A 112,570-nucleotide genomic window follows, 5' to 3' on the forward strand; every position below is an offset into this window, starting at 1 on the left:
AATCGCGTGGAGCCAGCTGTTCCTGGTGATCCTTTTATCGAGTGAGTGCGTTGAACATGTTTAAAATCGTCCACCTGCTGGTGGGGCTGTCGGCCCTGCTGTTATCCATCGCCCCCGGCCTAAATGACGGCCAGTCGTTCCTGCAACACCCCGATGCGCTGTGCCTAGCACTCTTTGGCTTTCTCAACCTACTGCTGGCTACGCAGTTTCCGCTGTGGCACAGCAATGCCCGTCAACATCTGCAAAACCTGGCGTGCGCCCTGCTGATCCTCGGCACTTTGCTGCAAGCGCTGATTCTGCTTGCCCCCTTGCCGCTCATCGCCGAGCAACCTGCCCTGCTGTTCAGCCTGCTGATCATCTCTCTGGCCGTTGCTCTGCACCTGGGCACCAACCTGCGCTTCGACAGAAAGAAGGCAGCGCCGCAAGCCGATCTGGGTGACCGCGAGACCGGCACCGTGAAGTGGTTCAACACCTCGAAGGGGTTTGGCTTCATCTCCCGCGACGCTGGCGAAGATATCTTCGTGCACTTTCGCGCGATCCGTGGCGAAGGCCACCGCGTTCTAGTGGAAGGCCAACGCGTGGAGTTTTCCGTGATGCAGCGCGACAAGGGCCTGCAGGCAGAAGACGTGATCGCCGCCCTGCCGACACGGCGCTGATCCGCCAACCAGCGAAAAGCCCCGCGATGCGGGGCTTTTTCATTTATGGCGCCCGCTCTCAATAATGGGGTGGCGGCGCCTCATCTTGCGAGGCACTGAAGGGGCTGACTTCCTCCTGACGCTTGGCCAGCGCCTGGATTTGCACCTGCAAGCGCTCGATCAGCTTTTGCTGCTCCACCAACGCGTCATTCAGGGCCTGGATGGTGTCATCCTGAAAGGCCTGACGGCTTTCCAGCTCGACGATGCGTTCTTCGAGCGCCGTCATTCAAACCTCCCCGACACGATACTGACGCGGCATGGCAGAGCGCAGCTTGTCACGCAGAGCGGTCACCTGCGCCTCTTCGTAAGGCTTGGCAGGATGCCGCCCCCACACCGGAGCGGGCCAGGCATCATCATCACGGTAACGCACGATCACATGCATATGCAGCTGACTGACCACGTTACCTAGGGTGGCGATATTGATCTTATCGGCCTTGAATGCATCCTTGAGCACCTCGCCCAGCAGTGCAGTTTCTGCCCACAACGCCTGCTGGTCCTCGGCACTGAGCTGAAACACCTCACTGACGTCTTCGCGTCGCGGCACCAGAATGAACCAGGGGTAACGGGCATCGTTACTTAGCAGCACGCGACTTAGCGGCAGATCCCCTAGCACGAAGGTGTCCTGCTGCAGACGCGAATCCAGTACGAACATTTGCTCACCTCATCTCGACAAACCGCCCACCAAGAGGGCGCCAATAGAGGCGGCAGCATACCCGCCAAGGTATTGAAAATTAACCCCGAACAAGCGCACCAAAACCATGCACACCTTCGCTACTGCGCGCACCATATTGTTTCCCAAAGTAAACATTCAGACTTGATCGAAATCGCCAAGTAAAACTCATTATCAACAAAACACGCATATAAATAGCTAGCTACTAAAAAGCACACTAACCAGCTCACTAAAAATCGAATGATTACGTCGACAATCTGTACTTTCCAGCGATAAAAAGCAGTTCGGCGCCATTATTTACAGGCGCTTCAGGATTTTGAGCACGCCTTTTGCTTATATGCTCGCAGCGCTCCCTGATGGGGCTCCGCGGTAACGCTTGGAGGCCCTGTAATAGAGCTGTAAACCGTTGGATGGTACTTAGCAGGTAGGATTTACCTGATTACGACCTGCCGCTTGCGCTTAGCGACAGACGCATAGGTTGCAACGAAGTGGATAGATCGAAACTATCGCCAATACAAAGTGCCGTGCTATAAGTTCCATCCGACACAAAAAGAAATAGAGCTGCTCGCCATAACAACCTTATTGAGCAGCGGCAGTACTCTTCTAAACCAAAGGAGCAAATCACGATGCGAGTGATGAAGTGGAGCGTAATCGCCCTGGCTGTGGCTGCGGGTACCTCTCAGATGGCAGTGGCTTCGGAACAGTCCGAGTCCAAGGGTTTCATCGAAGACAGCAGCTTCGATATTTTCAACCGCGTTCTCTACATGAACCGTGATTTCAAAAATGGCGCAGCCAATGGTGCTAGCCAATCTGCCAATCCGGCCGGCTATCGCGAAGAAACAGGCCTTGGCATTCGCCTGCTTTATGAGTCCGGTTTCACCCAAGGCACAGTTGGCTTCGGCCTTGACGCTCACAGCCTGAGCAGCATCAAAATCGACAGCGGTCGTGGCCGCTATGGTACCGGCCAATTCGGTCAAACCAGCGATGGTCGCGGCGAAGACACGCAGACTGAAGTTGGCGGTGCAGTCAAGTTCCGTATTTCAAACACTGTACTGAAATACGGTAACCAATTCGTTGCCAGCCCTGTTTTCAGCACTGACGATAGCCGTATCGTGCCTGAGGTAGCTACCGGGACGTACATCACCAGCAAGGAAATCGAAGGCCTGGAACTGAGCGCGGGTCGCTTTACCGCATTGAGCAGCCAAACAGCGACTGGGCGCGACACCGTTGTCATGGGTGCCGCTGATAGCACCCTCAAATCAGCAAATATTGCTGGCGCGAGCTATGCATTCACCGAAAACTTTACTGGCGCAATTCATGCCTCTGACGTTGATGACTTCTTCAAGAAGCAGTATGTCAACCTCAACTACAACCTGCCGCTGAGCGACTCTCAGGCTCTTAACTTTGACCTGAATGCATACAAGACCAAGAGCCAAGGTCAAGAGCTGGCAGGCGATGTAGACAACAAACTGTGGAGCCTGGCAGTAGCCTACTCCCTGGGTGCACACAAGTTCACCCTGGCTCATCAGCGCTCCTCTGGCAGCAGCGCCTACGCCTACGGCGTTGATGGCAACGGCACCATCTTCACGGCTAACTCTGTTCAGTTCTCCGACTTTGACCGCCAAGACGAGCGCTCCTGGCAAGCCCGTTATGACTTGAATATGGCTACGTATGGCGTACCTGGTCTGAGCTTCATGACCCGCTATGTCTACGGTGACAATATCAATACTGGCGTTGGCGAGGAAGGCAAAGAGCACGAATTCGACTTCGAAACCAAGTATGTCGTTCAGGATGGCCCAGCCAAAGACCTGTCCTTCCGTCTGCGCAGTGCAGTCTGGCGTGCTAATGGCGTTCAAAATGCCGAATACGGTGCGGATAACAACGATGTCCGTCTGATCATCGACTACCCGCTCAGCGTTCTGTAATCGCGCGCGAGCCTGACAGCAGTTCAGAAACCCGGCTCCGGCCGGGTTTTTTATTGCAGCGTAAATACATAAGTCCCGTCGGCAGGCGAACCACTCCAACACCCACCAAACCCCAACACTGACACCTCCCATCCTGTACGCCACCGGCCTCGCGCCGTACAATGCCGAGCCATAAAATCCCCCTTCGCAACCGACAGAACGGCCCATCATGCGCACCAGTCAGTTCCTGCTTTCGACCCTCAAAGAAACGCCCTCCGATGCTGTCGTAATCAGCCACCAGCTCCTGCTGCGCGCCGGCATGATCCGCAAGCTCGCCTCCGGCCTGTACACCTGGCTGCCGATGGGCCTGCGCACCCTGCGCAAGGTGGAAAGAATCGTGCGTGAAGAGATGGACGCTGCCGGCGCGCTGGAAGTGTTGATGCCGGCAATACAGCCAGCGGAGCTGTGGCAGGAGTCTGGTCGCTGGGTGCAGTACGGGCCGGAGCTGCTACGCATCAAGGATCGTCATGATCGTGAGTTCTGCGTGGGCCCGACCCACGAAGAAGTAATCACCGATCTGGCCCGCAACGAGTTGAACAGCTACAAGCAACTGCCGCTGAACCTTTACCAGATCCAGACCAAGTTCCGCGACGAGATCCGTCCGCGCTTCGGCCTGATGCGCGGTCGCGAGTTCATCATGAAGGACGCCTACTCCTTCCATGCCGACCAGGCATCTCTGCAGCAGACCTACGACCGCATGCATCAGGCCTACTGCAACATCTTTACCCGCCTGGGCCTGAACTTCCGCCCGGTAGTGGCGGACAACGGCTCCATCGGCGGCGCTGGCTCCCACGAATTTCACGTACTGGCCGAATCAGGTGAAGACGATATCGTCTTCAGCAACGCTTCCGATTACGCCGCCAACATCGAGAAGGCCGAAGCCATTCCTCGCGAGTCCGCCCGCCCGGCGCCGAGCGAAGAGCTGCGTCTGGTCGACACCCCGAACGCCAAGACCATTCAGCAGCTGGTCGAGGGCTACGACCTGCCCATCGAACGCACCATCAAGACGCTGATCGTGCATGCCGAAGAAGAAGGCAAGCTGATCGCGCTGATCGTTCGTGGCGATCACGAGCTGAACGAGATCAAGGCCGCCAACCAGCCTGGTGTCGCCAGCCCGCTGGTAATGGCCTCGGATGCCGAGCTGCGCGACGCCATCGGTGCCGGTGCTGGTTCCCTGGGCCCGCTGAATCTGCCGCTGCCGATCATCATCGACCGCTCGGTGGAACTGATGAGCGACTTCGCCATCGGCGCCAACATCGACGACAAGCACTACTTCGGCGTGAACTGGGAGCGCGACCTGCCGGTACCGACCGTTGCCGACCTGCGCAACGTGGTGGCTGGCGACCCGAGCCCGGATGGCAAAGGCACCCTGGAGATCAAGCGCGGCATCGAAGTCGGGCACATCTTTCAGCTGGGCACCAAGTACAGCGAGGCAATGAACTGCCAGGTACTGGGCGAGAACGGCAAGCCGGTCGTACTGAGCATGGGTTGCTACGGTATCGGCGTATCGCGCGTGGTCGCTGCGGCCATCGAACAGAATAGCGACGAGCGCGGCATTATCTGGAACGATGCCCTGGCGCCCTTCCAGATCGCCCTGGTACCGCTGCGTTACGAAACCGATGCCGTACGCGAGGCGACCGACAAGTTGTACGGCGAACTGACCGCCGCCGGCTTCGAAGTATTGCTGGATGACCGTGACAAAAAGACCAGTCCGGGCATCAAATTCGCAGACATGGAGTTGATCGGCATTCCGCATCGTATTGTGGTCAGCGACCGCGGCCTGGCCGAAGGCAACCTGGAGTACAAGAGCCGTCTGGAAACCGAGGCTCAGCCAGTCGCCGTCGACGAGATCCTGCCGTTCATCCAGAACCGTATCCGCCGCTGACCCGCCAAAGAGCCGTCATGTTCAAGCGAAGCACCCTACGCCTTCTCGGCGCCACCACCTGTGGCGCCTTCTTCCTCGCTGGCTGCGCCAACCATCTGCCGCAGCGCAGCGAGCACGAGGAACGTGTCGAACGCAAACTGCTGAGCCACAGCCTGCAGATCGACGTGGGGCAGCCCGAGGTGCTGGAGCTGCCGCAGCGGCGGGTGCGCGTGAACGAACAGAAGGTCTTCGAGGTGACGCCGTTCGAGGTGACCCGCCACTACGACCGCTACACGCCTTACCAGCCGTGGCGCGAGATCTATGAAATCCCGCTGGGCGCAGTGGCAATCGTCGGCGGCATTGGCGCCAACGTGCTCAATGTGGTGGCCCTGGGGCGCATTCCGGATACCGCCACCAAGGACTGGATCAGCTACGGCGTGGCGGGTATCAACCCGTTCATGAACGTGGAATCCAATGGCCGCTCGCAGCAAAACCTGGCCGGTATCGACGAAAAGCGTCAGGAGACCCGCACGGACTATTCCAGCCTGCCCTGGGCCGAACGCCCTGTGACCATCAAGGCCGGCACACAGACCCACGAGCTGCTCACCGACCGCAATGGCGTGCTGCGACTCAACCTGCTCGACGGCCCGTTCGCTGATCAGGACATCGCCCGTGTCGGCACCCTGGTACTGAGCGTGACCGACGAGCAGGACGCCACCAGCGCCGAGGCAACGCTACTGGTCAGTCGCACGCTGCGCGGCAAGCTGCGTGAGGCTCATGACCTGATCTACGACGACCTCGAAGGCGCGGACGTCGAGCAATGGGTGCACCGCGTCAAGCGCCTGTCCGACCTGGGGTTGGAGGAAGAGGCCAGCGAGCTGGAGCAGAGCCTGATCGAGCTGACCCGCAACGATCCGGAACTGCAGGCCGAATTTCTCAATTCGCTCACACAAAAAGCCGGCCGGCTGGCTGCCGACCCGGGCGAAGACTAGTTCGTTAACGGCGAATCTCGAAGTGCTGTGCATCCTGTATCGGATGCTCACTCAGCGTTAGCGATACTACGCGAGCACCTGAAGGTCCGCGCTCGAGCCACTGGGCCAGTGAATGTACAGCGCCCTCCTCACCCTCGAACAAGACCTCGACACGGCCATCGGCCAGATTGCGCACCCAGCCTGATAGCTGCAAGCGCCGGGCTTCGCTAGCCGTGCTCTGGCGAAAACCGACGCCCTGCACACGCCCTTCGACATAAGCGTGACGGCAGATGATGTTCATGGTCTCAACCCTCCTGACGCAGCGCCGCCAGCCGCGCCTTGAGACCTTCGGCGGTCTGTTCACCAAGCAGACGCTCACGAACTTTGCCCTGATCGTCAACGATATAGGTAACCGGCAGGGCGTCACTGGGCGGTAAACCGAGACGTTCGGCAGGATCCTTGGCCAACACGGTGAACTCGATACCCAGCGCCTCGGCCGCCTTGCTGAGCTCTTCGCCCTGCAAGCCGTCGAAATTCACGCCGAAGAGGCCGATGGACTGCTTCTCCAGTTCGGGCGCCAGGCCGTTCAGTTCGGGTATCTCCGAACGACAAGGCCCGCACCATTCGGCCCAATAATTGATAACCAGCCACTGGCCTTCAAGGCGCTCAACCGCTACCTTCTGCCCATGCTGGTCGACACCCACGTCTGCCTTGCAACCTGCCAGCACCGCAGCGGCTATGAGCAGCATCATCAGCCCGATGACTCGCGGGAATCGCTCTACCATGGAAACGGTCCTCATATCGATAAGGTTGCTATGACACTGGATGCCCTGCAGCTCGCTGTACCCGACGCGCTTCAGACCGACTCGATCGACCAGGCCACCCTCGGCACAAGCCTGAGCGCCTCTCGCCAGTTGCCGCCGGAAGCCGGCCTGCAAGAAGTGATCACCCGACTCGCGCACCTGAATCGCAGCGCAATGACCTTACTCGAAAGACAGAGGGCGCTGCAAAACTTCAGTGACGAGTATCGCTACTACAGCGCTTCGGGCAGCCTTCCCGCCAACGCCGAACACCAGCTGCAACTGTGCAATGAGCTCGCCATTGGCTACAAGCGTCTGCTGCTGCAGATACTGCAGGGTCACAAGCCATCTCAGCCGCACCTGGCCTGGTGCCTTTACATGGCTCAGCACTTTATCGCCCAAACCTTGCTGCGCCATTTCCAGCAGTACCGTGAAGCAGATGCCAGCCTCTGGCAGGACAGCCACCTGCTCTACTGGCTGGGCGAGCAGCATGGCTGTCTCGACGAGCCGGTAGCCGCGGCATTTACGCCTATACCGGCCGACACCCTGCGCGGGCTCTATCAGCAGATATTGCTGCTGGCCCTGAGCAACCCGCCGCACCTGCAGCCGGAAGAATGTCAGCGACTGTTCGCCGCCCTGGCCCCGCTGGCAGCGCTTGCCCGCCTGCTGCCTTGGGATGCGGAGGACAAATCCGAAGGCCCGCTGATCGATCTGCAGCGTCCGCAGCCGTGCCTGACCTATCAGCAACGCCCGCAGGCTGGCGATGAAAGCCTGCGGCGCCTGGAGCTGGGCGCCCTGCTGGTGGCACTTGGTGAGCCTGCGCCACTGCGCAGCGCAGGTGAACGCGAGCTGCTCGAGCGGGTGCATCATCACTGGCTGGGCACCGATCAGCGTCGCCATTCGCGCACCCCGCAACAAAGCGATTGCCGGCTGGCCATCGGTATACCGGCCATCCATGCCCAGCTTCTGCAGCAGCGGCCGCAATGCACACCAGGCCAGATTCTCGATATCGGCCCGGGCGGCGCACGCCTGCTCTGCCCGGCACACGTCGCCCACAGCCTGCCGGTTGGTCAGTTGGTGCTGTTGATTGCCGACAGCGACGTGCTGGCCCTGGTGTGCTGGCGACATCTCAACGACGACGGATTTCACCTGGGCCTTCGCTACCTAAAGGGGCTGGCACAACCGACCTGGCTCAGGCGCGCGCCCAGCAGCCAGGCACATCTCGGTATTCTGCAGAGCACGCCGAAACCCCGAGAGGGCTGGCACCACGGCCTGTGGGTGCCGCACAACCAGTTCAGCGACGGCGAAAACCTGTGGCTGCAACTGCCCAGCGCGGTCAACCAGAACCGACTGCAGCTGCCAGCGTGCAACCTGGCCAGTGCCACGGTAAGCCGTCACCCGCTGGAACTGCCCTGAATGAGAAGCCGGTCACCCGTAAGGGCGGCCTGGCGCACAGTTTGAGCAAGGGCACCGTCCTTATACTTACCCGTTGACGTCCTTCGCCAGCCAGGGAATCCGCATGCCTAACGCCCATGACACACTGATCGGCCAGGTCCCCGCCCATCTGATCCAGAGCGCCCACCTGCAATTGACTGACTATGACGGGCGGGTGGCCGAGTTCAACGTGGCCGCCTGGCTGCATCTGCCCGGCCAGGCCGGCAGCCTGGTATCCCTGCAGGTTCGCTATCGCGACGGCGAGCAGATCCGCTCAGTCAACCTGGATCACGCCAAGGTCGGCGCCCAGGACAGGATCCTACTTTCCGGTATCGCACGCCTACCAGTGGCGCAACGGATCGAGGACATGCAGATACGTCTGCGCTCGGCTCAGCTGCAGGTCGAGGTGAAAGTCGAAGAGCTTTTCGTACAGGCCGTCGAAGCGACGATTGCGCAAACGCTGGTTGGTCAGGCCAACGCCTGATTGACCTCGGCAGACGCATCGCAGAGCCCCTGGCGAGGCTGATCACCTGCTACCGCCGCAGTAGCGGTGGTGGTCACCAAGGACTCGGGCCAGCGACTGAAACGCAGCCCGGTGATGCGATTCAGATTCTCCAGCGCACGCTCGCTATCACGAGCATGGAGCATCACGACCTTGGCGGATGGTTTGAGCATTGTTCTTTCTCTGGATGGTGCAACATCGGCTGAAAGTGCATAGCCAGAAGCATGCCAGCTTGCTGACGCCAATCAGCCGGCACCACAGGGTAGCACCGAGATATCAGACTGAACATCAACAAGCGACGTGAAACGTCACTTTGCGTCACCGCCCTGCCCCTCCAGCCAATGCGCCAGACTGTTGCCGAACAACACCGTCTGCTCGTCATGCAGCCGCTTCAGCGCCTCACGCAGCGCGGGATACCAGGGCTCGTCCAATTCATCGGGCAGTTGACTCAGGTGGGGCAACGGCCAGGGACTGCGCTCGATCAGTTGCTGCAGTGAGTAATGATTCAGGTCGCGGCTGAGCATCCAGCTATCGCCGCCGGTGCTGGCGACCAGACGCTGGTCCTCCAGAAAGCTCAGCACCTCCTCCCATTCATGCTCGGGCAGCAACCAGCCCTGACGCTGAATATCGCGATGACGCACCTTGAGTCCGGTACGCTGACGCGCGTGGAATACCCGCAGAATCCCTAGCAACACCAGCGCCCTGGGCATCGCGCGCTTGCGCCATTGATGGGAAACACCCAGGTTGCAGACCAGCTCCGCCCCCAGCAACACGATCAGCCAGGACAGGAACACCCAGAAAAGGAACAGCGGTACCGTGGCAAAGGCGCCATAGATCAACTGGTAGCCGGGGAAGAAACGCACGTAAAAGCCGAAAATCGCCTTGGCCAACTCCAGCAGCACCGCCGTGAACAGCCCACCCCACAACGCATGGCGCAGCGGCACCCGGGCGTTGGGCACCGCTGCGTAGAGCAGAGTGAAAGCCGCCACGCTGAACAGCAGCGGCGTGAAACGCAGCAACGTCTTGGCGCCGACTACCGCGTCCGGCCCGCTGAGCAGCGACAGCGAGGCGACATAGGTGCTGATGGCGAAACCGGCGCCCAACAGCATCGGACCCAGGCTGAGGATCGCCCAGTACAGCAGGAAGGTGGCGATACCGCGCCGCGGCTGTCGTACCCGCCAAATGGTGTTGAAGGTGCGCTCGACGGTGACCAGCATCCAGAACGCTGTGACCGCCAGCACGGCGACGCCGATCCAGGTCAGCTGCCGGGCCTGGGTGGTGAAATCACGCAAGTACTCCTGCAGCGTCTCGCCAGCAGACGGCACGAAATTATGAAAGATGAACGCCTGGATCTGCTCACCAGTACCCTGGAAGGCCGGCACGGCGGAGAGCACCGCAAAGGTGACGGTCATCATCGGCACCACCGCAAACAGCGTGGTATAGGTCAGCGCTGCGGCATTGTCGGCACCGCGATTATCGAAGAAGCGCTGCCAGAGGAATCCCCAAAACTCAAACCAGTCTCGCAGACGCTGCTGCATACCCACCTCTTAAGGGCAGTCGAAATCTGTGCATCATCGTCAAGCCGGCGCCACCTGGGGCACAGGCAATACGAACGAGCGGAAAAGCTGGCCACAAGCCATTGTGACCGACGCACTACAGACGCCGGGCCGGCACTTAGGTTCGCCCTGATTGCCGCACCCCGTTCAGCGCAAGACGCCGACGCGGTTAGAATAGCCGCCATCTGCCGCCAGAAGCGACGACTGCCATGACCGATCTGACCCTTTATCACAACCCGCGCTGCTCGAAATCCCGCGCAGCCCTGCAACTGCTCGAAGAGCGCGACCTGCAGCCGAGCGTGGTGCTTTACCTCGATAACCCGCCCAGCGCCGCACAATTGCGCGAGGTGCTCAACAAGCTCGGCATGCCCGCGCGGCAACTGCTGCGCAGCGGTGAAGACGAATACCGCGAACTGAACCTGGCCGACAGCGCACTCGATGAAGAAGCGCTGATCGAGGCCATGATCACCCACCCGCGCCTGATCGAACGGCCGATCCTGATCGCCGGCGATCGCGCCGTGATCGGTCGGCCGCCGGAAAACATCCTGGAGCTGCTGCCATGACGCCCCCCTACATTCTGGTGCTCTACTACAGCCGCCATGGCGCTACCGCCGAGATGGCCCGTCAGATCGCCCGCGGCATCGAACTGCAGGGTATGGAAGCGCGCCTGCGCACCGTGCCAGCGGTTTCCGCCGAGTGCGAAGCGGTCGCCGACAGCATTCCCGCCGAGGGCGCACCCTACGCCAGCCTCGACGACCTGAAGAACTGCGCTGGCCTGGCAGTGGGCAGCCCGACACGCTTCGGCAACATGGCCGCGCCGCTGAAGTACTTCCTCGACGGCACCAGCAACCTGTGGCTGACCGGCAGCCTGGTCGGCAAACCGGCGGGCGTGTTCACCTCCACGGCCAGCCTGCATGGCGGCCAGGAAAGCACCCTGCTGTCGATGCTGCTGCCGCTGCTGCATCACGGCATGCTGATCACCGGGCTGCCATACAGCGAATCCGCGCTGGTCGAGACTCGCGGCGGCGGCACGCCCTATGGCGCCAGCCATCATGCAGGCGCCGACGGCAAGCGGGCGCTCGACGAGCATGAGATCACCCTGTGCCGCGCTCTGGGCCAACGCCTGGCGAGCATCGCCCTCAAGCTGGGCGATGAACGTGGCTAAAGCGGCCAAGTCGCTGCCCAGCGTGGATTGGCTGCTGCCGCGCCTGCGCGCCTGCCGCTATCTGAGCCTGGCCAGCTTTCTGGCCCTGGCGGCGTTGTTGCTGATCTGGAACCTGGGTTACGCCGCCGTGCCCAGCACGCTGCTGTGGGCAGTGCTGGCCTTTCAGCTGCTGCCCTTGCTGCTGCTCGCACCGGGCATCATCGGCGGCCACCCGCGCACCCACTCGTGGGCCTGCTTCGTGGTGAACCTGTATTTCATCCAGGGCGTGCTGGCGGCATTCGATCCGTCCAAGCGGTTGTTCGGCTGGCTGGAAATTCTGCTCAGCCTGACGCTGTTCACCAGCGCGCTGCTGTATACGCGCTGGTGCGCACAGTACCAGCGGATCGGCAGCGTGGAAGAAAGCAGCGAGATGTAGGATGCGACCGGGCCGGAGCTAGCTACCAGTCCAAGGTTTCCTTGAGGAAGGGAATGGTCAGCTTGCGCTTTTCCTGCAGCGACGCCTGATCCAGACGCTCGAGCAGCTCGAACAATGCGCTCATGCTGCGCTCGCCACGGGTAAGGATGAAGCGCCCCACTTCTTCGCTCATGTGAAGGCCGCGGCGCGAAGCCCGCAGCTGCAGAGCGCGCAATTTGTCCTCGTCGGACAGCGACTGCAGCTGGAATACCAGAGCCAGGGTCAGGCGCGACTTGAGGTCGGGCAGCTTGATCGACAATTCGCGCGGTGATGCATTGGCCGACAGCAGCAGACGGCGACCGCTGTCGCGCAGGCGATTGAACAGGTGGAACAGCGCTTCTTCCCAGGCGCGCTGGCCGGCAGCGGCTTCCAGATCGTCCAGGCAGACCAGCTCGAACTGTTCCAGGTTGTCGAGAATCGCCGGGCCGTATTGCACCACGTCGGCCAGTGGCAAATAGACGGCACGTTCGCCAAGCTGCTCGAAGCGCAGGCAGGCCGCCTGCAACAGGTGGCTGCGCCCGACGCCTTCGCCGCCCCACAGATAGATCAGGCTCTCCGTCCAGCCTGCCTCGGCTTCGCACAGACGCTCCACGTACCCGAGGGCAGCGGCATTGGCGCCCGGGTAGTAATTGGCGAAGGTGGCGTCGTCGCGCAGACGTACACCCAGGGGCAGTTGAATCGGCTTCATGCTGGAGAAATTGGCTCGGCGGAGCCCGCTTGGCGCTCTGAATAAAGGTGGCGCAGTTTATACCCTTGGCGGCTGCCTGTCATTGACCCACTTTCCAAGGCAATACAAGGATTTAGCCAACGAGAAGCGGCTTCAGCGCGCCTTGCGTCCAGGCTTTGGCTGCACCGGAGCCTGCCCCGCGTAGGCATCGGACTGCTTGTACAGTTCGTGCACATGGCGCAGCAGCACCATGATCACTGCGGCCACCGGCAGCGCCACAAGAATACCGGTAAAACCGAACAGCTGGCCGCCAGCCATGATCGCGAAGATCACCGCCACCGGGTGCAGACCGATGCGGTCGCCGACCAGCAGTGGCGTCAGCAGCATACCTTCGAGCAACTGACCGACCACGAATACGCCGGCAATCATCAACAGCGGGTAAGGGTCGCCGCCGAACTGGAACAGCCCCGCCAGCAGCGCACTGCCGATGCCTACTACCACACCGAGGTACGGCACGATGCTCGCTAGGCCCGCCAGCAGGCCGATCAACAAACCCAGCTCCAGGCCGATGGCCATCAGGCCAACCGCATACATGCCGCCCAGCGCCAGCATCACCAAGAGCTGGCCACGCAGGAAGGCGCCCAGCACTTCGTGGCACTCGCCGACCAGCTTCACCACCACGCTTTCATTGTCACGCGGCACCAGGCTGCGCAGCTTGCTGACCAGCAGATCCCAGTCGCGCATCAGGTAGAAGCTGACCACCGGAATCAGCAGCAGGTTGGCCACCCAGGCCACCAGCGCCAGGCTCGACGCGGTGACCTGCGACAGCACCAGCCCGGCGATATCGGTAGTTTGCCCAAGGTGACCGGACAACGCTTTCTTCAATTCATCGAAGCGCCAGAAGCCCTCGTTCAGACCGAGCTTGACCTGAACCCAGGGCAGCGCCTGGTTCTGCGCCCAGTCGAGCATCTGCGGCAACAGCTCGTAGAGACGTACCAGCTGCTTACCCAGCATCGGGATTAACACCAGCAGACCCAGGGCCATCAACAGGGTGAACAGGGCGAACACCACGATCACACCCCAGGTGCGCGACAGCTTCAGGCGCTCCAGGCGATCGACCAGCGGATCACCCAGGTAGGCGATCAGGATGCCAATCAGAAATGGCGAGAGAATCGGGTGCAGCAGGTACAACAGGCCGCCCAGTACCAGCACCACGGCAATCCACAGCCAGCGAGACGAAACGGCCATGCTCGATCCTCGAAAAATGTCAGGTCAGTGCCCACTCGCAAAACGACCTCGGACAAGGCCGAGGTCGTGCAAAGCGAAGCGGTTCAGGTGAGGCGCAGTCTACCAGCGAAAGTACAGAACATCGCCACGAGGCTTGGCGTCAGCGGCTGGTGGCGCAGCCTGAGGCGGTGCGGGCGGCTGGCTGGCGTCGACCGGAGCGCCGGGCTCGGTGGATGCCTGGGGTTCAGCAGGCGCCGGTGTCTCGGCAGCCAGTTCGGCAGCCGACACCTTGTGCAGCTGCAGCAGGCCCAGCTGGGTACGCAGCTGCTCGGGGCTGGCGCTGACCTTGTAGATCAGTCGATCCGCTTCCACCGACTGCAGTTGAGCACCGAATGGCTCGAGAACACGCTGCAGCTCCGCGTAACGCGACAGATCGGCGCCGATGACTTCCAAGGTCTGCGTCGAGCTTGCGCCCGGCGCGACCACGAAGCGCGGCGCCAGGCGCTCGCTCACCGCCAGCAACACCGCATCGGCCAACGCGGCCTGGTCGGCTGCTTCGGCCTTGCCCTGTTCATGATCATCGCCCAGCCAAAGCTGCCAGTTGGCCTGCCACTTACCGTCCGCTTCACTGGCGCGCACCGCCAGCAAGGCGTCGACGCCGTAGCGCTCGGATGCCGAACGCAGCTCGCCCGGATCCTTGGCGCCCAGCGTCTCCTTGGTCGCCACCAGCTGCTCGCTGAGGTCGGCCAACGGCAGGCGCAACGGCAAGCCACGGTGCTGGGCGGCCTCGCGCAGCGGCTCGGCAGCGGCCTGGCCGTCACCGACGATGTTGCCGCCGTCGACCGTCTCGTTCAGCCACCAGGCGAGAATCGCCGGGCGGTTGACGCCCCAGAGCGGCAAACCGGCCTGACGCAGGGAGCGATCGGTGGACACCGCGTCGAAATCGACCACTAGGTGATCGCCCTCGTACCCGTACTGGCTGATGATCTGCTGCGGATCCTTGCGCAACTCCGCCAGCGCCGATCCCTTGGCCGCATCCGGCTTGCCGGTCAGGCGCAGCACCAAGGTATCGACCGCGCGCTGCAGAGCGGCATCGCGCTCCTCGGGCTGCTGGCTCGCAACCGTCTCGCGCACCTGATAGAGGTCACTGACGGTCGCCGCCAGGGTCGGCAGGCTCAGCAGTGTCAGGCAGAGAAGCAGGGGGCGGAAGGTCGGGCGCATGAACGGAGAACTCTCGGCTGAAGAAGGCGGCGCGCGGCAACGGGCCGCGGCGCTATACCTTAGGGGCTGTTGCCATGGCATCGCAAGCCACGCGGCAGTTACCGGGCTTAACCGGCCTGGGTGTGACCGACCAGATCAGGCGGGGTTTCATCGCCTGCCGGGCAGGCGCCAAGACCCGCACTCGGCACGGTAGCTGGCCGCTGCCGGGCAAGCCTGATAAAATCGCGCGCCTTCGCAGACCGGCCCCGAGGGGCCGATGCTATCCCGACATTCCCCTTCCAAAGGCCTGGATCTATGAGCAAGCAACCCTCCATCAGCTACAAGGACGCAGGTGTGGACATCGACGCGGGCGAAGCCCTGGTCGAACGCATCAAGGGCGTAGCCAAGCGCACCGCCCGTCCTGAAGTCATGGGTGGCCTGGGCGGCTTCGGCGCTCTGTGCGAGATCCCGGCCGGCTACAAACAGCCGGTGCTGGTCAGCGGCACAGACGGCGTCGGCACCAAGCTGCGTCTGGCCCTGAACCTGAACAAGCATGACAGCATCGGCCAGGACCTGGTCGCCATGTGCGTCAACGACCTGGTGGTCTGTGGCGCCGAGCCGCTGTTCTTCCTCGACTACTACGCCACCGGCAAACTGAACGTCGATGTGGCCGCCACCGTGGTGACCGGCATCGGCGCCGGCTGCGAACTGGCCGGCTGCTCCCTGGTCGGTGGTGAAACCGCCGAGATGCCGGGCATGTACGAAGGCGAAGACTACGACCTGGCCGGTTTCTGTGTGGGCGTGGTCGAGAAGGCCGAGATCATCGACGGTTCCAAGGTCGCTACCGGCGACGCACTGATCGCGCTGCCCTCCTCCGGCCCGCACTCCAATGGCTACTCGCTGATCCGCAAGATCCTCGAAGTGTCCGGCACCGACATCGAAAACACCCAGCTCGACGGCAAGCCCCTGGCCGACCTGCTGATGGCGCCGACACGCATTTACGTCAAGCCGCTGCTGGAGCTGATCAAGAAGACCGGCGCGGTCAAGGCCATGGCCCACATCACCGGTGGCGGCCTGCTGGACAACATCCCGCGCGTACTGCCGGACAACGCCCAGGCAGTGATCGACGTGGCCAGCTGGCAGCGCCCGGCAGTGTTCGACTTCCTGCAGGACAAAGGCAACGTCGACGAGCATGAAATGCACCGCGTGCTGAACTGCGGCGTGGGCATGGTCATCTGCGTCGCCCAGGATCAGGTCGACACCGCCCTGCAGAGCCTGCGCAGCGCCGGTGAGCAGCCCTGGGTCATCGGCCAGATCGCCGCCGCAGCCGAAGGCGCCGAGCGTGTCGTGCTGAACAACCTGAAAAGCCACTGATGCCGCGACCCTGTAACGTGGTGGTACTGCTGTCGGGCACCGGCAGCAACCTTCAGGCGCTGATCGACAGCACCGCTGATGGCGATAACCCGGTGCGCATCGCCGCGGTGATCGCCAACCGCAGCGATGCCTACGGCCTGCAACGTGCGCAGGCCGCCGGCATCGCCACCCACGTGCTGGAGCACGGCGATTACCAGGGCCGCGACGCCTTCGACGCCGCCCTGACGGAGGCCATCGACGGCTTCGAGCCGCATTTGGTGGTGCTCGCCGGCTTCATGCGCATTCTCACCCCTGCCTTCGTGCGCCACTACCATGGTCGCCTGCTGAACATTCACCCCTCACTGCTGCCACGCCACAAAGGTCTGCACACCCATCAGCGTGCGCTGGAGGCCGGCGACACCGAGCACGGCTGCAGCGTGCACTTCGTGACCGAGGAACTCGATGGTGGTCCTCTGGTCGTACAGGCAGTAATCTCGGTACATTCGCAAGACACGGCCGCCAGCCTGGCGCAAAGGGTTCACGCCCAGGAACACCGGATCTACCCGCTGGCCATACGCTGGTTCGCCGAGGGGCGTTTGCACCTCACGGAGGCCGGCCCCCAGCTAGACGGTGTTACTCTGCCGGCCACCGGTTACCCCATTAACAGCAAGGAGACTCCATGCGCCGCGCCTTAATGCTTGCCCTGGCGTTGTTCAGCCTGCCTGCCCTCGCCGCAGAGCCGAAGCCCTTCTCCGCCAGCTACACCGCCGACTGGAAACAGGTTCCGGTCAGCGGCTCCGCGGAACGCAGCCTGCAGAAGCTCGACGACGGGCGTTGGCAGCTGGTGTTCAAGGCCTCCATGCTGGTCGCCGGCCTGACCGAGCAGAGCACCTTCTCGGTCGATGGCGACACCTTCGTGCCGCACAATTACAAGTTCGAGCGCAGCGGCCTGGGCAAGAGCAAGGATGTCGAGTTCGATTTCGACTGGACCCAGAAGCAGGTAATCGGCAGCGACCGCGGCAACCCGGTGCGCTTCCCGCTCAACCGCGGCATGCAGGACAAGTCGACCTACCAGTTGGCCCTGCAGCATGACGTGGCCGCTGGCGAAAAAAGCATGAGCTACCAGGTGGTCGACGGTGACGAGATCGAAACCTACGATTTCCGCGTACTTGGAGAGGAAGTAGTGCGTACCGCCGCCGGCCTGATCGACGCCATCAAGGTCGAGCGCGTGCGCGACCCGACGCAAAGCAGCCGCAAGACCATCCTGTGGTTCGCCAAGGACTGGGATTATTTGCTGGTGCGCCTGCATCAGGTCGAGAAGGACGGCAAGGAATACCAGATCATGCTCAAGTCGGGCACCGTCGATGGCAAGACCGTGGAAGGTCGCCGCGACTGACCTGAACTCCACACGCCAGAGAAACCGGGGCATGCCCCGGTTTTTTTATGCCTACCTTTTTTCAACGGCCAATAAAAATGGACACAAACGAAGCGGCCACGGAACTTGTAACCAATTGCTACAGTCACAAACCATGTCGTTGCTTAGCAGGCTAAGCACGAGCGCAACCGCCTTGCGCAGCATTTGTCCGGAAATACTGGAGAAATAAAATGAGCGTACTCGTAGTAACCGAACGTGACGAACACCATATGTCCCACGAAGCCCAGGCCGAGGGCCTGCGGGTCTGGGACGTGTATCAGAACGATCAGTTGGTCGGCATCTTCCCCTCCGAAGAGGAAGCGGTCGCATATCAGGCGGAGCTACAAGCCCACGACCATGAGGCAGCCCATTCGGAATAAAATCGGAATCCCATGAAAAAGCCCGCACGATGCGGGCTTTTTCATGGCTGGCGTTTACCACATCAGGTCGTCTGGCACCTGATACGCCGCGTACGGATCATCTTCATCCGGCGCCTCGGTCGGCGTATTGAGCAGCAGCACACGCTGTGGGTCGCGCTCCTGAATTCGCAATGCGGCGTCGCGCGGAATCACTTCGTAACCGCCGCCGTGGCGCACGATGGCCAGCGAGCCGCGGCTTAGCTTGTCGCGCATCATCGCGTTGACCGGCAGGCGCTTGACCTTCTTGTCGTCAACGAAGTTGTAGTAATCCTCGGTGGTCAGCTTGGGCAGGCGCGAGGCCTCGATCAGTTGTTTGATCTGCGCAACGCGGGCTTTCTGCTCGGCCTTTTCCTGCTGCTGCCGGTTGAGCTCCTGATCGCGCGCGGCCTTCTCGGCCTTGGCCTGCTGGGCCGCGAGCTGGCTGCTGTTGTCCTCTTCAGCCTGGCCTTTTTTTACCATGCGCTGCTGCTTGTGTTGTTGCTTGGTGGCCTGCTTGACCTGCTTCTCGTTGACCAACCCGGCTTTGAGCAACTGGTCACGTAGTGAAATCGCCATAACCTACCTATACCCAGACAATTTAACGGGATGGGGCGCGCCCATCTGACTTGGGGCTGTCAGCTCAACAGCCTGACTGCCGCTCGCTTTTCTTGGCCTCGCCCCACAGGGCGTCGAGCTCATCCAGGCTGCAATTCTCGATGGGACGCCCGGCTTCGCGCAATGCCTGCTCGATAAAGCGAAAACGCCGCTCGAACTTGCCATTGGCCGCCCGTAATGCGGCTTCGGGATCGACTTTCAGGTGTCGCGCCAGATTGGTGGCGCTGAACAGCAGATCACCGATCTCCTCGACGATGGCTTCTGGGTCGTTGTCGCTGATCGCTTCGAGCACTTCATCGAGCTCTTCGCGCACCTTGTCGAGTACCGGCAAGGCATCCGGCCAGTCGAAGCCGACGCGGGCCGCGCGGCTCTGCAGCTTCTTGGCACGGCTCAGGGCCGGCAGCACGTTCGGCACGTCATCGAGCAATGAGAGCTGCTCGGGCGATTGAGCCCGCTCTGCACGCTCCTCGGCCTTGATCGCTTCCCAGCGCTGCTTGACCTCGGCTTCGCCGAGGCGTGGCTGATCAAGCGGACCATACAGATCGCCATCGGGAAATACGTGGGGGTGGCGACGCACCAGCTTGCGGGTGATGCCGTCGACCACCGCGGCGAAATCGAAGCGCCCCTCTTCCTCTGCCAGCTGACTGTAATAGACAACCTGGAACAACAGGTCGCCGAGTTCACCCGGCAATTCGTCGAAAGCGCCGCGTTCGATGGCGTCGGCCACTTCGTACGCTTCCTCGAGGGTGTGCGGCACGATGCTGGCGTAGGACTGCTTCAGGTCCCATGGGCAGCCATGCTGCGGGTCGCGCAGGCGCGCCATCAGGTTGAGCAGGTCAGGGAGTTGGTACATAAAGGGTCCAGTGAATGCGGGCACGAGGTTCGTCACCTCGCGCCCGTTTACGACTCAGGGCGCGCGGTGGCGGCGCGCCTCGATGATATTGGGCAGTTGCGACAGGCGGCCCAGCAGCCTGCCCAACGCGTCCAGCCCCGGAATTTCCACGGTCAGCGACATCGACGCCGTGTTGTCTTCCTTGTTCGAGCGGGTATTGACCGCCAGCACGTTGAGCTTCTCGTTGAGCAGCGTCTGGGTGACGTCACGCAGCAGGCCGGAACGGTCGTAGGCACGGATGATGATGTCCACCGGGTAGGTCTGCACCGGCACCGGGCCCCAGCTGACCTGAATGATCCGCTCCGGCTCGCGGGCGCCGAGCTGCAGCACCGCCGCACAATCCTGGCGGTGAATACTGACGCCGCGGCCCAGGGTGATGTAACCGACGATGGGGTCGCCCGGCAGCGGCTGGCAGCAGCCGGCCATCTGGGTCATCAGGTTGCCGACGCCCTGAATCTGGATATCGCCACGCTTGCCCGGCTTGAATCCCTGGGCCTTGCGCGGAATCAGCTCGAGCTGCTCGTTGCCGCGCTCCGGCTCGACCAGTTGCTGCGCCAGGTTGACCAACTGCGCCAGGCGCAGATCCCCCGCGCCCAGGGACGCGAACAGATCCTCGGCGGTGCGCAGGTTGGCTTTTTCAGCGAGCTTCTCGAAGTCCACCGGCGGCAGCGCGACACGGGCCAGCTCGCGCTCGAGCATGGCCTTGCCGGCAGCGACGTTCTGGTCGCGGTCCTGCAGCTTGAACCAGTGGACGATCTTCGCCCGCGCCCGCGAGGTGGTCACGTAGCCCAGGTTGGAATTCAGCCAGTCACGGCTCGGCGTACCCTGCTTGCTGGTGATGATCTCCACCTGCTCGCCGGTTTGCAGGCTGTAGTTGAGCGGTACGATACGCCCGTTGATCTTGGCGCCGCGGCAGTTATGGCCGATCTCGGTGTGTACGCGGTAGGCGAAGTCCAGCGGCGTGGCCCCTTTGGGCAGGTCGATGGCGTGACCGTCCGGGGTGAACACGTAGACCCGATCCGGCTCGATATCGACGCGCAACTGCTCGGCCAGGCCGCCGATGTCGCCCAGTTCCTCGTGCCATTCGAGCACCTGGCGCAGCCAGGAAATCTTCTCTTCGTAATGGTTGGAGCCGGATTTGACGTCAGTGCCCTTGTAGCGCCAGTGGGCGCAAACGCCCAGCTCCGCTTCCTCGTGCATGTTGGAGGTGCGGATCTGCACTTCCAGTACCTTGCCCTCAGGGCCGAGTACCGCCGTGTGCAGGGAGCGGTAGCCGTTCTCCTTTGGGTTGGCGATGTAGTCGTCGAATTCCTTGGGAATGTGCCGCCACAGGGTGTGCACGATGCCCAGGGCGGTGTAGCAGTCGCGCACCGCCGGCACCAGCACGCGCACTGCGCGCACGTCGTAGATCTGGCTGAACTGCAGGCCCTTGCGCTGCATCTTACGCCAGATCGAATAGATATGTTTCGCCCGGCCGCTTATATCGGCCTTGATGCCGGTGGCTTCGAGTTCCTCGCGCAGCTGCTCCATCACTTCGTTGATATAGTGCTCGCGGTCCAGACGGCGCTCGTGCAACAGGTTGGCGATCTGCTTGTACTGCTCGGGCTCCAGGTAACGGAAGGACAGATCCTCCAGCTCCCACTTGATATGGCCGATGCCCAGGCGGTGGGCCAGTGGCGCATAGATATCGAAGACCTCGCGGGCCACGCGCTGACGGCGCTCCTCATCGGTGTCCTTGACGGCGCGGATCGCGCAGGTGCGTTCGGCCAGCTTGATAAGTGCGACGCGCACGTCGTCGACCATCGCCACCAGCATCTTGCGCAGGTTGTCGACCTGGGCCTGGGAACCCAGCACCGTGGATTCGCCGCGCGGGTTGAGGCTGGCGCTGATGGCCGCCATACGCAGCACGCCTTCGATCAACTTGGCCACCACCGGGCCGAAGCGCTGACGCACCTCAGCCAGGGGAATCTTGCCTTCGCGCACGCCACGGTAGATGACGGCGGCGACCAGAGAATCCTGATCGAGCTTGAGGTCGGCGAGAATTTCGGCAATTTCCAATCCGGCACCGAAGCTGGAGTAGCCTTCGGTCCACAGGTTTTGCGCCGCATTGGCCTGTTGCTCGGCCGCCCGGGCGAATTCACAGGCGGCGCGCAACGCGTCACGGTCGAGGGCCGGGTCGACACTCGTGACATGCTCCAACCAGGCCTCGAGATTGATACTGCCATCATCGTTGATGGGCTGGTGCGCTCTAACCTGAACCATCTATTACCTTCCCTATAACGGGGCACGCCCCGCTAAATATCGCCGGGCTTCTGCGAGCCGGTCGGTTGACCAATCGGCGCAAATCCTGTGCGCCACCACACTTGTTATGAGCGCTCGAACAGCGCCATCGCTTCCACATGGGCCGTCTGCGGAAACATGTCCAGAATACCGGCTTTTTTCAACCGGTAGCCTTGCTGCAACAATTCGCCACTGTCACGCGCTAGCGTCGTCGGGTTACAGGAAACATAGACCAGCCGCTTGGCGCCCAGGCTTGCCATCTGCCGTACTACCTGCAGCGCGCCGTCACGTGGTGGATCGAGCACGATGGCATCGAAACCACCTGCCGCCCAGCTGGCGTCGGCCAGCGATTTGGACAGGTCGGCCTGGTAAAAGTGCGCATTGCCCAGGCCGTTGCTGCGGGCGTTTTGTGCCGCTCGCTCGACCATTGCCTGCACGCCTTCCACGGCCACCACTTCACGCGCCTGCAGGGCCAGCGGCAGGGCGAAGTTGCCCAGGCCGCAGAACAGATCCAACACGCGCTCGTCTTGTTGCGGCGCCAGCCATTGCAAGGCCTGGGCCACCATGGCGGCGTTGACGGCCGCGTTGACCTGCACGAAATCGCCCGGTCGGTAGGCCAGTTCCAGGTTCCACGCGTCCAGCCGATAGCCCAGCGACTGGCTGGCGCCTGCCGGCTCCGGTTCACCCTCGCCCTGCAGCCACAATTGCGCCTCGTGCACCGAACAGAATGCCTGCAGGCGGGCCGTGTCCACTTCGCTCAAGGGCTGGGTGTGGCGCACCAGCATGGCACTGGCGGTGCCCTGAAACAGTTCCACATGACCAATGGCGCGCGGCGCCTGCAAGCCACCGAGCAGCGCCGGCAGTGCGCGCAGGATCGGTTGCAGCGGCTCGACCAGCACAGGGCACTCGCTGATGGCGACGATGCCCTGGCTGGCCGCGGCGCGGAAGCCCACATCCAGGCGCTTGTTGCGCGCATCCCAGCGCACCGCGATGCGGGCGCGGCGGCGGTAAGCGAACTCCGGGCCAGTCAGCGGCTCGGCCCAGACCTCGGGCTGCTGGCCGCCAAGGCGCTCGAGTTGTTCGCCGAGCTGGCGCTGCTTGAGCGCCAGCTGATCGCGATGAGGGATATGTTGAATGCTGCAGCCGCCACAAATGCGCGCATGCACGCAGGGCTCGGCGCGCCGCTCCGGGCTGGCCTGGAACACCCGTTCGGTGCGTGCGTCGATCACCTTGCTGCGCGCATCCAGCACCCGGGCCTCGACCTCTTCGCCCGGCAGCGCGCCACTGACGAACCAGGTACGCCCGTCGATAAAGGCAATGCCACGGCCATCATTGGCCAGGCGCTCGACGCTCAGGCGCTGCTTCTTGCCGACCGGTACCTGGGCGGCACGGGTGCCACCGCTGGGCTGGAAGCGCAGGCCGCCGTTCTTGCGGGCCATCAGCGCGCCGCGGCGTCGTAAACGCCGGTGGACAGGTAGCGATCACCGCGATCGCAGATGATGGCCACCAGTACGGAATTTTCCAACTCACGGGACAAGCGCAGCATGGCCGCCACCGAGCCACCGGACGACACGCCGCAGAAGATGCCTTCTTCACGGGCCATGCGGCGCATCACGCCTTCCGCTTCAGCCTGGGCCATGTCGACGATGCGATCGACGCGCTCGGATTCGAAGATCTTCGGCAGGTATTCCTGGGGCCAGCGACGGATACCCGGAATCGCCGAGCCTTCCATCGGCTGCAGACCGACGATCTGCACGGCCGGGTTCTGCTCCTTGAGGTAGCGCGACACACCCATGATGGTGCCGGTGGTGCCCATGGAGCTGATGAAATGGGTGATCTGCCCGCCGGTCTGGCGCCAGATTTCCGGGCCGGTGCCGGTGTAGTGAGCGACCGGATTGTCGCCGTTGGCGAACTGGTCGAGTACCTTGCCGCGGCCTTCGGCCTGCATGGCCAGCGCCAGGTCGCGGGCGCCTTCCATGCCCTCTTCCTTGCTGACCAGAATCAGCTCGGCGCCATAGGCGGTCATCGCCGCCTTGCGCTCGGCGCTGGAGTTGTCCGGCATGATCAGGATCATCTGGTAACCCTTGATCGCCGCCGCCATGGCCAGGGCGATGCCGGTGTTGCCCGAGGTGGCCTCGATCAGCGTGTCGCCGGGCTGGATATCACCGCGCAGCTCGGCGCGGGTGATCATCGACAGCGCCGGGCGATCCTTCACCGAGCCGGCCGGGTTGTTGCCTTCGAGTTTGACCAGCAGGGTGTTGCTGGTCTCGCCGGGCAGGCGTTGCAGGCGAACCAGAGGGGTGTTGCCGACGCATTCGGCGATCGTGGGGTATTGCTGGGTCATGGCGTCGATCGGGTCCAGACGGCTGCAGAGGGCGGCCATGATACCGGCAAATCGGCGCAACCCCTACTCCCGGCAGTGAATCTCCACACAAGCCTCTTAGCGGCGCGAACCCGCAACGGACGGCGCTTTCAGCCCATGAGGCAACATGTACGAACCAGCCGATCTAAGCTGATAACCGATTCATCTAACGCAAGGTCTGACTAGGTACCGCCCGCTTGCCCATCGGCACAGGGCAGCAATAGGTGCATCTGCAGCCCGCTGCCAGGCGGGCTCTCGGCCCACAAGCGGCCTCCCTGCAAAGCAATAGCGCTGCGCGCGATGCTGAGCCCCAAGCCAAAACCGCCGTCACCGGGACGCGCACTGTCGAGCCGCGCGAAGGGCTCGAAGATGGTTTCCAGATGGCGCTCGTCGATACCCGAGCCCTCGTCGCTCAGGCACAGGTGCCAGCAGTCACCTTCAGGCAGTCCATTGAGGCGTACGCGCCCCTGCGGCGGGGAATGACGGATGGCGTTGCGCAACAGGTTTTCCAGGGCCTGAGCCAGGCTGGTCAGGTTGGCGTACACCGTGCAGTCTTCGTCAAGCTCGAACAGCAGGCGCTCACTCGACCAGCCGGCTTCGAAACAGGCGTCCTCGACCAGCATGTCCCACAACTGCTGCAGGCGGATCGCCTCGCGGGCGAACTGCGGACGCTCGGAATCCAGCCAGGCCAGCTCCAGAGAGTTCTCCACCAGGTTCTGCATGATGGTGATTTCCCGGTCGAGACGCTGGCGCAGCACCAGCGGGTCGCGCTCGCCCTCACTCGCCACGCGCAGGCGGCTCAGCGGCGTACGCAACTCATGGGACAGGTCCCGCAGCAGGCGGCGCTGGTAAACCACGGCGCCCTGCAGGCGCTCGGCCATATGGTCGAAAGCGCTGCCCAGTTCGCCCAACTCGTCCCTGCGGCTGGTCACCGCCGGCCCAACTCGGGCACTCAGGTCACCGGCACTGAGATTGTTGGCCTGGCGCCGCAGGATCACCAGGGGCCCGATCAGCCAGCGATACAGCAGCGTGGCCAACAATGCGGCCAGGCACGACGGCAGCACCTTGTGCAGGAAGAAGTCCCATAGCGGCTGGTCGTTGCGTGGGTCCAGGCGCGGTGGCAACTCCATCACCAGATAGCCATCGTCGTTGCTGAACGGCATGTAAAAAACCGGCTGGCCTCCAGGGCGACCGACCTTCTGGTCGAGCCGACGCATGAAATTCAGGCGCTGCGCTTCCTCCTCGCTGAGCGGGCAGGACGACAGCGAGCGATGCTGAGCATCCACCGCCACCACCCAGACGTCTTCGCGCTGGTAGAAGTCATTGAGAAACTCGTCCAGGCCGATGCGCCCGCGGCTACGCCAGGCCTTTTCGGCGTTCTGGGCAACCCGGGTGAGCTCGCTGCGGGTGCTCGGCGACAGGGTAGACAGGGCATCGTAGGCACGCTCCTCCAGATCCAGATGCATGCTGACGGTGATCAGACAGAACAGCGCCAGGCCGACGATCAGTTTCCAGAACAGCGAATGCCGGCCTGGCACCTCAGGCGTCCCGAGCCGTCAGCACGTAGCCCTTGCCCCACACCGACTCCAGATGCGTAGCGGCGTAGCCGATGCCCTTGAGCTTGCGCCGCACGTTGCTGACGTGCATGTCGAGGCTACGGTCATGTTGGGAATAGCCACGGTGCAGCACGTGCTGATAAAGGAAGGCCTTGCTAAGCACCTCATCGGCGTGGCGGGAAAAGGTTTCCAACAGGCGGTACTCAGTCGAGGTGAGCCCCGCCCATTTGCCGTCGTGACACACGTCGCAGCGCTGCTCGTCGAAGCGCAGCGCACCACCTTGCAGCGGCGGCTGGCCACGGCGCTCATAGGCGACCCGACGCAGGATGGCTTCGATCCGCACGCTCAACTCGCCGAGGCTGAACGGCTTGGGCAGATAATCGTCGGCACCGCGGCTGAAACCGGCGATGCGATCCTGCTCGGCGCCCAGGGCGGACATCAGGATGACCGGTACGTGGCGCTGCTTGCGCAGACGCTGCAGCACGTCCAGGCCATTGCTGCCGGGCAGCAGGATGTCCATGAGGATCAGATCGAAATCCTCTTCCTGAGCGAGGCGCAAGCCCTCGTCACCGTCATGGCTGAGGGTCACCTCGAAGCCATGGCCATGCAGGTGCGCCTGCAGATGCGAGGCCAGGGCCGGGTCATCTTCGACGGCGAGAATACGGGTGACGCTGCTGGATGAAGGCATCATGGCGAAGTGGCTCTGCAAAGCGAATGCGCGCGATTCTACCGATTGCCCCAGCACCCGTAACCCGCCTTACGACGGGCAAGCGTCACCCCGCCGGAATCGCTACACTGCCTGGCATCGTCAAAAGGGGGCATTGCGTGTTCAAGGATATCGGCATCAAGGGCCGGGTACTGATGCTTACCCTGCTGCCCACCAGTCTGCTGGCACTGGTACTGGGCGGCTATTTCATCTGGATGCAGCTTTCCGGGCTGCAGGCGCAACTGCTGCAACGCGGCCACATGATCGCCGAACAACTGGCCCCCCTGGCTGCCCCGGCCCTGCTACATGGCGACCAGGCGCTGCTGCAGCGCATCGCCAACCAGGCTCTGGAACAGCAGGACGTACGCGCCGTGACCTTCCTGACCACACAAAGCGAGCGCCTAGCCCACGCCGGCCCGAGCATGGTCAATGCGCGCCCGGTGATCGACAGCGACACCGTGGATATCGCCGAGCACAGCAGCCAGGACGCGACGCGTTTTCTGATGCCGGTGATGGCTCAGCACCTGACACTCAGTAGTGAGGAACGCAGCCAGACCGAAGCCGAACCCATCGGCTGGGTGGAACTGGAGCTGTCCCACCACAATACCCTGATCAGCGGCTACCGCAGCCTGCTCACCAGCCTGCTGCTGGTGGTCACTGGGCTGATCATCACCGGCCTGTTGGCGCTGCGCATGAGTCGCAGCATCAACGGCCCGCTGCTGCGCATCAAACAGGGTGTCGCCCTGCTCAAGGACGGTCAACTGGAAACCCGTCTACCGCCGCTGGGTAGCCACGAACTGGACGAACTGGCCTCGGGCATCAACCGCATGGCCGAGTCCCTGCAGGCTGCCCAGGAAGAAATGCAGCACAGCATCGATCAGGTCACCGAAGACCTGCGCCAGAACATGGAAAACATGGAGGTTCAGAACATAGAGCTGGACTTCGCCCGCAAGGAAGCCCTGGAAGCGAGCCGCATCAAGTCCGAGTTCCTGGCCAACATGAGCCACGAGATCCGCACGCCGCTCAATGGCATCCTCGGTTTCACCAACCTGCTGCAGAAAAGCGAACTCAGCCCGCGTCAGCAGGACTACCTGAGCACCATCGAACAATCGGCCGGCAGCCTGCTGAGCATCATCAACGAGGTGCTCGACTTCTCGAAGATCGAGGCTGGCAAGCTGGTGCTGGAAAACATCCCCTTCAACCTGCGCGACCTGCTGCAGGACACCCTGACCATCCTCGCGCCGACCGCACACGAGAAGAAGCTCGAACTGCTCTCGCTGGTCTATCGCGATACGCCGCTGTGGCTGTCGGGCGACCCGCTGCGCCTCAAGCAGGTACTGACCAACCTGGTCAGCAACGCCATCAAGTTCACCCGCGAAGGCAGCATCGTCATTCGCGCCATCCTCGAAGAGGAAACCGCTGACAGCGCGCAGCTGCGCATCAGCGTGCGCGACACCGGCATCGGCTTGGCCGATGAAGACCTGCGCGCGCTGTTCCAGGCCTTTAGTCAGGCCGACAATTCGATGACCCGCCAGGCCGGCGGCACCGGCCTGGGCCTGGTGATTTCCAAGCGCCTGATCGAGCAGATGGGCGGCGAAATCGGCGTCGACAGCACGCCGGGCGAAGGTTCGGAGTTCTGGATCAGCCTCAACCTGCCCAAGGCGCGCAGCGAGGCCGACGAGCAGCCCCGCGCCCTGGCCGGGCGCCGTGTGGCGATGCTTGAAGGCCGCGAGCTGGCCCGTCAGGCACTGCAGCACCAGTTGGAAGATTGCGGCCTGCAGGTCAGCGAATTCACCGACATAGATAGCCTGTGTACAGCTGTCGCGCAGGCGGCCGGCTCAGCCCAGGCATTCAGTTGCGCCGTGCTCGGCATCACCAGCGATGACCTGGCGCCGGCCGCCCTGGGCAAACGAGTCTGGGATCTGGAGGAGTTGGGCTGCAAAAGTGTGGTGCTCTGCCCCACCACCGAGCAGGCGCTTTATCAGGACAATGTGCCGGACTGGCATAGTCAGTTGCAGGCCAAGCCGGCCTGCACCCGCCGTCTGCAGCGCGCCCTGATCGACCTGGTGGCGCCACGTCAGCCACGCCAGGCCACACGCCACAACCTGGGCCGCTCGCCGGCGATCCTCTGTGTCGATGACAACGCCGCCAACCTGTTGCTGGTGCAGACCCTGCTCGACGACATGGGCGCCAAGGTGACGGTCGCCAGCAGCGGCTTCGATGCCCTGGTGATCACTCAGGAGCAGGACTTCGATCTGGTGTTCATGGACGTGCAGATGCCTGGCATGGACGGCCGCCAGACTACAGAGGCGATTCGCCAGTGGGAGCACGACAACGGCCGCACGCCGATGCCCATCGTCGCCCTCACCGCTCACGCCCTGGCCAATGAGAAGCGCACCCTGCTGCAAAGCGGCATGGACGACTACCTCACCAAACCGATCAGCGAGCGCCAGCTGGCTCAGGTAGTGCTCAAGTGGACCGGCCTGACGCTGGCCAGCGAGGCACAGGAGCCACAAACCGAGGCCCTAAGCGCACCGGCCACGGCCGTACTCGACAAGGAAGAAGGCCTGCGCCTGGCCGCCGGCAAGGCGGACCTGGCCGCCGACATGCTCAAGATGCTGCTGGACGGGCTGCCGGGCGACCTGGCAGCTATCCGCCAGGCGCGCGCCGATGGCGACCGCAATGCGCTGATCGAACGCATCCACCGCCTCCATGGTGCTACCCGCTACTGTGGCGTGCCGCAATTGCGCGCAGCCTGCCAGTACAGCGAAACCCAGCTCAAGCAGGATCAACCGATCCGCGGCAGCGGCCTGGACGAACTGGAACAGGCCATCGAGCGCCTGCAACAGGAGGCGAAAGATGACGCCAGCTGAGCCTGCAACCCTGATCGCCGTTGCGCACACCACCGAGCTGCTGCCGCTGAGCAAACAGCTGAAGGCCGGTACTCGCCGCAACCACGACACGGTCGACACCCTGGTCATGCAGGCGCGTCCGTTCGAAAGTCTGGTGCGCTACGGCTACTTCCTGCGTGTGCAGCATCGCTTTCACGGGGCGATCAGCGCACTGTACGACGACATCACGCTCAATCGCCTGCTGCCGGGGTTGAGCGAACTACCGCGCTTCGACGCCGTGTGCGCCGACATCAGCGATCTGGGCCTGCCCCTTCCGCCACCGCCGACAGCCGCGGCGCCCGCCAGCGTCCATGTCGCCCTGGGCTGGTTGTATTGCAGCGAGGGCTCCAACCTGGGCGCCGCCTTTCTGTTCAAGCAAACCCAGCAGCTCGGCCTGAGCGCCTATAAGGGCGCCCGCCACCTGACGGCCCACCCCGAAGGTCGCGGCCTGCATTGGCGCCAATTCGTGGCCCTGCTCGACGGCCTGGAACTGAGCGAAAGCCAGCGCGAAGAAGCCGTCAGCGGCGCGGTCGGTGCCTTCGATTTCTACCGCGCGGCCCTGCGCGAACTGTTTCCCGCCACCTAAGAACCTGTTCACGATTTTTTGGCGACATCAAAAAGGCTGCTGCAAGGCAGAAGCGGCCGTTCGCGTAACCCGTAGGAGGGGCTTTAGCCCCGAGTTTTTATCAAGGCAAACAAAGAGCTCGGGGCTAAAGCCCCTCCTACAAAAGCCACGCATTCACCGGCAGTTCCTTAGCTGCCAAAATCGACGAACCTGTACTTAAAGATTCCGAACAGGTTCTAGCTATCTCAATACGACGCCTGGCCGCCCCCAGGCGTCGCCACCCCGCCCGCCCCAGTCAGGGCCTGTTAGAATGCGCGCCTCACCCGGAGGACCCATGGCCGAACACGATTTTCGCTACAACCTGCTCAACCCCGAACACACCCTGATCGAGTGCCGCGCCCTGGCTCCCGGCCGCTACCAGGTCACCGGCAACGGCGGTTCGATCAAGGGCAACGACACCCTGGTCGTCAGCCTCAAGGGCAGCCGTGACCTGAGCATGCGCCTGCAGGTCGACAAGGTCCGCCACCTGATCAACCCGCCCGGCCAGTGGGTCGCCGTCGCCCACGGGCCGGCCTTCACCGAACTGTCGATCTTCAACTGGCAGGTCACCTGCGACAGCTGCGGCAAGCAGCTGGACTTCGAGTTCGCGGTCGACAGCGCACTGGGCAAGAAGGCCCTGGCGCCAGCCGCCGATGCGCGCCTAGCCGAGCTGGGCTGGCGCAAACAGCAAGACAAACACCTGTGCCCTGCACGCGTTAACAAGGAGGCCTGATGAAACCGCTTCTCGCCCTGGGTCTGCTCGCCGCAGCCCTGGCTGGCTGCGCCGGCAAACCGGTGCAACTGGAAACCGAGCGCACCTATAGCGTGGAATGGATCGGCGAACGCCCGCTGATCGACAACAGTCACCTGACCATCATCCTCGGCGAAGACGGCCGCGCCTACGGCAACGCGGGCTGCAACCACTGGTTCGCCGGCTATACCCGGGATGGCGACAAGCTGAGCTTCAGCAACGCCGGCAGCACCCGCAAGCTGTGCGCCCCGGCGCTGATGGAACAGGAAAATCGCTTCCTGCAGAGCCTGACTACTATCGAACGCTGGGACATCTCACCCATCGACCAGCTGCGTCTATGGCCCGCCAGCGGCAAACCGATCCGCCTATGGCCGGACAAGTAACCGCTCGATAACCAGGTGAGCTGCCTCGCCCATCTGGTTATCCCTCCATCTATTGCGGCAGCGTCGTGAACAGATCCAGCTGTTCGTGCTTGCCGCGCATATCCTGCAAGCGTACGCCCACGCCCAATAGACGCACCGGGCGGTTGCCGCGCGCGTGGGCGTTGGTCAGCAACACGCGATAACTTTCCAGATCCCGCGCCGCACCGGCCTGTTCCAGGGTGGTCTGGGTGAAGTCGTGGAACTTCACTTTGACGAACGGCTTGCCGACTTGGTAGCTGCCGTCCAGGCGGGTCATGCGCCGCTCCAGTTCTTCCAGCAATGCCGGCAACTGCGCCAGGCAGGCGTCGAGATCCGGCAGATCCTGATCGTAAGTGTTCTCCACGCTCATCGACTGACGTCGGCTGTCGGTCTGCACCACCCGTTCATCGATGCCATGGGCGAGGTTCCAAAGCCGCTCGCCGAAACTGCCGAACTCGCGCACCAGGCGCAGCTTGTTCCACTCACGCAAATCGCGGCAGGTGCGTATGCCCAGGCGGGTCAGCTTGTCCGCGGTGACCTTGCCGACGCCATGGAGCTTGTTTACCGGCAGCTCGGCCACAAAATCGTCCACCTGATCCGGCGTGATCACGAAAATGCCGTTGGGCTTGCGCCAGTCGCTGGCGATCTTGGCCAGAAACTTGTTCGGCGCCACCCCGGCGGACACGGTGATATGCAGGTCGCTGGACACGCGCCGGCGGATGTCCTGGGCGATCCGCGTGGCGCTGCCGCCGAAATGCTCGCAGTTCGAGACATCGAGAAAGGCTTCGTCCAGCGACAGCGGCTCGATCTGGTCGGTGTAGTCGCGAAAGATCGCGTGAATCTCCCGGGACACCGCGCGGTATACATCGAAACGCGGTTTGACGATCAGCAGGTCCGGGCACAGTTTCAACGCATGCCCCGAAGCCATGGCCGAGCGCACGCCGTAGGCCCGCGCCTCGTAATTGCAGGTGGCGATCACCCCGCGCCGATCCGCCGAGCCGCCCACCGCCATCGGCTTGTCGGCAAGCGCCGGGTTGTCGCGCATTTCGACCGAGGCATAGAAGGCATCGCAATCGATATGGATGATCTTTCGCTGCGCCATAAACCTGAGAGAGCGGGCCAAAGGCGCCGACAAGAGAGAGGGAAACGCACCTTACTGTATATAAGAACAGCCTTCCAGCCCGAGGCTTGCCGTTCATCGTCACCAGGCCCCGTCACGAAAACGCCACAAAACCGCCTGAGACGCCCGTATGGCAGGGCCTAGGCCGCTGCAAAATGCGCGATCCGCATCGCTAACCAATTGACGGCAAAACGATTTTTTCTCGATATGCGTTGACAGCAGGTCTCAGATGAATAGAATGGCGATCGCGGGATGGAGCAGTCTGGTAGCTCGTCGGGCTCATAACCCGAAGGTCGTCGGTTCAAATCCGGCTCCCGCAACCAGATACCCAAAAAGGCCACTCAATAGAGTGGCCTTTTTGTTTTTCTGCATTCTCGATTTAACTAATTGATTAAAAAGCAGAAATCGATTGACAGAAGCCTCATCCTGTATAGAATGGCTGCCGCGGGATGGAGCAGTCTGGTAGCTCGTCGGGCTCATAACCCGAAGGTCGTCGGTTCAAATCCGGCTCCCGCAACCAGATACTCAAAAAGGCCACTCAATCGAGTGGCCTTTTTGTTTTTCCGCCCTGCCGATTTAACCGATTGATTGAAAACGCAAAAGTCGGTTGACAGCATTCTCTCCATCCCTATAATGGCCGCCGCGGGATGGAGCAGTCTGGTAGCTCGTCGGGCTCATAACCCGAAGGTCGTCGGTTCAAATCCGGCTCCCGCAACCACCTTCGAAACGAAAGCCCTGACAGTTCGCTGTCGGGGCTTTTGTTTTATGGGCATCTGAAAATCAGCCGCGCTTCACGTCGCGCGTTGATGGGCTAATCTTTGCAAGGGCCTGCCATAGACACCTTGAAGCACTTCGCTCAAGCTCATACATTGCCTGATACAAAACGGAACTTGGATTCCGCCCTTCAATCTGAGCCGCACTGCCCAAGAGGTATCCGATGCGCGCCAGCTCCGACGCTACTGCTCCACCTTCTCTGCCCAAATCTCAACTTCTGCTCTGGCGTCAGCGCCTGGATCGATACCGACAGCCGCTGGGGCTGAGTGTCGCCCTGGCCCTCTTCGTCATCGCCCTGCTCGCCTGCCGGCACCTGCTCAACGAGCTGGATCCCAGCGCCCTGCACGAATCCATCCTGGCCGTGCCCAAGCTGAACCTGCTCGGCGCTGTCGGCCTGACTATCGTCGGCTTCATCGCCTTGCTCGGCTATGAGTGGTCGGCCAGCCGTTATGCCGGCGTCAGCCTGCCCGGCCGCACATTGGCCACTGGCGGCTTCTGCGCCTTCGCCATCGGCAACGCCGTGGGCCTGTCGATGCTCTCCGGTGGCTCGATCCGCTACCGGCTGTATGCCCGGCATGGCATCGGCGGTGTGGAAATCGCTCGCATGACGGTATTCGCCAGCCTGTCTCTGGGTTGCGCGCTGCCGATTCTCGCCGCCCTGGCGGCACTCGCCGACCCGGTCGACGCGTCCGCCGCACTGCGTCTGCCGCAACCGGTATTGATCGTCATCAGCCTGGTGCTGCTGGCACTCGGCGCTGGCCTGCTGTTGAAACTGCACCGCGCACGCCTGCAAGAGCGCCCGAACACCGACTGCGTGATGGTGCGGGTCAGCCGCCACCTGCTGCGCATGCCGGGCGCGCGCCTGACGCTGCTGCAGGTGCTGATCACCCTGGCCGACGTCAGCGCCGCTGCCGGCGTGCTGTACCTGTTGCTGCCCGAAGCGCCACCCTTCACCACCTTCCTGCTGGTTTATCTGATCGCCCTGGCTGCTGGCGTACTCAGCCATGTACCGGGCGGCGTCGGCGTGTTCGAGGCCGTGCTACTGGCCGCCTTCACCAGTGAGTTGGGCGCTGCGCCACTGGCCGCTGCGCTGCTGCTGTACCGCCTTATCTATATCGTGTTGCCGCTGCTGGTCGCCTGTCTGCTGCTGCTGGGCATGGAGCTGCGCCGGCTGATCAGCGCCCGCCAGGCGATCCGCGCCGCAAGCGGTCTGGCCGCGCCGATCCTCGCGCTGCTGGTGTTCATCTCCGGCATGGTGCTGCTGTTCTCCGGCGCCACGCCGAGCCTGGACGAGCGCCTGGAGATTCTCGACTTCCTGATCCCGCACCGGCTGATCGACGCCTCGCACTTCGGCGCCAGCCTGATCGGCCTGCTCTGCCTGCTGCTCGCCCAGGGCCTGCGCCGTCGCCTGTCGGCTGCCTGGGCGATGACCTTAGTGCTGCTGATCACCGGCGCCATCCTGTCGCTGCTCAAGGGTTTCGACTGGGAAGAGGCGCTGCTGCTGAGTATCACCGGCGGCTTGCTGGCGTTGTTTCGCCCCTATTTCTATCGCCCCAGCCGGTTGATGGAGCTGCCCCTCTCGCCCTGGCACCTGGCGGCCAGCGCCTGCGTGCTCGGCGCCTCGATCTGGCTGCTGTTCTTCGCTTATCAGGACGTGCCCTACGAGAACCAGCTGTGGTGGCAGTTCGCGGTGAACGCCGATGCGCCGCGCGGCCTACGCGCCGCCCTGGGCTGCGTGCTGGTATTGGGCGTGATATTCCTGGCCTGGCTGCTGCGCGCCGCACCGCCGGCCATCACCCTGCCGCCCCGTGAGGAGCTGGACCGCGCCGCCGCGATCATCAAAGCCTCCGACCAGGCCGATGGCGGCCTCGCCCTGACCGGCGACAAGGCTCTGCTGATGCACCCGGAAGGCGACGCCTTTCTGATGTACTCGCGCCGCGCCCGCAGCATGGTCGCGCTGTTCGACCCCATCGGCACCGCGCAACGCCGTGCCGAGCTGGTCTGGCAGTTCCGCGACCTGTGCGACCGTCACCACACGCGTCCGGTGTTCTACCAGGTGCGTGCCGAGAACCTGCCGCTGTACATGGACATCGGCCTCACCGCCATCAAGCTCGGCGAAGAAGCGCGTGTGGATCTGAACCGCTTCGAGTTGGAAAGCACCGGCAAGGCCATGAAGGATCTGCGCTACACCTGGAACCGCAGCCAGCGCGACGGCCTGGTGCTGGAGTTCCACGAACCCGGCCAGGCACCGTTCGACGAGCTGCGCACCATCTCCGACGCCTGGCTGGGCGGCAAGCAGATGCGTGAGAAAGGCTTCTCCCTGGGCCGTTTCGATCCGGCCTACCTGAACCGCTTCCGCATCGTCATCGCCCGGGTCGAGGGCCGCGCGGTGGCCTTTGCCAACCTGCTGGAGACCGACAGCCGCGGCCTGGCCACCCTGGATCTGATGCGCGTGCTGCCCGATGCGCCGAAGCTGACCATGGAATTCCTCATGCTCGGCCTGATCCTGCACTTCAAGGCTGCCGGTTTCGCACGCTTCAGCCTGGGCATGGTGCCGCTTTCCGGCCTGCAACCACGCCGCGGTGCGCCGCTGACCCAGCGCCTTGGCGCGCTGGTGTTCAAACGTGGCGAGGCGTTCTACAACTTTCAGGGCCTGCGCCGCTTCAAGGACAAGTTCCAGCCTGACTGGGAACCGCGCTACATGGCCGTACCCGCCGGGCTCGACCCGCTGGTGGCACTGACCGACACCGCCGCGCTGATCGCCGGCGGCTTTACCGGACTGGTGAAACGCTGATGACCCGTACTGCCAAACGAGTACTCCCTCTCCTCGCGCTGCTACTGGCCGTGGTTGCCGGCGGCCTGTATTTCTGGCTGCGCCCGCCGGCCGCCGCCAGCCTGGCGCACCACGCGCTGGCCTCAGGCGGCGACCTGCAGGTCGCCACGCCAGGCGGCAAGGTACACCGTCGCGTGCTGCTGGTACTGCCGAACGATCAAGTGCTCGGCGATGAAGAGCTGCTGGAACTGGCGCAGTCCAACCACGCCGTTGTCGGCCAGTATCCGCTTACCCAGCAGAGCTGCGATGCGCAGAACAAGACCCTGCAGGACGCGGCCGCACAACTGGGCGGCCCGCTGAACCTGCTGGCCGGCAGCGATACCGCCGCCATGCTCGCCTGGCGCTGGCTCGCTACCCAGACTGACGACAAGGCCCAGGCGCTGTCCGTCGGCTTTTCCCTGGAAAAGTCTGATTGCGGCAACCCTCCGCCGGCAAGCAGCGGCCACGGCCACTGGCTGGCCGCCTGGAACGACAACCCGGATGACGCCACCGCGCGCTTCGTGCGCGAGCAGGCCAATGCCGAAACCCTGATTGGCGATTACGACACCGCGCCCAAGGCCCTGCTGATCGCCCAGTTACGCCGTCTGCTGCAAGGCGTCAGCGACGACCTGCCGGTGGTCGAGGTGCCCTCCACGCCGCCCGGCGATACCGTGAGCCTGTTCTACTCCGGCGACGGCGGCTGGCGCGATCTGGACAAGGCCGTGGCCGAGCAGATGGCCGAGCGCGGCTACCCGGTGGTCGGCGTCGATACGCTACGTTACTTCTGGCAGCGCAAGAGCCCGGACCAGGCGGCCAGCGACCTCTCCGAGATGATGCGCGAGTATCGCGAGAAGTGGCACGCCAAGCGTTTCGTACTGATCGGCTATTCGTTCGGCGCCGACGTGATGCCGGCGCTCTACAATCGCCTGCCCGACAGCGACAAGAAGCAGGTCGATGCCGTACTGCTGCTGGCTCTGGCGCGCAGCGGCGCCTTCGAGATTCGCGTAGAAGGCTGGCTGGGCAAGGACGCCGACGAAGCCGCCACCGGCCCGGAACTGATCAAGCTGCCGGCCGCGAAGGTGCTGTGCGTCTACGGCACCGAGGAAGCGCCGGAAAGCGGCTGCACCCAGGAGCAGAGCGTCGGCGAGAAACTCGAGCTGCCGGGCGGCCACCACTACGACGAGAACTACCCGGCGCTGGCCGAGCGCCTGATCGCTGCGATCAAGAAGCGCCAGCCCTGATAGCTGACTGGCTGCTCGACAGCCGCACAGCCAGCACCTAGGCTGTGCGGTTTTTGGCAGAGGTGGCGGCATGAGCAGGGAAACACTGGAACGCCAGCAGGTGCCCCTCTACCTGCTCGCCGTGCTGGTGGCCTGCATCGCGGGGCTGCTTGCCCCCGAACACGCCGCCAGCCTGCAACTGCTGATCACCCCGGCCATTGCCGTACTGATGTACGCAATGTTCCTGCAGATCCCCTTCCTCAAGCTGCGCGACGCCCTGATCGACCGGCGCTTCGTCGCCGCCTTGCTGGTCGCCAACTTCATCCTCATCCCCCTGCTCGTCTGGCTGCTCACCCGCCCGCTCGCCAGCCACCCGGCCCTGTTGATCGGCGCCCTGCTGGTGCTGCTGACCCCGTGCATCGACTACGTGGTGGTCTTCACCCATATCGGCAAGGGCGACTCGCAGCGGCTGCTGGCCGCCACGCCCATCCTGCTGGTGCTGCAACTGGCCTTGCTGCCGCTGTACCTGGGGCTGATGCTTGGTGACTCACTCGATGTACCGATTGCCAGCGCACCCTTTATCGAAGCCTTCCTGACCCTGATCGTCGCGCCCCTGGTGTTGGCGGTGCTCACCGAAGCGGCGACGAAATCCTCGCGGGTCGTCAGGGCCTGGAACGCTGGCTGGGCCTGGCTGCCCGTGCCTGCCATGGCGGCCGTGCTGATGCTGGTGGTGGCCTCGCAGATCACGCCCATCGTGCGTGACATCGAGCGTTTGCTGCCCGTGCTGCCGATCTATCTCGCCTTCATGTTGATCGCTCCGTTGATCGGTGCACTGACCGCGCGGCTGCTCCGCCTGCCGACCAGCACCGCGGTGGCCGTGACCTTCAGCGCCTCGACACGCAACTCGCTGGTGGTGCTGCCCCTGGCCATGGCGTTGCCCGCCGAACTCCGCGTGTTGGCGGCGGCCGCGATCATCACCCAGACACTGGTCGAGCTGATCGGCGAGCTGATCTACGTACGCGCCATTCCCGCCCTGGTCCGTCGCAGCGGGTGACCTATCACGGCAATACCTGGTTATTTCCCGCCGCACGGTAAAGATCAACTGGAAATACGGAAGAGGCGCCGCTAGAATTGCGCACTTTTTGACCAGAGGCGCCCAAAGCGCCCGGCCCGTCTTAGCCCTGAGGTTCACCTGCATGACCACCACCGCCACCCCGAAAGTTGGGTTCGTCTCCCTTGGCTGCCCGAAAGCCCTGGTCGATTCCGAACGCATCCTGACCCAACTGCGCATGGAAGGTTATGAGGTCGTGCCGACCTATCAGGACGCCGACGTGGTGGTGGTCAACACCTGCGGCTTCATCGACAGCGCCAAGGCCGAGTCCCTGGAAGTGATCGGTGAAGCCATCAAGGAAAACGGCAAGGTGATCGTCACCGGCTGCATGGGTGTCGAAGAAGGCAACATCCGTGACGTCCACCCCAGCGTGCTGTCCGTCACCGGCCCGCAGCAGTACGAGCAGGTGGTCAACGCCGTGCACGACGTGGTGCCGCCGCGCCAGGACCACAACCCGCTGATCGACCTGATCCCGCCGCAAGGCGTCAAGCTGACCCCGCGCCACTACGCCTACCTGAAGATTTCCGAAGGCTGCAACCACAGTTGCAGCTTCTGCATCATCCCCTCCATGCGCGGCAAGCTGGTCAGCCGTCCGGTCGGCGACGTATTGAACGAGGCCGAGCGCCTGGTCAAGGCCGGCGTCAAGGAACTGCTGGTGATCAGCCAGGACACCAGCGCCTACGGCGTCGACCTCAAGTACAAGACCGACTTCTGGAACGGCCAGCCGGTCAAGACGCGCATGAAAGAGCTCTGCGAAGCGCTCTCCAGCATGGGCGTGTGGGTACGCCTGCACTACGTGTACCCCTACCCCAACGTCGACGACATCATCCCGCTGATGGCCGCCGGCAAATTGCTGCCGTACCTGGACATCCCGTTCCAGCACGCCAGCCCGCGCGTCCTCAAGCTGATGAAGCGCCCGGCCTTCGAAGATCGCACCCTGGCGCGCATCAAATCCTGGCGCGAACAGTGCCCGGACCTGACCATCCGCTCGACCTTCATCGTCGGCTTCCCCGGCGAAACCGAAGAAGACTTCCAGTACCTGCTCGACTGGCTGACCGAAGCCCAACTCGACCGCGTCGGCTGCTTCCAGTACTCGCCGGTAGAAGGCGCGCCCGCCAACGACCTGGACGTCGACATCGTGCCCGATGACGTCAAACAGGATCGCTGGGACCGCTTCATGGCCCACCAGCAGGCCATCAGTACCGCTCGCCTGCAGATGAAGATCGGCCGCGAAATGGACGTGCTGATCGACGAAGTCGACGACCAGGGCGCCGTTGCCCGCTCCTGGGCCGACGCCCCGGAAATTGACGGCAGCGTATTTATCGAAGGCACCGACTTCCAGCCGGGCGACAAGGTGCGCGTGCGTATCGTCGATGCCGATGAATACGATATTTGGGCCGAGCGGGTTTAAGCCCATCGCCTTAGAGCCTGTTCAAAGTCTGGCGAGCTAGAGCAATGCAAGGCCTAGGCGGCCCCACGAAAACAGGCGAGGACGCGGAGTTTACGAGCTGTAAATGAGCAGTCCGACTGGGCTGGCAATCCAGCCTGTTTTTAACGCCGCAGTGCCGACGCGCAGCAGACTTTAAACAGGTTCTTACAAAACGCCCACTGCGTCGCATGACCCAATGGGCGTTTTTGTATTAGCGCCATGGACATGGCCGGTACAAGCCGAGTAGTGTCTTGCCAGCCCCAACTGGCGCCGACGGTCTTCAACTCGTCACCGAAACGCTAAACGCTCAAATCGGATCTGCGCTGTGAGAAAACAAGGAATGTTGCCCACCTCCCCCTTTCGCATCGCCAAGCGGCACGGTTTAGCTCCAAGCTCGACCGCCCTTCTCGCGCTGCTCATCACCTGCTGCCCAGCCTTCGCCATCACCGCCAACCCGAACATGGCAGGCGACTATGTGGGCGAGGTCGAAAACGCCGGCAAGCTGGACAAGGTCGTCACCTCTCTGCGCTGGAGCGGCAACGACACCTTGTCAGGCACCTATGTACTGACCGACCAGAATGGCGAAACCAAAGGCCGGCTCAAGGACTGCAAACGTCTGCACAGCCAGCTTCTGAAGTGCGTGTGGATAGACAAGTACGGCTACGGCCATCTCGAACTCAACTTCGATGACCGCTTCACGGAGTTTTATGGTGAATGGAGTTATCTTGGTAGTGGAGATAGGTATGTCTGGAACGGTATAAAGAAGCTGGACTAGCGGCTCCGATTTGACTCAAGAACTACTGCTATCGATACCTGAGAGCAATTCGCTGCCTTAGTTTACTGCGGGAAATTTACGAGCAAGCGCTAACCACACGCGTAAATCGTTCACTTCACTGTCAGGAAAATTTTAAAGCCCGCACCTCAACCAAACGTCAGAAGCCCAAAAAGGACAGGTGTCAGTCCAAAAAACGCTAACAATGCCAGTGACAGTAAAAATAGAGAACGACGAGTCAATTGATTTTGTGCTTAAGAAACTAAGCAGAAAAGTCAAAAGCGAAATGGATCGTCGTTGGTATAAGCGCCGATATGGTTACTATGAGAAACCGTCCACGTTAAAGCGGAAGAGCAAAAAAATGAAGAAGCTTACAATCCAATCAGGTGGCACATTGTGGCTGAAAATTGGCTTGAAAGAGCAATTTTCAAGAAATGGTGGTTCGGCCGCCGGTCGTTAGTCGTGCAATTGGTTTTAAAAATCGGTTCAAAGCCGTTCACTTCGCTCAATGGGACCGGCCAAAGCCGACCACTCAACCAAATGTTGTGTATATGAATGAATACTCCACCACAATGACAATGCTTGCGCCTGAGTTGTTAATCCTTGCAGCAGGATTTTCTTTGTTTGGCATTGCATCGTTAATATTATCAATAAGGCAGCGCTCAGCTATTGCCTTTTCATCATTCGTATTTCTCATGCTCTGCGCCATTACAACGCTCACAAAATTCTCAATAATGGCGTTCATTCCAATGCAATGCCCTAATGGTCGGTGCAATCCAACAGAGCTCAACCAGCAAATCCTAAATTTCTCGTCTTTAATAGAGCCTTATTTGTTCCTGGCCGCAGCCATTTGTACAATAATTTACATCACAAAAAAGCAAAGACATAAACCGTGTGCAAATGCATAGCAATTGGTTCAAACCGTTCGCTTCGCTCACTGGGACGGGCTAAAGCCCGCCCCTTAACCAAACGTTAGCCACCTAGTCGCCATGCGACATTACTTATGAAACTAGAAGAATTCGCAATCGAGTGGGTAAAAGCAATTGAGAACCTTGATCAAACGACAGGAATCCCATGGACTGAGTCGTTTTTGACCGATTTATGGCTCAAAGGTAAGCACGAGCAAATCTGGGAATTCATCGTCCACACATCCCAAAAGGATCTTCCTGAAAATGTGGCGGGCTACTTAGCTGCAGGGCCACTAGAAGATCTATTGGCAAGTGCTGGTCCAGTATTCATTGAGCGCGTAGAACTCCTTGCAAACTCAAATCAAAAATTCAAAACCCTACTACAGGGCGTTTGGAGAAATGAAATCGAAGAAGCCGTTTGGCTACGCATGCAAGCAATCCTTGCAAGCGGCTAACAAATGGTTCAAACCGTTCGCTTCGCTCACTGGGACGGGCTGAAGCCCGCCCCTTAACCAAACGTTAGCAGGCACAAGGAACGTTATGCCTAACCTTCAAGTTTTCTCCTGCATCATGCTTGCGTTGATCATAAGTACTCACGCGAGCGCCGCTACAGTATACGTGAACTCAGAAATGGCAGGAAAAAGCCAAGCGTTATCCGAGAAAGAGCTAAATAATCTGCACTATCGTGTAAAGCAAAAGGTACGCACCTTTGAGGGTGTAAAAGAGCACGAGTTTGAACAAACACCAACGGCGGGCTTGCGAGTTAAAGGCGGCTGGCTTGTGGGTAGCAACAGAGGGGAGTTTGGCGGTGAGCTGGCCTTCATAAGTGACACTGGCTCAAAAGAGATAGTCTTTAGTGACAATATCCATCGAATATACAATGCAAACAACTCGTTATTTGTCATCGCCGGGCTATCTCATTTGCTAACCAGCTCAGGAACAATATACAAGCTATCCCAAACACCTACTGGAATTCAGCATAAAACCCTGCACGAACTTGACGCAGAGCCTAACTATTCATTCCTAACCAGCAGCGGCGATATAGTAATTAACACAAGCACTAAAACTCTACTCTTGACCCCAGATGGCTCCCTCAAAGAAATTTCATGCAACAGCATTAAAAAACAAAAACACGCACCAGTAGGAGCCAGCTAACAATGCGCTCAACTGTCGCTCACTTCGTTCGCTGGACGTCCAAAAGCTACGCTTTTGTCCGCCAGTTAGCTTAATCGTTATATTTTAAAGCGCAATCGGAGAATTTGTGCATGATCGATATGATTTGGGGAACTATCTACTGGCTTCGAGATTACACTCACCCTATTGGATTTTCTTTAATTTTTCTCTCCAGTGTCTTGATCTACCTTTCTGGACATAGGCTCCCGGCGGTGCTATTTGCAACGTCTTCGATAGCTGTAGTTGTTACAACCTTAATGGCCTGGGCAACATATGATCCGACTCCGATAGAAGAAACTTTACCTGATGGCACATACCGAATGTCATTCTCAGAGAGCTGGTGGGAAAGCATTCAATATCCGGCATACATATGGGCCACTTTGATTACCTCCATAGCTTTCGTGATTTTATCTATTCAGCTATACAAAAACTCTTCAAGACCATAAAAAATGCACATTAGAAAACTCCAGAAGAGCTGGCACTCCAGTTCTCAACAATAAAAAACTGTATGTAGCGGTATAACAATTGGTTCAAATCGCTCGCTTCGCTCACTGGGACGGGCTAAAGCCCGCCCCTTAACCAAACGTTAGGTGCCCACTTCAATGAATTTCAAAATTGCGGCTCTATTGACTAGCTTGCTTTCTATAGTGTCCTGCGGCCCCAGTATTGATAACTCGAACGAAACAGTGGGCCTACATGTAATCTCCGGCTTTGGCGAAAAATATAGCTTTATTAGCAATAGTCCAAACGACATAGACATATCAAATACGATTGATAATCTAGATTGGGAAGGCGGTTTTCATCAGGTTATACTCGTCACCTCACCTGGAATTTCCATTGAGGTCGGCGGGAGCCTTGATCCCTCTGATGGTTTGTCGTCTGTTTATCGTGATCTAAACAAAGAAATTTACCGTGTCACAGTTGAGCCACCAGCCACTGTTGAGGAAATAAAAGCTATTCTCCTATCATTTCATTCTGGCGATAACAAATGGGAAAGCATGTATCAGTACGAATAGTGCACCTAACCAGTGGTTCAAACCGTTCGCTTCGTTCAATGGGACGGGCTAAAATCCGTCCCTTAACCAAACGTTAGAAGCAGTTACTTTTTTGGTGGTTTCATATGCACGGATGCATTAATTCATTTACTCGGCCGAACCTCACCGCAGCTGCAAGCTTTGAGCATCGGCGCACCAATCAGCTGAATGTCCGCAGCGTTTTGCAGTGGCCTTGCCGGCCCGTCGACGGAGCAAACGCCATTGACCGCCTCGCATTTCTTTAATCTGCCAACGCCCGCACGCTCATTGCCCACTATCTCGGCTCGGCTTGAGGTACATTTGGCGTCGCCTGCACATTCACTGCTCGATTTACCAGCGCATCTAACTAGTGGTTCAAGTCGCTCGCTTCGCTCGCTGGGACGGGCTAAAGCCCGCCCCTTAACCAAACGTTAGGTAGCAAAATGAGTAGTTTCGCTTACGAGGCAAAATGCGTAGTGATGGAGCAACCCGACGGTGATTTTCACCTTGTTGGTTTTGCCGATCAGAAGTTTGATACCCGTCTTTACCTGATGCTCCAACGGGCCCTCGAGCACGATGAGCAGGATCACGCCCTTGGCATGGATACGTATCACCTAGAGTGGTGCAGCCAGGATAAATCAGGATACGGCGGGATTTCTCGCTTTGAGCTCAGCCCAAATGGTGCTGACGTCACCTTTGAGCCGCAGGCTGCTGCAGCGCTAGACGACATGGATCACCTGACTATCTCTTTCCACCTGAATCAGAGTGAGTTCTTGGCGCTACGCGAAGCCCTTGGTCACATATTCAGTGGTAGCGACTGCCTTAGCGTTGCTGGTGTCTAGAAACTTATTCAAACAGAAGCCACTTCATGGCGTCTTGATTCGAACGTTATCAACCGGAACAGATCCTGTGTCACAGCTCGACGCCCCCTCATCGAAGCGGTCTCGCGCGCAACCGGCCTGGCGGTACAAGCGCTGTGCGAGAACCATCCTGAAGACTTCTACTACCTGTCGCTTATCACCACTGGCAAAGCGCACGCGCAGTTCCTTGCGGCCTGGTCGAAAGAGGTGGGGCGGCTGGATGAGCATGGTGTGTTCGCAGTGGACGGGCGCGGGAGCGGCTGCCATCAACTTGGAGGTCATGCCGCTGGACCGAACCAATACCGAGCGCGCCCTCAGGCTTAATCCGCCACCCGCACTCACACAGGGGCTGGCAGAACCCGCAGAGCGGTAGCGTAGATATCGTGTGCCCTTATTTAGCTTCAGCCACTATGCCCACAACGCCGCAGAGCCTTTCAACTACATATGCGTGAGGTGCCATGAAGTACGTCGTATTTATCAGTGACCAATCCTGCCCCGACGGTCTCTACACCGGCCCGGTCGCGCCGCAAGATGCGGACTATTTCACCCGCGGCGTAATCCCTCATCTGCAACCGCTGAGCGAAGAAGAGTACCTCGACGGGCCCGCCGCGATACTGCACACCGGTGCGCGTTACAGCTACCTACTCAGCGGCGAAGACATTTACTGGTGCGTGGAGTGGGAACCGGGCCTCGTCGTGGTGAAGTTATCGCCCGATACCAGCATGGCCTGGGCCGCGTTGCGCTCCCCCGTGCCCAACTTCGGAGGCCGTGCCGCCCTGGAGGTCGACACGGCCCAATACGATGAAGACGACGAGAACCATCAATACAATCTGGTCTTCAGAAGCTGGGATGCGCAGTTCGACGAAGACCACAGAGTCTGGGGCGCCTTTGAACCCGCATCGCCCGGCGAAGAGGCTGCGTTCAACGCAGCCACAAGGCACGCCAACACGCTTTCAGAGCAGGATCACTGCGACGACGAGGAACATCGTGAGCGCCTGCGGCGTTTTACTGTTCGCTGTGGCGAAGGCATCCGGGTCAGATATTGACGCCTGCCTGGCGCTCCCTGTCGACGCTGAGCGCCCCGAATATCGAGCCTCCGTGCAGCCCCTTTACATGAGACCAGACCCGTGTCGGAAAAATTACCCTGCAAGACCTGCGGCGCATTGATTCTTCCCACCACGGCATTGAGGACCGACGGCCTGTGCATGCCGTGCAAGCAAGGTAATCGGGAAAGCCTGGAGAAGTCGAAAGAGCGATCTCGCCAGCAGAGAGCCTACGACCCGCAGCGCGCCCACTGGCATCATCTGGTCGATAGAGCCCACGCCAGCGAGCAAGCGTTCGCGTCATTCACTCCAGAGGAAAAGCTCTACTACGCAGTCAGCGTATTGGAGGGCGAGGTGTACAACGGCGGTGTGCACCAGTTCTTCAGCAACAGCTCCGGCGCGCTGTATGAGGAGACTGTCGAGGGGCTGAAGGAACTCGGGGCGACACAAGCATTGGCCTTGCTGCAACGTGCCGCGCAGGTGCTGTTCGGCAGCAACCAACCACCTGTTGACCGTCATGAACGCTGGCAGGCCATGCCGTTCTACCCGGAAGATGAAGTGGCCACGCCACCCGCCTGGAGCATCGAGCTTGAAGAAATAGACAGGGCCTACTGGATGGATCCTGACGGTTTAAGCGAGAAACTGGAGGCCTACTTGAAAAACACCGGCCTGCTTAAGCCATTTGAAAAACCTGCCAGCTAGAGACCGTCAGGTGGGGTGGGCAACGCGAAGCTTGTTCAGCGCACTCTGCAAGTGACTGAGCGTTTAGGATCTGATATCGCCGCGGTGGATGGAAACAGCGTCATCCACCCTACCCTCACAGACAGCGACATAGCGGTAATCCATCGATGAGCATTTTCGAGCATTCCTGGACACGCACCTGGTCAGGCCTCGGCCTGCAGCCTGATGCCAATCTCTTCGAGGCGCTGATGGCTGCCTATGCGGAGCCTCAGCGCCGCTACCACTCCCTGCAGCATCTTGAGGAATGCCTGGGGCACTTCGAGCAGGTTCGTGAGTTGGCCGAGCATCCAGAAGAAGTCGAGATCGCCTTGTGGTTCCACGATGCCGTCTATGACGTTCGCGGCGCTACGAATGAGCGGCAGAGTGCCGACTGGGCTGTGCGTGCCCTGATGACCGGCAACGCATCGCGATCTACGCAGAACCGCGTCGAGCAACTGATCATGGCCACCCGGCACGATGCAGCGCCTGGGGATAGTGACGAGCGTCTGCTGGTCGATATCGACCTGTCGATTCTCGGTGCTGCGCCCAAGCGCTTTGCCGAATACGACGGACAGATACGGGCTGAATACAGCTGGGTGCCTGAAGCCATCTACGTCATGAAGCGCAAAGCGGTGCTCAGCTCATTTCTGGCTCGCACGAGCATTTACAGCACGGCCTATTTCCGGGAGCGATACGAGACGCAGGCGCGTATCAACTTGAGCGCGGCGATTCATTCTTGAAGCCGTAGCAACAAAAACGCTCCCGCCGTCCATGTGGGAGCGCTCACTCTACCTAGCGCCCAGCAAGCGCTTCCCTGCCTCCTTCCTTTTCTTCAGAGAGGTCTCCTGCACTCATCTCATCAGCACGCCTGCCCAGATACCAACCCAGCGCGCCCCAGAGCAACGCACAGCCCGCACCAACCAGCGCAACCGGCACCGCGCCTTGGCCAAGCAGATCGAGAAAGCTCTTCACCCAGCCGCTGAGCGCATCGCCGGCGCGATAGATCACGGTGTCGATAAAGTTCTTCGCCTTGTATTTGCTTTCCGCATCCAGTGGGGCGAAGAGCATTTCCCGGCCGGGGCGCACGAAGGCGTATTCGCCGATGCGCCGCACGATCATCAGCGCCGCCAGCATGGCGAAGGTGGGCGCCAGGGCGAGGCCGATAAAGCCGACGCAGACCAGCAGCGGCACCATGGCCAAGAGCACCCGCACGCCCAGCTTCTGGGCTAAGCGCCCGGTGATGAACAGCTGCGACAGCAAGGCGCCGGCCTGCACGATCACGTCGATAATGCCGAACACGCGGATCTGCGCATCACGCTCCGGGAAGCGCTCGGCCACCAGGCGTGCCTGCTCGAAATACAGAAAGGTGGTCACCGTGGCGAGCAGCACCACGAAGGCGGCGATGGCCAGTAAGTAAGGCGACTGCAGCACCCGCGTCAGGCCGCTGAACGGGTTGCCGGCCACCGGCTTGCGCGAGCTCTCGGCCTTCACGGCGCCCGGGCGGCCCGCGCCGCCGACTTCCCGCCAGCGCATCAGCGGCGCCTTGAGGGCCAGGGCGATGCCCAGCAATATGCCAGCCAGCAGCACCAGGCCGCTTTCGCCGACAACACCGACCAGCAACGCGCTCATGGCCGGCCCGACCAGGCCGCCGACACTGGCGCCGGCCGCGATGAACGCGAACAGCCGCTTGGCCTGCTGGCTGTCGAACACATCGGCCATCAGGCTCCAGGCCACCGACACCACGAACAGGTTGTAGACCGAGATCCAAACGTAGAACACCCGCGCCAGCCAGACGTTCTCCGCGTTCACCTGAAACAGCACGGCGAAGGCCAGCAGGTTCAGGCAGAAGAAGCCGTACACCCAGTCGACGAAGTGGATGCGTGGCACCCGCGAGCTGAGCCAGGCGAACAGCGGCACGGCCACCAGCATCACCACGAAGGTGGCGGTGAACAGCCATTGCAGGTTCTCGACCCCGGCCATGATGCCCATCGACTCTCGGATGGGCCGCAGCATGAAATAGCCGGAGAACAGGCAGAAGAACAGCGCGAAGCCAGCCAGTGCCGGCCCCAGCTCGTGGCGCTCGGCGTTGATGGCGGCGCCAAGGCGCCGCACCAGAATTGTGGGAAACATGATGCGCGCTCCTGGCGGTTGGTCAGCGGTAGGTGACGCCGGTCAGTTGCTCGGCAAGCGTCCACAAGCGTGCGGCGGCCTCGGCGTCCTGAGCGACAGCCGGCACCGTGGCCAGGCCCAGTGGTCCGCGTTTTTCTTCCTCGCCAGTCGGCCCGTAATAGGCGCCGCCTTGGGCCTGACCGGCGGTGGCGGCATACAGCGTCGGCAGTGCGCCTTGGGCGGCGGAGTGGTATTCGTCACGATCCTTGGCCCAGTTGCGGCCAAAGTCGCTCTCCAGCCCTGGGCCACGGGCGATCAGTTCGGTTACGGCCACGCCCGGATGCGCGGCGATGCTCTGGATGCCCCAACCCTGCTGCTCACTGCGGCGCTGCAGCTCGAAGGCGAACATCAGGGTCGCCAGCTTGGACTGCGCATAGGAGGCGTAAGGGTTGTAGGCCCGCTCGGACTGCAGGTCATCGAAGTCGATGTTGCCGCGCAACACCGCGATGCTCGACAGCGTGACCACTCGTGGCGCGCTGCTCTTGCGCAGCAGCGGCAGCACATGGCCGGTCAGCGCGAAATGACCCAGATAATTGGTGGCCAGCTGCAGCTCATGGCCGTCGGCCGAGGTCCCGCGCTCGGGCGGCGCCATGACCGCGGCATTGTTGATCAGCCCATCGAGGCGCGGCAGTTTGGCATTCAGGCGCTCGCCAAGCGCTTTCACCGAAGCCAGGTCGGCCAGGTCGACTTCCTCGAACTGCACCTGGGCGCCGCGGATTTCCTCCTTGATGCGCGCCATCGCCTCCCTGCCACGCTGCGGATTACGGGCGGCGATCACCACTTCGGCGCCAGCGGCGGCCAGCGCCTTGGCATCCTCGAAGCCCATGCCGCTGGTGCCACCGGTGACCAGGAAGATGCGCCCGCTCTGCGACGGCATGTCGGCCAGGGTCCAGTCCGGCTTGGGTGCGGTCTGCTGGGTGGAGGCACTGTTCGCCTCGAGGGCGAAGCCCAGGGTCAGGCTGAGGGTCGCCAGCCACTTGCGCCAGGCGCCGCCGGGGCTGGCCAGGATGTCGGTTGATGCGATGGTGGTTGTCATTGTTCGGTCCTCTCGTCGTTGGGGTAGTCCGACGGCTCGCAACAGCGCGGCCCGTCGACGTGAACCATTGTTCAACGGGTCGCACGCCACGATAAGCCGTATAAAACTGGACGCTGTGTACGCTCAGCCGTACGATCAGAGCACCCCGTTCGAGAGCCATCGCCATGCGCCAGCCCAACCTGACGGACGTCGCCCTGTTCGCTGCCGTGGTCGAAGCAGGCGGCTTTCGGGTAGCCGCGCAGAAACGCGGCATGCCGGCCTCGTCGATCAGCGATTGCGTACGCCGCCTGGAAAGCGACCTCGGCGTGCGCCTGCTCAACCGCACCACCCGCAGCGTGTACCCCACCGAAGTGGGCGCGCGGCTACTGGAGCGGCTGCGCCCGGCGCTCGATGAAATCGACGCAGCCTTCAGCGACCTCGACGACGAAGCCAAGCAGCCCGTCGGCACTCTGCGCCTCAACGTGCCGGTGCCCATCGCCCGCTTCGTGCTGCCGCGCCTGATTCCCGCCTTTCTCGAACGCTACCCCGGCGTTAGCGTGGAAGTGGCCATGGACAACACCTTTATCGACGTGGTCGCTTCCGGCTTCGATGCCGGCGTGCGCTACGAAGAAAGCCTGGCCAAGGACATGATCGCCGTGCCCATCGGGCCACGCCGGCAGCGCTTCGTGGCCGGCGCAGCACCAGGTTATCTGCAGCGCCACGGCACGCCGCAGCACCCGCGCGACCTGCTCGAACACCGCCTGATCGGCCACCGTTTCGAAAGCGGCAAGCTGGGCGTCTGGGAGCTGGAAAAGGACGGCGAGATTGTCCGCGTGCCGCCCCAGGGGCCGCTGCTGTCGTCGTCCCAGGATCTGGAAATGGGCGCCGCCGTGGCGGGTGTCGGCATCATCTACACCTTCGAGGAATACCTCGGCCCGCTGTTCGAGCAGGGCGCGCTGGTGCCTGTGCTGCCGGACTGGTGGCAAGGCTTCGAAGGCCCGTACCTGTACTACAACGACCGTCGCCACGTGCCCTCGCCGCTGCGCGCTTTCGTGGATTTTCTCAAGGCCGAGAACGGGGGCTGAGCCACGTCGCCGGCTCGCGGTATCGCCACATGCACAGCTCGGCTTATCATGCCGGCCATGATCAAAGACCCGTTTCAACGCCTGAACCTCGACCGCGAGGTGCTCAGCGTCAGCCAGCTCAACAACCGCGCGCGCCTGCTGCTCGAAGATGTCTTCGGTGGCATCTGGGTCGAGGGCGAGATTTCCAACCTGGCGCGTCCGGCCTCCGGCCACATCTACTTCACCCTGAAGGATAGCCAGGCCCAAGTGCGCTGCGCGCTGTTTCGGCAGAACGCCGCGCGGGTGCGCCAGGCGCTGCGCGACGGCCTGGCGGTCAAGGTGCGCGGCAAGGTCTCGCTGTTCGAGGGCCGCGGCGATTACCAGCTGATTCTCGACGCGGTCGAGCCCGCCGGCGATGGCGCCCTGCGCCTGGCCTTCGAAGCGTTGAAGGAGAAGCTCGGCGCCGAAGGGCTGTTCGCCGCCGAAAGCAAACGCGCCCTGCCCGCCCACCCACGGCGCATCGGCATCGTCAGTTCGCCGACCGGTGCGGTGATCCGCGACATCATCAGCGTGTTCCGCCGCCGCGCGCCGCAGGTCGAGCTGAGCCTGATTCCCACCGCCGTACAGGGCCGCGAGGCCACGGCGCAGATCGTCCGCGCCTTGAAGCTGGCCGATGCCCAGGGTTTCGATGCCTTGATCCTGGCCCGCGGCGGCGGCTCGCTGGAAGACCTCTGGTGCTTCAATGAAGAGGCCGTGGCCCGCGCCGTGGCCGCCTGCGTGACGCCCATCGTCAGCGCGGTGGGCCATGAGACCGATGTGTCGATCAGCGATTTCGTCGCCGACGTGCGTGCGCCCACGCCGTCGGCCGCCGCCGAACTGTTGGCGCCGCACAGCAACGACCTGACCCAGCGCGTCAGCGTGCTGCAACGGCGCCTGACCCTGGCGATGAACGGGCGCCTGGCCCGTGAGCGCATGCGCCTCGACGGTCTGACCCGACGCATGCGCCATCCCGGCGAACGGCTGCGCCAGCAGGCCCAGCGTCTCGATGATCTGGACATGCGCCTGCGCCGCGCCTTCGCGCAGCAGCTCAATGGGCGCAGCCACAAACTAGCGCAACTCGAAGCCCGTCTGGCCGGTCAACACCCGGGGCGTCATCTCAAGTTGCTGCGCCAGCGCCTCGACAGCCTGGCCGAGCGCCTGCCAAGGGTGATGAAGGAAGGCCTCAAGGCACGTCGCCTGGCGTTGCAAAGTCAGATGCAGACGCTGCACGTGGTCAGCCCGCTGGCGACCCTGGGCCGTGGCTACAGCATTCTGCTCGATGAGCGCGGCCGGGCGATTCGCAGCGCCGCCGCCACCCAGCCCGGGCAACGCCTCAAGGCACGCCTGGGCGAAGGCGAACTGGAGGTGCGCGTCGAAGACAATCACCTCGCGCCGGTCACGTTGTCGTTGCTGGACTGATAAGGAAACTCCATGCGTTCACTGCTGTTACTGCTCACCCTGTGCCTCGCCCTGCCCGCCCACGCCGAAGGCTTTATCAGCCGACTGCTCAACAAGCCGGTGCCCGGCGGTGTGGCGGTAGTTGACCTGGGCAGCAGCGCCAGCGCGCCCAGCGCCACCTACCAGGGCAAGCCGGTGCTGGTGGTTAAAGAGGACGGGCAACGTTGGATCGCCATCGTCGGTATTCCGCTCACCGTTAAACCCGGTACCCAGCAGATCGAATCCGCCGGCCAGCGCCTGAGCTTCCAGGTGGGCAGCAAGAAGTACGTCGAGCAGCGTATCACCATCAAGAACCAGCAGCAGGTCAACCCCAACGCCAAGAACCTCGCGCGTATCGAGAAGGAGCTGGCCGAGCAGACCCGCGCCTACCGGCAGTTCAGCTCGCGCCAGCCGAGCAACCTGCTGTTCGATAAACCGGTCAACGGCCCGCTGTCGAGCCCTTTCGGCCTGCGCCGCTTCTTCAATGGCGAAGAGCGCAACCCACACTCAGGGTTGGACTTTGCCGTCAACCGCGGCACGCCGATCAAGGCGCCAGCGGCGGGCACTGTGATTCTGGTCGGCGACTACTTCTTCAACGGCAAGACGGTGTTCGTCGACCACGGCCAGGGCCTGATCAGCATGTTCTGCCACCTCTCGGAAATCGGCGTGAAGGTCGGCGACGAACTGCCCCGCGGCGGCGTGCTCGGCAAGGTCGGCGCTACCGGCCGCGCGACCGGCCCGCACCTGCACTGGAACGTCAGCCTCAACGATGCGCGGGTCGACCCGGCGATCTTCATTGGTGCGTTCAAGCCTTGAGGCTGGACGGCTAGGCGGCGCCCCCGTTCGCGTCTACGCTGAGCGGCAGTCGCCCTACCTTCCCGAGGAGCCCCGATGATCACCGTCCACCACCTCAACAACTCGCGCTCGCAGCGCATTCTCTGGCTGCTCGAAGAGCTGGGCGTCGAGTATCAGATCAAGCGCTACGAGCGCGACCCGCAAACCATGCTCGCTCCGCCCGAGCTGCGCGCCGTGCACCCGCTGGGCAAGTCGCCGGTGGTCACCGACGGCAATCTGACCCTGGCCGAGTCCGGGGCCATCATCGACTACCTCGCCAATCGCTATGGCCCGCAGCTGCTGCCGGCTGCCGAGAGCCCCGAGCGACTGCGCTGTAATTACTGGCTGCATTACGCCGAAGGCTCGGCCATGTCACCGCTGCTGCTCAAGCTGGTGTTCGACAAAGTGGAAGGCAGCCCGATGCCGTTCTTCGTCAAGCCGATCGCCCGCGGCATCGCCCAGAAGGTCAAGAGCGCCTTCGTTACTCCGCAGCTCAAGCTGCACCTGGATTATCTCGAAGGCGAGCTGGGCAAGAGCACCTGGTTTGCCGGCGAAGCGTTCAGCGCTGCCGACATCCAGATGAGCTTCCCCCTGGAAGCCGCTGCTGCGCGTGCCGGCCTGGACGCCAGCCGCCCGCGCCTGATGGCCTTCCTCGAACGCATCCACGCCCGCCCCGCCTACCGGCGCGCTCTGGAAAAAGGCGGCGAATACGCCTACGCCAAGTGAGATTCTGTTCGGCGCGCGGCAAGGCGTGCCGGCCAACCTTTAGACTATCGCCCCCCGCTCGAAAACTGCATTCGTAATCACTCGACTGCCCGCGCGCCTGCTGCCTTTGCTAAGGTACGCGCGCCATCGCCCGGCGCGCCGGCGATGGCGGTCATGAAACGAGCGAGAGACGCGATGAAAGAACAGTACCAGGCCACCCTCGCGTGGCTGCAGCAATACCCCGAACTGCATACCCTGATCAGCCTCTGCCTGCTGCTGTTCGGTGCCTGGATCGCCAACTGGGTGGTCAAGCGCATTCTGGTGCGCGGCCTGTACCGCGCGCTGCGTTCGACCAGCATTGGCCAGGACAAGGTGTTGGGCGACTCCCACGTGGTGCGCCGCCTAGCCAATATCGTGCCGGCGCTGATCCTCACCAGCGGCATCAAGGTCATCCCGCACCTACCCGAGGCCGTGGTCACGGTAGTGCAGAACGTCTGCAGCGCATTCATCATCCTCACCATCGCCCTGGCCATCGGCGGTGTGCTGAACCTCATCAACATGCTCTACCAGCGCCGCCCCGACGCCCACCTCAAACCCATCAAGGGCTACATCCAGGTGGTGACCATCGTCATCTACGCCATCGCCGCGATCCTGATGGTGGCTGCGCTGATCGACCGCTCGCCGCTGATCCTGCTCTCCGGCCTCGGCGCCATGGCCGCAGTCCTCATGCTGATTTTCCAGGACACCCTGCTATCGCTGGTGGCCAGCGTGCAGATTTCTTCCAGCGACATCATTCGCGTGGGTGACTGGATCGAAATGCCGCAACTCAATGCCGACGGTGACGTGATCGATATCGCCCTGCACACGGTCAAGGTGCAGAACTTCGACAAGACCATCACCACCATCCCAACCAAGCGCTTCATCAGCGACCCGTTCAAGAACTGGCGTGGCATGCAGGAATCCGGCGGGCGGCGCATAAAGCGCTGCCTGTACCTGGACCAGACCAGCGTACGCTTTCTGAGCCCCGACGAAATCGCCCGCCTGCAACGCTTCCTGCTGCTCGGCCAGTACCTGAGCAGCAAGCAGAGCGAGCTGCTGAGCTGGAACACCGAACTGGCCGAGGCGGCCCAGGAGCCGGCCAACACCCGCCGGGTCACCAACATCGGCACCTTCCGCGCCTACGTCGAGCTCTATTTGCGCCAGCACCGCGGCATCAACCAGAACATGACCCTGCTGGTGCGTCAGCTGCAACCCACCGCCGACGGCCTGCCACTGGAGCTTTACTGCTTTACCAATACCGTGGCCTGGGCGGCTTACGAAGGCTACCAGTCGGATATCTTCGACCACCTGCTGGCAATCCTGCCGGAGTTTGGCCTGCGGGTGTTCCAGCACCCCAGCGGCGCGGACATGCGTGAGTTGCGCCCCAACTCGCACGCGCCGGCGCAACCGGCAAGTGCCGCGCAACTGCAAAGCTAAAAACTTTACTAAACCGCAATAAAAAACCACCAAAGCGCAAGCCTTGGTGGTTTTCACCAATTTCAAAGACAGGCTTGCCAGCTTTCCCCTCAGTGGTTAGGGTTGGCCACATGACTATCTCCCAGACCCTCATTCTGCTTCGGCAACACGCCAATCTCTGTCTGGTCGCTCAGCGACTGCGCTAGGGTCTGCCGGCCCCCTTTTCTCGCGTTTTGATTTCTCTCTTTTTCAGCACGGCCCACGCGGGCCCTCGCCTTCAGGATTGATTCATGAGCATGCTCAAAGACCCGTCGCAAAAGTACCGTCCGTTCACCCAGATCCAAATCCCGGACCGCACCTGGCCGGACAAGATCATCGACAAGGCGCCGATCTGGCTGTCCACCGACCTGCGTGACGGCAACCAGTCGCTGATCGAGCCGATGGATGCCGAGAAGAAGATGCGTTTCTTCAAGTGCCTGGTGCAGGTCGGCCTGAAGGAAATCGAAGTGGGCTTCCCGTCCGCCTCGCAGACCGACTTCGACTTCGTGCGCGAATTGATCGAGGGCGGCCACATCCCGGACGACGTGACCATCCAGGTGCTGACCCAGGCCCGTGACGACCTTATCGAGCGCACCTTCGAGTCGCTGAAAGGTGCCAAGAAGGCCATCGTCCACTATTACAACGCCTGCGCGCCGAGCTTCCGCAAGATCGTCTTCAACCAGGACAAGGCTGGCGTCAAAGCCATCGCCGTGGCCGCCGGCACCACCATCAAGCGCCTGGCCGCTGCCGCACCGGAAACCCAGTGGGGCTTCGAGTACTCGCCGGAAGTGTTCAGCAGCACCGAGATCGACTTCGCGGTCGAGGTGTGCAACGCGGTGATCGACGTGTTCCAGCCGACCCCGGCCAACCCGCTGATCCTCAACCTGCCGGCCACCATCGAGTGCGCCACGCCGAACAACTACGCCGACCAGATCGAGTGGTTCGGCCGCCACGTGAACAAGCGCGACAGCGTGCAGATCAGCGTGCACACCCATAACGACCGCGGCACCGGCGTCGCCGCTTCCGAGCTGGCCGTGATGGCCGGCGCCGATCGCGTCGAAGGCTGCCTGTTCGGCAACGGCGAGCGTACCGGCAACGTCTGCTTGGTGACCCTGGCGCTGAACCTCTATACCCAGGGCGTCAACCCGCAGCTGGACTTCTCCGACATCGACGCGGTGCGCAAGGTGGTCGAGGACTGCAACCAGATTCCGGTGCACCCGCGCCATCCGTACGTGGGCGACCTGGTCCACACCGCCTTCTCCGGCTCGCACCAGGATGCCATCCGCAAGGGCTTCGCCCAGCAGAAGGAAGATGCGCTGTGGGAAGTGCCGTACCTGCCGATCGACCCGGCCGACATCGGCCGCGACTACGAAGCGGTGATCCGCGTGAACAGCCAGTCTGGCAAGGGCGGCATCACCTTCCTGCTCGAGCAGGAATACGGCATCAACCTGCCGCGCCGCATGCAGATCGAGTTCAGCCAGGTGGTGCAGAAGGAAACCGATCGCCTGGGCCTGGAGATGACCGCGTCGCAGATCCACAAGCTGCTCGACAGCGAATACCTCAAGGCCACCTCCCCGTACGAACTGAAAGGCCATCGCCTTCAGGAAGAGAACGGCGAGAGCAGCGTCGAGGTTAAGGTCCAGGTCGACGGCCAGGAACAGCGCTGGAACGGTTCGGGTAAAGGCGCGCTGGAAGCCCTGGCCTCCAGCCTGCCTATCGCCGTGGAAGTGATGGACTACCACGAGCACGCCATCGGTGGCGGCGCCAACGCCAAGGCGGCCTGCTACATCGAGATCCGCCTCGACGGCCAACGCCCGCTGCACGGCATCGGCATCGACGAGAACATCACTACGGCGAGTTTCCGTGCCCTGTTCAGCGCCCTGAACCGTGCCGTGAAACAAGCCGAGGAAAAGACCCAGGCCGCCTGATCAGCAGCCTGCGGTAAACGACAAAGGGACGCTTCGGCGTCCCTTTTTGTTTTCCAGAACCATGCTTCCGTAGCCCGGGTCGAGCGCAGCGACACCCGGGAATTGACCTGGGTATCGCTGCGCTCAACACCAGGCTACGCCTCAGCTTTTACCGGTTTCATCTGCTTCTGCAGGGTGATGCCGTCGAAGAACGCCGGCGCCTGCCAGCGAGCGATGAACATCAGCACCAGGCCAAGCAGTAGCACCACCACGGCGATCACGAACACCAAGCCGAGGCCGCCGATGTGCGAGCCACTGCCGAAGTCCGGCGACATGCTGTCCAGGGTGGTCTGCCAGAAGATGATCGACAGCATCACCGCTCCCACCAGCGGGCACAGGCCGCGCATGAAGAAATGCCGCGCGGTGTCGAACAGGCTGTGGCGGAAGTACCAGACGCAGGCGAACGCCGTCAGCGCATAGTAGAAGCAGATCATCATGCCCAGGGCGGTGATGGTGTCGGCCAGCACGTTCTCACTCAGGGTGCGCATGGTCACGTAGAACACCGCGGTGGCTAGGCCCGCGGCGATGGTCGCGTAACGCGGCGTCTGCGAGTGCGGGTGCACGCGGGCGAAGCGCTTGGGCACCGCGCGGTAGTAGCCCATGGCGAGCAAGGTGCGCGCCGGCGAGATGAAGGTCGATTGCAGCGAGGCGGCGGTGCTGGCCAGCACGGCGATGGACATCAGGATCGCCAGCGGGCCCATCACGGGGCCTGCCAGATGGGCGAAGACGTTTTCCTGGATCTGCGCATTGCCCAGCCCCAGGCCGGTTTCACCGGTGCCGGCGAACTGCAGGGTGGCCGCCGCGGTGAACAGGTACAGGGCAAGAATCAGCAGCACGGTCAGGGTCGCCGCGCGCCCCGGCACCTTCTCGCTGCCCACCGACTCTTCGCTCACCGTCAGGCACACATCCCAGCCCCAGAAGATGAAGATCGACAGCGACAGGCCCGCCGCAAATGCGGAGAACGAATCGATGTTGAACGGGTTGAACCACTCGGGATGGAAGACCACCGGCGAACTCTCGGGCGCCGCGACGAAGGCGGCAATGGAGAAACCGATCAGCACCAACAACTGCAATGCCACCAGGGTGTATTGCACGCCCATGGTCATGCCAATACCGCGGCAACAGACCCACACCGCCAGGGCGATGAACACGCAGCAAGTGACGATGTTCACCAGTAGGTTACGCGTCAGGTCTGCCAGCCAATCCAGCCCGGTGAGCTGGGCAAGAAAGAGATAGAAGAAATCCACCGCAATGCCCGCCAGGTTGGAGAGCACGATGGTGGTGGCAGTGACCAGCCCCCATCCGCCGATCCAACCGATCATTGGCCCAAAGGCCCGCGCCGACCAGGTGAATGAGGTGCCGCTGTCCGGCTCCGCGGCATTCAACTCGCGATAACCCAGGGCCACCAGCAGCATCGGCAAAAAGCCGACGATAAATACCGCCGGCAGGTAAACCCCGACCTCGCGCACGGTCGGACCCAACGCGCCGGTCAGGGTATAAACCGGTGCAATCGTAGAAATGCCCAGCACCACGCAAGCCAGCAAACCGACTTTACCCTGGGCCAGGCCTTTACCGGACACCAGCGCCGCAGCGCCAGCAGCAGGCGTAGCCTGCACCGGGGAAGCCGGCGCGTTCGTGTAATCACTCATAACTCTCTGCCATCGTCTTGGACTTGTTTGCGAACGTGACCGGGATCAGCCAAGCGCCTGGCGTGCGCCGACGGGGCGTGGCAGCAAGGCCAATACGGGATCCCGATACGTTCAGGTCAGAGCAGCCGGAACCCAGACGGGTTCCGGCCGGTTTTAGCGGGCGTCGCGGGCCTGGGCGTAGGCCTGGCAGGCCTCGCGAAAGGCCTGGAACAGCTTCAGCGACTCGGGGTTCTCGGTGAAGCGCCACTCTGGGTGCCACTGCACACCGATCAGAAAGCCCGGCGCGTCGGGAATCGACACCGCTTCGATCAGGCCATCCGGCGCCAGTGCTTCGGCGCGCAGGCGCTCGGCCAGGCGGTCGACGCCCTGGCTGTGCAGCGAGTTGACCTGGAACTCCATCGGCAGGCCGATCCGCTCGAAAATGCCGCCCGGCTGCACGCTGACCGCATGCTGCGGCGCGTATTGCTCGGCCACCGAGTCGCGTTGCGGCTCGCGGTGGTCCATGTAACCCGGCAGTTCCTGCACGCGCTGATGCAGGGTGCCGCCCAGGCTCACGTTGAGCTCCTGAAAGCCACGGCAAATGCAGAATACCGGCACGCCCTTGTCGATCGCCAGGCGCAGCAGCGGCAGCGTGTTGGCGTCGCGGCTCGGATCGTGCTGGGTGCCTTCCAGGCTCGGCGTGCCCTGGCAGTGACGCGGCTCGACGTTGGACGGCGAGCCGGTGAAGAGGATGCCGTCGAGTTGTTCGAGCAGCTGCTGCGGGTCGGTCGGCGTGCTGCGCGCCGGCAGCACTACCGGCAGACCGGCGTAAGCCGCCGCTTCGACGTATTTGTCGCCGACCGTGTGCGAATCGTATTTACCAAGCATCTGCCGGCAGGCAGTCACACCGATCAGGGGCATGCGGGTCATGGTCTTCTCTCCGGAAAAGCCTGCCGGCTTGGCGCGCCGGCAGGTGCTGCATCAGATACCCAGCCGATCACGCAGCTGGTAGTACATGGCGCCCAGGGCGGTGAACGGCACACGCAACAGCTGGCCGCCCGGGAACGGGTAATGCGGCAGGCTGGCGAAGGCGTCGAAACGCTCGGCCTGGCCACGCAGGGCCTCGGCCAGCACCTTGCCGGCCAGGTGCGTATAGGTCACGCCATGGCCACTGCAGCCTTGGGAGTAATAGATGTTGTCGCCGATACGGCCGACCTGGGGCAGGCGCGACAGGGTCAGCAGGAAGTTGCCGGTCCAGCTGTAATCGATCTTCACGTTCGCAAGCTGCGGGAAGGTCTTGAGCAGCTTGGGCCGAATGATCGCCTGGATATCGGCCGGGTCGCGGGCGCCGTAGACCACACCGCCACCGAAAATCAGGCGCTTGTCGGCGCTGAGGCGGTAGTAGTCAAGCAGGTAGTTGCAGTCTTCCACGCAGTAATCCTGCGGCAACAGGCTGCGTGCCATTTCGTCGGAGAGCGGCTCGGTGGCCAGCACCTGGGAGCCACAGGGCATCGACTTGGCGGCCAGCTCGGGCATCAAACCGCCCAGATAGGCGTTGCCCGCAACCACCACGAATTTGGCCTTAACCTGGCCTTTCGGCGTATGCACCACGGGCTGCGTGCCACGGTCGATACGGGTGGCCGGGCTCTGCTCGTAAATCGCGCCACCCAGCGAAGTGACGGCTGCGGCTTCGCCGAGGGCCAGGTTGAGCGGGTGGATATGGCCGCCGCTCATGTCCAGCATGCCGCCGACATAACGCTCGGTGCCGACCACTTCGAGGATGCGACGCTCGTCCATCAGCTCCAGCTGGGTGTGCCCGTAGCGCTCCCACAGCTTCTTCTGGGCCTCGAGGTGGCCCATCTGCTTGCCCGTGATGGCAGCGAACACACCACCATCCTTCAAGTCGCACTGGATGTTGTACTTGGCGATGCGCTCGCGAATGATGCGCCCACCTTCGAAGGCCATTTCACCGAGCAACTGGGCCTGGCGTGCGCCGACCTGTTTCTCGATGACATCGATATCGCGGCTGTAGCTGTTGACGATCTGCCCGCCGTTACGGCCCGAGGCGCCGAAGCCGACCTTGGCGGCCTCCAGCACGGTCACGCGGAAACCGTTCTCCAGCAGGAACAGCGCGGTGGAAAGACCGGTGTAACCGGCGCCGATGATGCACACATCCGTCTCGACGACTTCGGTGAGCACAGGGTAATCGACCCGCGGATTGCGCGAGGCGGCGTAGTAACTGTCGACGTGTTGAGTCATGGAATATCTCCCAAAGCGCCTGAATATGAGGCCAAAGCACTGGCGGCCCGCTGTGGCAGCGGGCCGCATCTCTTACTTAGAGTTTTATCCAGGTCGCTTTCAGTTCGGTGTACTTGTCGAAGGCATGCAGCGACTTGTCGCGGCCATTGCCCGATTGCTTGAAGCCGCCGAACGGCGCGGTCATGTCGCCGCCGTCGTACTGGTTCACCCACACGCTGCCGGCACGCAGCGCCCGGGCGGTGCGGTGGGCGCGGGAAATGTCGCGGGTCCACACAGCAGCGGCCAGGCCATAGGGCGTGTCGTTGGCGATGCGGATGGCTTCTTCATCGCTGTCGAAGGTGATCACCGACAACACCGGCCCGAAGATTTCCTCGCGGGCGATGCGCATGGCGTTGTTCACACCGGCGAAGATGGTCGGCTGCACGTAGCTGCCACCGGTTTCCTGCAGGGCACGTTCGCCACCGGTAAGGATCTCGGCACCCTCCTCGCGACCGGACTCGATGAAACCGAGCACGGTGCCCAGGTGGCCGTCATCGACCAGCGCACCAACGCGGGTCTGCGGATCCAGCGCATGGCCGGGCTTCCACTGTTGCAGCGCCGCGACCACCATGGGCAGGAAGCGCTCCTTGATCGAGCTTTCCACCAGCAGGCGCGAGCCGGCCACGCACACCTCCCCCTGATTGAAGGCGATGGCCGTTGCAGCGGCGTCGGCGGCAGCCTGCAGATCCGGTGCATCGGCGAAGACAATGTTAGGGCTCTTGCCGCCGGCTTCCAGCCAGACGCGCTTCATGTTCGACTCGCCGGCGTAGATCATCAGTTGCTTGGCGATCCTGGTGGAACCGGTGAACACAATGGTGTCGACGTCCATGTGCAGGGCCAGGGCCTTGCCCACGGTGTGGCCGTAACCGGGCAGCACGTTGAACACACCGGCCGGAATACCGGCCTCCAGCGCCAGTTGAGCGACGCGAATGGCAGTCAGCGGCGACTTCTCGGACGGTTTGAGGATCACCGAGTTGCCGGTGGCCAGGGCCGGGCCGAGCTTCCAGCTGGACATCAACAGTGGGAAGTTCCACGGCACGATGGCCGCCACAACGCCGACCGCTTCGCGGGTAACCAGGCCAAGCTGATCGTGGGGCGTAGGCGCGACTTCGTCATACAGCTTGTCGATAGCCTCGGCGCTCCAGCGGATGGCATTGGCCGCGCCAGGTACGTCGATACTCAGCGAATCGCTGATCGGCTTACCCATGTCGAGGGTTTCCAGCAGCGCCAGCTCCTCGGCATTGGCCATCAGCTTGTCGGCGAAGGCGATCAGCACGCGCTTGCGCTGCGCCGGTGCCAGGTTGGCCCAGTCGCCACGCTCGAACGCAGCGCGGGCAGCCTTAACGGCCAGCTCGGCATCCTCAGCCATGCAACTGGCGACACTGGCCAGGTGACGGCCATCAACCGGGCTGACGCTGTCGAAGGTCTCGCCGCCTACGGCATCACGGTAGCTGCCGTCGATAAAGGCGCGCCCCTCGATGCGCAGATCGTTATAGCGCTGCTCCCAATCTTGGCGAGTCATGGTGCTCATATTCATCACTCCATCAGACGGTATGCAGGTACCAGTTGTATTCGAGGTCGGAAATGGTGGTTTCGAATTCCTGCATCTCCGCTTCCTTGCAGGCGACGAAGATGTCGATGTATTCGGGGCAGATGTACTTGTTCATCACTTCGCTGTCGTCCAGCTCACGCAAGGCATCGCGCAGGTTGTTCGGCAGGCTCTGCTCCAGCTGCTCATAGGAGTTGCCTTCGATCGGCTCGCCGGGCTCCAGCTGGTTGGTCAAACCGTGGTGAATACCAGCCAGGATCGAAGCCATCATCAGGTACGGGTTGGCATCGGCACCGGCCACGCGGTGCTCGATGCGGATCGCATCGCTGCTGCCGGTCGGCACACGGACGGCCACGGTACGGTTGTCCAGGCCCCAGCTCGGCGCGTTCGGTACGTAGAACTGCGCGCCAAAACGGCGGTAGGAGTTGACGTTCGGGCACAGGAAGGCCATCGATGCCGGCATGGTGTCGAGGATCCCAGCGATGGCATGGCGCAGCGGCGCGTGTTGCTCGGGGTCTTCGGTGGCGAAGATGTTCTGGCCGGTTTTCTTGTCGAGCAGCGAGATGTGCACGTGCAAACCGTTACCCGCCTGGCCTGGATAGGGCTTGGCCATGAAGGTCGAGTCCATCTCGTGGTCGTAGGCGATGTTCTTGATCAGGCGCTTGAGCAGTACCGCATAGTCGCAGGCCTTGATGGCGTCTTCGACGTGGTGCAGGTTGACTTCGAACTGCGCTGGCGCACTTTCCTTGACGATGGCGTCGGCCGGCAGGTCCTGCTCCTTGGCCGCTTCGAGCATGTCCTGCAGGCAGTCGACGTATTCGTCGAGGTCGTCGATCAGATACACCTGGGTGGAGATCGGGCGCTTGCCGGAAATGGGCGAGCGCGGCGGCTGCGGACGACCGTTCACGTTCTCTTGGTCGATCAGGTAGAACTCCAGCTCGAAGGCCGCGCAAATGGTCAGGCCCAGCTCGTCGAACTTCTGCACCACACGGCGCAGCACTTCGCGTGGATCGGCGAAGAACGGCGCGCCATCCAGCTCGTGCATGGTCATCAGCAATTGCGCGGTCGGGCGCTTCTGCCACGGCTCGTTGCACAGGGTGCCGGGAATCGGGTAGCAGATGCGGTCGGCATCGCCGATATCCAGGCCCAGACCGGTGCTTTCCACGGTGGAGCCGTTGATGTCCAGGGCGAACAGCGAAGCCGGCAGGTTGATGCCTTTTTCATAGACCTTGTGCAGGCTGGCGCGCTCGACGCGCTTGCCGCGCACGATACCGTTCATGTCGGTAATCAGCAGGTCGACGTACTGAACCTCAGGGTGTTCCTTGAGAAAGGTGTTCGCTTCATTGAGCTGAACGACACGTGGGGAAACCGAAGTCATGGGAAATACATCCTTTCGCATCGGCGCGCCCGCGGAAGACATCTCACGAGCCTTGGCGCCTCATTTATTCTGGGTATCCGCTAGCGGATTTGATTCTGGGCAACGCCCTGAGTATAAGTGGGCGCATACGCAACCGATACTGGCAGCAGAGCAATTGATGATTGCACCGACGCAATACCAGATCAGCCACGTCGATCTCGCCCTGGTGCTCGCCCTGGTGCGTGGACGCTCTCTGGCCCGGGCCGCGGAGCAATTACAGGTGGACGTTTCGACGGTGTTTCGCGCCATCCGCAAGCTGGAGGCCAATCTGGGCATCGCCCTGTTCGAGAAAAGCCGCCGCGGCTACATGCCGACCCAGAGCGCCCAGGCCCTGGCCGAGCAGGCCGAACGCGCCGAGCAGGCACTGGATGCGGCGCGCATCGCCCTGCAGCATGGTGAGAAAGTGATTAGCGGCACAGTGCGCCTGACCTGCACCGATGCCGTACTGCAGAACCTGCTGCTGCCCAGTCTGGCCGAGCTGATGCCGCGCTACCCGGCGCTGTCTCTGGAGCTGGCCACCACCAACACCTTCGCCAACCTCAGCCGCCGCGACGCCGACATCGCCCTGCGCCTGTCCAATGCACCGCCCGAACACCTGGTCGGCCGCCAGCTCGGCCACACCGCCTATTACATCTGCGGCCGCCCGGAGCACCGCGACGCTTTCCTGCAGGCACCTACTTCGGTGCCATGGATAGCCCCGGACGACTCCATGCCCGACCACCTCACCGTGGCCTGGCGCCATCAGGTGCATCCCAGCCTGGTGCCGCGCTATCGCTGCAGCAGCATGTCGGCGGTCGCCACTCTGGTGCAGGGCGGTCTGGGCATCGCCGCCCTGCCCGCCTTCATGGCTCGCAGCCTGGCTGGTGTGGAGCGCCTGAGCGATGCGCTGGCCGGTTGCGACACCGACCTGTGGCTGCTGACCCGCCCCGACTGCCTGGCGCTGCGCTCGGTGCAAACACTATTTGACGAGCTCACCCCGCTGCTGCGCGCGCGTCTGAACAGCCGCTAGTTGCTGCCAGTCGGATAGTGCCGAGACCGCTCATGGAACCATCTGCCGCAGCGCACTTTCTTAAAAGACCCAAGAGGATCGGAACAGACAGCGACAGGATTGTGCAATCGCCTCGACGCGGGGCTGCACTACGCTTATCCACCCCACACGGCCACAAGCCGTTGATTTTCAAACGATAGGAATTGCCCATGACCACCATTCTCGGCTATGCCGCCCAGGACTCCAGCAAACCTCTCGCGCCCTACCGCTTCCAGCGCCGCGCCGTCGGCGCCAACGATGTGCAGATCGACATCCTCTACTGCGGCGTCTGCCACTCCGACCTGCACACCGCCCGCAACGAGTGGAAGAACACCCTGTACCCCTCGGTGCCCGGCCACGAGATCGTCGGCAAGGTCACTGCCGTCGGTAGCGACGTGACCGGCTTCAAGGTAGGCGACCTGGCCGGCGTCGGCTGCATGGTCGACAGCTGCCAGAGCTGCCCGTCCTGTTCCGAAGGCCTGGAGCAATACTGCGAGAACGGCTTCACCGGCACCTACAACGGCCCGCTCTTCGGCGGCGAAAACACCTTTGGCGGCTACTCCGACGCCATCGTCGTCGACCAGAAGTTCGTCCTGCGCATCCGTCACACCGACAACCTGGCCGCCGTTGCGCCGCTGCTGTGCGCCGGGATCACCACCTACTCCCCGCTGCGCCAGTGGAACGTCAAGCCGGGCGACAAGGTGGGTATCGTCGGCCTCGGCGGCCTCGGCCACATGGGCGTGAAGATCGCCGCTGCGATGGGCGCTCACGTGGTGCTGTTCACCACCTCGCCGAACAAGCGCGAAGACGCCCTGCGCCTGGGCGCAGCCGAAGTGGTGGTGTCGAAGAACGCCGACGAGATGGCGGCCCACGTCAACAGCTTCGACTTCATCCTCAACACCGTGGCTGCACCACACAACCTGGATGCCTTCCTCGGCCTGCTCAAGCGCGACGCCACCATGACCCTGGTCGGCGTACCGGATTCGGCGCATCCGTCGCCGGAAGTCTTCGGGCTGATCTTCAAGCGCCGCCGCCTGGCTGGCTCGCTGATCGGTGGCATCGCCGAAACCCAGGAAATGCTCGACTTCTGCGCCGAACACAACATCGTCTCGGACATCGAAATGATCGATATCCAGAACATCAACGAAGCTTACGAGCGCATGCTAAAGAGTGACGTGAAGTACCGCTTCGTGATCGACATGGCCTCCCTGGCCAAGGATCAGGACGCGGCGTAACGTCAGCGCCTGATTGCCCAAAGGCCCGGTCTCGCCTCCGCGAACCGGGCCTTTGGCATTTCTGGCTCAGCGAAACTCGAACGGATCAGCATCCTGATGCGCCGGGAAGCGCTCGCGGTAGGCGGCCAGGGCCGCAGCGTCGAGGCGCTGGCGGAATACGCCGGCCTTGTCACGTGCATCGAGCAGGCTGTCGCCCTGGAAATCCAGTACCTGGGAGTCGCCGCTGTAGGGATGGCCTTTGCCGTCCACGCCGATGCGATTGACCGCCGCTACATAGCAGAGGTTTTCGATGGCCCGCGCCGGCAGCAGCCGGTTCCAGTGCAGGCGCCGCGCGGCCGGCCAGTTGGCGGTGTAGAGCAGCAGGTCGGTGCCTTCGGCATCGCGGCTCCACACCGGAAAGCGCAGGTCGTAACAGATTAGCGGGCGTACGCGCCAACCCTTGACCTCGAACAGCGCCTGACGCTCACCGGCAGCGTAGTGCTGGTGTTCGCCGGCCATGCGAAACAGGTGGCGCTTGTCGTAGTGGGCCAGCGAACCATCCGGCTGCGCCCACAGCAGGCGATTGCGGTAACTGCCATCGGCGGCCTGGATGATCAGGCTGCCGGTGATCACCGCATTGACGCGCTGCGCCTGCTCGCTGAGCCACTGGCTGGTCGGCCCGCCTTCCGGCTCAGCCAGCTCGGCGGACTGCATGGAAAAGCCGGTGCTGAACATCTCCGGCAGGATCACCAGGTCGGCGCCTGCAGCCTGCTGCAGCTGCGTCTCGAAGTGGGCGCGGTTGGCCGCTGGGTCGTGCCAGGCCAGGTCACTCTGGATCAGCGCCAGTTGCAGATCGGCTTTGTCAGTCATCACCTTCTCCTATATCGCGCTGAGTTTTTCCGCCGCCTGGCGCAGGGTGTCCTCGCGCTTGGCGAAGCAGAAGCGCACCAGACGCTGTGCCGGGTCCGGCCGCTCGCTGAACACCGACACCGGAATCGCCGCCACGCCATGCTCACGGGTCAGCCACTGGGCCATGGCCACATCGTCCAGGTCCGGGCGGATCGCCGAATAATCGGCCAGTTGGAAATAGGTGCCCGGCGTACGCGTGAAGGTGAAACGCGAGCCGGCCAGCAGGTCGCAGAACAGGTCGCGCTTGGCCTGGTAGAACGCCGGCAGCTCGGCCACATGTTCCGGGCAGGCGGCCATGAAGTCGGCCAATGCGTACTGCAGCGGCGTCACCCCGCAGAAGCTGACGTACTGGTGCACCTTGCGCAGCTCGGCGCTCAGCGCCGGCGGCGCCACCACGTAGCCGGTCTTCCAGCCGGTCACGTGGTAGGTCTTGCCGAACGAGCTGACCACGAAGGCCCGCGCGTACAGCTCGTCGTGAGCCAATATGCTGGCGTGCTGGCGGCCGTCGAACACCAGGTGCTCGTAGACTTCGTCGCTGACGATATGGATGTCGCGATCGCGGATCAGCGCGGCCAGGCGGTCCAGCTCGTCGCGGCTGATCAGCGCACCACTGGGGTTGTGCGGCGTGTTGAGGATGATCAGCCGGGTACGCGGGCTCAGGGCTGCCTCCAGGCGTTGCCAGTCGATGGCGAAGCTCCCCTCGGCCAGCGGCACATGGATACAGCGCCCGCCGGCCAGGGTCACGCTCGGGTCGTAGCTGTCGTAACAGGGGTCGAAGACGATGGCCTCGTCGCCGGGATGGATCAGCGCCTGTATCGCGCAGAAGATCGCCTGGGTAGCGCCCGGCGTGACGGTCACTTCGCTGTCCGTACTGACGTTGCGCCCGTAGAGCCGCTCGATCTTCAGGGCGATCTGCTCGCGCAACGCCGGCAACCCGGCCATCGGTGCGTACTGGTTGTGCCCCGCCGCCACATGCCGGGCCAGGGCCTCGCGCAGCGCTTCGGGTCCGTCGAAATCCGGGAAGCCCTGAGACAGGTTGATGGCGCCCGTCTGGGCCGCGAGCTGGGACATGGTGGTGAAGATGGTGGTGCCGACAGCGGGCAACTTGCTGGTGAACATCGACGCGTCCTGGGCAGTTGAGGCAGACGCCGAGGATAGCCGATGGCGCGAAGCCCACGCACCCGGTAATAATCGCGGGCCAACCGATGAGAAACCCATGAACGTCGAAGACCTGCGCCTATTCGTCACCACCCTGGACGCCGGCAGCTTCACCGCTGCCGCCGATACCCTCGGGGTGACCAAGCAGTACGTCAGCCGTCGCGTCGCCGCCCTCGAAGCACTGCTCGGCGTGCGCCTGCTCAACCGCACCACGCGCCGCCTGCAGGCCACCGAGCTGGGCCTGCTGCTGTACGACAAGGCCACCACCATTCTGGCCGACCTGCGCGATGCCCAGGAGCTGGTGTCGGCCCAGGGCGCGTCCCTGCGCGGCACCCTGCGGGTCAGCGCGCCGATGACCTTCGCCACCCTGCACCTGAGCCACGTGCTGCCGCTGTTCATGCAGCAGCACCCGCACATCAACCTGGAAATCGACCTCAACGACCGCGCCGTGGATCTGCTCGCTGACGGCTACGACATGTCGATCCGCATCGGCACCCTAGAAGACTCCAGCCTGATCGCCAAGCGCCTGACCGACATGCAGACCATCCTCTGCGCCAGCCCCGCTTACCTGGAGGAACACGGCACGCCGGCCAACCTCGACGCACTGCAGCAGCATGCCTGCCTGCTTTACGGGCACAGCCGCCACGTGGAATGGCGCCTGCGCGACGCCGGCAAGCCGAGAAACCTGAGCATGCGCGGCCAACTGCGTGCCAACAACGGCGAGCTGATTCGCGATGCGGCCATCGCCGGCATGGGCATCGCCTACCTGCCCACCTTCATCGTCGGCCAGGCCCTGGCGAGCGGCGCGCTGGTGCCGATACTCGAACAGCACTGGCCGGCGGCGGCGGCGGTGTATGCGGTCTATCCGCAGCACCGCCAATCGGCCCGTGCGGTGCAGGTGTTTTCGGATTTCATCAAGCAACAGATCGAGCACCTGAACGCCTGAAATCGTCAACCTTAAACGGACAATAAGTCCATTTACAGCCAATTAATCAATCCTCCGATAGTCAGTAATATCACCTCCATGCCGCCAATCAAGGCCGCACTCATCAACCGGAGGATTCATCATGCTGGCTATCCGTAAAGCGACCGATCGTGGCCATGCCAACCATGGCTGGCTCAACTCCTTCCACACCTTCTCGTTCGCCAGCTACAACAACCCGAAGGAGCGTGGCTTCTCCGACCTGTTGGTGATCAACGACGACACCGTCAGCGCCGGCCAGGGCTTCGGCGAGCACCCGCATCGCAACATGGAGATCTTCTCCTACGTGCTGCAAGGCGCCCTGGAACACAAGGACAGCCTGGGCACCGGCTCGGTGATCCGCCCTGGCGACGTACAGTTGATGAGCGCCGGTACCGGCGTATCGCACAGCGAGTTCAACCACTCGCATAACGAACCCGTGCACTTCCTGCAGATCTGGATCGTGCCGAGCGAACGCCAGGCTGAACCGCGCTACCAGCAGGAGCACTTCAGCGAAGCCCAGAAACGTGGCCGCCTGCAGTTGATCATCTCGCCCGACGGCGCCGATGGCTCGCTGACCGTGCGCCAGAACGCCCGCGTCTACGCCGGTTTGTTCGACGCTGACGAGCAGGCGCACCTGCAACTCGGCGATGACCGCTACGCCTACGTCCATGTGGCCCGCGGCAGCGTCCAGCTCAACGGCGAGCAGCTGCAGGCTGGTGACGGTGTGCGAGTACGCGATGCCCGCGACCTGCACCTGAGCAACGGCCAGCAGGCCGAAGTACTGGTGTTCGATCTGCGGCCCAATGAGCTGCCGTCGTTGTACTGACCGCCACGTCGTAACCTAGAGCTGAACGCAGCGATGCGCGGGGGAGCGTTGTTCAGCCATGCTGGCCAAGGCCGAACGAATACCGCTTCCTGGGTTTCGCTTCGCTCTACATCAGGCTATCCAGGCAAAGCGATGCGCGGGGCAGCAGACTCTAGGCGCCCCGATGCTGCAACCTTTAGAATGAGCCTCCGCCGCCTGCCGGCCATCTTCTCAGTCGAAAAATCCCCATGCGCTGGTTGCTCGCCTTCACCCTCTTCTCTTTGGCCCTGGCCGGGCACGCAGCCGCTGCGCCTGCCACTCCCGTGGCGACCGTCGACAAGGTATTGGTGGAGAAATCCCAGCGCCGGCTACAACTGATCAGCCAGGGCAAGACGCTGAAGTCGTACCGCATTTCTTTAGGTAAACAGCCGGTCGGCGCCAAGCTGCGCGAGGGCGATTTGCGCACGCCCGAGGGCTTCTACTGGATCGACTGGCGGCGCCAGAGCGAGAAGTACAACCTGTCGATGCACATCTCCTACCCCAACGCCCGTGACCAGGCACAGGCAAAGGCCGCCGGGGTGAAGCCGGGTAGCATGATCATGATCCACGGCACGCCGCTGGACGATGAATACCCGGAGTGGTTCTTCCACACCCTGGACTGGACCGAAGGCTGCATCGCCATGAAGAACGCCGACATGCGCGAGGTCTGGACGCTGGTGAAGGACGGTACGCTGATCGAGATTCGCCCCTGACACGATCTGCCGTGCGAGGCGCAATCCCTAGAATTGCAGATCGGACAGGCGCCACACTTCGAAGGCGGGCACTTCATAGGGGTGGGCTTTCTTCAGGGCTTTGACGGCGTTGTGGATCAGCTCATCGCCCACCACCAGCTCGACTTTCCACTCAGGCACGGTCGCCAGTTCACCGCTCTGACCAATGTAAGGCTTACTGCCTTCCAGCGGGCGGAACTGGCCGCGGCCCTGAGTTTGCCAACAGCAGTGGTCGTAGCCAGCGGCGCGCCCGGCGCCCTCGGCGAATACTGCCGCTTTCACGCTTTCCAGATGGCTTTCCGGAACGTAGAAACACAACTTGTACATCAACTACTCCACTGCAAGTCGCTGAAAACAATGAGCCAATAATGCCACAGCATGATGGCACATTGCCTAGCAAGATTCGTGACACAGCCAACACTGCTGAAACATTCGGACTTATCCGAGAAGGCATCAATCGGCGGTTCCGCAAGGTGCCAATCACTTCCTGCAGACTAGCTGCTGCCGTTTAAAAACCCAGGCGCCAGGTCTCAAAACCGACGATCTGAACCAGCGGTTACTGCTCAATTACGCAAAAGAAAAACGCCAGGCAATGCCTGGCGTTTTCTGTTTCGTGCAGCGAGCGACTCGATCAGTCGACCCATACCCGCGCGTTGCGGAACATGCGCATCCAGCCGCCATCTTCCTGCCACTCGTCCGGGCGCCAGGAGTTCTGTACGGCGCGGAATACCCGCTCAGGGTGCGGCATCATGATGGTCACGCGGCCGTCGCGGCTGGTCAGGCCGGTGATGCCACGTGGCGAGCCATTCGGGTTGGACGGGTAGGCTTCGGTGACCTTGCCGTGGTTGTCGATGAAACGCAGCGCCACGGTGCCGGACAGATCGGCTTCGAGCAAAGCTTCCTCGCTTTCGAACTCGGCATGACCTTCACCGTGGGCGATGGCGATCGGCATGCGCGAGCCGGCCATGCCACGCAGGAAGATCGATGCCGACTCCTGGACCTGAACCATGGCCACGCGTGCTTCGAACTGCTCGGAGCGGTTGCGCACGAAGTGCGGCCAGAACTCGGTACCCGGAATCAGCTCGTGCAGGTTGGAAAGCATCTGGCAACCGTTGCACACGCCCAGGGTGAAGCTGTCCTTGCGCTCAAAGAAGCCCTGGAAGGCGTCGCGGGCACGGGTGTTGAACAGCGCCGACTTGGCCCAGCCTTCACCGGCGCCGAGCACGTCACCGTAGGAGAAGCCGCCGCATGCAACCAGGCCTTTGAAGTCATTCAGATCAACGCGACCGGCGAGAATATCGCTCATGTGCACGTCAACCGAAGTGAAGCCGGCGCGGTCGAAGGCCGCGGCCATTTCCACCTGACCGTTGACGCCCTGCTCGCGCAGCACGGCAACCTGCGGGCGCACGCCCTTCTTGATGTACGGCGCGGCGATGTCTTCGTTGACGTCGAAACCCAGCTTGATCGACAGGCCCGGGTTGTCTTCTTCCAGCAGCGCGTCGAACTCCTGATCCGCGCAATCGGCGTTGTCACGCAGACGCTGGATGCGATGGCTGGTCTCGGCCCACTGGCGCTGCAGCAGGCGGCGCTGGCCACTGAACACCAGTTGGTCGTTGTAGCTGATGGCCACGTCGCCGTTGTTGACTGGCTTGCCGATCACCGCGACGCAGTCTTCCAGGCCAGCGGCGCTGAACTGGGCGAGCACGTCCGGGGTGGCGTCCTGGCGAACCTGGATCACCGCGCCCAGCTCTTCGTTGAACAGGAAGGCGGCGAGTTCTTCGCGGCTTTCGACCAGACCGTCGAGCTGCAGGTTGAGGCCGCAATGACCGGCGAAAGCCATCTCCAGAACGCTGACCAGCAGGCCACCGTCGGAACGGTCGTGATAGGCCAGCAGGTGACCGTCGGCGTTGAGGCCCTGGATCACCGCGAAGAAGGCCTTAAGGTCTTCGGCGTCGTCGACGTCCGGCGCCTGCTGGCCGAGCTTGCTGTACACCTGAGCGAGGATCGAGGCGCCCATGCGGTTCTGGCCACGGCCCAGGTCGATCAGGATCAGATCGGTCTCGCCCTTGTCCATGCGCAGCTCTGGGGTCAGGGTCTTGCGCACGTCGGCGACCGGCGCGAAACCGGTGACGATCAGCGACAGTGGCGAAGTGACGCTCTTCTCCGCGCCCTCCTCCCTCCACTTGGTCTTCATCGACATCGAGTCTTTACCCACCGGAATGGTCAGGCCCAGCTCGGGGCACAGCTCCATACCGACGGCCTTGACGGTGTCGTACAGGCGGGCGTCTTCACCTGGGTGACCGGCAGCGGACATCCAGTTGGCCGACAGTTTGATGTCGGAGAGTTTCTCGATGTGCGAAGCGGCGATGTTGGTGATGGTTTCGCCAATGGCCATACGCCCGGAAGCCGGCGCGTCGAGCAGGGCTAGCGGGGTGCGCTCGCCCATCGCCATGGCTTCGCCGGTGTAGACGTCAAAGCTGGTGGCGGTCACGGCAACGTCGGCCACCGGCACCTGCCACGGGCCGACCATCTGATCACGGGCGACCAGGCCGGTGATGGTACGGTCGCCGATGGTGATCAGAAAGCTCTTGCTGGCCACGGCCGGGTGGCGCAATACGCGCTCGGCGGCTTCGTTGATGTCCAGCTTGCTCGGGTCGAAATCGTCGCCCAGTTCGGCCTCGCGGGTCACCGAACGGTGCATGCGCGGCGGCTTGCCGAGCAGCACTTCCAGCGGCATGTCTACCGGGGTGTTGGCGAAGTGGCTGTCGGTGACGGTCAGGTGCGGCTCTTCGGTGGCCTCACCGACCACCGCGAACGGGCAACGCTCGCGCTCGCAGATGGCCTGGAAGCGCTCGAAGTCCTTGGCGCTGACGGCCAGCACATAACGCTCCTGGGATTCGTTGCTCCAGATCTCGTGCGGGGCCATGCCTGGCTCGTCGTTGGGCACGTTGCGCAGCTCGAAGCGGCCACCGCGGCCACCGTCGTTGACCAGCTCAGGGAAGGCGTTGGAGATACCACCGGCGCCGACGTCATGGATGAAGGCGATGGGGTTGGCGTCGCCCAGCTGCCAGCAGCGGTCGATGACCTCCTGGCAGCGGCGTTCCATTTCCGGGTTCTCGCGCTGCACCGAGGCGAAATCCAGATCGGCCGAGCTGGCACCGGTAGCCACCGACGAGGCGGCGCCGCCGCCCAGGCCGATCAGCATGGCCGGGCCGCCGAGCACGATCAGCTTGGCGCCGACGGTGATCTCGCCCTTCTGCACATGGTCTTCACGGATGTTGCCCATGCCGCCGGCGAGCATGATCGGTTTGTGGTAGCCGCGCACTTCGTCGCCGTGCGGGGTGGCAATCGATTGCTCGAAGGTACGGAAGTAGCCGGTCAGCGCCGGACGACCGAATTCGTTGTTGAACGCGGCGCCGCCCAGCGGGCCCTCGATCATGATGTCCAGCGGGGTGACGATGCGCTCGGGCTTGCCGTAGGCCTGCTCCCAGGGCTGCTCGAAACCGGGGATGTTCAGGTTGGAAACAGTGAAACCGGTCAGGCCAGCTTTCGGCTTGGCACCACGACCGGTGGCGCCCTCGTCGCGGATCTCGCCGCCGGAGCCGGTGGACGCACCGGAGAACGGCGAGATGGCGGTCGGGTGGTTGTGGGTTTCCACCTTCATCAGGATGTGCACAGGCTCCTTCACCGCGCCGTACTGGCGGGTTTCAGGATTGGGGAAGAAGCGCCCGGCGGTGTGGCCGACGATCACCGACGCGTTGTCCTTATAAGCGGACAGCACGTTCTCGCTGTGCATCTGGTAGGTGTTCTTGATCATGCCGAACAGCGACTTCTCCTGGCTTTCGCCGTCGATGTCCCAGCTGGCATTGAAGATCTTGTGGCGGCAGTGCTCGGAGTTGGCCTGGGCGAACATCATCAATTCGATGTCGTGCGGGTTACGCTTCAAACCCTGGAAGGCGTTGACCAGGTAATCGATCTCGTCTTCGGCCAGGGCCAGGCCCAGCTCGACGTTGGCCTTCTCCAGCGCCGGGCGGCCACCACCGAGGATGTCCACGGCGGTCAGCGGCTTGGGCTCTGCATGGCTGAACAGCCCGGCCGCGTCTTCCAGCTTGTTCAGCACGACCTGAGTCATACGGTCATGCAATACGGCGGCGACCTGCTGCACATCGGCGTCGCTCAGCTCGCCGGCTACATAGTAGGCAATGCCCCGCTCCAGGCGACGGATCTTGTCCAAACCGCAGTTGCGGGCAATGTCGCTGGCCTTGCTCGACCACGGCGAAATGGTGCCAAAACGCGGAATGGTCAGCAGCAAACGGCCGCTGGGCTCCTGCACCGGCACGCTCGGGCCGTACTTGAGCAGACGGGCCAGTACCTGCTCTTCGTCGGCACTCAGGGCACCGTCGACGTCGGCAAAGTGGGCGAACTCGGCATACAGGCCGGTCACAGCAGGCACTTTACTGGTCAGTTGCTCGAGCAATTTACCGTGGCGAAAGGCGGAAAGGGCGGGAGCGCCGCGCAGGATCAGCATCAGGGGACAGCCTCTGGGAAGGGGGTGTGCTTTGAGGGCGCATATTCTAGCCTAAAGCGACGAGCGCGGCACGCCCGCTCATGCCCTGACCGGCCAGCCGGCGCGCCTCTGGAAAGCGCGTTCGCCTAGCAGAGCGCACGTGCACTGTCCAGATATGGAACGGCACGGCGTTGGCGTATACTGCGCCGATGCCCTCTCCAAACCTGATTGGCAAGCGCTACGCCGGCTGGCTGTCGGCGATCGGATTACTCCTGATGCTCAGCGGCTGCGCGGAACCTCCGAGCAGCCTGGAGCGGATCAAGGAGGAAGGCGTGCTGCGCGTGATAACCCGCAACAGCCCCGCCACCTATTTCCAGGATCGTAACGGTGAAACCGGCTTCGAGTACGAGCTGGTCAAGCGTTTTGCCGACGACCTGGACGTCAAGCTGGAAATCCAGACGGCCGACAACCTCGACGATCTTTTCTCCCGCCTCGGCAAACCGGGCGGCCCGGTGCTGGCCGCCGCCGGCCTGGTGGAAAGCGCAGGCCGCCAGCAAAGCGCGCTTTTCCGTGCCCTACCTGGAAGTGACCCCGCAAATCGTTTACCGCAACGGTCAGCGCCGCCCGAGCCGTCCTGAAGATCTGATCGGCAAACGCATTCTGGTGCTCAAGGGCAGCAGCCATGCCGAACAACTGGCCGAGCTGAAGGCTCAGGTGCCTGACCTTAAATATGAAGAGTCATCCGATGTCGAGGTGGTCGACCTGCTACGCATGGTCGACGAAGGCGAAATCGACCTGACGCTGGTCGACTCCAACGAGCTGGCCATGAACCAGGTGTATTTCCCCAACGTGCGTGTCGGCTTCGATCTGGGTGACTCGCGCAACCTGGTCTGGGCGGTGGCACCGGGCGAGGATGACAGCCTGCTCGAGCAGGTCGACGGCTTCCTGCGCCGCTCCCAGGACAACGGCAGCCTGCAGCGCCTTAAAGAACGCTACTACGGCCATGTCGACGTTCTGGGTTACGTGGGCGCCTACACCTTCGCGCAGCACCTGCAGCAACGCCTGCCGCGCTACGAGAAACACTTCCGCAAGTCCGCCAAGGAAAACGATCTGGACTGGCGCCTGCTTGCCGCCGTCGGATATCAGGAATCACTCTGGCAGCCTGGCGCCACCTCAAAGACCGGTGTGCGTGGGCTGATGATGCTGACCCTGAACACCGCCCAGGCAATGGGCGTATCCGACCGCCTCAACCCGCAGCAAAGCATCCAGGGCGGCGCCAAGTACCTGGTGCATGTGAAAGAACAACTGCCTGACAGCATTCAGGAGCCGGATCGTACCTGGTTCGCCCTCGCCTCCTACAACATTGGCGGCGGCCACCTGGAAGATGCGCGCAAGCTCACCGAGGCCGAGGGCCTGGACCCCAACAAGTGGCTGGACGTGCAGAAAATCCTGCCGCGCCTGTCGCAGAAGCAGTGGTACAGCAAGACCCGCTACGGCTATGCCCGCGGCGGCGAGCCGGTGCATTTCGTGCGCAACATCCGACGCTACTACGACATCCTCACCTGGGTAACCCAGCCGCAACTGGAAGGCAGCCAGGTCGCCGAGAGCGGCCTGCACGTGCCAGGCGTCGGCAAGGACCACCCCGAGCAGCAGGAAAAGGCGCCGCTCTAGCAGGTTGCGCGAAACCAGCTCGTTCCGTCATGCGTCTTACTGCATCGTAAGCCATACCGCTCGCCCCATGCCTAGGGGTATCGAAACCAGCATTGCCGGCTATTCGCGCGTTTTCTGACATGACGCCTTGATATGGCGTTCGGCAAATTCACCCGCGGTCACCGGACGGCCGTAGAGATAGCCCTGCCCTTCGTGGCAGGCATAGTGCCGCATCAAATGTTCCTGTTCACGCGTTTCGATACCTTCAGCCGTCACCTCCAGTTCGAAACCGGAAGCGAGCCGGGCCACGGCCTCGACAATAACTTCGTTTTTCTTGCTACGTTCAATACCGCTGACGAAAGAGCGATCAATCTTCAAGCGGCTTACGGGATAGTCCTTCAGCAAACTCAACGAAGCGAAGCCCGTGCCAAAATCATCGAATGCCACGCCAACACCCAACGAGCGAAGGTGGCGTAACGGCTGCATGATCCGTTGTTCGTTACGCAAAATGGTATTTTCGGTAATTTCCAACTCCAGTGCGCTAGCGGGCAGGGAAAACTCGGTCAGCACACTTTCAACCACCTCGGCAAAATCGCGAGTCCGAAACTGAGCGGCGAATAAATTGACTCCCATTCGGAACTGGGCATGCCCTAAACGTCGCCATTGAGCAGCCTGCTCACAGGCCGTTCGTAATATCCACTCGCCCACCGGCACCGCCAACAGGCCGCCCTCCAGCACCGACAGAAAAGCGGCTGGCGACATCACACCGTGATCAGGGTGATTCCAGCGTATCAAGGCTTCTGCACCCGAAATGCTTCCATCTTTCAGCCGTACTTGCGGCTGGTAGTACATCTCGAACTCCTGATTCTCCCACGCCTGGCGCAATGACGATGTGAGCGCTCCTTTCTTCGACGCGGTCTGACGCAGCTCAGGAGTGAAGATGCGAATCAGTTGTCGGCCATCGGCTTTAGCCTGATAAAGCGCGAGATCGGCATTTGCCAGCATCTGGTCGCCATCACCCTCGCTCCCGGTCCTCATCGTGACGCCGATACTGGCACCGATATGGATAGGCGTATCTTCAAACTCGATAGGCTCTTCAATGGCAGCAATGAGCGCTAGGCCAAGCGCGATTGCTTCATGCGAATCCGCCGTTCCCGTGATAAAAACCACAAACTCGTCACCGCCCAGCCGGGCGACCATGTGCTCTGCAGGCACGCGCTCACGAAGACGGTTGGCAATTACCTGAAGTACGGAGTCACCGGCAGAGTGCCCCAGGGTGTCGTTTACGTCCTTGAAGCCATCCAGATCTATCAGCAGGATGGTGGCAGTTAACTGAGCCTCACACGCCTCCTGAATACGCAACTTCAAGCTTGATCGGTTGGAAAGTCCCGTCAGGTGATCGTATTCAGCGGCACGTCTGAGCTGCTTGACAGCCTCCAGCCGGTGAGTGATGTCACGAATGATCGCGCCGAACTGGGGCTCGCCGGCATCGACCCACTGCGAAAGCGAAAGCTCGATGGGAACCTCAGAGCCGTCCCGACGCATAGCCATCAAATTGGTAGATGACCCGATGATTCGAGTAGGGCCGCCAGACGCCACTCTGGCCAGCCCCGCATTGTGCTGGGCGCGCATGCCCTCGGGCATGATGATATTGAGCGACTGCCCAATCGCCTCATCGGCGCGATAACCGAAAATGGCCTCTGCCGAACTATTCCACGAGGTGATCTGGTTGTTGGCATTTGCACAGATAATCGCATCGGGAGAGGTCGAGGTGATATTTGCGAAACGCAGACGACTTTCCTCCCCTTCTCGCTCCAAACGCCGCAACTCCATGCGCTCAAGCACCATGACGGCCAGGTCTTGAAGCACCTGCTGATCACGTGCTGAAAAAGACGCGCGGGGCTTATTGTCGATCAGGCACAAGCTGCCCAAGGGGTAGCCCGCCTTGGTAATCAGCGGTGCTCCAGCGTAAAAACGGATATTAGGGTGGCCTACGACCAGGGCATTTTCGCTAAACCGCTCGTCCTGCAGAGCATCCAGCACCACAAATACATCGTGCTGAATGATCGCAAAAGTGCAAAAAGACACGTCACGATCCGTCTCGCATACATCCAGCCCTACACGAGCCTTGAAGAATTGCCGGTCTCTATGGACCAGAGAGATCAAAGCGATCGGTACATCGAAAATTCGCGAAGCCATTTTGACGATGTGGTCATACTCTTGCTCCGCCGGGCTATCCATCAGCGCGAAAGCATCCAACACCTGAATTCTTGCCTCGTCATCCGGGCGTACTGGATACTTGCTCATACACATTGCTCCATGCTTTTACGCAGACGCCGGTCACGGAATCGGGGCATCCTCGAAGCAGTGTATATGAGGCGGTTGAGCTAACGCATTCAATCGGGCAGCGGCACCATTCGCTCCACAAGAACAAGCGCTGCTCAAAAATCCGTACGGCTCCTATCTACGAACCAAAGGTTCAGCAGAGAATCCCTACTGCCGCTCCAAGAGGGCCACTTCAAACCGCAGTCGTAACGGGAAACCGAGTTTCGCTAGCCGCGCCGCGCCTTGAAAAACGCCTTCAACATCTCACCGCATTCCTCGGCCAGCACCCCGCCCTCGACCCGCACACGGTGATTGAGGAAAGCTTGATCGAAGAACTGGCCGCGGCTCACCGCCATGCCTGCACGGGGTTCGCTGGCGCCGAATACCACGCGTTGCACACGCGAGTGGACGATCAGCCCCGCGCACATGGCGCAGGGTTCCAGGGTCACGTAAAGAGTGCTGCCGGGCAGGCGGTAGTTGGCGATGGCCTGGGCGGCGGCGCGGATGGCGACCATCTCGGCGTGGGCGCTGGGATCAGAAGTGGAGATCGGGCAGTTGAAGCCGCGGCCGATCACTTCGCCGTCCTGCACCAGCACGGCGCCAACCGGCACTTCGCCGCGCAGAGCGCCTTCGGCAGCCAGCCCAAGCGCTTCGCGCATAAAGCGCTGGTCCTGGCTGCGGTCGATGATCAGCGGGGTTTTCAAATCAGGGCACTCAAATCAGGCGATCTCTACGGCGGCCATCAGACCTGTTTCCATATGGTCGATGACGTGGCAGTGGAACATCCACACGCCAGGATTATCGGCCACGAAGGCGATGCGCGCGGTCTCGTTCTTGCCGAGCAGGAAGGTGTCGGTGTAGTACGGCTCGATCTTGCGGCGGTTGGAGTCGAGCACCTTGAAGATCAGCCCGTGCAGGTGGATCGGATGCTGGTACTGGGCCATGTTGCGCAGCACGAAGATGTAGTGGCCGTCCTTCTTCAACTTGGCGATGGGCCGGTCGGCGCAGGTCTTGTCGTTGATGTCCCAGGCCTGACCGTTGATCTGCCAGTACTTGTAGCGGCCAGCCGCCTCGTCGGCAGGCGATGCCAATGCCGCGGCCCACTCGAAGTTGAAGCGCAGGGTTTCGGCTTTCGTCAGGTCCGGCTCGGCCACCGGGTTCGGCGGCAACGCCGGCGGCCATTCGGCGGCAGGCTCGTCGCTGGCCACCGACTTGATGGTCGCCAGGCGCAATGGCCCGTTACGCAGCGACAATTCTTCGCTGCCAGCCGCCGGAACCTTGAGCGCCAGGTCGATGCGCATGCCCGGGCCCAGCCAGTATTCCTTGCCCAGCGGGCGTGGGTTTATCGGATTGCCGTCCAGAGCATAGATGCGCGCCTCGCCGCCCGAGAGATTGAGGCGATAGGTGATGGTGCTGTCGACGTTGATCAGGCGCAGGCGCACAACCTGGCCGGCGGGCAACTCCAGGGTCGGCAGCGACACGCCGTTGATGGTCGACAGCCGCCCACGGGTGCCTTCCCGCGCCGCCTCGCGGGGCACGCTGAATTCAGTGAAGGCGCCCTCTTCGTCCACGTGCCAGCTCTTCAGGCACAGGGTGCGCTCGTGGCTGAAGCCGGTTGGCTCACGTTCCTCGATGATCAGCGGGCCGACCAGCCCGCGACCGAGTTGTTTGGCACTGGATTCGTGGGGGTGGTACCAGTAGCTGCCGGCGTCCGGGGTGACGAAGCGGTAATCGAAGAACTCCCCCGGCAATACCGGCGCCTGGGACACATAGGGCACGCCGTCCATCTCCAGCGGCAGGCGGATACCGTGCCAGTGGATGGTGGTGGGCTCGGGCAGGTGATTGATGAAGCGCACGCGCAGCTCGTCGCCCTGGCGGCAGCGCAGCTCCACGCCGGGCGCCTGACCACCGAAGGTCCAGGCCGGGGTGACATGGCCAGGCACCAGTTCGATGTCGTGGGGCGCCGCGATCAGCTCGTAGTCGTGGGTCTTGCGGTCGAACGGGCGCCCCAGCCAATAACGCGCGCCGCCAGCACCGAGGCCTACGACGCCGAGGCCGACCAGACCGCCCAACACCTGTCTACGGGTGAAACTCATGAAACCTGCTCCTGAAGCGGGACTGCGGTGACGCTAATCAGGTCTGAACGATTGCGCCTCTGCGGGCACTGGAGAGCTGCGCACGATACACCTTGAACGCGGGGGCGTTAAGCCGCGATACCGCGACATCACTTCCTGCCCGCATTCAAGAGCGGCGATAAGCCCGCGTCGTCAGCAAATACACCGGCAACCCCGACACCAGCACGATCAACGCGGCATAGGGGGCGGCGCCGGCGTATTCCAGATTACCGGTGTGCGACCAGACCTTGGTAGCCAGGGTTTCCAGGCCGGTGGGGCCGAGAATCAGCGTCGCGGTCAGCTCCTTCATGCAGTCGAGGAATACCAGCACGAAGCCCGCGCCAATGGCCGGGAAAATGATCGGCAGGGTCACCCGCAGAAAGGTCGCGAGCGGCGTGTGCCCAAGGGTGCGCGCAGCCTCTTCGAGCTGCGGCGAGGCCTTTTCCAGGGCGACCCGGATCGGCCCCTGGGCCATGGGCATGAACAGCAGCGCATAGGCCACCAGCAGCAGGATGCTGGTCTGGTACAGCGCTGGCACGTAGCCGAGGGCGAAGAACACCAGCGACAAGGCGATCACCAAACCCGGCAAGGCGTGCAGCAGATACGGCAGGCGATCCGCCAGGGTGGCCATGCGCCCGTAGTAACGCACCACCACCAGGCACACCGGCAGTGCCAGCAGGCAGCTGAGCAAGGCGCCGCCAAAGGAATAGCGCAGCGACGACCACAGCGTCTGGGCGATTTCCGCGACCGGAAAGCTGGCCGAGCTGCCTTCGACGATCCAGAAACCCAGCATCACCAGCGGCACGCCACAACCAACGACCACCAGAGCCAGCAACAGCACCTGCGCCAGGATGCCCCAGCGCCCCAGGGACACCCGCGCCGCACTGCGTGCTACGCCCTGGCCGGTACGCGCATAGCCGCGCCCGCGCAGGCGGAACTCGCCCCAAAGCAGCAGCATGCAAAGCCCCAGCAGCAAGGCCGACAGCATGGCCGCGTTGCTGCCGCTGAACTCCAGTTCGAACTGTTGATAGATGGCAGTGGTGAACGTCTGGTAACGCATGATCGACGGTGCGCCGAACTCCACCAGCATGTGCACCGCCACCAACAGGCTGGTGGCCATCAGCACCGGACGCAACAGCGGCAGGATGACGCGCCAGAACACTTCACGGCGGCTACAGCCGAGCATGCGCGCCGACTCTTCCATGGCCGGGTCCAGGTTGCGCAGCACCGCCACCACCGGCAGGTAGATCAGCGGGTATTTGGACAGGATCATCACCAGCACGGTGCCACCCAGGCCCTCGAACAGCGGGCTGATCGACACCCAGGTAAAGCCGCTGACGAACGAGGGTATGGCGAACGGCAGGCACAGCAGCACGTTCCAGTGCCGGCGCCAGCGCAGGTCGCTGCGCTCCACCAGCCAGGCCAGGGCCAGTCCGATCACCGCGCAGCCGAGGGTCACCAGCACCATCAGCTTCAGGGTGTTGGCCAGCAGGCCGAACACGAACGGCCGCCACAACAGCGCGAAGGCTTCGTGCGGGCCGACCTGCGCGGCGCGCACCACCACGAAGAACAGCGGCAGCGCCGCGACCAGCAATAGCGCCAGCACCGGCAACTGCAGCCAGATCGGCGGCGCCTTGCGACGCCGGCTGCTGATGGTCGGTGCCGGCAGCGGCAGCTCCGGGTTGACCGCCTGGGGCTGCATGATCAGTTCATACCCACTTCGCGTTGCAGCTCCAGGGCATCCTCGGCCAGACCGATCTGCGCGGCGGTGATGGCCGGCGGCTTGAGCTGGTCATAGGGCTTGAGCAGCGGGTCGGCCGCCACCTTGGGGTTGACCGGATATTCGGCGGACTGGGTGAGCACGGCCTTCTGGCCTTCCTCGCTGATCATGAAGGCGAGGAACTGTTGCGCCTCCTTCGGGTGCTTGCTGGCCTTGACCACGGCAGCTCCGGAAACGCTCGACAGGCCACCGGCATCGCCGTCGGCGAAATAGTGAAGTTTGGATTTGAGCTCGCCCTTCTCTTTCTTCAGCGCCGTCCAGTAATAACTGTTGACCAGCGCGGCGCCAACCTCACCGTTCTCCACGGCCTTCATGGCGATCACGTTGTTGGTGTAGGTGCTACCGAAGGCCTTGAGGCCGGTCAGCCATTCTTCGGCGGCTTCTCGGCCGTTGAGGCGGATGACCGCGGCGGTCTGGCCGAGGAACTCGCCACTGCTCGGCACGAAGGCGATCTTGCCGGCCCACTCCGGGCTGGCCACTTCCAGCACGCTTTTCGGCAGCTCGGCCTCGGTGACCAGATCCGGGTTGTAGGCCAGTACGCGCACACGCGAGGTGATGCCGATCCAGTTGCCGTTGTCGTCGGAGAACTTGGCATCGATCTGCTTGAGGGTGCTGTCATCGACCTTGGCCAGCAGGCCCTGGCTGCCGAGTTTGATCAACGGCGGCGCCTCTTCGGTGTAAACGATGTCGGCCGGTGAGCGGTCGCCCTCCTCGGCGATCTGGTTGGCCAACTGGCCACCGCCGCCCTTGCGGATCAGCACTTTGATGCCGGTCTTCTTCTCGAACGCCGCCGCCACGGCTTTGCCGGTGGCCTCGTGCTGGCCGTTGTACAGCGTCAGGGTTACCGCCTCGTCAGCCTGCACACCGGTGGCGAACAGCAGGGAAGACAACACACCCGCGGCGATCGCGCGTGCCAGACCCGTTACTCGATGAGCAGACATTGACCCTTTCCTCACAAAATCCACGCGCAGCTCGCAAAGCCGCGCGGGTGGCCCAACGGGGCCCGCCAGGCGATGGCGGACACAAAAAGTTACGGGTGATTATACGTGCCAACTGCGGCTGATTCTCAAGTAATGTTTGCTCGCAGCTGAACCGCTGATCCTGTGCTCGCTCGACAACCTACCAAAAGTAAGTTACTAATAGTAGGCAACCCCTTCTGGAGGTAATGCCTATGCACGCCCTGATCGTTTTCACCCATCCTGATTCGCACTCGCTCACCCACACCGTCGCCACACAGCTCGCCGATGGTGTGCGCCATTCGGCACCCAAGCACTCGGTGGAACTGGCCGACCTGGCAGCCGAAGGCTTCGATCCGACTTACAGCGAAGCGGATGTCGCTCTGTTCCAGAAACGCGGCCCGGTACCGGCCGATATCGACGCCGAGCATGCCCGCCTCGAACGGGCCGACGCCTTGGTGCTGGTCTATCCAATCTACTGGTGGTCCTTCCCTGCTCAACTCAAGGGTTGGATCGACCGGGTATTCACCAATGGCTGGGCCTACGAGGAAGCCGATAACGGCAAGGTGGTGAAGAAGCTGCAGCACCTGCCCGTCCACCTGGTGGCCATCGGCGGTGCGGACGCCGGCACCTTCACTCGCCACGCTTACGCCGAGGCGATGAAGACGCAGATCGAACACGGCATCTTCGATTACTGCGGCGCCCCGGTGGCTTCGTCGCATTTCCTGATGGCCTCGGACCTCGGCTTCCCCGAGGCGCATCTGCAGACGGCGCAGGCGATAGGCCGTAAGCTGTTCGCCGAACCGTTCTGAACCACCCCGGAGTATCGATGAGCCCGCAGCCCAACCAATCGCCACGTCGACGCCTGCCACGGGAGGAGCGCACGCGCCAGTTGCTCGAGGTGGCGTGGCAGCTGATCGGCAACGAGGGCACCGACGCCCTGACGTTGGGCCGACTGGCCGAGGCCGCGGGCGTGACCAAGCCGGTGGTGTACGACCATTTCGGCACGCGTAATGGGCTGCTGGCCACGCTCTATCAGGATTATGACGAGCGCCAAACGCGGATCTTCGATGCTGCCATCGAAGCCGCAGCCCCGACCCTGGCGGACAAGAGCCGCGTCATCGCCTCGAGCTACGTGCACTGCGTACTCACCCAAGGCCGCGAGATCTCCGATGTGGTGGCCGCCCTCACCGGCTCGCCGGAATTAGCCGCTGTGAAGAAGCAGTACCAGCATGCGCTGATCGAAAAGTGCGCAGCTATCCTGGCGCCCTTCTGCGACGCAGGCGGTCTTTCAGCCGCCAGCCTGTGGGCCATGCTCGGCGCCGCAGACTCGCTCAGCGACGCCACCGTGGCCGGCGACATCAGCGCAGAGCAGGCAGAGGGTGAGCTGCAGGCGATCATTCTGGGGATGGTCGAGCGGCAACGCTAGGCAGACTCCTGCCTTCATCCTCCAATACTCAGCATTGGCTATACATCACCCTGCAACCGTCTATGTACTGTCGGCAAGACCAACCGATCGGAGTATGACTGATACAGAAAGCAAGCCTCCCCACCCTTACGGATGGGGAGAACGAGCGACGAGGCTCATCTGCTCACTTCGCTCGCAAGGACAATCCTCTGCATCGAGCCTGCCGTGCGTTCCAGAGATGAAATGCGCTGTAAGCCAGACTGCCCGACATGGCCACGGACCAGATAAGGCTTCCTGTTGGAGTGAGGATCGCTGCCGCCCCGCAGATCAGTAACAGTCCACGTGCAGAGGGCTTCAAGTCATACGAAATGTAGCCCACGAGCCCCGCCGCCCAAACCGTAGTGGAGATAAGCAATCCCACGCCGGCGATAGCGATCTGTGCGTAGGTGCCTTGAAACAGCAGGGCCTTGTCCGCGATAAAGGCAAAAGGGATGAGGAAGGCGACTGCACACATGCCAAAGGCAACCAGGCTGGTTTTCATCGCATCGGTCTTGGCAAGGCCAGCCGCCGCGAATGAGGCTAATGAAACCGGCGGTGTGACCATCGACAGGATGCAGAAATACATCACGAAGAAGTGCGCCTGGAGCGCTCCGACCCCCAGTGTCTCCAATGCCGGCACATAGAGGATTGCGCCAATGATATAGGCCGCGACCGTCGGCAATCCCATTCCCATTACGATGCAGCCGATGACGACCAGCAGTAGCGACAACGCATACGAGCCACTACCGACCGAGACCAGGCCGGATGCGAACTTGAGGGCGAGGTTGGATTGGATAGCCACAGCGACCACAATGCCAATGGCCGCAATGGGTACGGCGATTATGGCGGCCTGCTTGCCTGATTCAAGAACCATGGAAGGCAGGTCACCCAACGGATACCGGGTCTCGCGGCGTAAGTAGGGTGCCGCCAGACAGGTCAGGGTTGCGAAGGTTACCGCGATCTGAGCCGAGTACCCCATCATCAGTCCGCCTACCAGCACAATGACCGGGGTGATCATGTGCAGACGGGGCAGCAACGGCGCGATACCGCTCAAGTCCTTGTCCGTGAGCGTCCCGACACGATGCTTGCGCGCATACAGATGAGCGGAGGCGAACAGCGCAAAATAGAACGCGAGCGCGGGAAATATTCCGGCCAGGGCGACCTGCGAGTAAGGAATCACCAGCAGCTCGGCCATCACGAATGCGGCAATGCCCATGATCGGCGGCATTAACTGCCCGCCGGTGGACGCGATAGCCTCTGTCGCGGCCGCTCGCTCACCCGACATGCCCGTTCGCTTCATCAAGGGAATGGTGAACACACCCGTGGCCGTGACATTGGCCACGGCGCTGCCTGAAATGGTCCCCATAAGACTCGACCCGACGATGGACACCTTGGCACCACCGCCACTGGATTTACCCACGACGCGCATCGCGATGTCGATGAACAGCTGCCCACCACCGACAGCGCTGTACACCACACCGAACACGATGAAATAGAAGATGAAATTCACCGACGTGGCCGTGGTGACACCAAGGATTCCGCTGGTGGTCATGGCGAGTATTTCCGACCAATCGCCCACCGAAATTTCACTGAAACCGATCGCGCCCGGCAATTGATGACCCAAGCCGCCGTATAGGATGAAGCCGACGATCACGGCTAGCAGGATAGCTCCAACGGTCCGCCGTACGGCTTCGAGCAGCAGCACCACCAGGATGCAGGCGAGCGCGATGTCGTACCACTCGACGGGCGATACGTTTTCGATGCGCGTTGTGAGCCGGGGCAACTCATGCCAGTAGTAGGCGCCTACTGCCAAGGTCGCGAGCAGACACAGGCCATCGAGGCTACGTGATACCAGGGCAGGTAACTTGGCACTTGATAACGGCACTACGAGGAAGGTCAGGAATAACGCGATGCACAGGTGCGCCGTGCGTTCTAGGTGTGGTTGCTGAGGGGTGAACAGGATCCAGAACTGAAAGGTGATGAATCCGAACGCGATCCATGTTCTGGGATTGCGGATCGCCGAATCGAAATTGCTGGCCATATTATTGTTCTCAGTGGTTGCAGCGAAGCTTCAGGAGCGGCGCGAGCGCCAGGGCGAGTTCAGAGCAGGTCTATTTCCTTGTAGTAACGAATGGCACCGGGATGAAGAGCGATGCCGTTTTTCTCTGGGCTGGCTGCCTGCCCACGCACGAAGGCTTTCCAGGCAGGAAACTCGGCGGCCAGCTGGTCCACGTGCTCGACTACTGCCTTGGTGATTTGGTAGGCCGCCTCATCGGAGAGGTCCTTATGGGCAATGAGGTGGGTGCCGTAATCTCCGCCGACGGTGCTGGTTTGCTGAATATCGAACCACTTGGGAATCTCGCCTTCGACGATAGCTATCTTCGCCAAGGCGGCGACCGCCTCAGGGGAAAGATCGATGAAGCTCACATCACCAGTCAGGCTGATTTCCTGGACGGTGGGATGCCCGCGCAGGATGGTGTCGAAGTAGAGGTCGGCGCGTCCGTCACGGATCATGCCTGCCATTTGCGAAGAATCGATTTGCAGGATGCGACCGCCCGCCGCCTTGATCTTGGCGACACTGGTTCCATGCGCCTCGAGAATCGCGTCCAGAGCGGGGGGAATGTTGGAGCCTGGCGGCTTCATCATGATATTGACGGGCTTGCCGGACTCGAGGATTTCCTTGAGCGATGTAAAGCCGTTCGCCCGCAGATAATCGTTGCGCACGATGGCGCCGATATACACAGGGTTTAGCCCGCCTACCAGAGAACGGATATCCGGTGCCTTCTGGCCAGCATAGAGTTGCTCGCCCCTGACCGCCCATTGCGACGTCGCTACATTGGATAGCGCAATCTGCGCTTTACCCTGCTGTACCACCATGGGGTTCGCCACGCCGCCCCCACGGGCGATGACCTCTGCCTTGAGTGCGGTGTTTTCTTCGAGAACCTTCTTCATGGCGGCGGCAGCGACATACCAGCCGGATCCGACAGGCATGGCGCCGATGCGTATGGTTTCGGCATGTGCGGCCAATGCCATCGCGCTGGCCACCAGGAATAATGCGCTCCTGCGCACGAGCGATTGGGTAATGCCTCTCATCTCTTTGTCCTCAATGAATGCAGTGATGATTCGAAGCCCTGCGATGTCTCCTCGTAGCAGGCAAGGTCTAAAAAGGGATCCCATCATCGGGATCCCTATCGGCGATGTCAGACTGCACGTCCCAGATCGGCAAGTCGCATGGCTTCGGTGATTTCCCCATCTGCACCCGGTGCCAGCGGCAACAGCGGGGAGCGCACGGTTGCGTGCTCAAGAATGCCACGCGCGACCAGGGCATGTTTGAGGGCTACGGTGCCCTCCATATGAGAGCCGCGGTGGTAGACGTTCTTGGTAACTGGCAACAGGCGGTCGTGCAGCTCGCGGGCGCGGCTGTAGTCCTTGGCTTTGCCAGCCGCAATCATCTCGATCAGCGGCTCCGGGGCAATGCACCCGTAACCCACCAGCGCGCCGTCCACATCGAACATGGTGTGAAGCAGGTATTCATCGTGGCAGGTCAGGATCTGCAGGTCGGGACGCTCGGCGCGGATAACCGGAATCTCGGTGTCCCAGCGCTTCATGTTGCGCACACCGTTTTTCATCGCGAACACGCCAGGCAGCGCCGCGATATCCAGTTGGGTTTCCAGGTTGTAGGTCGCCTTGGTAGCATCCGGATATTGGAACAGAATGAGCGGTAGGCCACTTTCCTCGTAGATAGCCTTGTAGCGATCCTGCGGTGCGCCGTTCTGGTAACCGAAGCGCAGCCAGCCGTGCGATGGATACACCAAACCGGCGGAAGCCCCAGCGCTCACCGCACGCTTGGCTTCTTCGGCCGCCACAGCAGTGCCTTCGAGGGTAATGCCGGCGATGATCGGCAGTCGGTCGCCTACCGCGTCACGAAAGGCCTCGATGACCTTGAGCTGCTCATCGCGGGACAGGAAGGTGCCTTCTCCAGCATGGCCAAGCACAGTCAGGCCCTTGACCCCCTTGATGCTGCCCAGCCACTGCCCGAGTCGCTTGATCGCCGGGTAATCGACAGCGCCATCGCGCGTGAAAGGGGTTACCGGAGCGGGGGTGAGGCCACGAAGATCGATCTCTTTCATGTCAGTTCCTTGGGTCGGTCAGGATAAGAGATGCGGCGAGGTGAGCAGCACCTGCGCTCGCACCCAGGGTTACACGTGCATCGCACGCGGATTCGCTCGAAACGGTTGACGCTCGCCCTGGGGGCGGATGCGTCAACCGTCGAACAAAGTTGGGGCACGCAGTGACCAACGAGCAGTTGCATCGTCATCGCGAGCCATTTTCAAAACTGGTAACGAATGCCAACGGAATACGACCGCCCTGCTGACGCGCGGGATTTCTGGTCATGGGTGTGGATGGCGTACACATCGGTACGCTTCGAGAGCTGATGGCCGTAACCGAACGAGGTGGTGCTACGGCGTATGTTCGACGCGTTTGTCAGGTCGATGCGCGAGTGCGCCGTTTCGAGTAACAACCGGCCCGGAGCCGACACTGGAACCGATACGCCGGCGTCATAGAGCTGCGATGAAGCACCGCCGTCTATGCGCGTGTGCACCGTGCTGCCGTGAAGCTTGAGCGGCCCGAAGTCATAAGTCGCGCCCGCCAGCCAGGCTAACTGGGGCTCTGCCAACGTGGTTTTGCGCGTTCCCTCTACTCGCTGCAGCGACACCGCGCCCATGAACCTGCCCGAGCGATAGGTAGCATGCGCGCCCCTGTTGGAATAGCCGCGCCCATCGCTGTCATCATCTCGCCCGTAGAGCAACGAACCCTGAAAACCTTGAAGATTGGGGGTGGCGTACTTGATGACATTGTCCCAGACCGAGTCGCCGAGGATGTTGCGCCCATAAGGAAGGACAAAGGACTGCACGGCCAGCGGCGAGAAGACTACCGAGGAGCCAAACGGGCTTAACTGGGACATCACCGCATAGGTAGGATTGGTCTGGCGACCGTAGCTGACTCTCCCGAAAGCCCCCTCTAGACCGACCCAGGCATTACGTGAAAAGAACGGGTCATCATCGTTGCGTCCCATCTCACCGAGATCCGGACGGAAAAACGATTCCAGCGCAAATAGCACCGTCAGATCCGTCCCCACCGCCTGCTGCCCTTTCAGCCCGATGAATGAGGTTTGCAAGCCGCCGCCGAAGATGTCGCGAGAGAGACGGGACTCACCGCTGCGCTGAATGCTGCCGGCATAAAGACCAACGCTGCCGTAGATATCGAGTTGGCCCGCCGCCAGCGCCTCATTCAATGCAGCGCTGGCAAAAAGACCGGTAAGCAATACGCACGTCGCTGTGTCCTTCACCTGTATCACCTCACTATTTTTATTCTTGTTTTCCGTCGGCAGTGACTTCCGATCCGTTTTTTTGGCTCACCTGTTAGGCAGTGCCGCATTGGCGAGCTGGGGTCACTCTAGAACCCGGCCAGCCATGCCAGAAGACCGTATTCGAGAATTTCAGGTATGCTTTTTAAACATATCTCTGGTGAGAAGGCTGCATGAACTACCACAGCTGGAAGCTCTTCATCGATGCGGCTGAACTGGGCAGCCTGAGCAAAGTGGCGATTGCCTATGGAACGAGCCAGCCCCACGTCAGCCGCCAGATCAGCGAACTGGAGCAGCAATGCGGAGGGCGGCTGTTTCAGCGCACAGGACGAGGTGTGGTGCTGACTGAATTGGGCGAACGGATTGCCCCGAAAATCAGGTTATGGCTGGCCAGCACGGATCAGCTGACAAACGACATCCGCGAAACGGCAGGAACACCGATTGGCACGGTGCGCCTGGGCATCCTGCCCTCGACCGCACACCCACTTATCAGCCAGCTGTATTTCCGACTGAGATCAGCGTTTCCGCTGATTCGGCTCGTGGTTCGGGAAGGGCAAGGCGCACAACTGGAAACCTGGCTGGAGAACGGCCACCTGGATCTAGCCATCCTGTTCCGCCATGGCTCTGGCACACGCGGCAGGGACATCTGCCTGGTCAAAACCGAAACCTATCTGGTCGGGCCTGCCGGCAACCCTTATACCCGAGAACCGACAGTCCCATTTTCTGCTCTTGACCAGTTACCGCTGATCCTGTTTTGCCGGCCGAACAGTTGGCGAGATCGGCTGGATCAGCTCAGCACCCAACATGGAATTTCGCTCAACGTAATGCTTGAAGCCGACTGCCTCGCTCTGCAGGCACAGGTAGTGGCAGGTGGCGGCGGCTACGCGCTACTGGGCCCCTACGCGCTCTCTGCCGCCAAGAAAGAATGCCAACTTGAAGGCGCGCGCCTGGTAGAACCGTCGGTATTGCGGCAAATCGCGCTCTCTATCTCGCCGCATGGGGAGCTCACCTTGGCCTGCCGAACCGTCATGAACTTGATCCAGGAAATCGCCAAGACCGAAAGTGATGCATTGGGAAAATAGTCAGGGGCATTGACCAGCCAATCGTTCCAGAACGGTGGGCACCATATGGGTGGAGTATGCACCACAAGATAACCATGCAAATGCTCGATAAGGCGTTGATCTAGCGGGTCGCGTGGCGGGTGCTGGCATAGACGGCCAATAGCCGTGAGCTCAGGTCGCGCCTATCTCCAGTTGGCGTGTATGGGGGCCGCAGTGCTGAGCCTTACGATCATGGGAGTTTGCGCCTTCGGCGAATGGCCCTGTGGTCATCTCTCTCCCGCGGGTGGCCAAGGCTAAGGCAAACCGGTGAGTCGCTCCAGCATCGGGGCCAAGCCTGAGCGGCTCCTTAGCCGCAATTTCTACTCTCCTGCTCACCAACTGCAGATGCTTCCAGATACCCGCTCACGTAACCGACAACTATCGTGATCGGTGTATGGAACGAAATCAAAGTGCCATTACTCATAAGATTGCAGTAATCCGAGTACCGGCCGATACAATCCCACGAAAGCAGTGTTTGGCCCTGCGTTGTAACGACTGGAAAGGACAATCCGTTCGGTTATTTATCTGGTTGTATTTTCAGAGCATCGCCCGATGCAGAAAACACTGTTCGCAATAAGAGCATTGATGTCCGTGCCCAAGGACAATCCCGGCCTGGTCAAGGCGCAATACATTGCGCTGGCCCGCCAATTGCCGATGATGTATTTCATCCTGCTGGTCAACACCCTGATGCTGGCCGGCACTCACTATGCAGTCGCGCCACGCTGGCTGGTGGTCTACTGCCCACTGCTCATGACGCTGTTCGGCGTGGTTCGTGCGGTGGAGTGGATACGCACGCGCAAGCTGGAGCGTACCCCGGAGCACATGCTGACGGCGCTCAAACGCACCAACATACTCGCCCCCTTCGTGGCCGTGGCATTCACCGCCTGGTCGCTGGCACTGTTTCCCTACGGTGACGGCTATACCCAGGCCCATGTCGCCTTCTATATGGCGATCACCGTCATCGGCTGCATCTTCTGCATGATGCACCTGCTGCCAGCCGCCCTGGCCATCACCGCCGTGGTGAACACCGCATTCGTGGTGTTCTTTGCCTCCACCAACATCATCACCTTCGTGGCTACGGCGATCGACGTGCTGCTGGTGTCCATCGCCATGCTGGTCATCCTCAAGGCGCAGTACACCGACTTCACCCGTCTGGTGAACATGCAGGCGCAGACGGCGAAACTCAGTGAGGAAAACCTTCACCTGGCCAATCAGGACAGCCTGACCGGGCTGGCCAACCGCCGGCAGTTCTTTTCTCGCTTAGACACGCAGCTGTCCCATGCCAGTGAACAGCAGACTCGCCTCGCCGTGGGGCTGATCGACCTGGATGGCTTCAAGCCCGTCAACGACCTGTATGGCCATAGCGTGGGCGACAGGCTGCTCTATCAAGTTGGCCAGCGCCTGACCGGGCTACTCGACGACGGTGTGCACCTGGCCCGCCTGGGCGGCGACGAGTTTGCCCTGATCATCACGCGAGTCATGAGCGACGACCAGCTGCAGGCCTTTGGCGAGAAAATCTGCGCCAGCCTGCGCGAGCCGTTCCTGCTGGTGGATATCCCGATTCAGATCAGTGGGTCACTGGGCATCGCGACCTTCCCGGACCAGGCGTCCAGCGCCATGCAGGTGTATGAATATGCCGACTATGCCCTGTATCAGAGCAAGCGCCATCGCCCCGGCACGGTCTGCCTGTTCAGCGCCGACCATCGTCAGCAGCTCAATCGCGAAGGGCTGACCGAGCAGGCCCTGCGCAGGGCCGATCTGGATCGTGAGTTTTATGTGGTGTTCCAGCCCATCGTGGATATCCAGACCGGGCAAACCGTCGCCTTCGAGGCACTGGCACGCTGGCAAAGCCCGGAGCTAGGAAGCGCGCCGCCCTGTGAGTTCATCCCGATTGCCGAGCGTGCTGGCCTGGTCAATCGCCTCACGCTGCCCTTGCTGCGCAAAGCGCTGGCGGCCGCGGCGAACTGGCCCGCGGGCATGCGCCTGTCCTTCAACCTGTCCGCCCACGACTGTTGCTCGGAGGACGCCGCTCAGCAGATCGTCGAGCTGATCAGGGGCAGCCGCTTCCCTGCTGCCTGTCTCGATCTGGAAATCACCGAAACCGCGGCCATCCAGGACCTGCCGCAAACCCAGCGGACCATCAGCAGGTTGCGCGAACTTGACTGCGGCATCTCTCTGGACGACTTCGGCACCGGCTATTCCAGCCTGAGCCACATCCATGCGCTATCGCTGACCAAACTCAAGGTGGACCGCACCTTCGTCACCGACATTCACCTCGACCCAGCCAGCTTCAAGATCGTCAAATCGCTGGTTGCCCTGTGCCAGGACATGCAGCTGGAATGCATCGTCGAAGGCGTGGAGACCGCCGAAGAACTCGACGCCCTGAAAACCCTCGGCTGCGCCTGGGCTCAAGGCTACCTGTTCTCCAAACCGATGCCGGCCAGCGAAATCGGCGCCTGGCTGGAAGGCGAGCAGTTGGCCAAGGCGCAGGCGGTTTGATCCTGACGTAGGGCACGCTATGTTCTGAGAACCGCATAAACGCTACCCGAATTTGCCAGCCCCAAAACGCCAAAAGCCCGCAATTACGCGGGCTCTATTTTTTCTGAAAATTTAATGCCGGACGTGGGCTACGCAAGGCGTCCGGCCGTGTAGTCACGTGCCAGCGCGATAAAGGCCTGGAAGGCCGCAGAAGAATTGCGCCGGTTATAGTAATACAGGCACAGCGGCGCGAGCGGCGGCGTCCAGTCTTCGAGGATGCGCACCAGCCGCCCCGTGGCGATGTCTTCGCGGATATCGGCCTCCATGAAATAGCCGATCCCCACACCATTGACCACCGCGATCCGTGCCAGGAACGCCTCGTCGAGCGTGATCGGCCCCTGGACCTCGAGCTGGAGTTCTTCACCGCCCTTCTCGAACCGCCACCTGAGCAGCGCGCCGTCGGGAAGGCGTCCGCGAACACACGGGTAAGCGAGCAAGTCCTGCGGGGCTTTGGGAATGGCCCGGCTTTCGAAAAAGGCGGGAGAGGCAGCAACAGCCATGCGCCGCTTCTGCCCCAACGGTATGGCGATCGCGTCGCTGGGTACCAGATCGGCACTGCGCACAGCCAGATCGAAGCCCGCCGCCACCACGTCAACCAGCCGCCCCTCAGTGACGATGTCGATATGCACCAGCGGATAGCGCTGCAGGTAGCTCAGCACCAGCGGCGCCATGATCTCGCGCGCCGCCGTGGCGAAAGCATTGATGCGCAAGATGCCGGACGGCGTCTCTTGATGGGAGCGCACCGCGTTCAGCGCATTCTGGATGCCTTCTAGCGCAGGCTTGATCTGCGCGACGAAGATCCGCCCCGCATCGGTGAGCGAAACACTACGCGTGGTGCGGTTGAACAATCGCACCGCAAGCTCTCGCTCGAGCTTGCCTACCGCGCTGCTGATGGCCGTGGTCGACATGCCCAATTCCAGTGCCGCCGCACGAAACGAGCCGCAGCGCACGATGGCGAGAACCGCTTCAAGCTCAATCAGCGAATGACGCGTCATTATCCCGATTTCCGTGACACTACATGCGCCTTTATCTGGCTTATCAGGCGAAAAGTCCACCGCTAAATTGACTCCATCACCGCTGAGGAGATGACCATGTCAATCAAACTACCTAATTCGATCGCCGACTACATCGAGGCAAACACCCGCCTCGACCTCGACGGCATGATGGAACATTTTCACAAGGACGCCGTTTTCATCGACAACGGCAAGCAGCACGTCGGACAGGCCAGCATCCGCCGACTGCTCGAGAACGAAGGGATCGCGGTGAAAGCGATCTTCGAACCCGATACCGTTCGCGACGAAGACAGCGTCGTCGTACTCGAAGGCCCCACCCATGGCGACTTCCCCGGCAGCCCGCTGCGCTTCACCTACCGGTTCACGATGGAGAACGATGCCATCAAGATCCTGGAGACAACGGTATGGGCCTAAAGGCAGATCAAACCGAGTTCGCCGGCAAGCGCGTGCTCGTCAGCGGTGGCACCAAAGGGCTGGGCCGCGCCACAGTCGAGCGCTTCCTCGCAGGTGGCGCCCGTGTCATCACGGCGGCTCGCACGATCAAAAACCCCATTGAAGACGTCGAATACGTCCAGGCCGACCTGACGACCCCGGAAGGCGGCCAGGCGCTTGCAACGGCGGCGCTCGAGCTGCTGGGCGGCGTCGACATTCTTGCCCATGTCGTGGGCGGTTCTTCTTCGCCGGCAGGAGGCTTCGCCGCGCTGACGGACGAGCACTGGCTTGCCGAACTGAACCTCAACCTGCTGGCCACCGTACGGCTCGATCGGCTGTTGATTCCGCAGATGCTGGAGCGCGGCAGCGGCGTTGTGGTACACATCACCTCCATTCAGTCCGTTCTGCCGCTGCCCGAATCGACGACAGGCTATGCCGCCGCCAAGGCCGCGCTGCGAACCTACAGCAAATCAATCTCCAAAGAGCTCGGCCCCAAGGGCGTGCGGGTCAATGCCGTCTCACCCGGCTGGATCATGACCGAGGCCGCGGAGGACTTTCTGGAAACGCTCAGCAAATCCGCCGGCACGATCGAGCAAGCGCGTCAGTCCGTGCTCGGTGCCTTGGGTGGCATCTCTATCGGCCGTGGAGCTGAACCTGAAGAGGTGGCTGATCTTATCGCTTACCTCGCTGCTGATCGTGCGGCTGCAATCCACGGCGCCGAGTTCGTCATCGATGGCGGCACGATCAGGACGGTCTAGGCACGACTTTCCGGCATTCACGCGAGCGCGCTGCTCACCTCCCCTTGCCGCTAGGAAGCCGTTGCCCATTAGCAGCCTGCAGATTGATTGAAAGAGGGGCCCAAGCCATGCCTTAGATCTATCTTGCGAAAGCTGCAGCTGGGCCCAAAGCGGCCCGTTGACCAGCTGCCTGCGACGCCATCTCGAGCGCCAAAGAACCCATTAGGACGCTCGCAGCTCACCACCGGGGCTCACGGCTATTGGATAATCCGCGAAGCATGAAACAGCAGAAAAGCAAAAGCCCGCATTACGCGGGCTTTTGCTTTTCCTAACGACCGACTACCGACTTACGCCGGACGTAGGATCATTCCCACTCGATGGTCGCTGGCGGCTTGCTCGACACGTCATAGGTGACGCGGGAGATGCCGTCGATTTCGTTGATGATCCGGCCGCTGACGGTTTCCAGCAGCTCGTAGGGCAGGTGCGCCCAGCGGGCGGTCATGAAGTCCACGGTTTCCACCGCGCGCAGGGCGACCACCCAGGCGTAGCGACGGCCGTCACCGACAACGCCCACCGATTTGACGGGCTGGAATACCACGAAGGCTTGGCTGGTCTTGTGGTACCAGTCGGCTTTGCGCAGCTCTTCGATGAAGATGTGGTCGGCGCGGCGCAGGATGTCAGCGTATTCCTTCTTCACCTCGCCAAGGATACGCACGCCCAGCCCCGGGCCCGGGAATGGGTGGCGGTAGACCATGTCGTAGGGCAGGCCCAGTTCCAGGCCGATCTTGCGCACTTCGTCCTTGAACAGTTCACGCAGTGGCTCGACCAGCTTGAGGTTCATTTCCTCCGGCAGGCCGCCGACGTTGTGGTGTGACTTGATCACGTGGGCCTTGCCACTCTTGGCGCCAGCCGATTCGATCACGTCCGGGTAGATGGTGCCTTGGGCGAGGAACTTGATGTTCGGCAGCTTGCTGGCCTCGGCATCGAACACGTCGATGAAGGTGCGGCCGATGATCTTGCGCTTTTTCTCCGGGTCGGCTTCGCCGGCCAGGTTGTCGAGGAACTGCTTCTCGGCGTCGGCGCGGATCACCTTGACGCCCATGTTCTCCTTGAACATAGCCATCACCTGATCGCCTTCGTGCAGGCGCAGCAGGCCGTTGTCGACGAATACGCAGGTCAGCTGATCGCCGATGGCCTTGTGCAGCAGCGCCGCGACCACGGAGCTGTCGACACCGCCGGACAGGCCCAGCAGCACGTTGGCATCGCCGACCTGCTCACGCACCTGGGCGATGGCGTCTTCAACGATGTTGGACGGCGTCCACAGCGCTTCGCAGCCGCAGATGTCTTCCACGAAGCGCGACAGGATGCGACCGCCCTGCTTGGTGTGGGTCACTTCCGGGTGGAACTGCACGCCGTAGTAGCCGCGGGCGTCGTCGAACATGCCGGCGATCGGGCAGCTCGGGGTGCTGGCCAGCACGTTGAACTGGCCCGGCAGCTGGGTGACCTTGTCGCCGTGGCTCATCCATACGTCCAGGCCCAGCACGCCGTCGGCGTCGACATGGTCTTCGATGCCGTCGAGCAGTTTGCTCTTGCCGACCACATCGACGCGGGCATAACCGAATTCGCGCAGGTCGGAACCTTCGACTTTGCCGCCCAGTTGCTCGGCCATGGTCTGCATGCCGTAGCAGATGCCCAGCAGCGGTACGCCGAGGTCGAACACGGCTTGGCGCGCGCGCGGGCTGTTGGCTTCGTGAACCGACTCGGGGCCGCCGGCGAGAATGATGCCGCGCGGGGCGAAGGCACGGATGTCCTCGTCGGACATGTCCCAGGGATGCAGTTCGCAGAACACGCCGATCTCTCGCACGCGGCGGGCGATCAGCTGGGTGTACTGGGAACCGAAGTCGAGGATCAGGATACGGTGAGCGTGAATGTCGAGGGCCATGACTCTGTTCTCGTCAGTGGAAGCAGAAACAACGCGGGGCTGTCGATACAGCCCCGTTGAAAGATGATGCTGGGAATTAACCTACCCGGTAATTCGGCGCTTCTTTAGTGATCTGCACGTCGTGGACGTGGGATTCGGCCATGCCGGCACCAGTGATACGCACGAACTCTGGCTTGGTGCGCATCTCGTCGATGGTCGCGCAACCGGTGTAACCCATGGAGGCACGCAGGCCGCCCATCAGCTGATGAACGATGGAGCCCATGGCGCCTTTATAGGCCACACGGCCTTCGATGCCTTCCGGCACCAGCTTCTCGGCACCGGCGGAGGAATCCTGGAAGTAGCGATCCGAAGAGCCCTGGGCCTGGGACATAGCGCCCAGAGAACCCATGCCGCGGTAGGCCTTGTAGGAACGACCCTGGAACAGTTCGATCTCGCCCGGCGCTTCTTCGGTGCCGGCCAGCATGGAGCCGATCATCACGGCGGAGGCGCCAGCAACGATGGCCTTGGACAGGTCACCAGAGAAACGGATGCCGCCGTCAGCAATCAGCGGGATACCGGTACCCTCCAGTGCGGCGGCGACATTGGCCACGGCGGAGATTTGCGGCACGCCAACACCGGCAACAATACGGGTGGTGCAGATCGAGCCTGGGCCAATGCCGACCTTGACCGCGTCAGCGCCAGCTTCGGCAAGGGCCAGAGCGGCAGCGCCGGTGGCGATGTTGCCGCCGATCACCTGGATCTCCGGGAAGTTCTGTTTGACCCAGCGCACACGCTCGATCACGCCCTTGGAGTGGCCGTGGGCGGTATCAACGATGATCACGTCGACGCCGGCATTGGCCAGGGCGGCAACACGGTCACCGGTGTCGGCGCCGGTACCGACCGCTGCACCAACGCGCAGACGACCCTGGTCATCCTTGCTGGCCAGCGGGTAGGCCTTGGCCTTTTCGATGTCCTTGACGGTCATCATGCCCTTGAGGTTGAAGGCATCGTCGACGATCAGCACTTTCTCGATACGGTGCTTGTGCAGCACTTCGCGAACGGCGTCCTTGGCGGCGCCTTCCTTGACGGTGACGAGGCGCTCTTTGGGCGTCATCACTTCACGGACGGTGGCATCCAGACGGGTCTCGAAACGTACGTCGCGGGAGGTGACGATACCGACCAGGTCGCCGTTGCTCAGCACCGGCACGCCGGAGATGTTGTTCTGGCGGGTCAGCTCGAACAGGTCACGCACGGTGGCGTCGGCCTCGATGGTGATCGGGTCCTTGACCACGCCGGATTCGAACTTCTTGACCTTGCGAACCTCGGCAGCCTGCTGGTCGATGGTCATGTTCTTGTGGATGATGCCGATGCCACCTTCCTGCGCCATGGCGATGGCCAGGCGGGCTTCGGTGACGGTATCCATGGCCGCGGAAAGCAGCGGGATATTCAGCTCGATGCCGCGGGTAAGGCGAGTCTTGAGGCTTACGTCCTTCGGCAGAACGTCGGAGAAACCGGGAATGAGAAGAACGTCGTCGAAGGTAAGGGCTTCTTGACTGATACGCAGCATGGCGGGGGCTCCCAGGCGGGAAAATTGGAAGCGCGCCATTATACCGAGTCAGCCCTTGTCACTCAATGTAAAGAATGATGATCGACCGTTCGGCGATTAACGGAAATGATTCTCGGCGAACGGGGAACCGAAGCCCATTCGTGCAGCCTGAATACTCTCAGGCTCAAGGAAGAGCTCCCCTTTACCCGGCGACGTCCCAATCGATGTCGCGTCCGCGCCGCTTTCACGCCTCAACCACCGCAACCGGATAGCCCAGTCGTTCGGCAAACTCTTCGAGAAAGCCTGCCGTGAAGCGCGCTTGCGTCCAGCCATTGAAGATGAAGCCAAGGTTGGAAAACGCGCAGGGCTGCAGGAACAGAAAGCCGTTGATGTCGTCTTCATGTCCACACAGTGGGCAGGTGAAGTTGTCGGTTTCGCCGGGCATCCATTCATCCAGGCTTTCGAACAGCGCCTCGCCAATTTCCTGCCGACACTCGGGGCAACCGGCTTCCTCCAGAAAATCGTCGGTGGGCGTATAGATGCAGCGCCGGTAGATGACTTCCAGCCCGTTGATCGGCAGACCGAACGGCAGCCGCTCGGCAGACTCCACCACCCTGCTTGCCCCCGGCGCGATCGCGTAGGCCATGCCGCTGCGCCCACAAGTGGTCGGCAGCGCCTCGACGATATCGCGTTTGGCCAACCAGCGCAGAATCTGCTGGGCCTTGCGCTCGTGACCGGGAAAGCTGGAGATGCGCGGAACGATGATGCTTTGCGTGGGCATGCCGACTCTTCGAGTGCCTGAAAACCGCTCAGCTTAGAGGCAGCGGCCAGGCGCCCACAAGTCGGCCGGGACTGAAGGCTCCAAGCGCTCGCGCCTCAGGAGCATGCCAGGGTGCGAGCCTGGCGGCGGTCGACATAGCGTTCGCGCAGCTTGTCGTAGGCCAGGTTGTAGAGAAAGGCATACGGCAGAAAGAACAGGATCAGGCCGATATCCATCAGGAAAGCGGTGACCAGGCTGACCGACAGCCACCAGGCCGCCAGCGGCACCAGCACCAGCACCAGCCCGCCCTCGAACAGCATGGAATGGCTGATTCGCGCCCACAGCCCACGCTTGAAGCCCATACGCCGCTGCGCTGCATCGAACAGCATGTTGAAGATCATGTTCCACAGCATGGCTACCGCCGAGAACATCAGGGTCAGCACACTGGTATGCGCCAACGGTTTGTCCAGCGCCCAGGCCAGTATGGGTGCACAGATAAACAGCGCGATCAGTTCGAATAGAGTGGCGTGCAGCACGCGCTCTTTCATGGAGCGCACCGCGACGGCGTTGGACTGACTCATTTTCAGGCTCCCAAGGAGTTGGTGATGGCGGTATTATCATCGGCAAAACTGCCAGACCAAAGTTAACTGCCATCGGCCTAACCGATATGAACTTATCTCCCGAATCACTCCACGCCTTCGCACAGGCCGCCGCGACCGGCTCGTTCAGCGCCGCCGCCCGGCGCCTGGGAAAAAGCCAGTCGACCATCAGCGAAGCGGTCTCCCGGCTGGAAGTGGAACTGGATGTCACGCTGTTCGAACGTGGCGCCCGTCAGCTGACCCTGACCGAAGCCGGCAGCAGCCTGCTGAGCCATGTCGAAGACGTGCTGGCCGCCTCCGACCGCCTGCAACGTCAGGCCAGCCAACTCGCCTCGGGCCTTGAGCCCAAGCTGACCCTGGTGCTGTCCGATGCGTACCAGGCCAGCCGCTATCAGGCGCGCCTGGCGGAGCTCGACGAACGCTATCCGGACCTGGAATTCGAATGTTTCTTCGCCGAGCACGCTGACGTACTGGAGCTGGTCGGCCAGGGGCGTGCGCATCTGGGTCTGCTTGCCGCGCGGGCGGTCTACCCGCCCGAGCTGGCCCATGCCAGCCTGGCGGATGCGGCGGACTTCGGGTTGTTCGTGGTCAAGGGGCACCCACTGAGCCAACTGGCCCGCATACGCCTGGAAGACCTGGCCCACTGGCGCGTGCTGCGCCTGAGCAGCCTGGCCGATCACCACGGCGAACTGGACGACCTGCCGGGCAGCGGTGGCCGCTGCTGGTCGGCACCAGATTACCTGCTGCTGCTGGAAATGGCGGTACTGGGTTTCGGCTGGGCCGCCCTGCCCCGCCAACTGGTGATGAGCCACGGCGGTGACAGCCTGCATGAGCTGAAGGTCAACGGCTGGCCCAAGCAGCTACCGGTCGATGTCGTCTGGTCCCGCGGACGACCACTGGGCCCGGCCGCGGCGTGGCTGCTGGAACGCCTGCTGAGCGCCTGAAGGAAGAGTGATGAAAAGCCTTACACCGATCGACCTCGGACGTCGTAGTTTCACGGCCCTGCGCTGCGTTTACCTACTGCTCATGCTACTGGTCGCAGGCGGCTCGCTCTATGTGCTGATCGCGCTTAGCCACAACCTCTGGCTGGCCGGTTTTCTGCTGCTGGTAAACGGCCTGATGATCTATGTAGCACTCATCGCCAAGGACAGCACCCAACGCTATATCCACGAAACGCTGCAGGGCCTCGGCCAGATTTTCGGCTGATGCTCACGCAGTATTCGCGGGCGGCGTTATGCTGCTCGCCCCGTCAAGGAGACGACCATGATCACCTGTTACCTGCGCTACATCATCGACCCATACCAGTTGGCCGAGTTCGAGCACTACGCCAAATTGTGGATTCCGTTGGTGGAAAAGTTCGGCGGCCAACACCACGGTTATTTCCTGCCGTCCGAAGGTGCCAACAACGTCGCCCTGGCGCTGTTCAGCTTTCCCAGCCTGGCGACGTACGAGGAGTATCGCGAGCGTTCCATGCAGGATGAAGAGTGCCTGGCCGCCTTCGCCTACGCCCAGCAAAACCGCTGTATCCTCAGCTACGAGCGCAGCTTTATGCGCCCCGTTGGCGTCGAGACTCGTTAACGATTCTTTGGGTTTCTGGGAGTGTGTGGCAGATGAATCGACTGCGATAACGCAGACGCAGCCGCCTGTTTCGTGGAAGAAGCTTAGCCTCGATTGTTCCTGGCTGGGCATAAAGGGCTCGCGGCTAAAGCAGCTCCCACCCGTTCGCGATCGCCCGCTCTCGCCACGCATGGCACCACTTCGCGCAGCCATTGGTCATGATGCAGCTGATCCTTGGGCATACCCTGCGGCCACAGCCGGTCGACCAGTACCCGGTAGCCGTCAGCCTCTTCACAGGGCTCGTACACACGCTTGCAGCAAATCATCATAGGCCTCCTTGAGATTGCCCGGCGGCCTCGGTAACGTGGCCGCTCGCCAGACGGAGAGCCCCATGCACATCAGCCGCAAAGTCCTAGTATTCACCCTATTGCCCCTGTTTGCCGGTTGCCAGGTGTACAAGAGCAAACCCGTCGAGGCGGAAAAAGCCCAGACGCGCCTGCAGGGCGAACTGACCCGCGAGAGCGGCCAGCTGTGGCTCAAGCCATGCCAGGACCCGCGCCGCTTCGCGATCAGCGAGGGCAGCACTACGCTGATTCAGGATGCCAGCGAGCTGCTCGGCAATGGCCACTCGGCGCTGTTCGCCGACCTACGCGGCAGCATGGGCGCGACGCCGATCAGTGGTGCCGATGGTGCGATGCAGGTCGGGCGCGTGTACCGCCTGCAACCCGAAGGCCATGGCTGCGACGATCCGAACTTCAAACGCACGCTGGTGCGCGCCGCCGGCCAGGAGCCGTTCTGGAGCGTGACGGTGAGTAACCAGGGCATGGTACTCAGCGCCCCGGACCGCGAGCCTGTTGCGTTGCCTTATATGGAAGAACAGCTGCCCGAGGGGCGCATCAACCTGACCAGCGAAGCCAACGGAGAGCGTGTGGAGTTGTGGCTGGCGCCGCAACGCTGCGTGGACAGCATGAGCGGCGCGGTGCAACACATGAGCGCCCAACTGCGCCTCAATGGCAAGCTGGTGCGCGGCTGCGCCGCGTTTGGCGGCGCACGCAACGACTGAACACTGCAAAGGGGCGCGAGCGGCCGGTGAACGGAGTACTTGTAGGAGGGGCTTCAGCCCCGAGCTCTTTGTTTGCCTTGATAAAAAGCTCGGGGCTGAAGCGGATCGCCGCCCGGCCCCTCCTACGGGTTACGCGAACGGCTGCTTCCTGACGGCGCTCGGCGTTTTCCATGCGGCTCCAGCGGGTGATCTCGTCAACGTTGCGCTGGCAACCGATGCAGATGTCTTGTTCATCCAGCGCACAGACATGCACGCAGGGCGAGGCGACCGGACGTTCGAGGGTTTGCATCAGTCGTCCTGCTCCGCCAGCTCAGTGGCGTAGCGCTTGGCGTTGTGCACGTAATGCGCGGCGCCGGCTTCGAGCATCTTCTTCTGCGGTTCGGTGAGCTCACGCACCACCTTGCCCGGCGACCCCACCACCAGCGAGCCGTCGGGAATTTCCTTGCCCTCGGCGATCAGCGCGTTGGCACCGATGATGCAGTGCTTGCCGATACGCGCGCCATTGAGCACCACGGCGTTGATGCCGATCAGGCTGTAATCGCCTACGGTGCAGCCATGCAACATGGCGTTGTGGCCAACGGTCACGCCAGTGCCCAGGGTGAGCGGCGAGCCGGGGTCGGTGTGCATCACCGCGCCGTCCTGCACGTTGCTGTTCTGGCCAATATGAATGAGTTCGTTGTCGCCACGCAGCACGGCGCCGAACCAGACGCTGGCGCCCTCGTCGAGGCGCACGTTGCCGATCACCGTAGCGTTGGGGGCGATCCAGCTTTGTGGATGCTGGTCGACGCGGGCTTTGCCCAAGCGGTATTTCATGACGGGAGTCTCGCAGGCAGGTTCACTTGAGGTGAATGTAGTGCTCGGGCGGGCGGCGCATGTCGATGCCAGCGTCGTAAACCAGATTGACCAGCTCGACCAGCATGATCGCCGTCAGCCCCCAGATCTTGTACTCGCCGTAGCGATAGCTCGGCACGTACCAGCTTTGGCCGAGGTAATCGATGCGGTGAGTAACCTCGCGGGGGTCGTTGCGAAAGAACTCCAGCGGCACGGAAAACACTGCGGCGATCTCGCCATCGTTGGCCTGGTAGTCGACGAAATCCGGCACCACGCCGACGTAGGGCGTGACCTGAATGCCATGGCGCGACACCAGGGTTCCCAGCGGCCCGACGATCTCTACCAGCCCCGGCGGCAGACCGATTTCTTCTTCGGCCTCGCGCAGGGCGGTCTCGATCAGGTCATTATCTTCCGGGTCACGCCGGCCACCAGGAAAGGCGACTTCGCCACCGTGGGTGGACAGGCCGCTGGCGCGCAGCGTGAGCACCACTTCGGGCTCGTCGCTGCGGGTGATGGGCACCAGCACCGCCGCTTCGGGAAAGCCCTCCTGGGTTTCCATGAAACGTGGGCTGTAATTACGAACGCGTTGGAGTAACTCGTCCAGCATGGGCATTCTCGGCATTCTTCTGCGCCGGATAATGGCATGAAAGCATGGCGCTGCCCAACCCTGCGCTGCCAGAGTCAGCGCAGGGCCAGTGCATCAGCTCTTGAGGCGATAACCCGTTTTGAAAATCCACCCTACGGTCAGGATGCAGGCCAGCAGAAAGCCCAGGATCATGCCCAGGCTGACCATCACGTTGACGTCCGAGACGCCGTAGAAGCTCCAGCGAAACGCGCTGATCAGGTACACCACCGGGTTGAACAGGGTCACCGTCTGCCATACTGGCGGCAGCATGCTGATCGAGTAGAAGCTGCCGCCGAGAAAGGTCAGCGGCGTGACGATCAGCGCCGGGACGATCTGCAGCTTCTCCCAGCCATCGGCCCACACGCCGATGATGAAGCCGAACAGGCTGAAGGTCAGCGCCGTGAGCACCAGGAAGGCCAGCATCCACAGCGGATGCAGAATCTCGAAATCGACGAACAGCCGCGCCGTGGCGAGGATGATCAAACCGAGCACGATGGACTTGGTGGCCGCCGCGCCGACGTAACCGACGAGAATCTCCAGGTAGGAAATCGGCGCCGACAGCACTTCGTAGATGGTCCCCGAATACTTGGGCATGTAAATGCCGAATGAGGCGTTGGAAATGCTCTCGGTCAGCAGTGCCAGCATGATCAGGCCGGGAATGATGAAGGCGCCGTAGCTGACGCCGTGCACCTGGGTCATGCTCGAACCGATGGCCGAGCCGAACACCACGAAGTACAGCGAAGTGGTGATCACCGGGGTGGCGATGCTCTGCAGCAGGGTGCGCCAGGTGCGCGCCAGCTCGAACAGGTAGATGGCGCGGATCGCGTAGAAATTCATGCCTGCTCCTTCACGAGACTGACGAAAATATCTTCCAGCGAGCTCTCGCTCGACTGCAGGTCCTTGAAGGCGATGCCATGCTGGGCCAGGGCCTGCAGCAGCTCGGCGATGCCGGTGTCGTCCTGCTGGCCGTCGAAGCTGTAGACCAGCTCATGACCGTCATCGCGCAGTTGCAGGTCATCACGCTGCAGCGCTGGCGGTAGCTCGGCGAGTGGCTGTTGCAGGTGCAGGGTCAGCTGCTTCTGGCCGAGCTGGCGCATCAGGGTGTCCTTGTCCTGCACCAGGATGATCTCGCCCTTGCGGATCACGCCGATGCGGTCGGCCATCTCCTCCGCCTCCTCGATGTAGTGGGTGGTGAGGATGATGGTCACGCCGCGCTCGCGCAGCTTGCGCACCATTTCCCACATGTTGCGGCGCAGCTCGACGTCGACGCCGGCGGTCGGCTCGTCGAGAAACAGAATCTCCGGCTCGTGGGACAGCGCCTTGGCGATCATCACCCGGCGCTTCATGCCGCCGGACAGCTCCATGATCCGCGCGTCCTTCTTTTCCCACAGCGACAGGTCGCGCAGCAGTTGCTCAAGGTAGGCGTTATCCGGCGACTTGCCGAACAGCCCACGGCTGAAGCGCACGGCCGCCCACACGCTCTCGAAACCTTCGTTGAACAGTTCCTGGGGCACCAGGCCGATCTTCGAGCGCGCCGCGCGGTAGTCGCGCAGGATGTCGTGGCCAGCGACCGTCACCGAGCCGCTGCCCGGATTGACGATGCCGCAGATGATGCTGATCAGCGTGGTCTTGCCAGCGCCATTGGGGCCGAGCAGCGCGAAGATCTCGCCCTTGCGGATATCCAGGTCGATGGATTTGAGCGCCGGGTGGCCGGACGCGTAGGTCTTGTTCAACTGCTGAATGGAAATGACCGGTTGCACGATACGCCTCGATCCTGAAAACAGCGGCCCATTGTAAAGAAATGTTGCCCTGCGCGCTGCGCCGCCCGGCGATCACGGCCATGCCGACACGAGCTCGGCTGCTGCCTTCAGCAGCCAGGCTGGCGAAAGATGATCGCGGCGCCATGCACCGAATTCGGAACACGGGCACGACAACCGAGTCCGATACACGGCACACTCACGCACTTCACCGCACAACCTTCACACACAAGGATCATGCAATGGCTTTCAAACACCTGATTGGCGGCGCCGCTCTGCTCGCCCTGCTCGCCGGCTGCAGTTCGACCGACACAGCACCCACCCAGGCGTCGAAACCCGCCAACAACAATGGCAAATGCAGCGCCGAAGGCGCACAAAACCTGCTCGGCCAGATGGCCAGCGCAGAAGTGGTGGAAAAGGCCCGCGAACAGGCCGGCGCCCGCACCGCCCGCGTCCTGTCGCCCGGCGACATGGTCACCCTGGACTACGATTCCCAGCGCCTGAACATCGACATCACCGAAGCCGAAATCATCGAGCGCATCAGCTGCGGTTGATTCGCCACATCCCCAGGTATCTGCGGCACAATCGGGCCACTTCCATCTCACCAAGGATTGGATCTGGCCCATGCAGATCGACGAAGAGCTGACACTCAAGAAGCTGGAAATCTTTCTCGCCTTCATGCGCAGCGGCAACCTGGCCCGCGCCGCCAGTGAGCTACAGACCAGCAACGTTAGCGTGCACCGCGCCGTGCATTCGCTGGAAAACGCCTTGCGCTGCCCGCTGTTCAAACACGAGGGCCGCAACCTGATTCCCCTGGAAAGCGCCTACGTGCTGGAAGAAAAGGCCCAGAAGCTGATCCAGGACGCCCAGGATATGGTGCGCCTGACCCGCGAGGCGGCCGGCTTCGGCGCCGAGCGTTTCAAGCTCGGTGCACTCTATTCGCTGACGGTGAAAACCGTGCCGCAGCTGATCATGGGCCTCAAGCTGCGCCGCAGCGAACTGAATATCGACTTGATCCTCGGCTCCAACGTCGATCTGCTCTACAAGCTCAAGAACATGGAGCTGGACGCCATTCTGATCGCCCTCGACGACAGCATCAGCGATGCCGATTGTGGGCAGCTGGCGCTATTTTCCGACGACATCTTCCTGGCCGCACCGAACGATTCGCCCTTCGCCGAACAGGCCGAAGTGGATCTGGCCTGCCTGCGTGACGACACCTTCATCACCCTGACCCAGGGCTACGCTACCTTCCGTGACGGCGAACGGGTATTCCAACAGGCAGGATTCGAGCCCAAGGTGGCGATGCAGGTGAAGGATATTTTCACCCTGCTCAGCATGGTCAGTTCTGGGGTGGGTTACGCCTTGCTGCCTGGGCGCGTGGCGGCGGTGTACGAGAACCGCATGAAGCTGATTGCGCTGCAGGCCAAGTACCAGTTGCAGCAACATATCGGGGTGGTGTTTCTCAAGGCCAGAGAGCGTGATCCCAACCTCTTGGCCCTGCTCGCCGAGTGCCGGATGTACAGCCGCCAGAGCTGAAGGCAGCGGTTTGTCGCTAGCTGCAGCATCAAGCCGAATAAAAAAGCCCGCCATAACGGCGGGCAAACAGCATCAACCCATCAAACCACGCATCAGGAAGTACAAAAGCGACGGCCCGAGCAAGCAGCCCAGTGCGGTGTAGAAAGCTGCGGTGAGGCAGCCATAAGGCACCAGCTTGGGATCGGTCGCCGCCAGGCCACCGGCCACGCCGCTGGAGGTGCCCATCAGGCCACCGAAGATCACTGCGCTGCGCGGGTTGTTCAGGCCGATATAGGGTGCGATGAAGGGGGTGGCCACCATCACCAGAATCGCCTTGATCAGACCCGCCGCGATGGACAACGCCATTACATCGGAGCTGGCGCCGATGGCTGCACCAGTGACCGGGCCGACGATGTAGGTCACGGCGCCGGTGCCGATGGTGGTCAGGCTGACCACATCGGTGTAACCGAAGGCCATGGCCACTGCCACACCGGCAATGAAGGACGTGAACACGCCGACGAACAGCGCCAGCACCCCGGCAAAACCCGCGCGCTTGAGTTCTTCGACACTGACACCGAAGCCGGTAGCGACGATGGCGAAGTCGCGCAGCATCGCGCCGCCGAGTAGGCCGACGCCGGCGAACAGTGGAATGTCGACCAGGCCTTTCTGGCCGCCGGTGTAGGCACCACCGATATAGGACAGCAACAAGCCGAGCAGGATAGCGATGGCCGAACCGTGCAGGCGGCCCTTGGTGAATTTGTCGGAAATCCAGTACGACACCCACATGGTGATGCCGATGATGGCGAAGCCGCTGAGCAGGCTGTAACCAGTAATGACCTTCATCAAAGATTCGTACATGGCAGTCACCGCGGAGCTTTGGTCAGGGAAGAATCTGCATCGGCCTCAGGCTTCTTTTGCCCAATGCGGCTCAAAGCGGGGACCATCGCGAAGCCGATAACCACGGCCGCTGTCCCGGCAAGAATCGCCATGGGGCCGCCCTTGAGGGCACCGTAGACGTTCTGCTGAGCCGCCATGGCAACCACGATGGGAATGTAGATGGCACTCCAGAACTCCACACCCTGCTCCGACTTGCCGGTGAACAGGCCGCGTTTGTTCAGGTAACTGCCTAGGAAGATCAGCAGCATCATGGCGATGCCGACACCGCCGACGTTGGCAGGTACGCCGATGAGTTTGCCCAGCAGTTCACCGATGAAGATGCCAGCCAGGGTGCAGAACGCCAGAAAGGCGACGCCGTAGATGATCATTGTTGTTGTCCTCGTTTTACGTTCGAAGTTGTTGTTTTTGTGCTTCGGTAAACGCTTACGGCTCAGCGGTCGCGGCTCACCTCCTGACGCAACATGGCGTCGAGTGTATCCAGACGTGCGCCGGTAAAGGCGATGGCCTGGCCAGGTTCGAAGACACGACGAGCAAGACCAGTCAGCACGCTGCCTGGAGGCAGTTCCAGGTGTAAGCGCACGCCGCGTTCATAGGCGGTGACGAGCGTGGCCTGCCAGTCGACGACGCGGCTCATGTTGTAAGCCAGGTCGTCACGCAGGGTTTCGGGATCACGAATCAGGCGCGCCGAGCTGCCGCTCAGGTAGCGCACTTGTGGCGCGCGCAGCTCGACCTTGGCGAAGGCGGCAGCCAACTCGCGAGCCGGTGCATCGAGCAGCTCGCAGTGCGACGGCACACTCATGGCCAGGCGTTTTGCCGCGCCAGCACCGAGCGCACGAGCACGTTCGGCGACCTTCGCCATGGCGGTATCGCTACCGGCGATCACCAGTTGGGTTTCGGCATTGATGTTGGCCAGGTACACCGGACCTTCGGCGTCGGCCAGCAGGCGTTCGATGCTGGCCTGATCGAGGCCGAGGATGGCGGTCATGCCGTAGCCGTCGGGATAGGCGCGCTGCATCAGCTCGCCGCGCAGGGCGACCAGGCGTACGGCATCGGCGAAATCCAGCGCACCGGCCACTACGGCAGCGGCATAGCCGCCGATGGACAGGCCTGCCACATAGTCCGGGCGATGCCCGCGCTCACTCAGCAGGCGCGCGGCGGCGACGCCAGCGATCAGCAGGCACAGCTGCACGGCGCGGGTGTCTTGCAGCGCCTCGGCCGAATCCAGCAGGCGCACATCTTCACTCAGGGCGGCACTGGCCTGCTCGATATAGGCCTGCACCACTGGCGCCTCAGGCAAGGCAAGCAACATGCCGGGCTGCTGCGCGCCCTGGCCGGGGAAGGCCCAGAGCGTGCTCACGCCGCCACCTGTTGGCGCTGCCACGGATCGCTGACCAGCAGCGGGCGGAGCTGGGTTTTCAGCAAGACGCGTGGCGCCTCGCCGGCCCACTCGCGCAGCGCTACGGCGCCGTATGGGGTTTCCAGTTGCAGGTCGATACGCCCCGGCGCCTCGTCCAGCAAGCGGCAAAGAGTGAGCGCCCACTCGCGTGGCAGGTGATACGGCGCGCACAGCGACAGATCGAGATCGCTGTCCGGATGCGCGGCGGCGATGCCGCTGGCCAACTCGAAACCCAGGCTGCCGGTCACGCCCCAAGCCAGGCCCAAGGCATCCAGACGTGGCGCCAGCTCACCCAGGGCACGCAGAGGCGGCCAATGCGACTGCGCATGGTTGCGCCAGCGCCCGGCGCGGGCGACTGCCTGTGGGGTGACCAGACGGCTGATCTCGCTCAGGCGCATCCAGGTGGCATAGCGCTGTTCACGCGCGGCGCCACGAATACCCACCGCGACCCAGCCGGACTTGGCCGGCGCACGGCGCACCACCACCGGCATATGCCCGCCCAGGGCGGCACGAGCCCAGGCCGGCGCCTCCTGCGGCAGCTGCTCGTGGCGCAGGCCCCAGAGCAGATCATGTGGACGGGGTGTCGGGTGCATCGCTGTCTCTCCGTAGAGTGGGTGCAACCCACCATTTCGCGTTATTCAGCATTGGCGGGGTTCACCCACCCTACCTGTCACCACTGCGCGCGCAGCGCCTCGCGCACCTTGGAGGAAGCCGCACGATTAGCGGCGCCCAGGCGGCCTCGCAGATCACGCGGTGTCTCGGCGATATCTGCCAGGGCGCGGCCCAGTGCATCCTTCACACCTGCAAGGTCAGCAGCAGTCGGCTGCGCGGCCTGCTCCACATCTAGCACCTCCGACAGCAAGCCGAGCGAGGCATAGTTATCCAGGTCATAGGCCATCGGCGGCACTGTGGCGGCCAGCGCCTCCAGCTCGTCGACGCTGCGCAGGGTGATGCGCGCGGCGGCGGCCTTGCCCATGGCGTGCACCATCACCCCGGCGTCGCGCATGGCGATCAGCCGGTTGGCCTGGTAACCGTGGGCCAAGAAGGCGCCGGACATGGCCTTGCCGACCAGCAGACCGATCACCGCATGGCCGGCCAGGCGGGCACGGGCATAGGCGTCCACCGCGCCGGCCAGAGCCTGATGGATGCCATAGGCTTCCTCGCGGCGCCCGTAGGCCTGGCTCGGCACATCGACGATGGCGACCAGCGCACGCTTGTGCGCCTGGTCGCGATCCGCCTCGATGGCTTCATCCACGGCCTGGGCCAGGCCCCAGCCTTCGAGCAAACCGACCTCACCGTTGCGGGCACGGGGGAATGGATTGTTGG

General features: G+C 62.3%; 105 protein-coding genes, 3 tRNA genes and 4 pseudogenes (1 of these 112 running past the window's edge). 58 read left to right on the top strand and 54 right to left on the bottom strand.

What is annotated here, in order from left to right:
- Positions 1 to 56: 56 nt before the first annotated feature.
- Positions 57 to 374: pseudogene (locus PVA39_RS23310) on the top strand (cold shock domain-containing protein membrane protein); the annotation flags it as partial.
- A 57-nt stretch (positions 375 to 431) separates the two neighbouring features.
- Positions 432 to 656 (top strand): cold-shock protein, encoded by a 225-nt coding sequence (locus PVA39_RS14675; RefSeq protein ID WP_167359775.1) that lies wholly within the window; start codon positions 432 to 434, stop codon positions 654 to 656.
- A gap of 58 nt (positions 657 to 714) precedes the next feature.
- Here PVA39_RS14675 and PVA39_RS14680 read toward each other — a convergent pair whose 3' ends face one another.
- Both PVA39_RS14680 and PVA39_RS14685 read right to left on the bottom strand, forming a co-directional pair.
- A complete protein-coding gene (locus PVA39_RS14680; protein ID WP_027909644.1) occupies positions 715 to 921 on the bottom strand; it encodes a SlyX family protein in 207 nt (68 codons plus the stop codon).
- Positions 922 to 1,347, bottom strand: a complete 426-nt coding sequence (locus PVA39_RS14685) for an HIT family protein (protein ID WP_093502717.1) — start codon at positions 1,345 to 1,347, stop codon at positions 922 to 924.
- Positions 1,348 to 1,991: 644 nt separating this feature from the next.
- Here PVA39_RS14685 and PVA39_RS14690 point away from each other — a divergent pair.
- From PVA39_RS14690 to PVA39_RS14700, 3 genes are all read left to right on the top strand, one after another.
- Positions 1,992 to 3,290, top strand: a complete 1,299-nt coding sequence (locus PVA39_RS14690) for an OprD family porin (protein ID WP_274124664.1) — start codon at positions 1,992 to 1,994, stop codon at positions 3,288 to 3,290.
- 208 nt (positions 3,291 to 3,498) lie between these two features.
- On the top strand, positions 3,499 to 5,214 hold the full coding sequence (locus PVA39_RS14695; protein ID WP_274124665.1) for a proline--tRNA ligase: 1,716 nt from the start codon (positions 3,499 to 3,501) through the stop codon (positions 5,212 to 5,214).
- Positions 5,215 to 5,231: 17 nt separating this feature from the next.
- Positions 5,232 to 6,185: a hypothetical protein gene (locus PVA39_RS14700; RefSeq protein ID WP_274124666.1), complete on the top strand. Its 954-nt coding sequence runs from the start codon at positions 5,232 to 5,234 to the stop codon at positions 6,183 to 6,185.
- A gap of 4 nt (positions 6,186 to 6,189) precedes the next feature.
- On the opposite strand, the gene PVA39_RS14705 is transcribed toward PVA39_RS14700, so the two are convergent.
- Together PVA39_RS14705 and PVA39_RS14710 are read right to left on the bottom strand one after the other, a co-directional pair.
- The gene (locus PVA39_RS14705) at positions 6,190 to 6,465 is read right to left on the bottom strand and encodes an acylphosphatase (RefSeq protein ID WP_274124667.1); all 276 of its coding nucleotides are present in this window, start codon (positions 6,463 to 6,465) and stop codon (positions 6,190 to 6,192) included.
- A 4-nt stretch (positions 6,466 to 6,469) separates the two neighbouring features.
- On the bottom strand, positions 6,470 to 6,949 hold the full coding sequence (locus tag PVA39_RS14710; protein WP_274124668.1) for a TlpA disulfide reductase family protein: 480 nt from the start codon (positions 6,947 to 6,949) through the stop codon (positions 6,470 to 6,472).
- Positions 6,950 to 6,979: 30 nt separating this feature from the next.
- Here PVA39_RS14710 and PVA39_RS14715 point away from each other — a divergent pair, with 30 nt between their 5' ends.
- Together PVA39_RS14715 and PVA39_RS14720 are read left to right on the top strand one after the other, a co-directional pair.
- Entirely contained in the window at positions 6,980 to 8,380 is a 1,401-nt protein-coding gene (locus PVA39_RS14715) for a PilZ domain-containing protein (protein WP_274124669.1), read from the top strand.
- Positions 8,381 to 8,483: 103 nt separating this feature from the next.
- Positions 8,484 to 8,882: a hypothetical protein gene (locus PVA39_RS14720; protein ID WP_274124670.1), complete on the top strand. Its 399-nt coding sequence runs from the start codon at positions 8,484 to 8,486 to the stop codon at positions 8,880 to 8,882.
- On the opposite strand, the gene PVA39_RS14725 is transcribed toward PVA39_RS14720, so the two are convergent.
- Positions 8,867 to 9,073, bottom strand: a complete 207-nt coding sequence (locus PVA39_RS14725; RefSeq protein ID WP_274124671.1) for a hypothetical protein — start codon at positions 9,071 to 9,073, stop codon at positions 8,867 to 8,869. The genes PVA39_RS14720 and PVA39_RS14725 overlap by 16 nt on opposite strands.
- A 135-nt stretch (positions 9,074 to 9,208) precedes the next feature.
- Entirely contained in the window at positions 9,209 to 10,438 is a 1,230-nt protein-coding gene (locus PVA39_RS14730; RefSeq protein WP_274124672.1) for a YihY family inner membrane protein, read from the bottom strand.
- Between the two features lie 227 nt (positions 10,439 to 10,665).
- On the opposite strand from PVA39_RS14730, the gene arsC reads away from it, so the two are divergent.
- Genes arsC through PVA39_RS14745 form a run of 3 tightly spaced genes read left to right on the top strand, consistent with a single transcriptional unit; the run spans position 10,666 to position 12,036 of the window.
- A complete protein-coding gene (arsC, locus tag PVA39_RS14735) occupies positions 10,666 to 11,019 on the top strand; it encodes an arsenate reductase (glutaredoxin) (protein ID WP_274124673.1) in 354 nt (117 codons plus the stop codon).
- Positions 11,016 to 11,621: an NAD(P)H:quinone oxidoreductase gene (gene wrbA, locus PVA39_RS14740; RefSeq protein WP_274124674.1), complete on the top strand. Its 606-nt coding sequence runs from the start codon at positions 11,016 to 11,018 to the stop codon at positions 11,619 to 11,621. Before arsC ends, wrbA begins: the two co-directional genes overlap by 4 nt.
- A complete protein-coding gene (locus PVA39_RS14745) occupies positions 11,614 to 12,036 on the top strand; it encodes a DUF2069 domain-containing protein (protein WP_093503509.1) in 423 nt (140 codons plus the stop codon). Before wrbA ends, PVA39_RS14745 begins: the two co-directional genes overlap by 8 nt.
- A 22-nt stretch (positions 12,037 to 12,058) precedes the next feature.
- Here PVA39_RS14745 and hda read toward each other — a convergent pair whose 3' ends face one another.
- The 3 genes from hda to PVA39_RS14760 form a co-directional block, all read right to left on the bottom strand.
- Entirely contained in the window at positions 12,059 to 12,763 is a 705-nt protein-coding gene (hda, locus tag PVA39_RS14750) for a DnaA regulatory inactivator Hda (protein WP_274124675.1), read from the bottom strand.
- Between the two features lie 132 nt (positions 12,764 to 12,895).
- Positions 12,896 to 13,990, bottom strand: a complete 1,095-nt coding sequence (locus PVA39_RS14755) for an AI-2E family transporter (protein ID WP_274124676.1) — start codon at positions 13,988 to 13,990, stop codon at positions 12,896 to 12,898.
- Positions 13,991 to 14,089: 99 nt separating this feature from the next.
- The gene (locus PVA39_RS14760) at positions 14,090 to 15,190 is read right to left on the bottom strand and encodes a DUF2066 domain-containing protein (protein WP_274124677.1); all 1,101 of its coding nucleotides are present in this window, start codon (positions 15,188 to 15,190) and stop codon (positions 14,090 to 14,092) included.
- 294 nt (positions 15,191 to 15,484) lie between these two features.
- Between PVA39_RS14760 and purM the strand changes: the two genes are divergently transcribed.
- The 4 genes from purM to PVA39_RS14780 all read left to right on the top strand — a co-directional run bounded on the left by purM (position 15,485) and on the right by PVA39_RS14780 (position 18,316).
- Positions 15,485 to 16,543, top strand: a complete 1,059-nt coding sequence (gene purM / locus PVA39_RS14765) for a phosphoribosylformylglycinamidine cyclo-ligase (protein WP_274124678.1) — start codon at positions 15,485 to 15,487, stop codon at positions 16,541 to 16,543.
- Positions 16,543 to 17,217, top strand: a complete 675-nt coding sequence (gene purN, locus PVA39_RS14770) for a phosphoribosylglycinamide formyltransferase (protein ID WP_274124679.1) — start codon at positions 16,543 to 16,545, stop codon at positions 17,215 to 17,217. Before purM ends, purN begins: the two co-directional genes overlap by 1 nt.
- Entirely contained in the window at positions 17,202 to 17,918 is a 717-nt protein-coding gene (locus PVA39_RS14775) for a DUF3108 domain-containing protein (protein ID WP_274124680.1), read from the top strand. Before purN ends, PVA39_RS14775 begins: the two co-directional genes overlap by 16 nt.
- Positions 17,919 to 18,127: 209 nt before the next feature.
- Positions 18,128 to 18,316: a hypothetical protein gene (locus tag PVA39_RS14780; protein ID WP_013790608.1), complete on the top strand. Its 189-nt coding sequence runs from the start codon at positions 18,128 to 18,130 to the stop codon at positions 18,314 to 18,316.
- Positions 18,317 to 18,370: 54 nt separating this feature from the next.
- Here the strand turns inward: PVA39_RS14780 and PVA39_RS14785 are convergent, their stop codons facing one another.
- The 7 genes from PVA39_RS14785 to PVA39_RS14815 form a co-directional block, all read right to left on the bottom strand.
- Positions 18,371 to 18,910, bottom strand: a complete 540-nt coding sequence (locus PVA39_RS14785; RefSeq protein WP_274124681.1) for a DUF2058 domain-containing protein — start codon at positions 18,908 to 18,910, stop codon at positions 18,371 to 18,373.
- A 64-nt stretch (positions 18,911 to 18,974) separates the two neighbouring features.
- The gene (mazG, locus tag PVA39_RS14790) at positions 18,975 to 19,802 is read right to left on the bottom strand and encodes a nucleoside triphosphate pyrophosphohydrolase (protein WP_274124682.1); all 828 of its coding nucleotides are present in this window, start codon (positions 19,800 to 19,802) and stop codon (positions 18,975 to 18,977) included.
- A gap of 54 nt (positions 19,803 to 19,856) precedes the next feature.
- The gene (relA, locus tag PVA39_RS14795; RefSeq protein ID WP_093502677.1) at positions 19,857 to 22,103 is read right to left on the bottom strand and encodes a GTP diphosphokinase; all 2,247 of its coding nucleotides are present in this window, start codon (positions 22,101 to 22,103) and stop codon (positions 19,857 to 19,859) included.
- 104 nt (positions 22,104 to 22,207) lie between these two features.
- Positions 22,208 to 23,560 (bottom strand): 23S rRNA (uracil(1939)-C(5))-methyltransferase RlmD, encoded by a 1,353-nt coding sequence (gene rlmD, locus PVA39_RS14800; RefSeq protein ID WP_274124683.1) that lies wholly within the window; start codon positions 23,558 to 23,560, stop codon positions 22,208 to 22,210.
- Positions 23,560 to 24,465 carry a cysteine synthase CysM gene (gene cysM, locus PVA39_RS14805; RefSeq protein WP_274124993.1) on the bottom strand — a complete coding sequence of 302 codons (906 nt, stop codon included), beginning with the start codon at positions 24,463 to 24,465 and terminating at the stop codon, positions 23,560 to 23,562. The genes rlmD and cysM overlap by 1 nt, the downstream gene beginning before the upstream one ends.
- A 200-nt stretch (positions 24,466 to 24,665) precedes the next feature.
- Positions 24,666 to 26,021 (bottom strand): sensor histidine kinase, encoded by a 1,356-nt coding sequence (locus PVA39_RS14810; RefSeq protein ID WP_274124684.1) that lies wholly within the window; start codon positions 26,019 to 26,021, stop codon positions 24,666 to 24,668.
- 1 nt (position 26,022) lies between these two features.
- Positions 26,023 to 26,730 carry a response regulator transcription factor gene (locus tag PVA39_RS14815; RefSeq protein WP_147176966.1) on the bottom strand — a complete coding sequence of 236 codons (708 nt, stop codon included), beginning with the start codon at positions 26,728 to 26,730 and terminating at the stop codon, positions 26,023 to 26,025.
- Between the two features lie 134 nt (positions 26,731 to 26,864).
- Here PVA39_RS14815 and PVA39_RS14820 point away from each other — a divergent pair, with 134 nt between their 5' ends.
- The 4 genes from PVA39_RS14820 to PVA39_RS14835 all read left to right on the top strand — a co-directional run bounded on the left by PVA39_RS14820 (position 26,865) and on the right by PVA39_RS14835 (position 31,374).
- Positions 26,865 to 29,618 carry an ATP-binding protein gene (locus tag PVA39_RS14820; RefSeq protein WP_274124685.1) on the top strand — a complete coding sequence of 918 codons (2,754 nt, stop codon included), beginning with the start codon at positions 26,865 to 26,867 and terminating at the stop codon, positions 29,616 to 29,618.
- Positions 29,605 to 30,222, top strand: coding sequence for a biliverdin-producing heme oxygenase (locus PVA39_RS14825; RefSeq protein WP_274124686.1), 618 nt, complete (start codon positions 29,605 to 29,607; stop codon positions 30,220 to 30,222). The genes PVA39_RS14820 and PVA39_RS14825 overlap by 14 nt, the downstream gene beginning before the upstream one ends.
- A gap of 313 nt (positions 30,223 to 30,535) precedes the next feature.
- Entirely contained in the window at positions 30,536 to 30,973 is a 438-nt protein-coding gene (locus PVA39_RS14830; protein WP_274124687.1) for a hypothetical protein, read from the top strand.
- Entirely contained in the window at positions 30,973 to 31,374 is a 402-nt protein-coding gene (locus PVA39_RS14835; RefSeq protein WP_274124688.1) for an META domain-containing protein, read from the top strand. The genes PVA39_RS14830 and PVA39_RS14835 overlap by 1 nt, the downstream gene beginning before the upstream one ends.
- A 49-nt stretch (positions 31,375 to 31,423) precedes the next feature.
- Here PVA39_RS14835 and dinB read toward each other — a convergent pair whose 3' ends face one another.
- Positions 31,424 to 32,494, bottom strand: a complete 1,071-nt coding sequence (gene dinB / locus PVA39_RS14840; RefSeq protein WP_274124689.1) for a DNA polymerase IV — start codon at positions 32,492 to 32,494, stop codon at positions 31,424 to 31,426.
- Between the two features lie 264 nt (positions 32,495 to 32,758).
- On the opposite strand from dinB, the gene PVA39_RS14845 reads away from it, so the two are divergent.
- From PVA39_RS14845 to rpsU, 9 genes are all read left to right on the top strand, one after another.
- Positions 32,759 to 32,835, top strand: a tRNA-Met gene (locus PVA39_RS14845).
- Positions 32,836 to 32,955: 120 nt separating this feature from the next.
- Positions 32,956 to 33,032 (top strand) — tRNA-Met (locus PVA39_RS14850).
- A 121-nt stretch (positions 33,033 to 33,153) separates the two neighbouring features.
- Positions 33,154 to 33,230: transfer RNA gene (locus tag PVA39_RS14855), tRNA-Met, on the top strand.
- A 219-nt stretch (positions 33,231 to 33,449) separates the two neighbouring features.
- A complete protein-coding gene (gene mprF, locus PVA39_RS14860; RefSeq protein ID WP_274124690.1) occupies positions 33,450 to 36,080 on the top strand; it encodes a bifunctional lysylphosphatidylglycerol flippase/synthetase MprF in 2,631 nt (876 codons plus the stop codon).
- Positions 36,080 to 37,339: a virulence factor family protein gene (locus tag PVA39_RS14865; RefSeq protein ID WP_274124691.1), complete on the top strand. Its 1,260-nt coding sequence runs from the start codon at positions 36,080 to 36,082 to the stop codon at positions 37,337 to 37,339. Before mprF ends, PVA39_RS14865 begins: the two co-directional genes overlap by 1 nt.
- A 70-nt stretch (positions 37,340 to 37,409) precedes the next feature.
- The gene (locus PVA39_RS14870; protein WP_274124692.1) at positions 37,410 to 38,372 is read left to right on the top strand and encodes an arsenic resistance protein; all 963 of its coding nucleotides are present in this window, start codon (positions 37,410 to 37,412) and stop codon (positions 38,370 to 38,372) included.
- A 142-nt stretch (positions 38,373 to 38,514) separates the two neighbouring features.
- A complete protein-coding gene (rimO, locus tag PVA39_RS14875) occupies positions 38,515 to 39,840 on the top strand; it encodes a 30S ribosomal protein S12 methylthiotransferase RimO (protein ID WP_274124693.1) in 1,326 nt (441 codons plus the stop codon).
- Positions 39,841 to 40,198: 358 nt separating this feature from the next.
- Complete coding sequence (locus tag PVA39_RS14880) at positions 40,199 to 40,633, top strand: hypothetical protein (RefSeq protein WP_274124694.1); 435 nt, start codon at positions 40,199 to 40,201, stop codon at positions 40,631 to 40,633.
- A 202-nt stretch (positions 40,634 to 40,835) separates the two neighbouring features.
- Positions 40,836 to 41,090 carry a 30S ribosomal protein S21 gene (rpsU, locus tag PVA39_RS23480; RefSeq protein WP_443200967.1) on the top strand — a complete coding sequence of 85 codons (255 nt, stop codon included), beginning with the start codon at positions 40,836 to 40,838 and terminating at the stop codon, positions 41,088 to 41,090.
- 72 nt (positions 41,091 to 41,162) lie between these two features.
- On the opposite strand, the gene PVA39_RS14885 is transcribed toward rpsU, so the two are convergent.
- Positions 41,163 to 41,375, bottom strand: coding sequence for a hypothetical protein (locus PVA39_RS14885; protein ID WP_274124695.1), 213 nt, complete (start codon positions 41,373 to 41,375; stop codon positions 41,163 to 41,165).
- 258 nt (positions 41,376 to 41,633) lie between these two features.
- Between PVA39_RS14885 and PVA39_RS14890 the strand changes: the two genes are divergently transcribed.
- The 7 genes from PVA39_RS14890 (at position 41,634) to PVA39_RS14920 (ending at position 47,087) form a co-directional block, all read left to right on the top strand.
- A complete protein-coding gene (locus PVA39_RS14890) occupies positions 41,634 to 41,993 on the top strand; it encodes a DUF6869 domain-containing protein (protein ID WP_274124696.1) in 360 nt (119 codons plus the stop codon).
- 85 nt (positions 41,994 to 42,078) lie between these two features.
- The gene (locus tag PVA39_RS14895) at positions 42,079 to 42,693 is read left to right on the top strand and encodes a hypothetical protein (protein ID WP_274124697.1); all 615 of its coding nucleotides are present in this window, start codon (positions 42,079 to 42,081) and stop codon (positions 42,691 to 42,693) included.
- Between the two features lie 620 nt (positions 42,694 to 43,313).
- Positions 43,314 to 43,727, top strand: a complete 414-nt coding sequence (locus PVA39_RS14900) for a hypothetical protein (RefSeq protein ID WP_274124698.1) — start codon at positions 43,314 to 43,316, stop codon at positions 43,725 to 43,727.
- A 440-nt stretch (positions 43,728 to 44,167) separates the two neighbouring features.
- Complete coding sequence (locus PVA39_RS14905) at positions 44,168 to 44,566, top strand: Imm10 family immunity protein (RefSeq protein WP_274124699.1); 399 nt, start codon at positions 44,168 to 44,170, stop codon at positions 44,564 to 44,566.
- Positions 44,567 to 45,042: 476 nt separating this feature from the next.
- Positions 45,043 to 45,630, top strand: coding sequence for a hypothetical protein (locus PVA39_RS14910; RefSeq protein WP_274124700.1), 588 nt, complete (start codon positions 45,043 to 45,045; stop codon positions 45,628 to 45,630).
- Between the two features lie 81 nt (positions 45,631 to 45,711).
- Positions 45,712 to 46,329, top strand: coding sequence for a DMP19 family protein (locus tag PVA39_RS14915; RefSeq protein WP_274124701.1), 618 nt, complete (start codon positions 45,712 to 45,714; stop codon positions 46,327 to 46,329).
- A gap of 146 nt (positions 46,330 to 46,475) precedes the next feature.
- Positions 46,476 to 47,087, top strand: a complete 612-nt coding sequence (locus PVA39_RS14920; RefSeq protein WP_274124702.1) for an HD domain-containing protein — start codon at positions 46,476 to 46,478, stop codon at positions 47,085 to 47,087.
- 52 nt (positions 47,088 to 47,139) lie between these two features.
- Here the strand turns inward: PVA39_RS14920 and PVA39_RS14925 are convergent, their stop codons facing one another.
- Together PVA39_RS14925 and PVA39_RS14930 are read right to left on the bottom strand one after the other, a co-directional pair.
- Positions 47,140 to 48,477, bottom strand: a complete 1,338-nt coding sequence (locus PVA39_RS14925) for an NTP/NDP exchange transporter (RefSeq protein ID WP_274124703.1) — start codon at positions 48,475 to 48,477, stop codon at positions 47,140 to 47,142.
- Positions 48,478 to 48,499: 22 nt separating this feature from the next.
- Positions 48,500 to 49,552, bottom strand: coding sequence for an SDR family oxidoreductase (locus tag PVA39_RS14930; RefSeq protein ID WP_274124704.1), 1,053 nt, complete (start codon positions 49,550 to 49,552; stop codon positions 48,500 to 48,502).
- Positions 49,553 to 49,716: 164 nt separating this feature from the next.
- Here PVA39_RS14930 and PVA39_RS14935 point away from each other — a divergent pair, with 164 nt between their 5' ends.
- The 6 genes from PVA39_RS14935 to leuA all read left to right on the top strand — a co-directional run bounded on the left by PVA39_RS14935 (position 49,717) and on the right by leuA (position 57,032).
- A complete protein-coding gene (locus PVA39_RS14935; RefSeq protein ID WP_274124705.1) occupies positions 49,717 to 50,616 on the top strand; it encodes a LysR family transcriptional regulator in 900 nt (299 codons plus the stop codon).
- Between the two features lie 57 nt (positions 50,617 to 50,673).
- On the top strand, positions 50,674 to 52,053 hold the full coding sequence (gene xseA, locus PVA39_RS14940; protein ID WP_274124706.1) for an exodeoxyribonuclease VII large subunit: 1,380 nt from the start codon (positions 50,674 to 50,676) through the stop codon (positions 52,051 to 52,053).
- A gap of 12 nt (positions 52,054 to 52,065) precedes the next feature.
- The gene (locus tag PVA39_RS14945; protein ID WP_274124707.1) at positions 52,066 to 52,887 is read left to right on the top strand and encodes a M23 family metallopeptidase; all 822 of its coding nucleotides are present in this window, start codon (positions 52,066 to 52,068) and stop codon (positions 52,885 to 52,887) included.
- A 75-nt stretch (positions 52,888 to 52,962) separates the two neighbouring features.
- Positions 52,963 to 53,631, top strand: coding sequence for a glutathione S-transferase (locus tag PVA39_RS14950; RefSeq protein ID WP_274124708.1), 669 nt, complete (start codon positions 52,963 to 52,965; stop codon positions 53,629 to 53,631).
- A gap of 174 nt (positions 53,632 to 53,805) precedes the next feature.
- On the top strand, positions 53,806 to 55,086 hold the full coding sequence (locus PVA39_RS14955; RefSeq protein WP_274124709.1) for a mechanosensitive ion channel family protein: 1,281 nt from the start codon (positions 53,806 to 53,808) through the stop codon (positions 55,084 to 55,086).
- A 269-nt stretch (positions 55,087 to 55,355) separates the two neighbouring features.
- Positions 55,356 to 57,032 carry a 2-isopropylmalate synthase gene (leuA, locus tag PVA39_RS14960; RefSeq protein WP_093502625.1) on the top strand — a complete coding sequence of 559 codons (1,677 nt, stop codon included), beginning with the start codon at positions 55,356 to 55,358 and terminating at the stop codon, positions 57,030 to 57,032.
- 134 nt (positions 57,033 to 57,166) lie between these two features.
- Here leuA and PVA39_RS14965 read toward each other — a convergent pair whose 3' ends face one another.
- From PVA39_RS14965 to PVA39_RS14985, 5 genes are all read right to left on the bottom strand, one after another.
- Positions 57,167 to 58,720, bottom strand: coding sequence for an APC family permease (locus tag PVA39_RS14965; protein WP_093502623.1), 1,554 nt, complete (start codon positions 58,718 to 58,720; stop codon positions 57,167 to 57,169).
- 153 nt (positions 58,721 to 58,873) lie between these two features.
- Positions 58,874 to 59,629: a gamma-glutamyl-gamma-aminobutyrate hydrolase family protein gene (locus tag PVA39_RS14970; protein WP_274124710.1), complete on the bottom strand. Its 756-nt coding sequence runs from the start codon at positions 59,627 to 59,629 to the stop codon at positions 58,874 to 58,876.
- Between the two features lie 51 nt (positions 59,630 to 59,680).
- Positions 59,681 to 60,958: an NAD(P)/FAD-dependent oxidoreductase gene (locus PVA39_RS14975; protein WP_274124711.1), complete on the bottom strand. Its 1,278-nt coding sequence runs from the start codon at positions 60,956 to 60,958 to the stop codon at positions 59,681 to 59,683.
- 76 nt (positions 60,959 to 61,034) lie between these two features.
- Positions 61,035 to 62,528 (bottom strand): aldehyde dehydrogenase, encoded by a 1,494-nt coding sequence (locus PVA39_RS14980; RefSeq protein ID WP_274124712.1) that lies wholly within the window; start codon positions 62,526 to 62,528, stop codon positions 61,035 to 61,037.
- 13 nt (positions 62,529 to 62,541) lie between these two features.
- The gene (locus PVA39_RS14985; RefSeq protein WP_093502615.1) at positions 62,542 to 63,924 is read right to left on the bottom strand and encodes a glutamine synthetase family protein; all 1,383 of its coding nucleotides are present in this window, start codon (positions 63,922 to 63,924) and stop codon (positions 62,542 to 62,544) included.
- 157 nt (positions 63,925 to 64,081) lie between these two features.
- Here PVA39_RS14985 and PVA39_RS14990 point away from each other — a divergent pair, with 157 nt between their 5' ends.
- A complete protein-coding gene (locus PVA39_RS14990; RefSeq protein ID WP_274124713.1) occupies positions 64,082 to 64,972 on the top strand; it encodes a LysR family transcriptional regulator in 891 nt (296 codons plus the stop codon).
- A 188-nt stretch (positions 64,973 to 65,160) separates the two neighbouring features.
- Positions 65,161 to 66,225: an NAD(P)-dependent alcohol dehydrogenase gene (locus PVA39_RS14995; protein WP_274124714.1), complete on the top strand. Its 1,065-nt coding sequence runs from the start codon at positions 65,161 to 65,163 to the stop codon at positions 66,223 to 66,225.
- 66 nt (positions 66,226 to 66,291) lie between these two features.
- Here the strand turns inward: PVA39_RS14995 and PVA39_RS15000 are convergent, their stop codons facing one another.
- Positions 66,292 to 67,074 carry an amidohydrolase gene (locus PVA39_RS15000; RefSeq protein WP_274124715.1) on the bottom strand — a complete coding sequence of 261 codons (783 nt, stop codon included), beginning with the start codon at positions 67,072 to 67,074 and terminating at the stop codon, positions 66,292 to 66,294.
- Positions 67,075 to 67,083: 9 nt separating this feature from the next.
- The gene (locus tag PVA39_RS15005; protein ID WP_274124716.1) at positions 67,084 to 68,232 is read right to left on the bottom strand and encodes a pyridoxal phosphate-dependent aminotransferase; all 1,149 of its coding nucleotides are present in this window, start codon (positions 68,230 to 68,232) and stop codon (positions 67,084 to 67,086) included.
- 97 nt (positions 68,233 to 68,329) lie between these two features.
- Between PVA39_RS15005 and PVA39_RS15010 the strand changes: the two genes are divergently transcribed.
- The 3 genes from PVA39_RS15010 (at position 68,330) to PVA39_RS15020 (ending at position 70,792) form a co-directional block, all read left to right on the top strand.
- Positions 68,330 to 69,217, top strand: coding sequence for a LysR family transcriptional regulator (locus tag PVA39_RS15010; protein ID WP_274124717.1), 888 nt, complete (start codon positions 68,330 to 68,332; stop codon positions 69,215 to 69,217).
- Between the two features lie 121 nt (positions 69,218 to 69,338).
- Positions 69,339 to 70,061, top strand: coding sequence for a pirin family protein (locus tag PVA39_RS15015; RefSeq protein WP_274124718.1), 723 nt, complete (start codon positions 69,339 to 69,341; stop codon positions 70,059 to 70,061).
- 227 nt (positions 70,062 to 70,288) lie between these two features.
- Positions 70,289 to 70,792: a L,D-transpeptidase family protein gene (locus PVA39_RS15020; protein WP_274124719.1), complete on the top strand. Its 504-nt coding sequence runs from the start codon at positions 70,289 to 70,291 to the stop codon at positions 70,790 to 70,792.
- Positions 70,793 to 70,819: 27 nt separating this feature from the next.
- Here the strand turns inward: PVA39_RS15020 and PVA39_RS15025 are convergent, their stop codons facing one another.
- The gene (locus tag PVA39_RS15025) at positions 70,820 to 71,137 is read right to left on the bottom strand and encodes a Nif3-like dinuclear metal center hexameric protein (protein ID WP_013790503.1); all 318 of its coding nucleotides are present in this window, start codon (positions 71,135 to 71,137) and stop codon (positions 70,820 to 70,822) included.
- A 304-nt stretch (positions 71,138 to 71,441) separates the two neighbouring features.
- Positions 71,442 to 75,338, bottom strand: a complete 3,897-nt coding sequence (gene purL, locus PVA39_RS15030) for a phosphoribosylformylglycinamidine synthase (protein ID WP_274124720.1) — start codon at positions 75,336 to 75,338, stop codon at positions 71,442 to 71,444.
- Between the two features lie 188 nt (positions 75,339 to 75,526).
- Between purL and mltF the strand changes: the two are divergent.
- Positions 75,527 to 76,988 (top strand): annotated as a pseudogene (mltF, locus tag PVA39_RS15035) (membrane-bound lytic murein transglycosylase MltF).
- Positions 76,989 to 77,087: 99 nt separating this feature from the next.
- On the opposite strand, the gene PVA39_RS15040 reads toward mltF, so the two are convergent.
- The 5 genes from PVA39_RS15040 to PVA39_RS15060 form a co-directional block, all read right to left on the bottom strand.
- On the bottom strand, positions 77,088 to 79,274 hold the full coding sequence (locus tag PVA39_RS15040) for a putative bifunctional diguanylate cyclase/phosphodiesterase (protein WP_274124721.1): 2,187 nt from the start codon (positions 79,272 to 79,274) through the stop codon (positions 77,088 to 77,090).
- A 245-nt stretch (positions 79,275 to 79,519) separates the two neighbouring features.
- Positions 79,520 to 79,996: a tRNA adenosine(34) deaminase TadA gene (gene tadA, locus PVA39_RS15045; RefSeq protein ID WP_274124722.1), complete on the bottom strand. Its 477-nt coding sequence runs from the start codon at positions 79,994 to 79,996 to the stop codon at positions 79,520 to 79,522.
- Between the two features lie 15 nt (positions 79,997 to 80,011).
- The gene (locus tag PVA39_RS15050) at positions 80,012 to 81,388 is read right to left on the bottom strand and encodes a multicopper oxidase family protein (protein ID WP_274124723.1); all 1,377 of its coding nucleotides are present in this window, start codon (positions 81,386 to 81,388) and stop codon (positions 80,012 to 80,014) included.
- A gap of 145 nt (positions 81,389 to 81,533) precedes the next feature.
- The gene (locus tag PVA39_RS15055) at positions 81,534 to 83,108 is read right to left on the bottom strand and encodes an ABC transporter permease (RefSeq protein WP_274124724.1); all 1,575 of its coding nucleotides are present in this window, start codon (positions 83,106 to 83,108) and stop codon (positions 81,534 to 81,536) included.
- Positions 83,109 to 83,110: 2 nt separating this feature from the next.
- Positions 83,111 to 84,127, bottom strand: coding sequence for an extracellular solute-binding protein (locus PVA39_RS15060; RefSeq protein WP_274124725.1), 1,017 nt, complete (start codon positions 84,125 to 84,127; stop codon positions 83,111 to 83,113).
- Between the two features lie 230 nt (positions 84,128 to 84,357).
- On the opposite strand from PVA39_RS15060, the gene PVA39_RS15065 reads away from it, so the two are divergent.
- Both PVA39_RS15065 and PVA39_RS15070 read left to right on the top strand, forming a co-directional pair.
- Positions 84,358 to 84,954, top strand: a complete 597-nt coding sequence (locus PVA39_RS15065) for an NAD(P)H-dependent oxidoreductase (RefSeq protein ID WP_274124726.1) — start codon at positions 84,358 to 84,360, stop codon at positions 84,952 to 84,954.
- Between the two features lie 17 nt (positions 84,955 to 84,971).
- Positions 84,972 to 85,571 carry a TetR/AcrR family transcriptional regulator gene (locus tag PVA39_RS15070; protein WP_274124727.1) on the top strand — a complete coding sequence of 200 codons (600 nt, stop codon included), beginning with the start codon at positions 84,972 to 84,974 and terminating at the stop codon, positions 85,569 to 85,571.
- Between the two features lie 163 nt (positions 85,572 to 85,734).
- Here PVA39_RS15070 and PVA39_RS15075 read toward each other — a convergent pair whose 3' ends face one another.
- The 4 genes from PVA39_RS15075 to PVA39_RS15090 form a co-directional block, all read right to left on the bottom strand.
- Positions 85,735 to 87,630, bottom strand: coding sequence for a TRAP transporter permease (locus tag PVA39_RS15075; RefSeq protein WP_274124728.1), 1,896 nt, complete (start codon positions 87,628 to 87,630; stop codon positions 85,735 to 85,737).
- Between the two features lie 59 nt (positions 87,631 to 87,689).
- Positions 87,690 to 88,682 carry a TAXI family TRAP transporter solute-binding subunit gene (locus PVA39_RS15080; protein ID WP_274124729.1) on the bottom strand — a complete coding sequence of 331 codons (993 nt, stop codon included), beginning with the start codon at positions 88,680 to 88,682 and terminating at the stop codon, positions 87,690 to 87,692.
- A 107-nt stretch (positions 88,683 to 88,789) separates the two neighbouring features.
- On the bottom strand, positions 88,790 to 89,719 hold the full coding sequence (locus PVA39_RS15085) for a dihydrodipicolinate synthase family protein (RefSeq protein ID WP_274124730.1): 930 nt from the start codon (positions 89,717 to 89,719) through the stop codon (positions 88,790 to 88,792).
- Positions 89,720 to 89,919: 200 nt separating this feature from the next.
- On the bottom strand, positions 89,920 to 90,939 hold the full coding sequence (locus tag PVA39_RS15090; RefSeq protein ID WP_274124731.1) for a porin: 1,020 nt from the start codon (positions 90,937 to 90,939) through the stop codon (positions 89,920 to 89,922).
- A 191-nt stretch (positions 90,940 to 91,130) separates the two neighbouring features.
- On the opposite strand from PVA39_RS15090, the gene PVA39_RS15095 reads away from it, so the two are divergent.
- Complete coding sequence (locus PVA39_RS15095; protein WP_274124732.1) at positions 91,131 to 92,039, top strand: LysR family transcriptional regulator; 909 nt, start codon at positions 91,131 to 91,133, stop codon at positions 92,037 to 92,039.
- A gap of 603 nt (positions 92,040 to 92,642) precedes the next feature.
- Positions 92,643 to 94,556 (top strand): putative bifunctional diguanylate cyclase/phosphodiesterase, encoded by a 1,914-nt coding sequence (locus tag PVA39_RS15100; protein WP_443200968.1) that lies wholly within the window; start codon positions 92,643 to 92,645, stop codon positions 94,554 to 94,556.
- 128 nt (positions 94,557 to 94,684) lie between these two features.
- Here PVA39_RS15100 and PVA39_RS15105 read toward each other — a convergent pair whose 3' ends face one another.
- Positions 94,685 to 95,590, bottom strand: coding sequence for a LysR family transcriptional regulator (locus PVA39_RS15105; RefSeq protein WP_274124734.1), 906 nt, complete (start codon positions 95,588 to 95,590; stop codon positions 94,685 to 94,687).
- Between the two features lie 96 nt (positions 95,591 to 95,686).
- Here PVA39_RS15105 and PVA39_RS15110 point away from each other — a divergent pair, with 96 nt between their 5' ends.
- On the top strand, positions 95,687 to 96,022 hold the full coding sequence (locus tag PVA39_RS15110; RefSeq protein WP_274124735.1) for a nuclear transport factor 2 family protein: 336 nt from the start codon (positions 95,687 to 95,689) through the stop codon (positions 96,020 to 96,022).
- Positions 96,013 to 96,798: an SDR family oxidoreductase gene (locus PVA39_RS15115; RefSeq protein WP_274124736.1), complete on the top strand. Its 786-nt coding sequence runs from the start codon at positions 96,013 to 96,015 to the stop codon at positions 96,796 to 96,798. The genes PVA39_RS15110 and PVA39_RS15115 overlap by 10 nt, the downstream gene beginning before the upstream one ends.
- 343 nt (positions 96,799 to 97,141) lie before the next feature.
- Here PVA39_RS15115 and guaA read toward each other — a convergent pair whose 3' ends face one another.
- The 4 genes from guaA to PVA39_RS15135 all read right to left on the bottom strand — a co-directional run bounded on the left by guaA (position 97,142) and on the right by PVA39_RS15135 (position 101,585).
- Positions 97,142 to 98,719, bottom strand: coding sequence for a glutamine-hydrolyzing GMP synthase (guaA, locus tag PVA39_RS15120; protein WP_274124737.1), 1,578 nt, complete (start codon positions 98,717 to 98,719; stop codon positions 97,142 to 97,144).
- Positions 98,720 to 98,795: 76 nt separating this feature from the next.
- Positions 98,796 to 100,265 carry an IMP dehydrogenase gene (gene guaB, locus PVA39_RS15125; RefSeq protein WP_093502559.1) on the bottom strand — a complete coding sequence of 490 codons (1,470 nt, stop codon included), beginning with the start codon at positions 100,263 to 100,265 and terminating at the stop codon, positions 98,796 to 98,798.
- 223 nt (positions 100,266 to 100,488) lie between these two features.
- Complete coding sequence (locus PVA39_RS15130; RefSeq protein WP_147177168.1) at positions 100,489 to 101,025, bottom strand: sugar ABC transporter ATPase; 537 nt, start codon at positions 101,023 to 101,025, stop codon at positions 100,489 to 100,491.
- A 95-nt stretch (positions 101,026 to 101,120) separates the two neighbouring features.
- The gene (locus tag PVA39_RS15135) at positions 101,121 to 101,585 is read right to left on the bottom strand and encodes a multidrug/biocide efflux PACE transporter (protein ID WP_274124738.1); all 465 of its coding nucleotides are present in this window, start codon (positions 101,583 to 101,585) and stop codon (positions 101,121 to 101,123) included.
- Between the two features lie 86 nt (positions 101,586 to 101,671).
- On the opposite strand from PVA39_RS15135, the gene PVA39_RS15140 reads away from it, so the two are divergent.
- Genes PVA39_RS15140 through PVA39_RS15150 form a run of 3 tightly spaced genes read left to right on the top strand, consistent with a single transcriptional unit; the run spans position 101,672 to position 103,181 of the window.
- Positions 101,672 to 102,547: a LysR family transcriptional regulator gene (locus PVA39_RS15140; protein ID WP_274124739.1), complete on the top strand. Its 876-nt coding sequence runs from the start codon at positions 101,672 to 101,674 to the stop codon at positions 102,545 to 102,547.
- A 10-nt stretch (positions 102,548 to 102,557) separates the two neighbouring features.
- The gene (locus PVA39_RS15145) at positions 102,558 to 102,809 is read left to right on the top strand and encodes a hypothetical protein (protein WP_274124740.1); all 252 of its coding nucleotides are present in this window, start codon (positions 102,558 to 102,560) and stop codon (positions 102,807 to 102,809) included.
- Between the two features lie 57 nt (positions 102,810 to 102,866).
- Positions 102,867 to 103,181, top strand: a complete 315-nt coding sequence (locus PVA39_RS15150; RefSeq protein ID WP_274124741.1) for an NIPSNAP family protein — start codon at positions 102,867 to 102,869, stop codon at positions 103,179 to 103,181.
- 170 nt (positions 103,182 to 103,351) lie between these two features.
- Here the strand turns inward: PVA39_RS15150 and PVA39_RS15155 are convergent.
- Positions 103,352 to 103,486, bottom strand: a pseudogene (locus PVA39_RS15155) (DUF488 domain-containing protein); the annotation flags it as partial.
- 65 nt (positions 103,487 to 103,551) lie between these two features.
- On the opposite strand from PVA39_RS15155, the gene PVA39_RS15160 reads away from it, so the two are divergent.
- The gene (locus tag PVA39_RS15160; protein WP_274124742.1) at positions 103,552 to 104,223 is read left to right on the top strand and encodes a COG3650 family protein; all 672 of its coding nucleotides are present in this window, start codon (positions 103,552 to 103,554) and stop codon (positions 104,221 to 104,223) included.
- Positions 104,224 to 104,371: 148 nt separating this feature from the next.
- Here PVA39_RS15160 and PVA39_RS15165 read toward each other — a convergent pair.
- The 5 genes and pseudogenes from PVA39_RS15165 to PVA39_RS15185 all read right to left on the bottom strand — a co-directional run.
- A pseudogene (locus PVA39_RS15165) lies at positions 104,372 to 104,512 on the bottom strand (DUF1289 domain-containing protein); the annotation flags it as partial.
- Complete coding sequence (locus PVA39_RS15170) at positions 104,512 to 105,036, bottom strand: gamma carbonic anhydrase family protein (RefSeq protein ID WP_274124743.1); 525 nt, start codon at positions 105,034 to 105,036, stop codon at positions 104,512 to 104,514. The pseudogene PVA39_RS15165 and the gene PVA39_RS15170, both read right to left, overlap by 1 nt.
- Positions 105,037 to 105,058: 22 nt before the next feature.
- Positions 105,059 to 105,661 carry a CoA pyrophosphatase gene (locus tag PVA39_RS15175; RefSeq protein WP_274124744.1) on the bottom strand — a complete coding sequence of 201 codons (603 nt, stop codon included), beginning with the start codon at positions 105,659 to 105,661 and terminating at the stop codon, positions 105,059 to 105,061.
- A 93-nt stretch (positions 105,662 to 105,754) separates the two neighbouring features.
- Positions 105,755 to 106,516 (bottom strand): ABC transporter permease, encoded by a 762-nt coding sequence (locus tag PVA39_RS15180; RefSeq protein ID WP_075932710.1) that lies wholly within the window; start codon positions 106,514 to 106,516, stop codon positions 105,755 to 105,757.
- Positions 106,513 to 107,439 (bottom strand): ABC transporter ATP-binding protein, encoded by a 927-nt coding sequence (locus PVA39_RS15185; protein ID WP_274124745.1) that lies wholly within the window; start codon positions 107,437 to 107,439, stop codon positions 106,513 to 106,515. The genes PVA39_RS15180 and PVA39_RS15185 overlap by 4 nt, the downstream gene beginning before the upstream one ends.
- 239 nt (positions 107,440 to 107,678) lie before the next feature.
- On the opposite strand from PVA39_RS15185, the gene PVA39_RS15190 reads away from it, so the two are divergent.
- Positions 107,679 to 107,990, top strand: coding sequence for an I78 family peptidase inhibitor (locus tag PVA39_RS15190; RefSeq protein ID WP_274124746.1), 312 nt, complete (start codon positions 107,679 to 107,681; stop codon positions 107,988 to 107,990).
- A 70-nt stretch (positions 107,991 to 108,060) separates the two neighbouring features.
- Positions 108,061 to 108,972: a LysR family transcriptional regulator gene (locus PVA39_RS15195; RefSeq protein WP_274124747.1), complete on the top strand. Its 912-nt coding sequence runs from the start codon at positions 108,061 to 108,063 to the stop codon at positions 108,970 to 108,972.
- A 72-nt stretch (positions 108,973 to 109,044) separates the two neighbouring features.
- On the opposite strand, the gene madM is transcribed toward PVA39_RS15195, so the two are convergent.
- The 5 genes from madM to mdcE all read right to left on the bottom strand — a co-directional run.
- The gene (madM, locus tag PVA39_RS15200) at positions 109,045 to 109,809 is read right to left on the bottom strand and encodes a malonate transporter subunit MadM (protein WP_274124748.1); all 765 of its coding nucleotides are present in this window, start codon (positions 109,807 to 109,809) and stop codon (positions 109,045 to 109,047) included.
- Positions 109,810 to 109,814: 5 nt separating this feature from the next.
- Entirely contained in the window at positions 109,815 to 110,216 is a 402-nt protein-coding gene (gene madL, locus PVA39_RS15205) for a malonate transporter subunit MadL (RefSeq protein ID WP_274124749.1), read from the bottom strand.
- Positions 110,217 to 110,278: 62 nt separating this feature from the next.
- Positions 110,279 to 111,205 carry a malonate decarboxylase subunit epsilon gene (mdcH, locus tag PVA39_RS15210; protein WP_274124750.1) on the bottom strand — a complete coding sequence of 309 codons (927 nt, stop codon included), beginning with the start codon at positions 111,203 to 111,205 and terminating at the stop codon, positions 110,279 to 110,281.
- Entirely contained in the window at positions 111,202 to 111,837 is a 636-nt protein-coding gene (locus PVA39_RS15215; RefSeq protein ID WP_274124751.1) for a malonate decarboxylase holo-ACP synthase, read from the bottom strand. The genes mdcH and PVA39_RS15215 overlap by 4 nt, the downstream gene beginning before the upstream one ends.
- Positions 111,838 to 111,914: 77 nt before the next feature.
- Positions 111,915 to 112,570 carry the 3' portion of a biotin-independent malonate decarboxylase subunit gamma gene (mdcE, locus tag PVA39_RS15220; RefSeq protein ID WP_274124752.1) on the bottom strand. 151 nt of this gene lie beyond the right edge of the window, so the window shows 656 of its 807 coding nt (coding positions 152-807); its start codon lies off the right edge, out of view; it ends in the stop codon at positions 111,915 to 111,917.

The sequence above is a fragment of the Pseudomonas sp. CNPSo 3701 genome (assembly GCF_028674975.1).
In the GTDB taxonomy this organism is placed as follows: Bacteria; Pseudomonadota; Gammaproteobacteria; order Pseudomonadales; family Pseudomonadaceae; genus Aquipseudomonas; species Aquipseudomonas straminea.

Excerpts from the sequence above, each read along its gene's own strand:
- PVA39_RS14680 (WP_027909644.1), bottom strand. The coding sequence starts at position 921 with ATGACGGCGCTCGAAGAACGCATCGTCGAGCTGGAAAGCCGTCAGGCC.
- PVA39_RS14685 (WP_093502717.1), bottom strand. The coding sequence starts at position 1,347 with ATGTTCGTACTGGATTCGCGTCTGCAGCAGGACACCTTCGTGCTAGGG.
- PVA39_RS14690 (WP_274124664.1), top strand. The coding sequence starts at position 1,992 with ATGCGAGTGATGAAGTGGAGCGTAATCGCCCTGGCTGTGGCTGCGGGT.
- PVA39_RS14695 (WP_274124665.1), top strand. The coding sequence starts at position 3,499 with ATGCGCACCAGTCAGTTCCTGCTTTCGACCCTCAAAGAAACGCCCTCC.
- PVA39_RS14700 (WP_274124666.1), top strand. The coding sequence starts at position 5,232 with ATGTTCAAGCGAAGCACCCTACGCCTTCTCGGCGCCACCACCTGTGGC.
- PVA39_RS14705 (WP_274124667.1), bottom strand. The coding sequence starts at position 6,465 with ATGAACATCATCTGCCGTCACGCTTATGTCGAAGGGCGTGTGCAGGGC.
- PVA39_RS14710 (WP_274124668.1), bottom strand. The coding sequence starts at position 6,949 with ATGGTAGAGCGATTCCCGCGAGTCATCGGGCTGATGATGCTGCTCATA.
- PVA39_RS14715 (WP_274124669.1), top strand. The coding sequence starts at position 6,980 with ATGACACTGGATGCCCTGCAGCTCGCTGTACCCGACGCGCTTCAGACC.
- PVA39_RS14720 (WP_274124670.1), top strand. The coding sequence starts at position 8,484 with ATGCCTAACGCCCATGACACACTGATCGGCCAGGTCCCCGCCCATCTG.
- PVA39_RS14725 (WP_274124671.1), bottom strand. The coding sequence starts at position 9,073 with ATGCTCAAACCATCCGCCAAGGTCGTGATGCTCCATGCTCGTGATAGC.
- PVA39_RS14730 (WP_274124672.1), bottom strand. The coding sequence starts at position 10,438 with ATGCAGCAGCGTCTGCGAGACTGGTTTGAGTTTTGGGGATTCCTCTGG.
- arsC (WP_274124673.1), top strand. The coding sequence starts at position 10,666 with ATGACCGATCTGACCCTTTATCACAACCCGCGCTGCTCGAAATCCCGC.
- wrbA (WP_274124674.1), top strand. The coding sequence starts at position 11,016 with ATGACGCCCCCCTACATTCTGGTGCTCTACTACAGCCGCCATGGCGCT.
- hda (WP_274124675.1), bottom strand. The coding sequence starts at position 12,763 with ATGAAGCCGATTCAACTGCCCCTGGGTGTACGTCTGCGCGACGACGCC.
- PVA39_RS14755 (WP_274124676.1), bottom strand. The coding sequence starts at position 13,990 with ATGGCCGTTTCGTCTCGCTGGCTGTGGATTGCCGTGGTGCTGGTACTG.
- PVA39_RS14760 (WP_274124677.1), bottom strand. The coding sequence starts at position 15,190 with ATGCGCCCGACCTTCCGCCCCCTGCTTCTCTGCCTGACACTGCTGAGC.
- purM (WP_274124678.1), top strand. The coding sequence starts at position 15,485 with ATGAGCAAGCAACCCTCCATCAGCTACAAGGACGCAGGTGTGGACATC.
- purN (WP_274124679.1), top strand. The coding sequence starts at position 16,543 with ATGCCGCGACCCTGTAACGTGGTGGTACTGCTGTCGGGCACCGGCAGC.
- PVA39_RS14775 (WP_274124680.1), top strand. The coding sequence starts at position 17,202 with ATGCGCCGCGCCTTAATGCTTGCCCTGGCGTTGTTCAGCCTGCCTGCC.
- PVA39_RS14780 (WP_013790608.1), top strand. The coding sequence starts at position 18,128 with ATGAGCGTACTCGTAGTAACCGAACGTGACGAACACCATATGTCCCAC.
- PVA39_RS14785 (WP_274124681.1), bottom strand. The coding sequence starts at position 18,910 with ATGGCGATTTCACTACGTGACCAGTTGCTCAAAGCCGGGTTGGTCAAC.
- mazG (WP_274124682.1), bottom strand. The coding sequence starts at position 19,802 with ATGTACCAACTCCCTGACCTGCTCAACCTGATGGCGCGCCTGCGCGAC.
- relA (WP_093502677.1), bottom strand. The coding sequence starts at position 22,103 with ATGGTTCAGGTTAGAGCGCACCAGCCCATCAACGATGATGGCAGTATC.
- rlmD (WP_274124683.1), bottom strand. The coding sequence starts at position 23,560 with ATGGCCCGCAAGAACGGCGGCCTGCGCTTCCAGCCCAGCGGTGGCACC.
- cysM (WP_274124993.1), bottom strand. The coding sequence starts at position 24,465 with ATGACCCAGCAATACCCCACGATCGCCGAATGCGTCGGCAACACCCCT.
- PVA39_RS14815 (WP_147176966.1), bottom strand. The coding sequence starts at position 26,730 with ATGATGCCTTCATCCAGCAGCGTCACCCGTATTCTCGCCGTCGAAGAT.
- PVA39_RS14825 (WP_274124686.1), top strand. The coding sequence starts at position 29,605 with ATGACGCCAGCTGAGCCTGCAACCCTGATCGCCGTTGCGCACACCACC.
- PVA39_RS14830 (WP_274124687.1), top strand. The coding sequence starts at position 30,536 with ATGGCCGAACACGATTTTCGCTACAACCTGCTCAACCCCGAACACACC.
- PVA39_RS14835 (WP_274124688.1), top strand. The coding sequence starts at position 30,973 with ATGAAACCGCTTCTCGCCCTGGGTCTGCTCGCCGCAGCCCTGGCTGGC.
- dinB (WP_274124689.1), bottom strand. The coding sequence starts at position 32,494 with ATGGCGCAGCGAAAGATCATCCATATCGATTGCGATGCCTTCTATGCC.
- mprF (WP_274124690.1), top strand. The coding sequence starts at position 33,450 with ATGCGCGCCAGCTCCGACGCTACTGCTCCACCTTCTCTGCCCAAATCT.
- PVA39_RS14865 (WP_274124691.1), top strand. The coding sequence starts at position 36,080 with ATGACCCGTACTGCCAAACGAGTACTCCCTCTCCTCGCGCTGCTACTG.
- PVA39_RS14870 (WP_274124692.1), top strand. The coding sequence starts at position 37,410 with ATGAGCAGGGAAACACTGGAACGCCAGCAGGTGCCCCTCTACCTGCTC.
- rimO (WP_274124693.1), top strand. The coding sequence starts at position 38,515 with ATGACCACCACCGCCACCCCGAAAGTTGGGTTCGTCTCCCTTGGCTGC.
- PVA39_RS14880 (WP_274124694.1), top strand. The coding sequence starts at position 40,199 with ATGTTGCCCACCTCCCCCTTTCGCATCGCCAAGCGGCACGGTTTAGCT.
- rpsU (WP_443200967.1), top strand. The coding sequence starts at position 40,836 with ATGCCAGTGACAGTAAAAATAGAGAACGACGAGTCAATTGATTTTGTG.
- PVA39_RS14885 (WP_274124695.1), bottom strand. The coding sequence starts at position 41,375 with ATGAACGCCATTATTGAGAATTTTGTGAGCGTTGTAATGGCGCAGAGC.
- PVA39_RS14890 (WP_274124696.1), top strand. The coding sequence starts at position 41,634 with ATGAAACTAGAAGAATTCGCAATCGAGTGGGTAAAAGCAATTGAGAAC.
- PVA39_RS14895 (WP_274124697.1), top strand. The coding sequence starts at position 42,079 with ATGCCTAACCTTCAAGTTTTCTCCTGCATCATGCTTGCGTTGATCATA.
- PVA39_RS14900 (WP_274124698.1), top strand. The coding sequence starts at position 43,314 with ATGAATTTCAAAATTGCGGCTCTATTGACTAGCTTGCTTTCTATAGTG.
- PVA39_RS14905 (WP_274124699.1), top strand. The coding sequence starts at position 44,168 with ATGAGTAGTTTCGCTTACGAGGCAAAATGCGTAGTGATGGAGCAACCC.
- PVA39_RS14910 (WP_274124700.1), top strand. The coding sequence starts at position 45,043 with ATGAAGTACGTCGTATTTATCAGTGACCAATCCTGCCCCGACGGTCTC.
- PVA39_RS14920 (WP_274124702.1), top strand. The coding sequence starts at position 46,476 with ATGAGCATTTTCGAGCATTCCTGGACACGCACCTGGTCAGGCCTCGGC.
- PVA39_RS14925 (WP_274124703.1), bottom strand. The coding sequence starts at position 48,477 with ATGTTTCCCACAATTCTGGTGCGGCGCCTTGGCGCCGCCATCAACGCC.
- PVA39_RS14930 (WP_274124704.1), bottom strand. The coding sequence starts at position 49,552 with ATGACAACCACCATCGCATCAACCGACATCCTGGCCAGCCCCGGCGGC.
- PVA39_RS14935 (WP_274124705.1), top strand. The coding sequence starts at position 49,717 with ATGCGCCAGCCCAACCTGACGGACGTCGCCCTGTTCGCTGCCGTGGTC.
- xseA (WP_274124706.1), top strand. The coding sequence starts at position 50,674 with ATGATCAAAGACCCGTTTCAACGCCTGAACCTCGACCGCGAGGTGCTC.
- PVA39_RS14945 (WP_274124707.1), top strand. The coding sequence starts at position 52,066 with ATGCGTTCACTGCTGTTACTGCTCACCCTGTGCCTCGCCCTGCCCGCC.
- PVA39_RS14950 (WP_274124708.1), top strand. The coding sequence starts at position 52,963 with ATGATCACCGTCCACCACCTCAACAACTCGCGCTCGCAGCGCATTCTC.
- PVA39_RS14955 (WP_274124709.1), top strand. The coding sequence starts at position 53,806 with ATGAAAGAACAGTACCAGGCCACCCTCGCGTGGCTGCAGCAATACCCC.
- leuA (WP_093502625.1), top strand. The coding sequence starts at position 55,356 with ATGAGCATGCTCAAAGACCCGTCGCAAAAGTACCGTCCGTTCACCCAG.
- PVA39_RS14965 (WP_093502623.1), bottom strand. The coding sequence starts at position 58,720 with ATGAGTGATTACACGAACGCGCCGGCTTCCCCGGTGCAGGCTACGCCT.
- PVA39_RS14970 (WP_274124710.1), bottom strand. The coding sequence starts at position 59,629 with ATGACCCGCATGCCCCTGATCGGTGTGACTGCCTGCCGGCAGATGCTT.
- PVA39_RS14975 (WP_274124711.1), bottom strand. The coding sequence starts at position 60,958 with ATGACTCAACACGTCGACAGTTACTACGCCGCCTCGCGCAATCCGCGG.
- PVA39_RS14980 (WP_274124712.1), bottom strand. The coding sequence starts at position 62,528 with ATGAGCACCATGACTCGCCAAGATTGGGAGCAGCGCTATAACGATCTG.
- PVA39_RS14985 (WP_093502615.1), bottom strand. The coding sequence starts at position 63,924 with ATGACTTCGGTTTCCCCACGTGTCGTTCAGCTCAATGAAGCGAACACC.
- PVA39_RS14990 (WP_274124713.1), top strand. The coding sequence starts at position 64,082 with ATGATTGCACCGACGCAATACCAGATCAGCCACGTCGATCTCGCCCTG.
- PVA39_RS14995 (WP_274124714.1), top strand. The coding sequence starts at position 65,161 with ATGACCACCATTCTCGGCTATGCCGCCCAGGACTCCAGCAAACCTCTC.
- PVA39_RS15000 (WP_274124715.1), bottom strand. The coding sequence starts at position 67,074 with ATGACTGACAAAGCCGATCTGCAACTGGCGCTGATCCAGAGTGACCTG.
- PVA39_RS15005 (WP_274124716.1), bottom strand. The coding sequence starts at position 68,232 with ATGTTCACCAGCAAGTTGCCCGCTGTCGGCACCACCATCTTCACCACC.
- PVA39_RS15010 (WP_274124717.1), top strand. The coding sequence starts at position 68,330 with ATGAACGTCGAAGACCTGCGCCTATTCGTCACCACCCTGGACGCCGGC.
- PVA39_RS15015 (WP_274124718.1), top strand. The coding sequence starts at position 69,339 with ATGCTGGCTATCCGTAAAGCGACCGATCGTGGCCATGCCAACCATGGC.
- PVA39_RS15020 (WP_274124719.1), top strand. The coding sequence starts at position 70,289 with ATGCGCTGGTTGCTCGCCTTCACCCTCTTCTCTTTGGCCCTGGCCGGG.
- PVA39_RS15025 (WP_013790503.1), bottom strand. The coding sequence starts at position 71,137 with ATGTACAAGTTGTGTTTCTACGTTCCGGAAAGCCATCTGGAAAGCGTG.
- purL (WP_274124720.1), bottom strand. The coding sequence starts at position 75,338 with ATGCTGATCCTGCGCGGCGCTCCCGCCCTTTCCGCCTTTCGCCACGGT.
- PVA39_RS15040 (WP_274124721.1), bottom strand. The coding sequence starts at position 79,274 with ATGAGCAAGTATCCAGTACGCCCGGATGACGAGGCAAGAATTCAGGTG.
- PVA39_RS15050 (WP_274124723.1), bottom strand. The coding sequence starts at position 81,388 with ATGAGTTTCACCCGTAGACAGGTGTTGGGCGGTCTGGTCGGCCTCGGC.
- PVA39_RS15055 (WP_274124724.1), bottom strand. The coding sequence starts at position 83,108 with ATGCAGCCCCAGGCGGTCAACCCGGAGCTGCCGCTGCCGGCACCGACC.
- PVA39_RS15060 (WP_274124725.1), bottom strand. The coding sequence starts at position 84,127 with ATGTCTGCTCATCGAGTAACGGGTCTGGCACGCGCGATCGCCGCGGGT.
- PVA39_RS15065 (WP_274124726.1), top strand. The coding sequence starts at position 84,358 with ATGCACGCCCTGATCGTTTTCACCCATCCTGATTCGCACTCGCTCACC.
- PVA39_RS15070 (WP_274124727.1), top strand. The coding sequence starts at position 84,972 with ATGAGCCCGCAGCCCAACCAATCGCCACGTCGACGCCTGCCACGGGAG.
- PVA39_RS15075 (WP_274124728.1), bottom strand. The coding sequence starts at position 87,630 with ATGGCCAGCAATTTCGATTCGGCGATCCGCAATCCCAGAACATGGATC.
- PVA39_RS15080 (WP_274124729.1), bottom strand. The coding sequence starts at position 88,682 with ATGAGAGGCATTACCCAATCGCTCGTGCGCAGGAGCGCATTATTCCTG.
- PVA39_RS15085 (WP_274124730.1), bottom strand. The coding sequence starts at position 89,719 with ATGAAAGAGATCGATCTTCGTGGCCTCACCCCCGCTCCGGTAACCCCT.
- PVA39_RS15095 (WP_274124732.1), top strand. The coding sequence starts at position 91,131 with ATGAACTACCACAGCTGGAAGCTCTTCATCGATGCGGCTGAACTGGGC.
- PVA39_RS15100 (WP_443200968.1), top strand. The coding sequence starts at position 92,643 with ATGTCCGTGCCCAAGGACAATCCCGGCCTGGTCAAGGCGCAATACATT.
- PVA39_RS15105 (WP_274124734.1), bottom strand. The coding sequence starts at position 95,590 with ATGACGCGTCATTCGCTGATTGAGCTTGAAGCGGTTCTCGCCATCGTG.
- PVA39_RS15110 (WP_274124735.1), top strand. The coding sequence starts at position 95,687 with ATGTCAATCAAACTACCTAATTCGATCGCCGACTACATCGAGGCAAAC.
- PVA39_RS15115 (WP_274124736.1), top strand. The coding sequence starts at position 96,013 with ATGGGCCTAAAGGCAGATCAAACCGAGTTCGCCGGCAAGCGCGTGCTC.
- guaA (WP_274124737.1), bottom strand. The coding sequence starts at position 98,719 with ATGGCCCTCGACATTCACGCTCACCGTATCCTGATCCTCGACTTCGGT.
- guaB (WP_093502559.1), bottom strand. The coding sequence starts at position 100,265 with ATGCTGCGTATCAGTCAAGAAGCCCTTACCTTCGACGACGTTCTTCTC.
- PVA39_RS15130 (WP_147177168.1), bottom strand. The coding sequence starts at position 101,025 with ATGCCCACGCAAAGCATCATCGTTCCGCGCATCTCCAGCTTTCCCGGT.
- PVA39_RS15135 (WP_274124738.1), bottom strand. The coding sequence starts at position 101,585 with ATGAGTCAGTCCAACGCCGTCGCGGTGCGCTCCATGAAAGAGCGCGTG.
- PVA39_RS15140 (WP_274124739.1), top strand. The coding sequence starts at position 101,672 with ATGAACTTATCTCCCGAATCACTCCACGCCTTCGCACAGGCCGCCGCG.
- PVA39_RS15145 (WP_274124740.1), top strand. The coding sequence starts at position 102,558 with ATGAAAAGCCTTACACCGATCGACCTCGGACGTCGTAGTTTCACGGCC.
- PVA39_RS15150 (WP_274124741.1), top strand. The coding sequence starts at position 102,867 with ATGATCACCTGTTACCTGCGCTACATCATCGACCCATACCAGTTGGCC.
- PVA39_RS15160 (WP_274124742.1), top strand. The coding sequence starts at position 103,552 with ATGCACATCAGCCGCAAAGTCCTAGTATTCACCCTATTGCCCCTGTTT.
- PVA39_RS15170 (WP_274124743.1), bottom strand. The coding sequence starts at position 105,036 with ATGAAATACCGCTTGGGCAAAGCCCGCGTCGACCAGCATCCACAAAGC.
- PVA39_RS15175 (WP_274124744.1), bottom strand. The coding sequence starts at position 105,661 with ATGCTGGACGAGTTACTCCAACGCGTTCGTAATTACAGCCCACGTTTC.
- PVA39_RS15180 (WP_075932710.1), bottom strand. The coding sequence starts at position 106,516 with ATGAATTTCTACGCGATCCGCGCCATCTACCTGTTCGAGCTGGCGCGC.
- PVA39_RS15190 (WP_274124746.1), top strand. The coding sequence starts at position 107,679 with ATGGCTTTCAAACACCTGATTGGCGGCGCCGCTCTGCTCGCCCTGCTC.
- PVA39_RS15195 (WP_274124747.1), top strand. The coding sequence starts at position 108,061 with ATGCAGATCGACGAAGAGCTGACACTCAAGAAGCTGGAAATCTTTCTC.
- madM (WP_274124748.1), bottom strand. The coding sequence starts at position 109,809 with ATGTACGAATCTTTGATGAAGGTCATTACTGGTTACAGCCTGCTCAGC.
- madL (WP_274124749.1), bottom strand. The coding sequence starts at position 110,216 with ATGATCATCTACGGCGTCGCCTTTCTGGCGTTCTGCACCCTGGCTGGC.
- PVA39_RS15215 (WP_274124751.1), bottom strand. The coding sequence starts at position 111,837 with ATGCACCCGACACCCCGTCCACATGATCTGCTCTGGGGCCTGCGCCAC.